The organism is Chryseobacterium sp. GW821-FHT04C04 (genome assembly GCF_059420365.1).
In genome coordinates, this window is sequence record NZ_JBWKTO010000004.1 from 623287 (window position 1) to 738629 (window position 115343).

General features: G+C 35.9%; 109 protein-coding genes (1 of these 109 running past the window's edge). 38 read left to right on the forward strand and 71 right to left on the reverse strand.

Annotation, left to right across the window (positions count from 1 at the left end; all coding sequences use genetic code 11):
* Positions 1-23 precede the first annotated feature (23 nt).
* The gene (locus tag AC07UM_RS16285; protein ID WP_494684133.1) at positions 24-551 is read left to right on the forward strand and encodes a DUF1697 domain-containing protein; all 528 of its coding nucleotides are present in this window, start codon (positions 24-26) and stop codon (positions 549-551) included.
* Between the two features lie 54 nt (positions 552-605).
* On the opposite strand, the gene budA is transcribed toward AC07UM_RS16285, so the two are convergent.
* The 3 genes from budA to AC07UM_RS16300 form a co-directional block, all read right to left on the reverse strand.
* The gene (gene budA / locus AC07UM_RS16290) at positions 606-1418 is read right to left on the reverse strand and encodes an acetolactate decarboxylase (protein ID WP_494684134.1); all 813 of its coding nucleotides are present in this window, start codon (positions 1416-1418) and stop codon (positions 606-608) included.
* 11 nt (positions 1419-1429) lie between these two features.
* Positions 1430-2212 carry an SDR family NAD(P)-dependent oxidoreductase gene (locus tag AC07UM_RS16295; RefSeq protein ID WP_494684135.1) on the reverse strand — a complete coding sequence of 261 codons (783 nt, stop codon included), beginning with the start codon at positions 2210-2212 and terminating at the stop codon, positions 1430-1432.
* A gap of 71 nt (positions 2213-2283) precedes the next feature.
* Positions 2284-3189, reverse strand: a complete 906-nt coding sequence (locus tag AC07UM_RS16300) for an AraC family transcriptional regulator (RefSeq protein WP_494684136.1) — start codon at positions 3187-3189, stop codon at positions 2284-2286.
* 142 nt (positions 3190-3331) lie between these two features.
* Here AC07UM_RS16300 and kdsA point away from each other — a divergent pair, with 142 nt between their 5' ends.
* The 7 genes from kdsA to AC07UM_RS16335 all read left to right on the forward strand — a co-directional run bounded on the left by kdsA (position 3332) and on the right by AC07UM_RS16335 (position 11539).
* Positions 3332-4141, forward strand: coding sequence for a 3-deoxy-8-phosphooctulonate synthase (kdsA, locus tag AC07UM_RS16305; RefSeq protein WP_494684137.1), 810 nt, complete (start codon positions 3332-3334; stop codon positions 4139-4141).
* A 43-nt stretch (positions 4142-4184) separates the two neighbouring features.
* Complete coding sequence (locus AC07UM_RS16310; RefSeq protein ID WP_494684138.1) at positions 4185-6422, forward strand: TonB-dependent receptor plug domain-containing protein; 2238 nt, start codon at positions 4185-4187, stop codon at positions 6420-6422.
* Positions 6423-6554: 132 nt separating this feature from the next.
* On the forward strand, positions 6555-6935 hold the full coding sequence (locus AC07UM_RS16315) for an HYC_CC_PP family protein (RefSeq protein ID WP_494684139.1): 381 nt from the start codon (positions 6555-6557) through the stop codon (positions 6933-6935).
* 132 nt (positions 6936-7067) lie between these two features.
* A complete protein-coding gene (locus AC07UM_RS16320) occupies positions 7068-7541 on the forward strand; it encodes a DUF3347 domain-containing protein (RefSeq protein WP_494684140.1) in 474 nt (157 codons plus the stop codon).
* A gap of 89 nt (positions 7542-7630) precedes the next feature.
* Positions 7631-10414, forward strand: coding sequence for a multicopper oxidase domain-containing protein (locus AC07UM_RS16325; protein WP_494684141.1), 2784 nt, complete (start codon positions 7631-7633; stop codon positions 10412-10414).
* Positions 10415-10454: 40 nt separating this feature from the next.
* Positions 10455-11060: a DUF3347 domain-containing protein gene (locus AC07UM_RS16330; protein WP_494684142.1), complete on the forward strand. Its 606-nt coding sequence runs from the start codon at positions 10455-10457 to the stop codon at positions 11058-11060.
* A 26-nt stretch (positions 11061-11086) separates the two neighbouring features.
* Positions 11087-11539 (forward strand): heme-binding domain-containing protein, encoded by a 453-nt coding sequence (locus AC07UM_RS16335; RefSeq protein ID WP_494684143.1) that lies wholly within the window; start codon positions 11087-11089, stop codon positions 11537-11539.
* A gap of 62 nt (positions 11540-11601) precedes the next feature.
* Here the strand turns inward: AC07UM_RS16335 and AC07UM_RS16340 are convergent, their stop codons facing one another.
* From AC07UM_RS16340 to AC07UM_RS16370, 7 genes are all read right to left on the reverse strand, one after another.
* Positions 11602-13635, reverse strand: coding sequence for a S9 family peptidase (locus tag AC07UM_RS16340; RefSeq protein ID WP_494684144.1), 2034 nt, complete (start codon positions 13633-13635; stop codon positions 11602-11604).
* A 75-nt stretch (positions 13636-13710) separates the two neighbouring features.
* Positions 13711-14829 carry an FAD-dependent monooxygenase gene (locus AC07UM_RS16345; protein WP_494684145.1) on the reverse strand — a complete coding sequence of 373 codons (1119 nt, stop codon included), beginning with the start codon at positions 14827-14829 and terminating at the stop codon, positions 13711-13713.
* 77 nt (positions 14830-14906) lie between these two features.
* Positions 14907-15407, reverse strand: coding sequence for a GNAT family N-acetyltransferase (locus tag AC07UM_RS16350; RefSeq protein WP_494684146.1), 501 nt, complete (start codon positions 15405-15407; stop codon positions 14907-14909).
* A gap of 15 nt (positions 15408-15422) precedes the next feature.
* A complete protein-coding gene (locus AC07UM_RS16355) occupies positions 15423-16022 on the reverse strand; it encodes a hypothetical protein (protein ID WP_494684147.1) in 600 nt (199 codons plus the stop codon).
* Between the two features lie 318 nt (positions 16023-16340).
* Complete coding sequence (locus AC07UM_RS16360) at positions 16341-16796, reverse strand: Imm26 family immunity protein (protein WP_494684148.1); 456 nt, start codon at positions 16794-16796, stop codon at positions 16341-16343.
* An 87-nt stretch (positions 16797-16883) separates the two neighbouring features.
* Positions 16884-17750, reverse strand: coding sequence for a sigma-70 family RNA polymerase sigma factor (locus tag AC07UM_RS16365; RefSeq protein WP_099767369.1), 867 nt, complete (start codon positions 17748-17750; stop codon positions 16884-16886).
* Between the two features lie 331 nt (positions 17751-18081).
* Positions 18082-18873 carry a S1/P1 nuclease gene (locus AC07UM_RS16370; protein WP_494684149.1) on the reverse strand — a complete coding sequence of 264 codons (792 nt, stop codon included), beginning with the start codon at positions 18871-18873 and terminating at the stop codon, positions 18082-18084.
* Positions 18874-19322: 449 nt separating this feature from the next.
* On the opposite strand from AC07UM_RS16370, the gene AC07UM_RS16375 reads away from it, so the two are divergent.
* The 4 genes from AC07UM_RS16375 (at position 19323) to AC07UM_RS16390 (ending at position 23663) form a co-directional block, all read left to right on the forward strand.
* Positions 19323-20264 carry a type VI secretion system baseplate subunit TssG gene (locus AC07UM_RS16375; protein ID WP_494684150.1) on the forward strand — a complete coding sequence of 314 codons (942 nt, stop codon included), beginning with the start codon at positions 19323-19325 and terminating at the stop codon, positions 20262-20264.
* A 54-nt stretch (positions 20265-20318) separates the two neighbouring features.
* Complete coding sequence (locus tag AC07UM_RS16380) at positions 20319-21221, forward strand: TssN family type VI secretion system protein (RefSeq protein WP_494684151.1); 903 nt, start codon at positions 20319-20321, stop codon at positions 21219-21221.
* Between the two features lie 24 nt (positions 21222-21245).
* Entirely contained in the window at positions 21246-22385 is a 1140-nt protein-coding gene (locus tag AC07UM_RS16385) for a hypothetical protein (RefSeq protein ID WP_124531663.1), read from the forward strand.
* Between the two features lie 102 nt (positions 22386-22487).
* Positions 22488-23663: an aminotransferase class V-fold PLP-dependent enzyme gene (locus AC07UM_RS16390; RefSeq protein ID WP_494684152.1), complete on the forward strand. Its 1176-nt coding sequence runs from the start codon at positions 22488-22490 to the stop codon at positions 23661-23663.
* Between the two features lie 58 nt (positions 23664-23721).
* Here the strand turns inward: AC07UM_RS16390 and blaIND are convergent, their stop codons facing one another.
* The gene (blaIND, locus tag AC07UM_RS16395; protein ID WP_494684153.1) at positions 23722-24441 is read right to left on the reverse strand and encodes an IND family subclass B1 metallo-beta-lactamase; all 720 of its coding nucleotides are present in this window, start codon (positions 24439-24441) and stop codon (positions 23722-23724) included.
* Between the two features lie 264 nt (positions 24442-24705).
* Here blaIND and AC07UM_RS16400 point away from each other — a divergent pair, with 264 nt between their 5' ends.
* The gene (locus tag AC07UM_RS16400; RefSeq protein ID WP_494684154.1) at positions 24706-27135 is read left to right on the forward strand and encodes a TonB-dependent receptor; all 2430 of its coding nucleotides are present in this window, start codon (positions 24706-24708) and stop codon (positions 27133-27135) included.
* Positions 27136-27203: 68 nt separating this feature from the next.
* On the opposite strand, the gene AC07UM_RS16405 is transcribed toward AC07UM_RS16400, so the two are convergent.
* Entirely contained in the window at positions 27204-27857 is a 654-nt protein-coding gene (locus AC07UM_RS16405; RefSeq protein WP_494684155.1) for a metal-dependent transcriptional regulator, read from the reverse strand.
* Between the two features lie 331 nt (positions 27858-28188).
* Here AC07UM_RS16405 and AC07UM_RS16410 point away from each other — a divergent pair, with 331 nt between their 5' ends.
* The 3 genes from AC07UM_RS16410 (at position 28189) to AC07UM_RS16420 (ending at position 32829) form a co-directional block, all read left to right on the forward strand.
* The gene (locus AC07UM_RS16410; protein ID WP_494684156.1) at positions 28189-31200 is read left to right on the forward strand and encodes a zinc-dependent metalloprotease; all 3012 of its coding nucleotides are present in this window, start codon (positions 28189-28191) and stop codon (positions 31198-31200) included.
* Between the two features lie 87 nt (positions 31201-31287).
* A complete protein-coding gene (locus AC07UM_RS16415; RefSeq protein ID WP_494684157.1) occupies positions 31288-31716 on the forward strand; it encodes a hypothetical protein in 429 nt (142 codons plus the stop codon).
* Between the two features lie 84 nt (positions 31717-31800).
* Positions 31801-32829: a threonine aldolase family protein gene (locus AC07UM_RS16420; RefSeq protein WP_494684158.1), complete on the forward strand. Its 1029-nt coding sequence runs from the start codon at positions 31801-31803 to the stop codon at positions 32827-32829.
* A gap of 47 nt (positions 32830-32876) precedes the next feature.
* Here AC07UM_RS16420 and AC07UM_RS16425 read toward each other — a convergent pair whose 3' ends face one another.
* Positions 32877-33377 (reverse strand): hypothetical protein, encoded by a 501-nt coding sequence (locus tag AC07UM_RS16425; RefSeq protein WP_494684159.1) that lies wholly within the window; start codon positions 33375-33377, stop codon positions 32877-32879.
* Between the two features lie 160 nt (positions 33378-33537).
* Between AC07UM_RS16425 and AC07UM_RS16430 the strand changes: the two genes are divergently transcribed.
* Complete coding sequence (locus tag AC07UM_RS16430) at positions 33538-34497, forward strand: hypothetical protein (protein ID WP_494684160.1); 960 nt, start codon at positions 33538-33540, stop codon at positions 34495-34497.
* Between the two features lie 196 nt (positions 34498-34693).
* Here AC07UM_RS16430 and AC07UM_RS16435 read toward each other — a convergent pair whose 3' ends face one another.
* The 8 genes from AC07UM_RS16435 to AC07UM_RS16470 all read right to left on the reverse strand — a co-directional run bounded on the left by AC07UM_RS16435 (position 34694) and on the right by AC07UM_RS16470 (position 41614).
* Positions 34694-35248 (reverse strand): DUF4256 domain-containing protein, encoded by a 555-nt coding sequence (locus AC07UM_RS16435; protein WP_494684161.1) that lies wholly within the window; start codon positions 35246-35248, stop codon positions 34694-34696.
* Positions 35249-35418: 170 nt separating this feature from the next.
* Positions 35419-35817: a DoxX family protein gene (locus AC07UM_RS16440; protein WP_494684162.1), complete on the reverse strand. Its 399-nt coding sequence runs from the start codon at positions 35815-35817 to the stop codon at positions 35419-35421.
* 17 nt (positions 35818-35834) lie between these two features.
* Positions 35835-36413, reverse strand: coding sequence for a YdeI/OmpD-associated family protein (locus tag AC07UM_RS16445; protein ID WP_494684163.1), 579 nt, complete (start codon positions 36411-36413; stop codon positions 35835-35837).
* A 101-nt stretch (positions 36414-36514) separates the two neighbouring features.
* Complete coding sequence (locus AC07UM_RS16450; protein ID WP_494684164.1) at positions 36515-36979, reverse strand: SRPBCC family protein; 465 nt, start codon at positions 36977-36979, stop codon at positions 36515-36517.
* Between the two features lie 101 nt (positions 36980-37080).
* The gene (locus tag AC07UM_RS16455; RefSeq protein WP_494684165.1) at positions 37081-37413 is read right to left on the reverse strand and encodes an ArsR/SmtB family transcription factor; all 333 of its coding nucleotides are present in this window, start codon (positions 37411-37413) and stop codon (positions 37081-37083) included.
* Positions 37414-37564: 151 nt separating this feature from the next.
* Positions 37565-39676 (reverse strand): carboxy terminal-processing peptidase, encoded by a 2112-nt coding sequence (locus tag AC07UM_RS16460; RefSeq protein WP_494684166.1) that lies wholly within the window; start codon positions 39674-39676, stop codon positions 37565-37567.
* Positions 39677-39877: 201 nt separating this feature from the next.
* On the reverse strand, positions 39878-41173 hold the full coding sequence (locus AC07UM_RS16465) for an AbiH family protein (RefSeq protein WP_494684167.1): 1296 nt from the start codon (positions 41171-41173) through the stop codon (positions 39878-39880).
* 30 nt (positions 41174-41203) lie between these two features.
* Positions 41204-41614: a helix-turn-helix transcriptional regulator gene (locus AC07UM_RS16470; RefSeq protein WP_494684168.1), complete on the reverse strand. Its 411-nt coding sequence runs from the start codon at positions 41612-41614 to the stop codon at positions 41204-41206.
* A gap of 150 nt (positions 41615-41764) precedes the next feature.
* Between AC07UM_RS16470 and AC07UM_RS16475 the strand changes: the two genes are divergently transcribed.
* Together AC07UM_RS16475 and AC07UM_RS16480 are read left to right on the forward strand one after the other, a co-directional pair.
* Positions 41765-41998, forward strand: coding sequence for a SymE family type I addiction module toxin (locus AC07UM_RS16475; RefSeq protein WP_494684169.1), 234 nt, complete (start codon positions 41765-41767; stop codon positions 41996-41998).
* A gap of 162 nt (positions 41999-42160) precedes the next feature.
* Positions 42161-42637 (forward strand): hypothetical protein, encoded by a 477-nt coding sequence (locus AC07UM_RS16480; RefSeq protein ID WP_494684170.1) that lies wholly within the window; start codon positions 42161-42163, stop codon positions 42635-42637.
* A 555-nt stretch (positions 42638-43192) separates the two neighbouring features.
* On the opposite strand, the gene AC07UM_RS16485 is transcribed toward AC07UM_RS16480, so the two are convergent.
* The 3 genes from AC07UM_RS16485 to AC07UM_RS16495 form a co-directional block, all read right to left on the reverse strand.
* A complete protein-coding gene (locus AC07UM_RS16485; protein WP_494684171.1) occupies positions 43193-43957 on the reverse strand; it encodes an O-methyltransferase in 765 nt (254 codons plus the stop codon).
* Positions 43958-44764: 807 nt separating this feature from the next.
* A complete protein-coding gene (locus AC07UM_RS16490; RefSeq protein ID WP_494684172.1) occupies positions 44765-45238 on the reverse strand; it encodes a DUF6265 family protein in 474 nt (157 codons plus the stop codon).
* Positions 45239-45304: 66 nt separating this feature from the next.
* Positions 45305-46117, reverse strand: coding sequence for a DUF6597 domain-containing transcriptional factor (locus AC07UM_RS16495; protein ID WP_494684173.1), 813 nt, complete (start codon positions 46115-46117; stop codon positions 45305-45307).
* Between the two features lie 152 nt (positions 46118-46269).
* Here AC07UM_RS16495 and AC07UM_RS16500 point away from each other — a divergent pair, with 152 nt between their 5' ends.
* Positions 46270-47052 (forward strand): YdcF family protein, encoded by a 783-nt coding sequence (locus AC07UM_RS16500; RefSeq protein ID WP_494684174.1) that lies wholly within the window; start codon positions 46270-46272, stop codon positions 47050-47052.
* Positions 47053-47459: 407 nt separating this feature from the next.
* On the opposite strand, the gene AC07UM_RS16505 is transcribed toward AC07UM_RS16500, so the two are convergent.
* On the reverse strand, positions 47460-48329 hold the full coding sequence (locus tag AC07UM_RS16505) for a DMT family transporter (protein WP_494684175.1): 870 nt from the start codon (positions 48327-48329) through the stop codon (positions 47460-47462).
* A gap of 197 nt (positions 48330-48526) precedes the next feature.
* Complete coding sequence (locus tag AC07UM_RS16510; RefSeq protein WP_494684176.1) at positions 48527-48982, reverse strand: VOC family protein; 456 nt, start codon at positions 48980-48982, stop codon at positions 48527-48529.
* A gap of 137 nt (positions 48983-49119) precedes the next feature.
* On the opposite strand from AC07UM_RS16510, the gene AC07UM_RS16515 reads away from it, so the two are divergent.
* Positions 49120-49713 carry a hypothetical protein gene (locus AC07UM_RS16515; protein WP_494684177.1) on the forward strand — a complete coding sequence of 198 codons (594 nt, stop codon included), beginning with the start codon at positions 49120-49122 and terminating at the stop codon, positions 49711-49713.
* A 139-nt stretch (positions 49714-49852) separates the two neighbouring features.
* On the opposite strand, the gene AC07UM_RS16520 is transcribed toward AC07UM_RS16515, so the two are convergent.
* The 6 genes from AC07UM_RS16520 to pdxR all read right to left on the reverse strand — a co-directional run bounded on the left by AC07UM_RS16520 (position 49853) and on the right by pdxR (position 58913).
* Positions 49853-50530: a LytR/AlgR family response regulator transcription factor gene (locus AC07UM_RS16520; RefSeq protein WP_494684178.1), complete on the reverse strand. Its 678-nt coding sequence runs from the start codon at positions 50528-50530 to the stop codon at positions 49853-49855.
* Positions 50527-51519 (reverse strand): sensor histidine kinase, encoded by a 993-nt coding sequence (locus tag AC07UM_RS16525; RefSeq protein WP_494684179.1) that lies wholly within the window; start codon positions 51517-51519, stop codon positions 50527-50529. The genes AC07UM_RS16520 and AC07UM_RS16525 overlap by 4 nt, the downstream gene beginning before the upstream one ends.
* A gap of 27 nt (positions 51520-51546) precedes the next feature.
* Positions 51547-53853: a TonB-dependent receptor gene (locus tag AC07UM_RS16530; protein WP_494684180.1), complete on the reverse strand. Its 2307-nt coding sequence runs from the start codon at positions 53851-53853 to the stop codon at positions 51547-51549.
* A 346-nt stretch (positions 53854-54199) separates the two neighbouring features.
* Positions 54200-55372, reverse strand: coding sequence for a hypothetical protein (locus AC07UM_RS16535; protein ID WP_494684181.1), 1173 nt, complete (start codon positions 55370-55372; stop codon positions 54200-54202).
* A gap of 155 nt (positions 55373-55527) precedes the next feature.
* Positions 55528-57021, reverse strand: a complete 1494-nt coding sequence (locus tag AC07UM_RS16540; RefSeq protein ID WP_494684182.1) for a BspA family leucine-rich repeat surface protein — start codon at positions 57019-57021, stop codon at positions 55528-55530.
* Positions 57022-57464: 443 nt separating this feature from the next.
* The gene (pdxR, locus tag AC07UM_RS16545) at positions 57465-58913 is read right to left on the reverse strand and encodes a MocR-like pyridoxine biosynthesis transcription factor PdxR (protein ID WP_494684183.1); all 1449 of its coding nucleotides are present in this window, start codon (positions 58911-58913) and stop codon (positions 57465-57467) included.
* A gap of 116 nt (positions 58914-59029) precedes the next feature.
* On the opposite strand from pdxR, the gene AC07UM_RS16550 reads away from it, so the two are divergent.
* Both AC07UM_RS16550 and AC07UM_RS16555 read left to right on the forward strand, forming a co-directional pair.
* Positions 59030-59365, forward strand: a complete 336-nt coding sequence (locus tag AC07UM_RS16550; RefSeq protein WP_494684184.1) for an antibiotic biosynthesis monooxygenase family protein — start codon at positions 59030-59032, stop codon at positions 59363-59365.
* 24 nt (positions 59366-59389) lie between these two features.
* Positions 59390-59797: a GNAT family N-acetyltransferase gene (locus AC07UM_RS16555; protein ID WP_494684185.1), complete on the forward strand. Its 408-nt coding sequence runs from the start codon at positions 59390-59392 to the stop codon at positions 59795-59797.
* A gap of 68 nt (positions 59798-59865) precedes the next feature.
* On the opposite strand, the gene AC07UM_RS16560 is transcribed toward AC07UM_RS16555, so the two are convergent.
* Positions 59866-62250: a TonB-dependent receptor gene (locus AC07UM_RS16560; protein WP_494684186.1), complete on the reverse strand. Its 2385-nt coding sequence runs from the start codon at positions 62248-62250 to the stop codon at positions 59866-59868.
* A gap of 457 nt (positions 62251-62707) precedes the next feature.
* Here AC07UM_RS16560 and AC07UM_RS16565 point away from each other — a divergent pair, with 457 nt between their 5' ends.
* A complete protein-coding gene (locus tag AC07UM_RS16565) occupies positions 62708-63448 on the forward strand; it encodes a hypothetical protein (RefSeq protein ID WP_494684187.1) in 741 nt (246 codons plus the stop codon).
* 103 nt (positions 63449-63551) lie between these two features.
* On the opposite strand, the gene AC07UM_RS16570 is transcribed toward AC07UM_RS16565, so the two are convergent.
* From AC07UM_RS16570 to AC07UM_RS16580, 3 genes are all read right to left on the reverse strand, one after another.
* A complete protein-coding gene (locus AC07UM_RS16570; RefSeq protein WP_494684188.1) occupies positions 63552-64142 on the reverse strand; it encodes a methyltransferase domain-containing protein in 591 nt (196 codons plus the stop codon).
* 216 nt (positions 64143-64358) lie between these two features.
* Positions 64359-64784 (reverse strand): RidA family protein, encoded by a 426-nt coding sequence (locus AC07UM_RS16575; RefSeq protein ID WP_494684189.1) that lies wholly within the window; start codon positions 64782-64784, stop codon positions 64359-64361.
* A 274-nt stretch (positions 64785-65058) separates the two neighbouring features.
* Positions 65059-65343 (reverse strand): bacteriocin-like protein, encoded by a 285-nt coding sequence (locus AC07UM_RS16580; protein WP_494684190.1) that lies wholly within the window; start codon positions 65341-65343, stop codon positions 65059-65061.
* A gap of 447 nt (positions 65344-65790) precedes the next feature.
* On the opposite strand from AC07UM_RS16580, the gene AC07UM_RS16585 reads away from it, so the two are divergent.
* Complete coding sequence (locus AC07UM_RS16585) at positions 65791-66579, forward strand: XRE family transcriptional regulator (RefSeq protein WP_494684191.1); 789 nt, start codon at positions 65791-65793, stop codon at positions 66577-66579.
* A gap of 71 nt (positions 66580-66650) precedes the next feature.
* On the opposite strand, the gene AC07UM_RS16590 is transcribed toward AC07UM_RS16585, so the two are convergent.
* From AC07UM_RS16590 to AC07UM_RS16605, 4 genes are read right to left on the reverse strand one after another with little or no spacing between them, the layout of a single operon-like run.
* Positions 66651-67394, reverse strand: coding sequence for a DUF6882 domain-containing protein (locus AC07UM_RS16590; protein ID WP_494684192.1), 744 nt, complete (start codon positions 67392-67394; stop codon positions 66651-66653).
* A 25-nt stretch (positions 67395-67419) separates the two neighbouring features.
* Positions 67420-67722 carry an immunity protein Imm33 domain-containing protein gene (locus tag AC07UM_RS16595; protein ID WP_494684266.1) on the reverse strand — a complete coding sequence of 101 codons (303 nt, stop codon included), beginning with the start codon at positions 67720-67722 and terminating at the stop codon, positions 67420-67422.
* A gap of 3 nt (positions 67723-67725) precedes the next feature.
* Positions 67726-68073: a hypothetical protein gene (locus AC07UM_RS16600; RefSeq protein WP_494684193.1), complete on the reverse strand. Its 348-nt coding sequence runs from the start codon at positions 68071-68073 to the stop codon at positions 67726-67728.
* A complete protein-coding gene (locus AC07UM_RS16605) occupies positions 68063-68353 on the reverse strand; it encodes an NTF2 fold immunity protein (RefSeq protein ID WP_494684194.1) in 291 nt (96 codons plus the stop codon). Before AC07UM_RS16605 ends, AC07UM_RS16600 begins: the two co-directional genes overlap by 11 nt.
* Positions 68354-68745: 392 nt before the next feature.
* Between AC07UM_RS16605 and AC07UM_RS16610 the strand changes: the two genes are divergently transcribed.
* Positions 68746-69339: a suppressor of fused domain protein gene (locus AC07UM_RS16610; RefSeq protein ID WP_494684195.1), complete on the forward strand. Its 594-nt coding sequence runs from the start codon at positions 68746-68748 to the stop codon at positions 69337-69339.
* 251 nt (positions 69340-69590) lie between these two features.
* Here AC07UM_RS16610 and AC07UM_RS16615 read toward each other — a convergent pair whose 3' ends face one another.
* The 4 genes from AC07UM_RS16615 to msrB all read right to left on the reverse strand — a co-directional run bounded on the left by AC07UM_RS16615 (position 69591) and on the right by msrB (position 72425).
* Positions 69591-70403, reverse strand: coding sequence for a ferritin-like domain-containing protein (locus AC07UM_RS16615; RefSeq protein ID WP_124531583.1), 813 nt, complete (start codon positions 70401-70403; stop codon positions 69591-69593).
* A 24-nt stretch (positions 70404-70427) separates the two neighbouring features.
* Positions 70428-71138, reverse strand: coding sequence for a ferritin-like domain-containing protein (locus AC07UM_RS16620; RefSeq protein WP_103233457.1), 711 nt, complete (start codon positions 71136-71138; stop codon positions 70428-70430).
* Positions 71139-71220: 82 nt separating this feature from the next.
* Positions 71221-71790 carry a fasciclin domain-containing protein gene (locus tag AC07UM_RS16625; protein WP_103233456.1) on the reverse strand — a complete coding sequence of 190 codons (570 nt, stop codon included), beginning with the start codon at positions 71788-71790 and terminating at the stop codon, positions 71221-71223.
* Between the two features lie 119 nt (positions 71791-71909).
* Positions 71910-72425: a peptide-methionine (R)-S-oxide reductase MsrB gene (msrB, locus tag AC07UM_RS16630; RefSeq protein ID WP_494684196.1), complete on the reverse strand. Its 516-nt coding sequence runs from the start codon at positions 72423-72425 to the stop codon at positions 71910-71912.
* A 90-nt stretch (positions 72426-72515) separates the two neighbouring features.
* On the opposite strand from msrB, the gene AC07UM_RS16635 reads away from it, so the two are divergent.
* Positions 72516-73085 carry an RNA polymerase sigma factor gene (locus AC07UM_RS16635; protein ID WP_494684197.1) on the forward strand — a complete coding sequence of 190 codons (570 nt, stop codon included), beginning with the start codon at positions 72516-72518 and terminating at the stop codon, positions 73083-73085.
* A 1-nt stretch (position 73086) separates the two neighbouring features.
* Positions 73087-73911, forward strand: a complete 825-nt coding sequence (locus AC07UM_RS16640) for an anti-sigma factor (RefSeq protein ID WP_494684198.1) — start codon at positions 73087-73089, stop codon at positions 73909-73911.
* 11 nt (positions 73912-73922) lie between these two features.
* Here the strand turns inward: AC07UM_RS16640 and AC07UM_RS16645 are convergent, their stop codons facing one another.
* From AC07UM_RS16645 to AC07UM_RS16665, 5 genes are all read right to left on the reverse strand, one after another.
* Entirely contained in the window at positions 73923-74084 is a 162-nt protein-coding gene (locus AC07UM_RS16645) for a hypothetical protein (protein WP_494684199.1), read from the reverse strand.
* Positions 74085-74215: 131 nt separating this feature from the next.
* Complete coding sequence (locus tag AC07UM_RS16650; RefSeq protein ID WP_494684200.1) at positions 74216-75541, reverse strand: phosphatidylserine decarboxylase family protein; 1326 nt, start codon at positions 75539-75541, stop codon at positions 74216-74218.
* A gap of 239 nt (positions 75542-75780) precedes the next feature.
* Complete coding sequence (locus tag AC07UM_RS16655) at positions 75781-77178, reverse strand: alkaline phosphatase (RefSeq protein WP_494684267.1); 1398 nt, start codon at positions 77176-77178, stop codon at positions 75781-75783.
* 78 nt (positions 77179-77256) lie between these two features.
* Positions 77257-78459 (reverse strand): GTP-binding protein, encoded by a 1203-nt coding sequence (locus AC07UM_RS16660; protein WP_494684201.1) that lies wholly within the window; start codon positions 78457-78459, stop codon positions 77257-77259.
* Positions 78460-78464: 5 nt separating this feature from the next.
* On the reverse strand, positions 78465-78803 hold the full coding sequence (locus tag AC07UM_RS16665; protein WP_494684202.1) for a MerC domain-containing protein: 339 nt from the start codon (positions 78801-78803) through the stop codon (positions 78465-78467).
* Positions 78804-78891: 88 nt separating this feature from the next.
* On the opposite strand from AC07UM_RS16665, the gene AC07UM_RS16670 reads away from it, so the two are divergent.
* Positions 78892-79281: a Fur family transcriptional regulator gene (locus tag AC07UM_RS16670; protein WP_494684203.1), complete on the forward strand. Its 390-nt coding sequence runs from the start codon at positions 78892-78894 to the stop codon at positions 79279-79281.
* A gap of 67 nt (positions 79282-79348) precedes the next feature.
* On the opposite strand, the gene AC07UM_RS16675 is transcribed toward AC07UM_RS16670, so the two are convergent.
* Entirely contained in the window at positions 79349-79834 is a 486-nt protein-coding gene (locus AC07UM_RS16675; protein WP_109738887.1) for a hypothetical protein, read from the reverse strand.
* Between the two features lie 353 nt (positions 79835-80187).
* Positions 80188-81402 (reverse strand): hypothetical protein, encoded by a 1215-nt coding sequence (locus AC07UM_RS16680; protein WP_494684204.1) that lies wholly within the window; start codon positions 81400-81402, stop codon positions 80188-80190.
* Positions 81403-81616: 214 nt separating this feature from the next.
* Between AC07UM_RS16680 and AC07UM_RS16685 the strand changes: the two genes are divergently transcribed.
* A complete protein-coding gene (locus AC07UM_RS16685; RefSeq protein ID WP_494684205.1) occupies positions 81617-82108 on the forward strand; it encodes a hypothetical protein in 492 nt (163 codons plus the stop codon).
* A gap of 34 nt (positions 82109-82142) precedes the next feature.
* Here the strand turns inward: AC07UM_RS16685 and AC07UM_RS16690 are convergent, their stop codons facing one another.
* Entirely contained in the window at positions 82143-82997 is an 855-nt protein-coding gene (locus tag AC07UM_RS16690; RefSeq protein ID WP_494684206.1) for an AraC family transcriptional regulator, read from the reverse strand.
* 90 nt (positions 82998-83087) lie between these two features.
* Here AC07UM_RS16690 and AC07UM_RS16695 point away from each other — a divergent pair, with 90 nt between their 5' ends.
* The 5 genes from AC07UM_RS16695 to AC07UM_RS16715 all read left to right on the forward strand — a co-directional run bounded on the left by AC07UM_RS16695 (position 83088) and on the right by AC07UM_RS16715 (position 87479).
* Positions 83088-84071, forward strand: a complete 984-nt coding sequence (locus AC07UM_RS16695; RefSeq protein WP_494684207.1) for a polysaccharide deacetylase family protein — start codon at positions 83088-83090, stop codon at positions 84069-84071.
* Between the two features lie 106 nt (positions 84072-84177).
* On the forward strand, positions 84178-84564 hold the full coding sequence (locus AC07UM_RS16700) for a DoxX family protein (protein WP_494684208.1): 387 nt from the start codon (positions 84178-84180) through the stop codon (positions 84562-84564).
* A 249-nt stretch (positions 84565-84813) separates the two neighbouring features.
* Complete coding sequence (locus AC07UM_RS16705; protein WP_494684209.1) at positions 84814-85749, forward strand: NAD-dependent epimerase/dehydratase family protein; 936 nt, start codon at positions 84814-84816, stop codon at positions 85747-85749.
* A 124-nt stretch (positions 85750-85873) separates the two neighbouring features.
* Positions 85874-86782, forward strand: a complete 909-nt coding sequence (locus AC07UM_RS16710) for a helix-turn-helix domain-containing protein (RefSeq protein ID WP_494684210.1) — start codon at positions 85874-85876, stop codon at positions 86780-86782.
* A 10-nt stretch (positions 86783-86792) separates the two neighbouring features.
* Complete coding sequence (locus tag AC07UM_RS16715; protein WP_494684211.1) at positions 86793-87479, forward strand: type 1 glutamine amidotransferase domain-containing protein; 687 nt, start codon at positions 86793-86795, stop codon at positions 87477-87479.
* Positions 87480-87615: 136 nt separating this feature from the next.
* On the opposite strand, the gene AC07UM_RS16720 is transcribed toward AC07UM_RS16715, so the two are convergent.
* Positions 87616-87792: a hypothetical protein gene (locus AC07UM_RS16720; RefSeq protein WP_494684212.1), complete on the reverse strand. Its 177-nt coding sequence runs from the start codon at positions 87790-87792 to the stop codon at positions 87616-87618.
* Positions 87793-88039: 247 nt separating this feature from the next.
* On the opposite strand from AC07UM_RS16720, the gene AC07UM_RS16725 reads away from it, so the two are divergent.
* Positions 88040-88528, forward strand: a complete 489-nt coding sequence (locus AC07UM_RS16725) for a DoxX family protein (RefSeq protein WP_494684213.1) — start codon at positions 88040-88042, stop codon at positions 88526-88528.
* Positions 88529-89018: 490 nt separating this feature from the next.
* Here the strand turns inward: AC07UM_RS16725 and AC07UM_RS16730 are convergent, their stop codons facing one another.
* From AC07UM_RS16730 to AC07UM_RS16815, 18 genes are all read right to left on the reverse strand, one after another.
* Positions 89019-90536, reverse strand: a complete 1518-nt coding sequence (locus tag AC07UM_RS16730) for a TSUP family transporter (RefSeq protein WP_494684214.1) — start codon at positions 90534-90536, stop codon at positions 89019-89021.
* A gap of 5 nt (positions 90537-90541) precedes the next feature.
* On the reverse strand, positions 90542-93418 hold the full coding sequence (locus tag AC07UM_RS16735) for a TonB-dependent receptor (RefSeq protein WP_494684215.1): 2877 nt from the start codon (positions 93416-93418) through the stop codon (positions 90542-90544).
* Between the two features lie 350 nt (positions 93419-93768).
* Entirely contained in the window at positions 93769-95445 is a 1677-nt protein-coding gene (locus tag AC07UM_RS16740; RefSeq protein WP_494684216.1) for an NADPH-dependent assimilatory sulfite reductase hemoprotein subunit, read from the reverse strand.
* Positions 95446-95487: 42 nt separating this feature from the next.
* Positions 95488-97200 carry a diflavin oxidoreductase gene (locus AC07UM_RS16745; protein WP_494684217.1) on the reverse strand — a complete coding sequence of 571 codons (1713 nt, stop codon included), beginning with the start codon at positions 97198-97200 and terminating at the stop codon, positions 95488-95490.
* Positions 97190-98035: a uroporphyrinogen-III C-methyltransferase gene (gene cobA / locus AC07UM_RS16750; protein ID WP_494684218.1), complete on the reverse strand. Its 846-nt coding sequence runs from the start codon at positions 98033-98035 to the stop codon at positions 97190-97192. Before cobA ends, AC07UM_RS16745 begins: the two co-directional genes overlap by 11 nt.
* 23 nt (positions 98036-98058) lie before the next feature.
* A complete protein-coding gene (gene cysK / locus AC07UM_RS16755) occupies positions 98059-98970 on the reverse strand; it encodes a cysteine synthase A (RefSeq protein ID WP_494684219.1) in 912 nt (303 codons plus the stop codon).
* A gap of 28 nt (positions 98971-98998) precedes the next feature.
* On the reverse strand, positions 98999-99829 hold the full coding sequence (epsC, locus tag AC07UM_RS16760; protein ID WP_494684220.1) for a serine O-acetyltransferase EpsC: 831 nt from the start codon (positions 99827-99829) through the stop codon (positions 98999-99001).
* A gap of 4 nt (positions 99830-99833) precedes the next feature.
* Positions 99834-101072: a sulfate adenylyltransferase subunit 1 gene (locus AC07UM_RS16765; RefSeq protein WP_494684221.1), complete on the reverse strand. Its 1239-nt coding sequence runs from the start codon at positions 101070-101072 to the stop codon at positions 99834-99836.
* A 93-nt stretch (positions 101073-101165) separates the two neighbouring features.
* Entirely contained in the window at positions 101166-102074 is a 909-nt protein-coding gene (cysD, locus tag AC07UM_RS16770; RefSeq protein WP_494684222.1) for a sulfate adenylyltransferase subunit CysD, read from the reverse strand.
* A gap of 12 nt (positions 102075-102086) precedes the next feature.
* Positions 102087-102800: a phosphoadenylyl-sulfate reductase gene (locus tag AC07UM_RS16775; protein ID WP_494684223.1), complete on the reverse strand. Its 714-nt coding sequence runs from the start codon at positions 102798-102800 to the stop codon at positions 102087-102089.
* 82 nt (positions 102801-102882) lie between these two features.
* Positions 102883-103299 carry an RrF2 family transcriptional regulator gene (locus AC07UM_RS16780; protein WP_494684224.1) on the reverse strand — a complete coding sequence of 139 codons (417 nt, stop codon included), beginning with the start codon at positions 103297-103299 and terminating at the stop codon, positions 102883-102885.
* Positions 103300-103525: 226 nt separating this feature from the next.
* Entirely contained in the window at positions 103526-104020 is a 495-nt protein-coding gene (locus AC07UM_RS16785; RefSeq protein ID WP_494684225.1) for a GNAT family N-acetyltransferase, read from the reverse strand.
* Between the two features lie 286 nt (positions 104021-104306).
* On the reverse strand, positions 104307-106454 hold the full coding sequence (locus AC07UM_RS16790; protein ID WP_494684226.1) for a zinc-dependent metalloprotease: 2148 nt from the start codon (positions 106452-106454) through the stop codon (positions 104307-104309).
* An 87-nt stretch (positions 106455-106541) separates the two neighbouring features.
* A complete protein-coding gene (locus AC07UM_RS16795) occupies positions 106542-107807 on the reverse strand; it encodes an NAD(P)/FAD-dependent oxidoreductase (RefSeq protein ID WP_494684227.1) in 1266 nt (421 codons plus the stop codon).
* 7 nt (positions 107808-107814) lie between these two features.
* On the reverse strand, positions 107815-108813 hold the full coding sequence (locus AC07UM_RS16800) for a 4-hydroxyproline epimerase (RefSeq protein WP_494684228.1): 999 nt from the start codon (positions 108811-108813) through the stop codon (positions 107815-107817).
* Entirely contained in the window at positions 108810-110300 is a 1491-nt protein-coding gene (locus tag AC07UM_RS16805; RefSeq protein WP_494684229.1) for an aldehyde dehydrogenase (NADP(+)), read from the reverse strand. Before AC07UM_RS16805 ends, AC07UM_RS16800 begins: the two co-directional genes overlap by 4 nt.
* Positions 110297-111220, reverse strand: coding sequence for a dihydrodipicolinate synthase family protein (locus tag AC07UM_RS16810; protein ID WP_494684230.1), 924 nt, complete (start codon positions 111218-111220; stop codon positions 110297-110299). Before AC07UM_RS16810 ends, AC07UM_RS16805 begins: the two co-directional genes overlap by 4 nt.
* A gap of 92 nt (positions 111221-111312) precedes the next feature.
* The gene (locus AC07UM_RS16815; RefSeq protein ID WP_494684231.1) at positions 111313-112197 is read right to left on the reverse strand and encodes an AraC family transcriptional regulator; all 885 of its coding nucleotides are present in this window, start codon (positions 112195-112197) and stop codon (positions 111313-111315) included.
* 187 nt (positions 112198-112384) lie between these two features.
* Here AC07UM_RS16815 and AC07UM_RS16820 point away from each other — a divergent pair, with 187 nt between their 5' ends.
* Positions 112385-113779, forward strand: coding sequence for an aminopeptidase P family protein (locus AC07UM_RS16820; RefSeq protein WP_494684232.1), 1395 nt, complete (start codon positions 112385-112387; stop codon positions 113777-113779).
* A gap of 14 nt (positions 113780-113793) precedes the next feature.
* Positions 113794-115343, forward strand: the 5' portion of a protein-coding gene (locus tag AC07UM_RS16825) for a S9 family peptidase (protein WP_494684233.1). 622 nt of this gene lie beyond the right edge of the window; the window shows 1550 of its 2172 coding nt (coding positions 1-1550); it begins with the start codon at positions 113794-113796; its stop codon lies off the right edge, out of view.

Below are 115343 nucleotides of genomic sequence, written 5' to 3' on the forward strand. Positions count from 1 at the left end.
CTAAAAACTAAAACCTAAAAAAAATGAAATACTGTGCTTTTCTCCGCGGTGTCAACGTAAAAGGAACCAATATGAAAATGGCTGATGTCTGCCAGGTTTTTAAAGATGCCGGAATGAAAGATGTGAGTTCAATATTAGCTTCAGGAAATATTGTTTTTTCTTCAGATAAAAATGCTTTGGATCTAAAGAAAATTCTTGAAAAAGCAATGTCTGATCATTTTTCTTATGAAGCTTTTTTATTTATAAAGTCCCAGGAAGAAACACAAATTTTCTGGAACAGTATTCCTTTTGAAAAAAGTGACGATCTGCATATTTATGCTTTTGTTGGAAATCCAGGAGTAGAAAACGTTTTAATGGGAGAGTTTGAAGCTGCCTCCAGAGCTGAGAATGAAAGAGCTGAAATCGTTAATGAAATTTTTTATTGGCAGGTACCCAAAGGTAATACCTTAGATTCTGTATTTGGAAAGGTTTTAGGAAAAAAAAGCCTTAAAGATCAGATGACAAGCAGAAACATCAATACTTTTGAGAAGGTTCTGAAAAAAATGGACTAAAAGGCTTTTTTAACGCAGTAGATAATGACAATATGATATTTTTTGAAGAAATATTTATTCTCCTTTTTCTACACGTTTTAAGTCTTCGTTGTCTTTCGTGTTGAATTTGAAATTCTGGAAATCTTTATCTTTTGATGTTTCCAATTCAAAGCTTTTTAATTCTGCTATTTCAATTTTCAGATTTTCTCCGGTAAAGTTAAGCACATGTCCGCCATACTTTTTATCTGTGGAAAGAAAATGAAAATGAAAACCTTTTACATTTATCCCGCTGAGATATTCAGGAAGATAATAACCTATCAATACTCCTTCTTTTTCCGAAAAATCAAATGTTTTTTGAGTATCAAATATAGAAGTTAAAACAGGAAATGGTTCATTTTTCACAGGAGGGAATGCTCTTGTTTTGATATGATTAAATTTTCCGGATACTTTAATGGCATACATTGCATTTTTATGGGAAAGAGTTTTGCTTATTTGCTCTAATAATGATTTACCATCTGTCTTCTTTTCAATCACAAAACCGGCATTCGGTTTGAAAAAAGTGACAAAAGATAAAGAGGTTTTAAACTCATTTCCGGGTTCTATCGTTTGTCCTGTTGCTTTAGTCTGGTAAACCTTTCCATCCATTATTGTCAGTTCACCATCCAGTAAATCTGGGGCACCCAGGCCGAAATCGCCTTTCAGTTTTAAATCTTTTAAAGGAAGGGTCCCTTTATAGATTCCACCTACAAATGCATCTGCAATTCCATATTGGTAAAGTCTGTTGTTGTGTGACATGATATTTTGGGATGTAGAAATAGTATTAATAGCCTGTTGTGCATTACATTGAATGAATGGCATATAGAAAAATAGAAAACAAAGTTTATTCATAAGGTTATCCTTTATCTTTGTCCGCCAATCGCAAGACCTCCGTCCACGAGAATGCTTTCTCCTGTTATAAAAGATGCTGCTGGGCTGCTTAACCATACAACCAGTTCGGCAACCTCTTCAGGAGAAGCAAATCTGCCTATAGGAGCATGTTTTTTATAAGGCTCTATGGCTGTTTCACTATTTTCTCCCGGAAAAAAACGGTCAAACATTGGAGTGCGGATATAACCTGGCTGAATGGCATTGATGCGAATATTTTCTGCTGCTGTTTCCACGGCAAGCGCTCTTGTTAATCCATCCAATGCTGCTTTGCTTGCAGAATACACTCCGGATCCGGAACTGGCACCTCTTGCCAGCCATGAAGAGGTATTAACGATAGTTCCACCTGTTCCTTGTTTTTTAAACTGCTCAATCTCATACTTGCACGCAAGCCAGACCCCTTTTGTGTTGATACCAATTACCTTATCAAATTCCTCTTCCGGAGTTTCATCAATAGGAGAAAAACTACCTTCAATTCCGGCATTGTTAAAAGCAATATCTAAAGTTCCAAAATGCTTTAAAGTTTCACTGATGAGATGCTGCATTTCATTGCTATTTGAAACATCGGTCTGTACGAATCGAATATCAAGGCTTATCTGTTGTAATATTTCCAGTGCTTTATTTCCTTCTTCCTGTCTTCGGCCTGCAATAACTACTTTTGCACCGTTTTTTAGGAACAGTTTTGCTGCTGCTAAACCAATACCTGTCGTGCCACCAGTAATAAGAGCTGTTTTTCCATTTAAAATTTTGTCTGTCATTGTCTTATGATTTTAATAAGACGAAGGTAGGAGTATGGGAAAAGAACAAGTTGTGAAGAACAAACAGAAAGTTATGAAATTGAAATAATTTTCTTTCTGAATTGATTCGGAGAGTCTCCTGTCTGTTTTTTAAAGAAAAAAATAAAATTTGAAGGGTGCTCAAAGCCAAGACAGTAGGCAATTTCATTGATATTCCAGTCACGGAATTGTAATAGTGACTTTGCTTCTTTAATCATACGTTCACTGATTAATGCAGTCGTTGTCTTACCGGTAGTTTCTTTTAAAGCTCTGTTCAAATGATTGGTATGTATATTAAGCTGCCCGGCAAATTCATTGGCATTTTTTAATGATATTGTCTGTTCCGGAGAATCAATAAAAAACTGTCTTTCCAGCAAATCTGAAAATAAGGTACTGATACGCTCAGAAGCATTTGTATGGCGGTAAAAAGAATCAGAAGGCTGCATTTTCATTGCTTCATGCATGATGATCTGTACATAACTTCTGATGAGATCATATTTATGAAGATAATCCGACTGGGTTTCCTGCATCATATTTTCATATACCGTTTTGAGCAGGGTGAGACTCTCATCATTTGGGAAAAATGTATGATTTCCTCCGGCTTTGAACAAGACTGATTGGGAAAGGCTTTCATTTTTAAGGGTTTGACTTACAAACTCTTCTGTAAACAAACAGAAATAGCCCGACTGATTTTCTGAGGTAGGTTCCCAGGAATAAGGAATCAAAGGATTAAGGAAAATGACAGCGGGCCTGTCTATTTGTATAGATTTATCAGCATAATTTACAATTCCCGTTCCACTTAAAATTATAGATATCTTATAAAAGTCTCTGCGGTAAACAGGCTCTAGCTGCTGGCTGCATGCAAAATCTTCTCTTCGGTACACATTAAACTGTCCCGGCTTTGCATATTCTTGGCCATGCAAAGCATAAAATTCAGATAATGTTTCTTTTGATTTCATAAGATAAAGTTATATAAATTCAAATACATTTGGATACTTATTTAGAGTATATCTATCATCAGCCATATGAATCCCGATGGAAATTAATTTTCGATTCTGAAACTTTATAAGTATTTTTACTGAACTTTTTAATTACAACAAAATGATTCAGTATTTAGATAATATTTCGCACAAAGATTCAAAAAACTTTTTCCTTATTGCCGGACCTTGTATTATTGAAGGTGAAGACATGGCATTGAGAATTGCAGAGAAAGTAATCAGCATAACAGATAAATATAACATTCCTTATATTTTCAAAGGGAGCTTCAAAAAAGCTAACAGAAGTCGTGTAGACTCTTTCACAACCATTGGTGAAGAGAAATCTCTTGAAATCCTTAGAAAAGTAGGAGAGACTTTTAATATTCCTACCACAACGGATATCCACGAAAATGAACACGCCGCTTTAGCAGCACAATATGTGGATGTACTTCAGATCCCTGCATTTTTAGTACGCCAGACTGATCTTTTGATTGCTGCTGCAGCAACCGGGAAATGTGTAACCCTGAAAAAAGGACAGTTCCTTTCTCCTGAATCAATGAAATTTGCGGTTCAGAAAGTGACGGATTCCAATAACCAGAAAGTAGCCATTATTGAAAGAGGAAATTCTTTCGGGTATACAGATCTGATCGTAGACTACAGAGGAATTCCTACGATGAGAGAATATGCTCCTGTTATTCTGGATGTTACACACTCTCTACAGCAGCCCAACCAAAACTCAGGAGTTACAGGGGGAAGACCAGACCTTATTGAAACCGTTGCCAAAGCAGGAATTGCAGTAGGTGCGGATGGAATTTTCATCGAAACACACCCTACACCGGAAACTGCTTTATCTGATGGTGCCAACATGTTAAGATTAGATTTATTAGAAGATTTGTTACAAAAATTGACAAGAATTAGAGAATCAATTTTGTAATTGTTAAAAAAACATTAATTTTAGAAATTCTAAAACATTTCTTTTGAAAAAACTAGTTTTACCGCTAAGCCTTATGGTCCCTATGCTGATTTTCTCCCAACAAAGAAAAAAGGATACGGCGACCACTAAAGTAACCGATATAGAGGAAGTTGTCTTCCAGAAAAAAGTAACAGGAAGAACCAATGACCTTACCAATGTGAGAATTTCAGCAAAAGAAGCAAAATCTGTGGCTTCTATTAATGGTGGGATTGAAGGATTGCTTAAGACGCTTCCTTCCGTAAACTCCAATACCGAGCTGTCTTCCCAATATATGGTTCGTGGTGGAAACTATGATGAAAACCTTATCTACATCAATGATATTGAGATCTACAGACCTTTCCTGATCAGAAACTCACAACAGGAGGGGATGAGTATCATCAATCCGGATATGGTGTCTGCAGTGAATTTCTCAGCAGGAGGATTTGAAGCCAAGTATGGTGATAAAATGTCTTCTGCTTTAAATATCTATTACCGTGAACCTGAAAAATTTGAAGTTTCAGGAGAGGCAAGTTTAATTGGGGGCAGACTGACAACTGGTTTGGCTTCAAAAAATAAAAAATTTACAGCCTTATTTTCCGGAAGATACAGAAATACCAATCTTGTTCTTAACACCTTAAAAGAAGATACAGATTTTAACCCAACATATTGGGATTTCCAGTCTTATCTGAATTACCATGTTAACGATAAACTCTCCATGTCATTTATTGGGTACTATTCCAAGAATGACTATGAGATGATTCCTAAGGCAAAAAGTGTTACTTTCGGAAGCCTTCAGCAGCCTATTACAGTGAATATAGGATATGCAGGTAAAGAAAATGACCAGTATAAAAATATGATGGGGACATTCTCCATGAACTATAAGCCGACAGACAAATGGAAGCTTACATTGGATGCCTTTGCTTATCAGAACAGAGAAAGAGAATATTATACAATACAATCTGCTTACGAATTGCAGACCTTTGATCCTGTGACACAGCAGCCCGTGACATCTTTCGATGTTGGTGGGCAGATAGAGCATGCAAGAAACGATTTGTTTGTAAGAACATACGGAACACAGTTCAGAGCGAAATTTTCCCCCAATGTAAATACTGATATTGAGGTTGGATTCAAATATGAGAAAGAAAACCTTAAGGATTTTACCAATGAGTGGAAACTTGTAGATTCTGCCGGATACAGCATTCCAAGACCGGAAGTGATTGATCCAAGAACAGGGACTACAGGAGATCTGAAGCTTGCTTATTATATTGCCGGGCAAAATAATATTGAACCTACAAGGCTTTCTGCATATGCGCAGTATTCTCAGAAATTCTATTGGGGAGCCAGTAAAGTATTTGTGAATGCTGGAGTACGTGTTGCCAACTGGAGTTTCAATAAAGAAACCATATTCTCTCCAAGAGTTCAGTTTGCGATAAAGCCTGACTGGGATAGTGATATGTTGTTCAAGATTTCCGGAGGAATCTATTATCAGTCTCCTTTCTATAAAGAGATCAAAGATTTAGATGGTAATTTTAATTCTAATATAAAGTCACAGCGCTCTATTCAGGTGATTCTTGCCAACGATTATGAATTCCAGATGTATGACAGACCTTTTAAGCTGACTACAGAACTGTATTATAAAAAAATGGATAACCTGATTCCATATTATATGGATAATGTAAGAATCCGTTATTCCGGGCAGAATAATTCTAAAGGATATGCGTATGGTATTGATACCAGATTATTTGGAGAATTTGTTCCTGGTGTAGATTCATGGTTGTCTGCGAGTTATGCTAGAGTATACGAAAATATTGACGGAAGGGGTGATATTCCGAGACCTACAGATCAAAGGTTGAGGTTTGCGATGTTCTATCAGGATTATATGCCGAGCTTCCCATCTATGCGTGTCAATCTTACTTTAGTATATGCAATGGGATTACCAACAGGAGCTCCTGTACTATTCAACAGCAATGGTCAGCCTGATTTTAATGCAGCTTATAATTATCAACAGACTCTTCCTTCTTATAAAAGGGTAGATTTAGGATTGACAAAAGTATTTATCGATCCAAAAGAGAAAAATAAAAGATCCGGTTTCTGGGGTAATTTTGAGGAACTGACATTAGGGGTTCAGGTTTTCAATGCATTTAATATCAACAATACGGTAGCCAACCAATGGATTACAGATTACAACAGCAATTATATGTATCCGGTTCCAGTACGTCTTACAGGACGTTTCTTTAACGTAAAACTGGAATTCAGGCTATAGAATTGATATCAAAATAAAATAAATAAAAACTTTCGATTTTTTCGGAAGTTTTTTTATTTACCCGAATTTTATAACAACATTACCAAATTTTATAACAATGCTATCATAGATATTTTTAAATTTGTCCTACCAATGAAAAAGATTCTTGCCATATTGTTTTCTATTTTCTACTTCGGTTTTTCTTCCGGAGCAGCTTTTAGCATTCATTATTGCATGAAAGAACTTGTTTCCGTGAGCCAGAAAACAAGTGATATCTGTGCTAAATGCGGTGTTAAAGACAAAAAAGGATGCTGCAAAACAGAGATCAAAATTGTAAAAGTAGATGATTCCCAAAAGTCTGATTTCCTTAAAATTGATTTTTTAAATCAGATTTCAGAAATTCCGGTAAAACATCAGTTTGCTGTTGTTGATAAGTCTTTTTCGGCCATCAAGTTTACTCAAATCCAGATCAATGCACCGCCTGAACATCAGCCGGTACCAATCTATATCAATCATTGTAATTTTAGAATTTAGAATCCGTCGGTCGTTTCTGGTATTATCAATTGTATACTGTTACGGACGGCATGTCCTAATGCATTTTCTGATGCATTACCTATTCTTTATTAAAAAACTTAATTCTAAAACTTAATTCTAAAATTTAAAACAATGAAAAAATATATCATTACAGCAGCTTTCTCTTTATTTTCCATTATTTCACTATCAGCACAATCTAAAAAGGATGCTCAGGTTTCTAAATTGTATCAGAACTATATCGCTATCAAATCAGCCTTAGCTTCAGATGATGCAGACAAAACATCAAAAGCAGCAACAGAATTCATTAAAACAGCTTCTGTTATCGACTATAAAGTAGTTTCTGAGGGGAATCTTAACGTTCTTAGAAAAGATGCTTCTGCCATTTCTGAAGCAAGAACCGTTGCGGCACAAAGAGAAACTTTTTTCAACCTTTCGGACAATATGATTGCGCTGACCAAGCAGTTTAAACTTTCTGAGAAGCCAGTGTATGTACAGTACTGCCCAATGGCGGACGGCAGCTGGTTGAGCAATGAAAAACAAATCAATAACCCATACTATGGGAAGTCTATGCTTTCATGTGGAAGTGTAAAGTCAGAAATTAAATAATTATTGTATTATTCTTTAAAACAAATAGTTGCATAGCTTGATGTGTGATTAACTTTAAGCTATGCGACTTCTAAAAAGTTCGAAATATTATGAAAAAACTAATAATGTTTCTGATGCTTTTGTTCTCTGTTTTTACCTTCACACAAACTACAAAAACATATTATACCTGTCCGATGCATGCTGAAGTGGCATCCCCAAAACCTGGAGACTGCCCGAAATGTGGAATGACTCTGGTCAAAAAGACAGTGGTTGTAAAGCCTAAAGTAGCAGTGAAACCGGAAGTGAAGACTGTTCCTAAAACGGAGACCAAGACAAAATCTGCAGAAACAAAAATAAATAAGAGTAAAGTTGATAAAAAAATAGAGGTAAAAAAGGTCAATAAAGCAAGGGAAGCTGAGAAAGTGAAAACTGTAATGCCAGCGAAAACCCAGGTTTTATCTCAATCTAAACCTCAGACTTACGCTAAAACTACCTATACATGCCCAATGCATCCTGAAGTTATTTCAGACAAGCCGGGAAAATGTCCTAAATGCGGGATGGATCTGGTAGAAAAAGATGATCATTCTCATGCAGAAACTGACAATCCGAAAGAGGAAAGTTCTGTTTTAAGACGTAATTCCGAAAATGGTAAAATAACTTTCGGTGGAAAAACCGTTCGTTATGATCTGTATGTGAAAGATACCATTGTTAATTTTACCGGGAAAAATAGGAGAGCGATAGCGATCAACGGTAAACTTCAGGCTCCGACTTTATATTTTACGGAAGGAGATACAGCTGAAATTTACCTGCACAATATGCTGAAGGAAAAAACAGGATTACACTGGCACGGAGTGATTCTTCCCAATGAACAGGATGGCGTTCCGTTCCTTACCACCAAACCTGTAATGCCGGGAGAAACCCACTTATACAAATTCAGAGTTTCCCAAAACGGAACGTATTGGTACCATTCCCATGAAGCGCTTCAGGAACAGATTGGAATGAATGGGATTCTGGTTTTCAAAAAAAGAGAAGGCGAGCCTAAAACAGAATATAACGCCGAGATTCCTGTATTGCTGGGAGATTGGAGTGATGATGACCCGATGCAGATTGCCAGAAGGCTTCATATGGCTAATACAGACTGGTATGCTGTAAAGAAAAATGCAGTACAAAGTTATTGGGAAGCCATTAAGTCTGGAAACTTCGGGACAAAAGTTCTGAATGAATGGAAGAGGATGGAAGCCATGGATGTAAGTGATGTCTATTATGACAAATTTTTGATCAACGGTGTTCCCAGTTCAGATTATTCCAGTTTAAAACCTGGGGATAAAGTAAGATTAAGAGTAGCAAACGGAGGTTCCTCCACTTATTTCTGGCTGAATTATGGAGGTGGAAAAATAAAAGTAGTAGGAAATGATGGGAATGATGTGGTTCCGGTAGAAGTGGACCGTTTGATTGTTGGGGTTTCCGAAACCTATGATATTGAAGTTACTATTCCTGAAAATAAAAGTTTTGAATTCAGAGCGACTTCAGAAGACAGGATAGGACATGCTTCTCTTTGGCTGGGTTCCGGTGAAAAGGTAGAAGCACCCAATCTTCCGAGATTAATGCTTTTTGAAGGAATGAAAATGATGAACGGAATGATGGAAATGAGCGGGAATATGAAGCCAATGAATATGACGATGGGAAATCAGATGATGGATATGAATGAAGTAATGTACCCGGAGTTGTCTGAAAACCAAAGAAAAACTACGGCAAAGCACATCAATGAGATGATGGGAGTAAAAACGAAAGATGATAAGAATGAAGATCATTCTCAACATTCCGGAATGGATATGAAAGAGGAAAAAACGATCAAGAGATTGTCTTACAATATTTTAAAATCTCCTGAGAAAACAATTCTTCCAACAGACAGTATTCGTGAAATGAAATTTACGCTGGAAGGAAATATGAACCATTATCTGTGGACACTGGATAATAAAACTGTAACGGAAACAGATAAAATTCTGATCAAAAAAGGAGAAGTTCTTAGAATTAAAATGTATAATAATTCAATGATGCGCCACCCAATGCACCTCCACGGTCATGATTTCAGATTAATTAATTCAAAAGGAGAGTATTCGCCATTGAAAAACGTAGTGGATATCATGCCTATGGAGACGGTAACAATAGAATTTGCTGCCAACCAGGATGGGGACTGGTTTTTCCACTGTCATATTTTATACCATATGATGGCGGGAATGGGAAGAATCTTCAGTTATGAAAACTCTAAACCTAATCCACAGCTTCCGAACAGAAAACTGGCCTGGAAAAACTTTATACAGGATAATAAAATGACCAGTTCTATGGCAATGCTGGATGTAGCAAGCAATAAGATTCATGCAGAAACCATGACGATGTTCGGACCGAGATGGGCCAACCTGAATGAGTTTCATTCCAACTGGAATTTTGATCATTTCGAAGGAAGTGCAAAAGTAGGACGTTTCTTAGGGAAATTCCAATGGGCGCTTCCTTATGCAGGAATCAGAGTTCAAAAAAATCATGAGATCATGGAGAGAAAGATGGCTGAAGATATGGGAACGGATTTTCATGGTAAAAAGACCTGGTTTGGACAGCAGAAAGCTTCAAAAAACAAATTAGCTTTTATGGTGGGTATGCAGTATGTACTTCCCATGTTGATTACCGCTGATGCAAGTGTTGACCAAAACGGAAAAGTACTATTAGAACTGAGCCGTGAGGATATCCCGCTTTCCAGAAGATTGAGAGGAAATTTCAGTGTAAACTCCGATGGCGAATTTTCTACGGGAATACGATATATCGTTCAGAAATGGTTTTCGCTTTCCGGAAATTATGATAATGAAATGGGCTGGGGTGCAGGTGTTACTTTAACCTATTAAATAAAACAATAGAATTTTTATAAAATTAATTAGCAAAACAATGAAAAACATAGTAACCGTTCTTTTAGTAGGAGGTCTTTTATACTCATGTACTAAAAACAATTCCTCAAAAAAGGAAACAAAAGCTGATCTTAAAATCGAGAAAGAATCATCCGTAGCATCCGCACCGCTAAAGGCAGATAATGATTCGGAGAAAGATAAAAAACAATCAACAGTTTCTTCAGTATTTTCAATAAAACAGATTATTGAGAACTATCTTCCTTTAAAAAATGCTTTAACGAAGGATGATTCTAAAACAGCCTCAGCAGAAGCTAAAAAACTATATTCTGTCTTAAAAAAGCAGGATGTAAGTAAACTAAGTCCCGAAGTAAAAGATATTTTGGAAAGTGCCGCAGAAAATGCAGAACATATAGGTGAAAAATCTGACGATATAGCCCATCAGAGAGAACATCTGCTGTCCCTGAGTAATGATATTACTGATTTAATAAAAGAAAAGGGAACTGACGGATTAAAATTGTATCAGGATTTCTGTCCTATGTATAATAATGGAAAGGGCGGAATCTGGATCAGTGAGTCGGAAGAGATTGTCAATCCATATGAAGGGCAAAAAATGATCAACTGCGGATCTATAAAAAAAGTATTTTAAACTTGTAAAAAGAAATGAACCGATACGTGAAAAACATATTGTTAGGGTTTGTTCTAATTTTTTTACTCATTCAGATCATTCAGCCTGTCCGTAATATTGATTATGGGCAGGTTTCTTCAACAGATATTTCAAAGGTTTACAAGCTTCCTAAGAATGTGCAATCTATTCTTACAAATTCCTGCTATGACTGTCATAGCAATTCTACTCATTATCCATTATATTCCTATATACAGCCTTTAAGTTATTATCTTGAAAAGCATATTAAAAAGGGAAAAGAAGAATTGAATTTTAATGAATGGAGTAGTTACAGCCGTCGTAAACAGGTCAATAAATTAAATTCTATTGCCAATCAGATACAACAGAAGAAAATGCCGCTTACCTCTTATACTTATCTTCATCCGGAAGCTAAACTTTCCGAAAAACAGATAGAAGAAATGGTTCGTTGGATAGGGCTGATGCAGGCTGAAAATAAAAAATAAAACTTAAAAAACAAAGCCATCTCATTTCCATGAGATGGCTTTGTTTTTATTATACAGAAACTTTATTTAGAAGCTCCTGCAGTTTTTTCGCTTTTCGCCGGAGTATAAGTAACTTTTGAAATATCAACAGTCATTTCCTTCAAACGTTTTGCCACATTTTCAGGCATTTCTTTTTGGTATCTTCCTCCAATTACTTCTGAAAGGAATTTCTCTGTTTCAGCATACATTGCCATGCTGTTCACTGGTTTACGGAATCCGTGGCCTTCATCATCGGCAAGGATGTAATTTACCTTTTTACCTTTATCACGAAGGGCAATCACAATCTGGTCCGCTTCAGCTTGTTTTACTCTCGGGTCATTTGCTCCCTGAACGATTAGTAATGGCTTATTGATTTTATCTACACTGAATAACGGACTGGCATCATGCATACGTTTTTTTCCTTCTTCAGTTTTAGGATCACCTACCATTCCGTAAAGGAAGGCACGTGCAGCTTCCCAGTAAGCAGGAACAGAATCCAATAAAGTAAACAGGTTGCTTGGTCCTACAATATCTACTCCGGCAGCATATACATCAGGCGTGAACGCTAACCCTGCCAGCGTTGCATATCCACCATAGCTTCCTCCCATGATAACGACTTTGTTTTTGTCTGCAATTCCTTGATTAATAAGGTATTTTACGCCCCATGTAATATCATCCTGCATCAGTTTTCCCCACTGGAGATCTCCGCCATTCTGGAACTTTTTACCATATCCGCCACTTGCTCTGAAGTTAGGCTGTAATACTGCATATCCTCTGTTGGCTAAAAACTGTACTGTAGAGTTGTATCCCCAGTAATCTCTTGGACCTTTTGGACCTCCGTGAACTAAAACTACTACAGGAATATTTTTTCCGGTTGATCCCACAGGTAATGTCAGGTATGCCGGAATTTCAAGTCCGTCACTGCTTTTATAAGTAATAGACGTCATAGCAGCCAGATACTTTTCAACTTTTTTCAATTCTGTTCTTGGAGTATACTGAAAAATAAGCTGTTTGGTTTTTGCATCAAAGAAATACGCTTCGGAAGCATATTTGTCACCTCCAACAGCAACTAAAAATTTAGAATAATCATTGGTTGAGCTTGAAAAATTAACTTCTCTTCCCGGGAATTTACTTTGCAGAAATTTATAATTAGCTTCCCATGTTTTATCTTTCCAGTAGTACTCTGTTTTATCTCCGGTATAAGAGGTATAGATCATCTTTCTGGTATTTCTGTCCAGGGACAACCCTCCAAAATCTACTTTATCTTTGGGATCGCTTTCTATTTTTGTAATCTGCTTGGTTTTCGGATCCATCAGAAATAAGGTAGATTTGTCAAGATTCCCTTTGTTGGTTACCAGGTAGAATTTAGAATTATCTTCATTCCAGTTTGAGATATAAGCACTTTCCGTTACCAAAGTCTCATAAATAGGAGTGAGTTTATCTCCTTCTTTATAAAAAAACTGGGTAGTTCCTTTATCATCCGTTTTGGACAACACTCTTAATTTCTCATCCCAGTCAAACTCATAACTTGTGATACGGTCTGTATTTTCAAAAATCTTTTTCAGCTCGCCTGTAGAAATTTTCAATGAATACAAATCATGCCACGCTTTATCACGGTTGTTCAGTCCAATCATCAATAAGTCAGGATTTTTTCTGCTTACCATGTAGATTTGGGCAGTTACATCTTTAAGAGGGGTTATATTCCTAGACTCAGGAACTCCGCTCGTGACTTTTGCCATGGGATCTACGGCAAAAATATTCATGTTTTCATCCCCATTACCATCTTTTACATAAAGAATATACTTCCCGTCTTCTGACCAGAAATATCCGCTCATCGGTCGTTTACTATCCGTTAATGGGCGGGCTTTTTCAAAAGGTTCATCAATTTTTTTTACCCATATATTCATGATGCCTCCGTATTCTTTTGTAAAAGAGATCCATTTTCCATCCGGGCTCAGCTGTCCTCCGGCAATTTCCGGGTTTCCAAAGAATAAACCTCTGTCCAGTACCGGCACCTCCTGTGCTCGTGCTGTATGAACTCCTATGAATAAGAGCAATACATAAAAGATTTTTTTCATGTTGTAATTTTTGGTTGTTATTAATAAATCGAATATAATTTTTTTACATTTTATCTTTTCTTAAAAACGTAATCTCTACATTTCCAGTTCTATAATCTTTTTAGCCATTTTCTGATTCATACTTTCCGGAATTAAGCCCATGAGGAAATTACGAAGAGAATTTCCTCTTTCCCATTGAGAAACCTTTCCGATAGTCCGGCTTGTATTGACAATATAATCTACTTTTTTTCGTCTGATGCTTTGAAACGCTTCAAAAATGGTATTGAAATCCTGGCTCTTTTCCAGCAGCTTTCCAATAATATAAGCGTCTTCAATAGCCTGGCAGGCACCTTGCCCCATATTAGGAGTCGTTGCATGGGCGGCATCTCCGATCAGGCATAGATTTTCAGAATACCATTGAGGAATAGGAGCGAGGTCGGAAATGGTGTTACAAATAATATTTTCGCTTGCTGTAGCTTCAATAAGTTGTAAAACTAAAGGATCAAAATCATTAAAAATCTCCGCGATTTCAATAGATCTCCCGAAACTTTTCTCGTTGACACAAGCATACCAATACACTTTTTTGTCAGAAATTTTCACAAATCCAAAACGTTTTCCCTTTCCCCATATTTCAAAAGCTTCCTGGTGATGTCTTTCAGGCAGATCGAAATCCAGCAGACCACGCCAGCATTTCTGACCTGAATTCCTGATCGTTCCGGTTTTTAAAATCTGATTTCGGATAGGGGATTTTATACCATCGGCTCCAAAAATGATCTGACTTTCAATTTGATTTCCGTTTTCAAAATCCAGGATATAGTTTTCTCTCTTTTCTATTTTTTGTAATGAATGATTGAGTTGAATGGTATCAGGAGATAAGTTTTCAGCCAGAATTCTTTGAAGCTCTGCCCGGTGAATGGCAACATTACAGGAATTGTACTGAGCTTCCAGTTTCAGAATTTCCGTTTTGGAGATAGGCTGTAAGGATTCATTGGTGATAACAATCCTGTGAACTTTATTTCCCGCATTTTCAATCTTCACTTTTAAACCCAATGTATCAAAAACCTGCATCGCATTTACCGCCATCATGATTCCGGCTCCTACAGGTTTTATTTCAGGAGCAGCTTCATAGATCGTGAAATCATACTGATGCTGTTTCAGTATATTTCCGAGGGTAAGTCCTCCGATTCCTGCTCCGATGATTGAAATGGTGTTCATAAAGATTGGGTTTTTTGTTGTCTGTTGTAAGACGCTGGAATTTTATATTTAATAAACTTTCACTCTGCTATTTTAATTTATAACGTTAAAATATAGCTTTCCGATACCTTTTTAAAGCCGTATTTACTAAAAAAGTTGTGAGCTCCATGATTGTTGACCCCGCTTTCCAGCAAGATAAAACTGATATTCCAGCTTTTGGATTCCAGAATGGCTTTCTCCAAAAGTTTGCTTCCAAGAGATTGACCTCTTACAGACTGGTCCAGAAGCATATCCTCTAAAATAGCATACTTTTTAAAAGGGCTGTTGATTACATTGAAAACCATCATTCCGACAATTTCTCCGTTTTCATTTTCTGCAATCAGAATATTCAGCTTGGAACTGCCGTCAGAATTAAAATCTGTAATCAGCTGTTCGGTCAGAATCACTTCAAGATCCGGATTCCAGTGGTGTGTATCTATAGCTCTGCCAGACATCATTTCGCCATGGGAGATATAAGAATCTGTTTTATGGGTAATAAAAAAGTCTACCAGCTCTTTGATGCGGGCTTTATCGGTAAGCCATTTTGTAGTATATTTCATGAGGTGTAATGGTATTTATTGTAATTTTTTCAGTTCTTCCAGCAGTGTATTTTGTTTATTGATGAATTGAGTGAGGCTATCCGTTTTCAAAGGATGAGCACTCTGATATTTTTCAATTTCTGGAAGAGTTTTTCTGATTTTGAATACGATGTAATGATCACGAATAGCCGCATTATTTTTTCTGATTTTATCAATTAAATCTTTAATGGTTTGTGTTTTTAAGTTATACCGATTAGAACTAGCCTTAATCTCTTGCTCAATCTGCTTTTTAGTGATAGAATCAGTTACTGAATTTGACAGGGCCACAGCATCACTATAATACGTTTCTGATTTGCCTATTACATTATCATATTCGGCAATCGTCTCTTCGGTTTCTTTATTAATAGCTTCTATTTTTTGGTCGAGTTCCTGTAAAGGTTTATTATTTTTTAAAAGTTCATCATAAATTTCGTGAACAAGATTTCCATAAGATCGGGTATTTTTCTTAATAGAAGTGGAAATTGAAGATTCTGCGTTGTCAACAGCATTTTCTACGGCCGCATGTTTTTTGGTAGAATTTTCTTTGCAGGAAAGCAGCGATAAAGCTATTGCCGAAGCGAAAAGTATTTTTTTCATAGTATGTTTTATTGGGGTTTATAATATATATCATATCCCGGCAACTAAAGATAATCATTTAGGATTTGTCATCAATAATGACTGGATATGATTTTAATTAGTTGAACAAACGTTGAAAATTGTTACAATAGCTTATAAGATTGAAAGTAAATCAATCTTTTTTATTTAAAATCTGTAAAATTATAATTATATGGGCTTTATCCCCAGCTTTTAAACTTGTCATGCATTATTTCTGCAATCTCGTTTACTCTTTTCTGAGCTATTTCATTATCCTCTCTGTATTCCATAGGTATTTTGTCATAGTCCATAACTTCATCGTTAGACAGAAATCCTTTTTAAATGATTTAATACTCTAAAGATCATATGGTCCATACGCCAGCAAATAGAAGGCTCCATGTTTTGCATTTCATCAGTTTTTATTCCTTTCGTTTCACCGCCGACCCATAAACTTCTATCAAATACGAAAGTAATGTCCTTATAATTTGACTCAGATTTGTCATATTCAGGATTACTGAACAGTATTTCCCATCTTGGAATACCTGCTGCGAAGCGCATACTGCAAAATATGGGCTGGAATAATCTCTTGCTTGTATCTACATCAGAAATATTTTTTGGAGGCTCGGTGTAAAAATGGTCAAAAATTTCAATAAGATGACCTAAATTGGGTTTAATAAATTCAATATAACGGGCAATAACAAATCCATTTTCATTCGATTGGCTGATGGAAGGAATATAAAACAGATCACCTGGTTTTGGCTTCATTAATGACTTCATTATACAATATTTTAATATGAATATGTGGATATTTATAAAAAAACGGAGCCTGAAAACAGACTCCGTATAAAATTTTTTACGCTAAAATTATTTACCTAGATAAGATTTAAGGATCTTGCTTCTGGTATTGTGTTTTAGTCTCTTAATTGCTTTTTCTTTGATCTGACGAACTCTCTCTCTTGTAAGATCGAAAGTCTCACCAATTTCTTCTAAAGTCATTGGGTGTTTTCCGTTCAGTCCGAAGTATAATCTTACTAAATCAGCCTCTCTCGGCGTCAAAGTATTCAATGCTCTTTCGATCTCGATTTGTAGAGATTCAAGCATCAGATCTTTATCTGGACTTGGAGATTCTCCTGAACGCAATACATCATAAAGATTAGAATCTTCACCTTCTACTAAAGGCGCATCCATAGACAGGTGTCTTCCGGAGTTTTTCATAGATTCTTTAATATCTTCCTCGCTCATATCAAGAACTTCAGCCAATTCTTCCGGAGAAGGTGGTCTTTCATTTTCCTGTTCAAGGTGAGCGTATGCTTTATTGATTTTGTTGATAGAACCAATTTTGTTCAATGGTAGTCTTACAATTCTTGACTGCTCGGCCAATGCCTGTAAAATTGATTGACGGATCCACCATACTGCATAAGAGATAAATTTGAAACCTCTAGTTTCATCGTACCTTTTTGCCGCTTTCATTAGTCCTAAGTTACCTTCATTGATCAAATCGGGTAAAGAAAGACCTTGATTTTGGTATTGCTTAGATACAGAAACTACGAAACGAAGGTTGGCTTTGATTAATTTCTCCAGTGCGGCTCTATCGCCAGCACGTATTTTTTGTGCCAATTCTACTTCTTCGTCCGCAGTGATCAGTTCCACTTTACCAATTTCCTGCAAATACTTGTCTAATGAAGCAGTTTCCCTGTTGGTAACCTGCTTAGTGATTTTTAATTGTCTCATTTATTTTATCCTCAAAAAAAGAGTTACTATAATATATACGTATGAAAAGGTAAAAAGGTTACACGAGGTAGAATCTTTTTTGTACAATGTACACCATAAAATGTGTTAATGTTTTTATGAATTTTTTTAATTGGTTGATAACAAGTGTATTGGTGTTGTTTTTTATTGAAAATTAAAATGTTTTTTAATGGTAAAAGAATTAATATTCCGGATACTTTGTTATAGATGACATAGAGTTTTTATAATGACTAGACCTTAAACCCCATATCTTAAACAAAAAAAACGGAACCGAAGCCCCGTTTTTTTTTATATTATTTTAAATAATTTTCAACTAAAAAAGTTCGTTTAAAACTTTTGCCAGTCTCAATCCTCCATATAGAAGCTGTCTTTCCATCGTATCGTTGAACTTATACTGGTAGTCATAAGATAATTTAGAATCGTTAGGAGTCTGTGCATAGATTTTGTTGGCGATTTTATGAGAATCATATAACCAATCTTCTAATGTCCCGGACTGGATCTGTGCTACTTCTTCTTTAGATTTGATGTCTAAAAGTTTAGAATATTCTGTATAGCTGTATTTTTGAGAGTCTACCAATTTTCCGTCCCAAACTGAGTGTAAATTGGTTTTTTCCCCGAAATAGGTAACATTGATCTTGTTTCCACCCAAATCTTCCGCTCTTCCTACGTGTAGGGGCTGTGCGAGGTCTCCCATAATGTGGATAAGGAAGATTAAAGCAATTTTTCTGTCTTTTTCAGACGTGTTTTTGTCTTTGATCTGGCTGGACAGTGTGTTTACCTGTGTATAAAGGCTTGGTCCTGCCTGTGCTTTTAAGTTTTGTTCAAAAGCTTTAAAGTCAGTTTGTGGATCAATGTTTACATAATGCCACGATGAAGCCTGCTTCCATGCACCTGTTGTATCAGATTTGATAAAATCCGGCCAGTTTGCCCAGTAAGCCAGGCGCTCTTTTCCCATCATCTTTTTAATTTCTCTTCTTGCCTTGCGGGAAAGATGGTTTTCTGCAATGTCTGCAATAACCCTGTGTCCCGTTAATCCCCACGCATAAGAATAAAGTGAAGAGGCCATGAATGCTAAAATCAGAATTTTAGAATAAATACTTTTCATTTTGAATAACAATTTTCAGTCTGCAAAGATACGGCCCGCTTTCGGAATGAGCACGCATTATCCTGAATTTATTCTATAAGATGATGTTAATAAAAATTAATCTAAATAAAAGAGGTAATTACCCTAGGTTTGAAACGTTGTTTTTTTGAAAAATGCAGAAAGAAAAACAGATGTATAGTATAAGGATAGGAAAGAATAGGGGAGAAAAAGTAAAGTAAGATAGTAAGCATCTGAAATACCCATGTGGTTTAAACATCTGATCCTGAACAAGGAATTTTATTTTTAAAAAACAAGCAAATCTTGTATTTACCGTATTTTTACGGAATTTGTTAGAATTTATTCTATGTAATGTTAATAAATTACTATTTTTAGGATAAAATTATTGTAAAAATATTTTTTCAAACTTATGAGATATATTATCTTTACAAGTCATAATCAGAGGAAACACTATGTATGAGAATAATATTGTAGATATGCATTACAATAAGCTGCAGACAGATTTTAAAGCTGAAGCTGTGGCGGTTAACCTATTGAAGTACCACCGTGCGGTAAGCAATATATTCATCGAGCGTGTCGGAGTGAATGACCGTGCCTACCTGAAGGATATAAAAAGTATCTCAAGCAGTTATTTAGGATTTGATGAGGAAGTATTTACCATAGAGAGTTACAGGGAAGGCATTTATGACTACCTTCCGGAAGGATTATTCCATCCGCCATCTCTTGGAGCTTCCAGAAAGAATGTGGATACTGTGGTAAGGGAAATCCGGAAACAGAAAAGGGTAGAAGATGATGCCCGTAAGTTTTTCCGTCCTTTTGAACTGGAAGTCTTTTTTACGGAGATCAGCGCTTTGCTTAAGGAGTCTGAATTTGATATGGCAAGCCATACAGATTCTTTACTGGAAACGGTGAGTGAGCTTTGGCCTCTGGTAAAAATGCTGGATAAGCAGAGTGCTTATGTCTTCATGCATATTTTACCTTTTTTCCATCAGATCAGAGGAGATAAAAGATGGTTTGAAAGATGTATGACTGCTTTTCTGCAGGTGCCGGTAAAAGTAAGTTTTTCACCCAATATTATTGATCAGATTGAGAAAAATAATGATTCGATGTTATTGGGAAATTCAAGATTAGGGGTAACCTATATTCCAAGTGGTCCGCATATGGACGGACAGCGAAACTGGGTGGTAAACATTGGTCCGATTCCTTATGGAGATATGAAGAAGTATATTCCGGGAAGTCCGTTCAGAAATGTGCTTCAGGCATTGTATGATTATTTTCTTCCGGTAACCGTGGATGTGGAAGAGAATTTTGTCACAGAAAAAGAGGAATACTCATTCAGCCTTGAGGATGATGAAAGAAACGCCAGCCGCCTTGGATACTCTACCTTCCTCTAATTTATTTTATTATATTTACAGCTACCAACAAAGTATAAATTCGAAAAGAAAAACATGGAAATTTCTTCAGTAAAAGGTATTTTTCTAAGGTATATCTTAATGCCTTTAATCGCAATTATTATGATGGTTATACTCGGTGTAATCAGGAGAAATAAGCCTGCGATCAAAATTAAAGTAATTATTGTATACGTACTTCTGTGCAGTTTATGTCTGGCGATCCCGGGCGTATTTGGATTTGCCAGAAATCTTTTTAATCCTTACTGGTATCTTATAGCACAGGTTATTTATCTTATTTTTGGGATTATTCATGTAAATTTATTACACAAATATTTCAAAAAACACATCGAATCTCTGTCTATGAGTATTCTGTTTGAATCTATACTTTCTTTGACGTGTATTGCATTAGGAGGGTATCTTTTCACTCTTATCTTTAACTGGATGAGTAAAGGAATAGGATATTCAGTAATGGCAGCAACAAGTATGGTGATCTTTGTGGTTCCGATGGTATTTTATTACTGCTATATTCAGTTTATCAGTATTCCATTTGATATTTATAAAACATGGAGGTATTCTCCGGATCAGAAACTGCCTGATTTTGAAGGAGCAGATTTTGACAGATTAATGGTATTGAATGTTGAATTAAGCAAAAAATTAGAAGATACGAACCGATTCAGAATTAAAGCTAAAACACTTCCGACTGGAGTTACTTTCGGAGATTGGTTTTACAGAGTAGTGGATGATTACAACCACAAAAATCCAGGATCTATTATTCATCTTTCTGACGAAGGAAATGAGCCTTATTACTGGATCTTTTACACTAAAAAATCATTTTTCAGTTTCAGAAAATATATAGATTTCGACCAGGACATTACTTCAAACAGCATTTCTGAAAATGAAGTGGTGATTTGTAAGAGAGTTATTCAGCATGAAGAGGAAGGAGTCGCAAAAAAATCATAAACACAAAATTTAAAAAGTATTAACATGATACAGCCTATTAAACATTTTGCAATCAATTGGGTGGATGGGATGAAAGTTTCCCAGAGACACCTTAATGATCAGGATAATTTCTTAATTGATACCATCAGAGATTCCAATTCCCTTGGAATTACTACATATAATTATGGGCTTCTGCCTATTTCCACTGAATTTACAGACCGTACCATTTTTGATGTTCACAATACGGCAACCAACGATGTGCAGCTGGTTATTAAGCGTTGTAGCGCTGTTACCATGGCAGGATATCGTATTGAGCTGACAGACAGAAGAATCAGTGTGAAATCATTGGCAAAATCCATGAACGAAGAGCAGGCAGACGGTGAATATTATATTTTAATCTCTGTAAATCCTTTTGATAAAGTACCTTTTGGGGATATTGATCCTGAAGAAATTCCGCCGCGTCATCCAAGTGCACAGCCGAATCATCATATTGAGCTTCTACCTGTCACTTCTTTGAACAGCAGCTACTCAGGAGGAAATTATCTTATTATCGGTAAAGTAGATTTAAAAGGGAATATTGCCCAGGTAGATTCCAACTTTATTCCGCCTTGTGCTTCCGTTCAGAGCCACCCGGCTTTAGTAGAGTATTACAGCAACTTTGCAAAGTCTATCGGAAATCTTCAGCAGTATGCTTTTAAAATTATTCAGAAAGCCTCTCATAAAAACCAGAATACAGCACTGGCACAAAACGTTAAGTTCTTGTGTACTACCATGGTAAATACCTTTGGTGATATGTATTTTCAGTTCAGAAATGTTACTCCTTGGCAGCCGCCTGTATTCTTGATTGAGTCTTTTGCGAGGCTGGCGCTTCATTTATACAATTCAACACAGCTTCTTATTCCGGCTGAGCTGGAAGAAATGCTGAACTATAGCCTGGAGTGGAGTGAAATTGCTCCTCATACTTTATTGAACCAGCTTTCTATTGTTGCGGAGACCAACTATGATCATCATAACTGTGGTGAACCATTGCTTTACATTCAACAGATGTTGAGAAGCCTTGAAACGATTTTCTCCAAATTGAGCGAACTTGATTATATCGGTCAGAGAAAAGAAAACATTATTGTTAACGAGCAGGAAGTTTCAACGAACACGAATCCAAAAAGAGGTTGGAGTGTTTTAGATTAATACCATTGAAATAAATACAAGTCCCGGATGAGAATTCGGGATTTTTTATTAGCAGTAACAAACAAGATTTGAAGTACATTTGCTTTTATAGATTTATAGAAAATGAATTTAGATTTAATAAGACAAGACACCCCGGGGTGTTCGGATAAGATATTCTTAAACAGTGCAGGGGCTTCATTAATGCCTAAATCTGTTGTGGAGACTACCATTAAGTTTTTATATGAAGAACAGGAATTGGGAGGTTATGCAGCAGCGGTGCAAAACCCAGGTCTCATCAATCAGTTTTATGAAGAGGCGGCTAAATTGATTAATACAAAGTCTTTCCATATTGCATTTGTAAGCAGTTCTACAGATGGATATGCAAAAGCTTTATCCAGTATTGATTTTAAAGAAGGAGATTGTATCATCACAACCAATGATGATTATATATCCAATCAGATTGCTTTTATTTCTTTGCAGAAAAGATATCGTATTGAAATCATCAGAGTGGCCAATCTTCCTGACCATGAATTGGATCTTGAAGATTTTGAAAATCTGATTAAAAAGCATAATCCCAAATTAATTGCTGTTACTCATATTCCTACCAATTCCGGTTTAATTCAAGATGTAGAAGGAGTGGGGAAGTTATGTAAACAGTATGATGTTCTGTATCTTGTGGATGCTTGTCAGTCTGTAGGGCAGGTCGTGGTGGATGTAGAAAAAGTCCATTGTGATTTTCTGACGGCAACCGGAAGGAAATTTATGCGAGGACCAAGAGGAACTGGATTTTTATATGTTTCGGATAAAGTATTAAACCAGAAAATGTATCCTCTGTTTTTAGATAGTTTTGGTGCTCAATGGACAGCATTTGATGATTTTCAGCTCCATGATACTGCTAAAAGATTTGAACTTTTTGAAAGACCTTATGCTGCTTTAGCTGGATTTGCAGAGGCTTTACGCTATGCCAATGCGATTGGAATGGATCAAATTGAGAATTACAACCGGAAGTTGACCGATACTTTAAGAATTAATCTGCAGAATAATGGTTTCAGAGTTCTGGATAAAGGAAGCAGGTTGAGCAGTATTGTGACTTTTTGCCAGGCAGATGGAAAGGTTGAAAAGATTCATAAGGCTTTGAGTGATTATAATGTTTTTTTTAAGGAAAACCGCAGACAGGATGCATTAATTGATTTTACATCAAAAAATGTAGATCAGGCCATCCGCTTATCACCTCACTATTTCAATACCATGGAAGAAATTGAACAAGTATCCCGGATTTTGGAAAATATTCATCATTAAAAATAACGGCTTAAATGTTTATAAAAAAGCCCCGGCATCTGCCGGGGCTTTTTCAATTTTATTTTTTATTTAGAAGGTCAAGAGTATGTTCTACATGCCCTCCGCCTTTCCATTCATCATGTCCCGGAATAATCAGGGCAGCCTGGGAATACTTAGACTTCAGTTTCTCCATCGTTTTTGGCCATTGTGCAACATTAGCTTCTCTGGTATAGCCCAGATCTACTGCTGCTTTGCTTTTTACAAGGCATCCGCCATCTAATATTTTATATTTTGGAAACCATACCACTACATTATCAGCAGTATGCCCTTCACCAAGAAAATCTACGGTAAATTCTTCTCCACCAATACGGTAAGGTTTTCCGGTTTTTATAAGTTCTGTAGACGTAGCTTTTCCATCTTTCTTTAGCAGTTCATTGGTTTTTGCTGTAGCATAGGTTTTAATTCCTTTTTTATTATAAAAGCTTAAATCTCCGGCTCTGTCTTCGTGAGAATGGGTGGCAAATACTGCAATGACAGGAAGATTATGGCGCTTTTGGATCGTGTCCAGCAGGCTCTGATATTGGGTTTTCTGCCATGGAACATCAAATAAAACGACTCCTTTTTTAGTAACAAGATATACTGCGTTGGTAGAATATTCCTTCCCTCCGAATACACCAAAAGTTTTGTAAATATAGAAGTTGGGTTTAATCTGGGGCTCAATGACAAAATCTCTTACCTGAGCATTTGCAAAAGGGCTTAACAACATCGAAATAATAAAAAACGGAATGCTTTTTTTCATAATTTTTTTAAGTACGAATTAAATGTTTGTATTTGTCAGAAAAGACAATGGCTATAGAAAGTTTTGCAAACCTAATAAAATTAAATTGTCAATTATTTTATGAAGGAGAGTTTAACCGTTTTTTAACAATTTGCAAAAATGCAGAGATCAATTTAAAATTAATAATGCAACTATGTTGCAATAATTGTTTTTTTCATTACATTTGATTTTTATTAATAACCATTTTTAAAAGTTTAAAAGACCTTAATAAAAATCTTAATGTATATGAAATTAAAATTAATGCTGTCGGTATTTCTTATTTTTCTTATTTCGATGATAAATGCTCAGGATAAAGAAGTGGTGGGTAAGATACTTTTTGAAAATGGAGGCAGTCCGGAAGCTGAAGTAATACTTAAAGAGACTTCGGTAAAAACAACGGTCAATAAAAATGGTGATTATAAAATCAAAAATCTCACTCCTGGAAATTATAGACTTTTGGTGAAAGCTAAAGGATATGAAGACGTTGAACAAGGAATCTCTGTTGAGAAAAAAATAACGGTGATCCCTGATATCTTTCTTGCTCGAAGCAGTAGCAGAATTGATGAAATAACAATAACAGGAGTTTCAAAAGAAACTTTAATTAAAGAAAACCCTGTTGCCATCCTCAGTATTTCTTCTAAACAGATCGAAAGGGCTGTCGCTACAAATATCATCAGTGCATTGGTGAAATCTGCTCCGGGATTAAGCGTTGTAGAAACAGGTCCGAATATTTCAAAGCCCTTTATCAGAGGGTTAGGTTATAATAGGGTGTTGACTCTTTATGATGGCATACGTCAGGAAGGCCAGCAGTGGGGAGATGAACATGGTATAGAAGTCGCTCCGTATATCATTGATCATGCAGAGGTAATAAAAGGACCAGCCAGTTTAATGTTTGGCTCTGATGCATTGGCTGGAGTCGTAAGTCTTTTTCCCTATATGCCTATTCAGGATGATGGTCTTGTGCATGGGAAAATAATCGGTGAATATCAGGGAAATAACAACCTTATTGGAAACGGGATGCTATTGGGCTACAAAAAGAACTCTTTTATAGCTTCGGTAAATGCTTCTTACAGAATGGCAAAAAATTACAGAAATGCTATAGATGGCAGAGTATATAACACCAATTTTGAAGAGAAAAACTTTTCTTTCCTTTTAGGCCATAAAACAAGCAATAGTTTTTCAAAAATTAATTTCACATTATACGACAATTTACAGGGAATTCCAGATGGGAGTCGTGATCCGGACACCGGGAAATTTACCTATCAGACCGGAGAAGGCGATGATGACGATGCAGAAAAGAGACCTGTTGTTTCAGAAAAAGATCTTAATTCATACACTCTTTCTCCTTTGCATCAGAGAATTCAGCATTATAGACTCTATGCACAGCACAGTCAGCAGATTGGAAAAGGAGATCTGGATGTTCATTTTGCCTTACAACAAAATATTCGTAGAGAATACAATCATCCAACTGTACCTTCACAGCCAGGAATGTATGTAAGGCTTAATACCCTAAACTATGGGGTCCGTTATAATTTTCCCAAGTTTTCATCCATTGAAATCTCTGCGGGCGCTAATGGAATGATTCAAAATAATAAAAATAAATCAGCCACAGATTTTCCCATTCCCGATTACGATTTGAATGAAGGAGGTCTTTACACGTATATCAAATGGAAATATAAAAGACTCAACATCAGTGGGGGAGCACGTTATGATATCCGAAACATCAGCTGGGGGAACTTCTATATCCAGACTAATCCGATAACACAGTTTGAAGAACAAGCTGCTCAGGCATCTTCCACTACCAGACTTGGATTTGCATCCTATAACAAAACATTCGGAGGTCTATCAGCCAGTATAGGATCTGCTTTTCAATTGACAAAACAGATCAGTTTAAAAGCTAATGTAGGAAGAAGCTACAGAGCACCCAATATTACGGAGATTGGTTCGAACGGACTGGATCCCGGAGCTCATATTATTTATAAAGGCAACAGAGATTTCAATCCTGAGTTTTCATTGCAGGAAGATCTGGGAATCAGTACACGTTTCAAAGATTTCTCAGCAGATGTAAGCTGGTTCAACAATAATATTCAGAATTATATTTATTTGTCATTACTTGTAGATGCACAGGGAAATCCTCTGGTGGATACACAGGGAAATAAAACTTATCAATACCAGCAGGCTTCTGCTCAGCTTTATGGAATGGAAGCATGGCTTTCATTACACCCCGAAAAATGGAAAGGATTTAATTTTGAAACCAGTTTATCCCTTATTTACGGGTTCAACCGCGATAAAAAATTTAAAAATAAAGAAACCCAGGGAGAATATCTTCCCTTGATTTCTCCGTTAAAGTTATCCGGGAATCTATCGCAGAAAATACCTGTGAGTTCAAAATTAGTTTCATCAATTACTCCCACAGCAGAAGTGGAGTTCTCAGGAATGCAGAACAGATACTTGGGATTGGATAATACGGAAACTGCAACGAATGATTATACCTTATTTAATATTGGGACATCCGTTGAACTTCATTATTCTAAAAATCATTCTGCAGTTTTACAGTTTCAGGTAAATAATGTATTTGATCGTGCTTATCAGTCGCATCTTAGCCGGTTAAAATATTTGGGAAATATTTATAATATGGGAAGAAATATATCTTTAAAACTTGTCGTTCCTTTCTAAATATAGAATATAAAAAAGGTGACCGAAGTTTTTGCGGTCACCTTTTTATATAATGTCATTGCAATCGATTACTTTTTAACCAGTATTTTCTCAGTGGCTTTTTTGCTTAAAATTTCTGTTTTACCATCAATTTCTATAGCCATCGATTTATCAAAACTTTCAATTTTAATGATTTTTACTTTGGTGTTGAGCAGCAGTTTCCTGTCATTAAGGTAAGTCAGGAAAGCATCATCAGAAAGAGTAACAGAAGCAAAAGTTACATTTTCACCAGCTTCGCAGCTGCTTAATCTTTGAAGATCCTGTGAAATTATATTTCCGTCTTTATCAGGAATAGGCTCTCCATGAGGATCAAATTTAGGATAATCCAATATTTCATCCATTTTATCAAAGAAGATTTGAGAATGTACATGCTCCAGCTGTTCTGCAATCTCATGAACATTTTCCCAGCCAAAATTCATTTTTTTAACCAGGAACATTTCGGTAAGTCTGTGCTTACGTACGACAAGAGCTGCCTCCCGTTTTCCGCTTTCCGTAACGATTAAAGGTTTGTAGGTTTCATAAATGACCCACTTTTTTTCTGCAAACTTCTTCATCATGTTATTGACACTCGGCATTTTTACATTTAAAAATTTGCTGAGCTCATTAATCGTAACCTTTCCTTCATTGTCAACTAAGTGAAACAAAGCTTTCAGGTAATTCTCTTCTGTTAGGGTTGTTCTCAAAATGTTAGATGATTTTCAGTACAAAACTAACAAAATAATATTAAATCTATTGTGCTTATGAACCAAAATGACTGGGAAAAATTTTTAATAAAAAAATAGGATTATGAGTAAATTAACATGAATAAAATTAAAATTGGTTATAAATAAGGTTGTTATATCTAAGTGTATAGGTTTTTGATATTTTTATTTATTCTGTTTTTAATGAATATTATTTTAAATAGTTGAAAATATTTATAATTTTTTAATAGTATTTTTAATTAAAGTGTATGTTTTTTATTTTTATAAGATTTATTGCTTAATTACTTATCTTAACTCTCAAAAAATTATAGCAATGAAATTAAAAATTACTTTTCTTTCCCTCTGTGCATCTTTTTTTATGAATGCGCAGATATTGAACCCCATTGTGTCAAATAGTGATGATCTTCCCGGAACAACCTTTAAACTTAATATTGATGATTTTAAAAGAAATGTCAATATAAATAGGAAAAAATCTGAAAAGATCAGCAGTCAATCTATTGTTTTAACACTTATTGATGGTACTAAAAAAGAGTTTATTCTATCTGAAAATAATCTTCTAAACAGGAAGCTTGATCATATTGTTACTTTTGACGGATATTCAAAGGACAGAAAAGATAAGATAAAACTTACCCTGGTTGGAAATGAGATCTCTGCAATGGTAAAATCCGGTACAGGATATTATATTATAGAACCTTATAAAACTAAAAAAGGGGAATATCGTATTTATAACTCTTTTGAAATGTTTGGTGAGAAATTTATATGCGGAACGGACGAAAATGATTTCAAGGAAAGTCTGGAGGCTGTAGCCAAAGGGCTGCACGTTCAGAAGTCGGCAACAGGATTCCCTTATGGAAGTTCATTGAAAACTTTCAGAATGGCAGTGGCAACGACTGGCGAATTTACAACTGCTTTAGGAAATCAGGATGCTGCTCTTGGAGAATTGGTCGCTATGATGAACCTGATCAATCAAATATATGAATCAGAATTATCCATTTCTTTTACATTAATTGATAAAACAGTTAATAAAACCCTGATTTTTACCGATGGAACTACAGATCCTTTTACAATAGATCCATCTTTTGCTTCCGCGGCTAATTCACAATCCGGGTTTGATATTATGAATACGAACGGAACACTGCCATACGCAGATTACGATATTGGTCATACCTTTAATATTATGCCGGGAGCAGGAGGAAGTGCTCAGGGGCAGGCAGGTCCTCGTCCGTGTACGGCATCCCTTAAAGCAAGGGCCTGGAGCCAGTGGACGCTTTCTATGCCAAAATCGTTATCTGCTAACCTGATCGTTCATGAAATGGGGCATCAGTTTGGAGCAGGACATACCTATAATGCGATAGGAGGAACTCCTTCGAGCCCTACATTCTGTACTTCCGGATGGAACTCTGCAGCAGCTACAGAGCCAGGTTCAGGATCTACTATTATGGCTTATAAAAATAACTGTACCACTCCTAATGATCAAACGAACACAGGAAATAACGGGTTGAATTATTTCCATGCTAAAAGTATTGATCAGATTTTAAATACCCTTGCAGTATCTTCTACCTGCTATACTTCTGTAGCAGTAAATAATACACCGCCTTCTGCCAATCCAGGGAATACAGCGATAAGCATTCCAAAAAATACTCCTTTTAAACTGAAAGGAATAGCGAGTGATGCTGAAGATACAAACCTTTCCTATACTTGGGATCAGGTAGACGTTGCTACAGCTAATGATAAAGGGGCTTTTGGAAGTACTATTAACGGAAGTGGCGGATACTCCGCAGTAAACAGTACTACAGCTCCATTGTTCAGATCTGAGCAGAGCACAACGACTACAGAACGATACTTTCCAAAAATGAAATTTGTTCTGAATAACCAGAATAACCCTCCTGTTAATGAAGCAGAAGCACTTCCTTTGGTAGCAAGAACAATGAAAATGAGATTTACTGTAAGAGATAACAGTGTGATTTCTGGTGGGGCAGATTCTGATCAGGTTGTTGTGACCGTAACCAACCAAGGACCTTTAGCGGTAACATATCCTAATTCAAACGTAACCGTGAATGCTGAAACAAACATCAATGTAACATGGGATGTAAATCAGACCAACGTTCTAAAGAACACTGTAAATGTCCTTCTTTCTACGGATGGAGGAGATACTTTCCCTTATGTACTTGCTTCCAATGTTCCTAATAATGGAACCGCTGCTGTAACTTTGCCGTTTGTTCCTTATACAAGTAAAGCAAGAATCAAGGTGACCGCAGTGATCAATGATTATGCAGAATTTTTCGATGTTTCTGATACTAATTTTATTATCAGCTCAAACTGTAATGCTTTCCAAACCATTATGGTAGAAAACCCGAAGGTGATAACAGCAGTACAGGGAAGCTCACAATCTAATCTTAATCTGTTGCCACAAACGCCATCTAATGATACCTACAATTCTAAAACATTGACTTTCGATGCTGCGAATATGACAGCCAATAGCTGGTATATATTTAATCAGACACAAACAGCTCCTTATCTGCTTAATGCAAGCTCAAGTATGCTGACTTTAAAATTCAAAGCAACAGAAACAGGAAGCTATACATTAAGCTATCCTTCTCCAAGTGGTGTGGCTATTACTTTATATAAAGGAACTCAGACAGGAACAGCTAATTTCCTGACTTCTAATGCGGTGTATTCAGGAACAGGAACCAGCTTTACTTATTACAGAACATTCACTGTCAATCTGGAAAAAGGTGCAGAGTATTTCATGACTTCAAGAAATCTGAGCAATACTCCTGCAGGATCAAGTGTTGTGGTTAGCATTAATGGGCCTGGACAATTCTATGATACTGTAAGTCTACCTGCAGGCGTTAGTTTCACATATGCAGCTATTAATACGACAACCAATACAATTATTGCAACAAGTTCTACAGCTAACTTTACAACTTTGCCAGTAGGAACATATACGGTACAGGGTATTTCGTTTACAGGAACGGAAAGTGCCTTGGTTAATAAAACGATTGCTGAACTTAATCAGGCCAAAGTTTGTTACCAATTAAGCAGAAACAATATTACTTTACATATTACTTCTGTATTAAGCACCAAAGAGCTTTCTAAAAAGACGATTGGTCTGGTTCCGAATCCGGTAAAAGATTTTCTTCAGGTATACAGTGATGAGAAGATCACTCATTATGAAATTTATGATATCTCAGGAAGATTAATGGAGAGTAATGCGTTGAATAATTCAGTAATCAACTTTACTAAATTTGAAACCGGTGTTTATATGTTAAAATTATTGAATAATAAAACACTGATTCATCAATCAAAAGTTATCAAAAAATAATCGATACTATATATTTAAAGGGAGCTATATCATTATAGCTCCTTTTTTGTATAGAATTTGTATACGTATCAATACAATACCATCCAGATGAAAAACATTATATTATTTCTGCTTTTTACATTGTTCTGTAATGTATCGGGTCAATCCCGAAGCTTTACATTTAATTTTAATCCTAAAAAATTTATAAAGGAAAATAAACTGAATAAGGGAGGAGGAAAAGAGATTGTTTTTAATTTATATGATATCAATGGTAAGGAAACAAAATATATAACGGCAGATAGAACATCCGAAGCATTGAGAAAAGAGGAAATATACAGTTTTAAAGGGAAATCCGAAGATGGCACCAAGCTTATTACTTTGACCATCGCCTCCGGGAATTTAACAGGAGCTTATATGGAGAATGGAATATCTTATTTTATTGAGCCACTGGAAAAAAAATGTAAAAAGAAATATAAAGTATATATAAGTACCGGAAAAGATTTACAGGTTGGGCAGCCTAATGATGTTGTCAAATAAACTCAATATTTACAGGTATTTAATTTTTAAAAATATTTAGCTTTTTCATAGGACCAATTTTCTTTTATTTTTTAATTTTACTCTATGAAATTTTCATTCAAAAACGATTATTCTGAAGGATGCCACCCGAATATCTTACAGGCCCTTTTACAGTGTAATCTTGAACAGCAGGCTGGCTATGGAGAAGATGAGTATTCATTAAGAGCTAAAACATTAATTAAAGAAAAAATCAACAACCCGGATTCGGAAGTCTTTTTAGTTTCAGGCGGAACGCAGGCCAACTTAATTGTTATTTCTGCGATCTTAAAACCTTATCAGTGTGTGATTTCTGCCGCTCCCGGACATATTCTGAATAATGAGACCGGAGCTATTGAAGCTACAGGTCATAAAGTACTGAGCATTGAAACAGCAGATGGGAAAATAAGACCATCAGATATTATCCCGGTTTTAGAGGGACATAGTAATGTACCGCATCAGGTAATGCCTAAGCTGGTGTATATTTCAAATTCTACAGAATTGGGAACCATCTATCAGGCAAAAGAACTGGAAGAGCTTTCAGCGTTTTGTAAGCAGAACAAATTGTATCTGTTTATGGATGGAGCAAGGCTGGGGCATGGTCTGACTGCGGAAATCAGTGATCTTACCCTGGAAAAAGTAGCTGCTCTTACCGATATTTTTTATCTGGGAGGAACCAAAAACGGAGCTTTAATAGGAGAGGCAATCGTGATTAATAATCCTGTTCTTCAGGAAGATTTTGCTTTTAATATCAAACAGAAAGGAGCATTACTGGCAAAAGGAAGACTGTTGGGAATTCAGTTTTTGGAACTGATGAAAGATGATCTGTATTTTGATCTGGCAAGACATGCCAATCAGCAGGCCATGAAAATTAAGAAGGCTTTGCAGAAAAAAGGAGCTGCATTTCTTTCTGATACGTATACCAACCAGATTTTTCCTATCCTGAATAACCATCTTATTGAGGTATTATCTGAAAATTTTGAATTCTATGTCTGGAAAAAAGTAGATGAAAACTTTTCGGCCATTCGTCTTATTACTTCATGGAGTACGGGAGATGAAGCTGTGAATCGTTTTATTGAAATTATTGAACAGAATTAGCATAAAAAAACAGCCTTGAAATAAGGCTGTTTTTTGTTTATAATGGATTATTTTAAAGCTTTGTTGACTGTTTTACAATCTGCAGTACTCAGCTTTTGTCCGTCTTTATAGCTTACCTTTTTGTCGTCAGCATATTTAGACTGTCCGTCTTCCTCTTTATGATCACCAATTCCTTCCGTTAACGTATTGTCTTTCTGAAGGAAGTAAATATCTGTTTTGCTTTTTTTGCCTTCAGAAGTGAATTCATAAGTCAGCTTCAGGGTATCTCCGGATTTGAAACCGGTTACATCTCCTTTTGAACTATCTTTTTCACTGTTTTTATAAGATAATTTTCCAGTGATTGTTCCTAAGTTGTCATCAATAGAAACAAAAACGCTGTCTTTTCCTGTAGCTCCGATGTAACAGAACGATTTTGGTCCAAGAGTATCTATTACAGGTTCGGCAACAGCAATGGTGTCTGCTTCTACTTTAGGAGCTGGAGTTTCAGTTTTTTTATTACAGTTGATTAAAAAAGCTGATACAGCGCCCAATAAGATTAATTTTTTCATATCCTTAATTGTTAAACTCAAATTTTTACCTTTCAAAAATAACAATACTATTTATATATTAAAGAATATTATTGATAAATAAGAATAATTTTCAATAGTCATTAAAAATGATAAATGCTTTTAGGCATGATAAATGATTTACCTTTTAAAATTGATTTTAATGAAAAAGATTACTAAAGTGCTGGGGTTGGGATTATTTATTTTAGGGTTGCAATTTGTGACGGCACAGGCTCCTCAAAATTACATTTATACTTCGTCGGGAGACCTTCATGCTATTGAAAAGATGATTACGAGGAAAGATATTGGTGGAGTACAGATTGTTTATAACTGGAGGGCTTTGGAAACATCAAAAGATGTATATGATTTTTCTGTTATTGAGAAAGATCTGGATTATTTAACTTCCGTAAATAGAAAATTATTTATCCAGCTTCAGGACCGGTTTTTTGAGCCACAGGCAAGATATATTCCTGATTATGTTTTGAATGATAAAGAGTATACCGGAGGATTGGTTCCTCAATATGATAATCCGGGTGAGAATAAACCTGTTGGAAGTGGTTGGGTAACTCAACAGTGGAATCCCGCTGTCCGTGAAAGATTTCAGAAGCTGATCGGAGCGCTGGCAAAGAAATTTGACGGAAAGATTCAGGGGATTAATCTTCCCGAAACATCAATAGATATAGAAATGAAAGCAGATAAAACCGGTTTTAGCTGTGATCGTTATTTTCAGGCAGAATTGGAAAATCTAAAATTTGCGAGAAGTGTTTTCCAGGATTCTTACGTCTTGCAATATGTGAATTTTTTTCCTTGTGAGTGGGATAATGATCACCAGTATATGTCCAGGCTGTTTGATTTTGCATATAAAAATAATATAGGGCTGGGAGGACCTGATATTGTTCCGAATAAAAAAGCACAGATGAAAAACTCTTATCCTTTTTTTAATCAATACAAAGGAAAGCTGCCCTTAGTTGCTATGGCGGTTCAGGAGCCGACTCTTACGTATAAAAATCCAACAACTAAAAAACCTTTTACCAAAGAAGAATTTGTAGAGTATGCAGAAAATTATCTTGGTGTGAAAATTATATTCTGGAGTGTGGAATCTCCCTGGCTGAAAGGTTTCTAATTTTACTGGAAATGAGAGGTTTTTTTTAACCACAAATCGAAGATTCAACGAAGTTAAAAGTCACAAAAGATTTTTAACACTTTAGTTGTTTTAAGTTTCAAGCTTTGCGGGGATCAAGTACACCTAAGTTTTTGAGAATCTCTGGTTTTTTTGCACACTTTCACACCCTAATACCCTCAGACTTTCAAACCCTAATCTACACTCTCAAACTTCCCCGAAATCCTCTCGCTGCATAATAAGAATCTGCACCATTGTGATACGTAAATACGGTGTTATATCTTCTGTCACAGAAAAGGGCGCCTCCAAGTTCCCGAATTTGCTGAGGTGTCTTGATCCAGCTTGAGGTTTTAAGATCAAATTTTCCCAGTTCCTGAAGGTGGCGGTATTGTTCTTCCGTCAAAAGCTCGATGCCCATTTCAGAAGCGGTATCAATGACATTGCTTTCAGGTTTGTTGGCTTTTCTGGAATCCCACGCTTGATAATCATAGCAGAGACTTCGACGTTTTGGGCTTTCTGGTGAACAGTCAACGAAGGAGTATTCGTCTGTTTTTTTATCGTAATCTACAACGTCGGGTTCACCTTCTGTGGTTTCCATTTCGTTTAAAGACCATAGTTTTTCAGGGCTGGCTTCCAGTTTTTGCTGGATGTTTTCCCATTTCAGGTCTTTATGACGGTTCATATTTTTTTCAAAACGGGTTTTTAGTGTTTTTAAAAGTTCGTTGATTTGTTCCTGGGTTAGTTTCTTTTTCATATCAAATTTTGTTTTACAGTTTGTTGTGTTGTGTTGTGTTGTGTTGTGTTGTGTTGTGTTGTGTTGTGTTGTTGGAGATCGCAAAGGCGCAAGTTTTGCTGATGAGGTTTTGTTTAAGGCGCAAGGATTTTATCTTCGATAAAATTGCTGACTTTTACTTTTGAAATATATTAATCAATAATAGTAATTTTTCTGTCTGCAGGTCTGAAATACCAGGAAATAAGAACCAGTACCAATAATAATACTGCGGGAAAAGTTCTTCCTGCTGTGTCACTCACAATCAGATGGGAAATTACAGCTCCTGACATGACGAAGAAAAAGCCGGCATAGGCCCATTCTTTCAATAGGGGTCGCTTAGGAATAAGTATGGCAATAACGCCCAGGATTTTCCATACTCCAATGATGGTCATCAGATAAGAAGGGTAGCCGAGGTTGGTAAAATTGAGCAATTCATCTTTACTTTTCATCAGTTGGACAATGGCGGTGGAAACCATTCCCAGAGCCATCCAAAGGGTAAATATCCAGTAAATAATCTTCGTTCTTTTTTGTGATTGTTGTGGGGTGTTCATGATCTGTTTTTTTATAGTTAGTCGTTTAATCCTATTCCGTCCATTATTTGTGGAATGCATTTTTCAATGCGGGCTTCACGGGTTTTGGACTGTTTTGCGGAGGAAAAGTGGAGCAGATAGGCTCTTTGTCTTCCCGGAGTTAATGCTTTGAAAGCTTCCTGCAGTGCCGGATCCTGATCCAGTTTACTTTGAAACTCTTCGGCCATTTCAAATTCTTTTGTTTTTTTCAATTCAACTTTAGCGCCTGATTCTTCAATTTCAACGGCTTGAAACATATAAGATCGAAGAACTTCCTCCAGATCATTGATTTGCTCTACATCGGTAAAACGAACCTGTCTTGCAGCCTGTACATTTTCAGATTGCTGAATCAAAATCTGATCAGGATCTTTCATCAAAGCTCCTTTAAAGAAGAGAATTGCACAATATTCTTTAAAACCGTGGATCAGGAAAATATTTTTCCCTTCATAGGTATAACAGGGGCATCCCCATTTTAAATCTTCTGCAAGCTCAGTGCTTAAGGCAATTGTTCTTAATTTTTCAAACTCTTTTTGCCATTGCTTGGCGTCATTAAAGAAAAAATTAACTTTTGGATTCATGTGTTTTATGTTTGAGGGTTTCTTGAGTATTAGGGTATTAGAGTGGGAGAGTATTGTGTTTTTGGATGAGATTATCTCTATAATTAACAACCTGAAACCTACTATCTGCTACCTACTATTTCCTGTAAACGGTTATGCGCCATATTAATACCCTGTGCAAAAGGCATTTTCAGATGCTGGTCTCTGAAATCTACCGATTTATATACAGTTTGAATGGTAATTTTACTCGTTGTATCTGTTAGTTTTTCAAATTCTAAAAATTCTATCTGAACCGGAAAAGGCGTGTTTTCCATTTGAAAAGTTCTTATGATTTTCTCATTCTGAACAATATCATGAATGGTTCCGTTGGCACTGAAAACTACATCACCCTGAGGATTTAAGGTTTCGAAACGGTAACTTCCGTGTTGTTTGTTTTCGAATTTGGTGACTTTGGTTCCCATCCATTGTTCGAAAAGTTCAGCTTCTGTATAGGCTTTGAAAAGGAGTTCTACAGGAAGATCAAATTCCCTGATAATGAAAATTTCCTGTTTGCCGTCTTCTGCTTGGATTTTTGTTTTGAGTTCCATGATTTTTGGTGTTTGAGGGTTTCTTGGGTGAGAGTATTAGAGTGGGAGAAAATTGATACTATTTGAAGTCTATTATCTATTCGTCTCTCATCTTTTATCTCTTATTCTTTGTTACTCATATTTTGAAAGGCTTTCATCACACTTTCCAGCTTGTTGAACTTTTCGTCCCACATTTTGCGGAATGGCTCTATAAAATCGGCTATTTCTTTCATTTTATTGGGATTTAGGTGATAGATAACTTCTCTGCCGTTTTGTTCAGATCTTAGCAGTTCACATTCTGTAAGGATCTGGAGATGCTTTGAAACGGTAGGTCTTGCCGTATCAAAATTGGAGGCTATAGCTCCCGCTGTCATCGACTGTGCCGCCACCAACATCAATATAGATCGTCTTGTAGGATCTGCTATCGCCTGAAATACATCTCTTCTTAAATTCATCGTGTAGTTATTTGACTACAAATATATGTGTAGTTATTTAGCTACGCAAATATTTTATGTAAAATTTTTGATTTTAATAAAAAAAAGCTCAAAAATGTAGGGAAATACATTGTTGAGCTCTGTAATTTTGAATTTTGAATAAGAAGTACGCTTACGATCTTACTTCCAGATCTTCAACTATATGGATGGCTTCCTGCAGATAGAGATCTTTTTTCAGATTTTTAACCCATAATTCCGATTTATTTTTGAATGCTGCATCATTTTTTTCTCTTTCAATATCCTTGGGATATAGGGTGAATTGAAGGCCACTTTCTAATGTTTGCAAAACTTTGAATTTATCATCCTGAGCTTTTCTCTTCTTCATCAGGTCGCTGTATTTTTGTATGCTCAGAGGCACTGTTTTTTCTTTACCCAGATTTTCTCTCCATTGGGCGTATTCAAGTAATAATTTATAATTATCGTTTTTAGCAATTCTCTCTGTGCCTACTTTCTGCAAAGCCTGAATATTGAGAAAGTTTCGTTTGGTGAAGCTTGTTCCCGGTATTTTATCCCAAGCTAATGCATAGTCATCATATTTTTCACCTATGTCTGCGTAAGAAAAGATATCTTTCATCTGGATATCTGAGCTTACTCCTTTTCTCTGTGTAGATTCTCCGGTGATTCTATAATATTTCTGAATAGTTAGTTTTATGGAACCAAAGTCTTCCTGAGTATTGAGAAACCTGTTCAAATCTACAAATACCTGCACGGTTCCTTTTCCATATGATACAGGAGATCCCATGATAACTGCTCTTCCGTAATCCTGCATTACGCCGGATAAAATTTCTGCCGCAGAAGCAGATAATTCATTTTGTAGAATCACAAGTGGACCGTCCCAGATGGGAGTTTCATTTTTATTTTTTAAGGTGGTAATCTTTCCATTTCCATCTTTCACCTGCACATAAGGACCTGCATCCATAAAAAGACCCATAATATCTCCAACTTCCGTTAAAGACCCTCCGGAGTTACCTCTAAGATCAAGAACAATTCCCTGGATATTTTGCTCCTTAAGTTTGATGATTTCTTTTTTAATATCGTCAGATGCATTTCTGCCATCTTTATCTTCAAAATCAGCATTGAATTTTGGTAAATTGATCAGTCCGTATTTTTTATCGGATGCATTTACGATTATACTTTTGGCAAAAGTATCTTCAAGAGTTATTTCTTCGCGAAGCATGGTTACATCCTGAATGGTACCGTCTTTTTTCTCTACAGTTAAAGTAATTGGCGATCCTTTTTCGCCTCTGATTAATCGTATGGCTTCGCTGGAAAGCATATCAGCAACATTTACAGGATCAGTATTGGGGTTAGATTTTATTTTTAAAATTTTATCACCCTCAGTCAGCTGCTTGGTCTTCCATGCAGGAGCTCCAATGGATAATGTACCGATAAATAGGTTTCCTTTCTTTTCCTGGATTACTGCACCTATCCCGATTATTTTTCCTTTGAAGTCCGTATCAAAATCTTCCTTGCCCTGTGGTGAATAATAGTTGGTATGCGGATCAAAAATATGAGTATAGGCATTCATATATACCGTAAACCAATCCATTTTTTTTCTTTTCTTGAATCGGATAAATTTTTCTTCCAGAAGATCTTTAACATTTTCTGTCGCTTTTTTTACCTTTTCATCCTGGGTCAGTACTTCAGGCTTACTGCTGTTTTCTTTATTATTATCTTCCTTCTTTTTTTCCTCGCTTTTCCTGTTCATGGATTCTATTTCCTGCAGAATATTGTATTTCACATATTTCCTCCATTCATTATACTGCTGCTGTTTGTTGGCCGCTGCATTTTTCAGTTTGGGTTCCAAAGTCAGTATTTCATCTTCTTCCAGATTGATGGGTTTACTGAAAATATCCTTGGTCATTTTATCAATTTCATCAATCCTTTGATACAATTTATCGACTGTCAGTTTATAAAAAGTCAAATCTCCGGTGTTCAGATAATCATCCAGTTTGGTTTCATATTTACGAAACTCATCCATATCAGATTGGAGGAAATATATTTTTGTAGGATCTATGGATTCAAAATACTGTTTATACACTTCTTTTGAATACGCATCATTAATAGGTTTGGGGCTGTAATGCAGGTAAGACAAAATATTCTTTGTATTGACCATGATGATCTGCATCTTTTCTTCTTCATGGCTGGGAGGACGAAAACCGAACACACAAAATGTAAGCGGAAGAAGAAGTAAAAAACGAACGGTTTTAAAATTTTTCAACATATATATGATTGTGCTTTTAATTGAAAACTATGCTTGTTTTGTTGCTATTAATTGATCTATTTTCAATGTATTGATTAAAAATAGTAGTAAACAAGAGTTTTCAATGTGCTTTTATAAAATCACGTGAATGTATGAAAAATATTGATAATAAGTAGTTGTGGAGTAGGATTTTAAGATAAGTTTATGGTTTGGAGAGTTAGATTATTTAAATAGTGCTTCAGTATATTTTTTATTTACTACTTTATCTCTCATTGAAGCCTTATCTGTGAAATTTCTAGATATGTTTCTTATCATTTCACTGTAATTATCACTTCCATCATTTTTTTTGCGATAATAAGGTTTTACGGAGCTGCAGTTTTTGTGTTCAAAAAGAGTATTAAGTAAAGTCCTGTCTGAAATTCCACAAGAATGTCCAAATATGAAAACTTGATAATTATTTGAATTTATAAAATCCAGTAGTCTTTTATATGAATCACTTTCAAGATATTTCATTGACTTAATATTTTGTAAATATTCGTTATCATCAAGATCTTCAATTTCTAAGTAATCTTTATCTATTTCATCTCCAAAACCAAAAACAATCTTATTATCTGTTTTATTATTTAAAATTCCATGAATGTGTGTTACATCTGTGGATATATCATTTCCAAATTCACGATCAGTCGGAGGATTGTCATAATGAGTCTCAGTTGATGTATAATTAAAATTTACCAATAATATATCTTCTGGTCTATGACGAAAATAATTTGGTGCGACATCGGATGTTAATATTTTTTTAATTTTTTGTCTTTTATCTTTAATACCTATTAAAGCTTGATAAAATCGGATGTCTCTCTCTGATAACTCTAAATCTGAAATTGATATCTTTTCTTCTTCAATATCTTTAACATAATTATTAACCCTTTGGAATTCAATTTCAGTTAGTTGGTTAATTGATGACTCTGAGAAGTCCTTGAAATTAAAATCTGAATATATCACATTATAAACAGATTTTTTAAAACTCATTTCTTCAGCAGTACTTGCAAAACTTTTTGTAAATTTTGTTTGAATTTTTGTAAGGTATTCTTCTAACAGCGATTCAATAGACTGAAAATCTTTATTCAGAGCAGTTATTTTGTATCTAGGTAATGAAAAATCTTTGTAACTTTTTTTTAATAACAAATAATATTCTTTTTCAATATCAACCCAATTAAGAGAATGATTCTTTTCTGTTAAAATTTCAAGAAATTTATTTTTGTATTTTACTTTACTGCTATTATATCTTAAAGCTCTTAATAAGTTGCTGTATTCAGATTCGCCTTTAGCAGCTTCTGAATATACAATTGGTGGTACTCGATCAATAGAGATATTGTCATCCTCAAATCTTTTACCATTGTATATACCACTTAAAATCTCTTTTCTTTTATTTCCCCAATAATCATTAATAAAGGCTCCATAACTTGTTGACATCCCGTGAGCAAGGTCAAAACCATTTCCAATTAAAATTATACGATTCATTATTATTAGTTTGTAAAAGTGTTTTTCTAATTATTTCTTCTCAATCAACCTCTCCAATTTATCAATCATCTCCTTCTGCTGCTGAAGCATACGCTCATAAAGCTCTACCATTTTATCAATAGGATTGAAAGTAGGTTGATTATTAAAGAAAGCAGGTTGTTGACAGTTATCAAAAGAAGCCGTATTAGAAATAATATTTATAGCATTTTCCTCATCAAAATTCTCAATCGCTTCTGCAGGAACTTTCAAAATCTTCGCTACCTGTGCCAGAATATCAGATTCTACGGTTTCTTTTTGCTCTAAAAGGGAGATTTTCTTTTGGTTCCAGTCATCGCCCATTTCAAAAGCTAATGCTTCCTGTTTGATCCCCAGCATTTCGCGGAAACGCTTTATATTTCTACCCTGATGTATTTTTTTATTTTGCATATCTGTGTCAATCATAATAACAAATATAAAGCTTTAGAACAAAAAAATGAAGCTCCTTTTTAAAATAAATACTATTCTAAAATATCTCTCTTTCTGAATAAATTATCCTTTCCTCAACTGGTATATCCTCCTTATTATGATTTGATTTGTTGAAAAATAACAAATATGAAAAGAAAAATAAGGATGAACAGCAGCAAATATAATGAACTACACAATCGTAACCTTACGGTTTTCCTCAAATCGTTTTCAAGAGCGTATGGCAAAATAGTGTACTTCCCGGAAATAAGAATTGCAGGGAAGTGGGTGGAGCAATGTGGTTTTCAGGCAGGAGATAAGATACTGGTTACGGTGAGCAGAAACCAGATTATCCTGGAAAGGGAAGTGGATTATGAGGGATAAATGCTATTTTTGAACCATTGCTATTGAGTCCTGAGGATTAGAACAAGCAGTGAATCAAACTCAACCTAATCAATAATGAGAAATAACGTCAGTACCAAATCCATATTTTTTGTATTACTATTCTTTTTATTTTCCTGTAAGGGACAAGATAATCAGGAATGTTTGATAAAACTTAAAGAAAAACTGTCTCCAAAAGTAAATGCTGAAAATAAAATTGGAGAAGTGATTAACTTAAAGGAAGATACTCATTGTTTTGATTGGGATTCTTTACTTATTATGATGCCAATTTCTTTGAATGAGGAAGCGGAAAAAGAGTTAGGAATGAAATTACCTATACGTGATGATTTTACCTGGGAGTCTGATAATACCTCAATGTTTTTATTTGTAAAGAATAAAAAAGTTGTTTATTCTATGCTTCAAAAGGCCACTGTAGACAGAGAAACTTATGATGCGGCTCAATCAGTAAAGGCTTACTATTTTCTTAACTTACTTAACTCCTATGGAAAAGGAAAGTATTATGTTATCATTCCAAAAGAAAAAGCTGTATTTGAAACTTATCCTATGGTATATCATAATAAGAATGGTAAAGAAATGACAAATCCTAAGTTTGGCCTTGGTGTAAAAATTAAAGGAAACTAGAATATAAATGAAATTAGGCTTCAATTTCCAAAAAGAATAATAAAAAAAACCTGGATTAATGATCCTGGATTTTTTTCTATTTCCTTAATATTCTTAACAACTCATCTATTCTTAATGGTTCAAATATTTTATTAGAATTTTAAACGCAAAGTTTTAAGTTAAAGGATTTTATATTTTTGAGTAGGCTAAGGATGGGCAAGTGGACTTGCCTGATGAAGCGGATGATAGTCGCACGCAGATTTAGGAGATTGCGCAGATAGAGTAAACATAAGAATCTTCGATATCTGCTTGATCAGCGAGATTTTTTGAACCATTAAGGGTACTTAAGGTTTTAAGTGAAGTTAAAACTCAAATAAATTTGAGTTAAGCGTTATGCTTCTTGAATATCTTTAGATCTTCTCTTAATTATTCTTAACAACTCATCTATTCTTAATGGTTCAAATATTTTATTAGAATTTTAAACGCAAAGTTTTAAGTTAAAGGATTTTATATTTTTGAGTAGGCTGAGGATGGGCAAGTGGACTTGCCTGATGAAGCGATGTGGATCGTTTTTCTTTATTGTTTTACAAAAACCCCGATGTATTTTCCACAGTATTGTACCACAGAAGTTTTAATCTTTTTTTTATGACAAAAATCCTGATACGCAGAATTGTCGCCAATATCATCACTGATAAATACGGCACCGGGTTTCAATCTTTTATAAATTTGATGATAAGCCCACATTCTTCCATAGTAACTTTTGTCAGAATCATAGTGGAAAACATCAAAAAAGGAAACTTTTTTAAATATTTTAGGCAAAGATTCTCTATCTGCAAAACGGAATAACTTCCAAAACTTTTTGAGGTTCTCAGGAACAATATATCCTACATAGCGATCACCATCCTGAGCAAGATAAGGCATATCTGAGCTATAGAGCGTGCCATTTCTTTTTTTAATTGAAAGCAGTATGGCTAAAGAAGACCATCCATAAGCCACTCCTGTTTCAAGAACGTTTTGAGCTTTGGTAAATTCACATGCATAATAGATAAGCTCCAGTGCACCAGGGCCGCCCATTGTAATAGGGCATTCTTTTTCTTTTACGTTTGCTTTTTCCAGCGTATCAGCATATATCTCTCTGAAATGATCAGTATCCATAGAGAAAAGTCTGGAGACTGCCTCTTTTTGAGATACTGCTATGGAGGCAGCCCAGGTATTTGTTTTTGCTTTTCCTTTGAACGGGCTTCTTCTGTTGATTGTATTTTTAATAATTTTTCTGCCCAGTTCAGGATAAAGAGCAGGTCTTTTAAGATAAGCTACAAATGTTTTAAGAACTGTTGACATATCATTGATTGTATTGAAGTTACAAGACAAATGTATTTTTTTTAAAACCATATTGCATTGATACAATATTAATTTTGAAATCAAATTTGTTTATAATCTTTTAATAATATGTAAGATAATTAATCAATAATAATTGTTATTTTTTAATTTAAACGTAAATTTTAAAAAATATAATTTTCTTTCTTTCAGTGAGCTAAAGAGGGGGACGTGAACTTGCCGATGGAGCAGAGATTGATCTCTTGTAGATTTTGGATTATACCGTTTTTTGGAATATAATCATCTGCGATATCAGTCTGATTCGCGAGAGATTATTTTTTAACCATTAAGGGCTATTAAGTTTTTTAGAAATGGTAAGATTCAAATAAATTTGAGTTAAGCACTATGCTTGAAGAATATCTTTAGATATTCTCTTACTATTCTTAATTGCTTATTTATTCTTAATGGTTTAAATTTTGATTTTAGTACTCAAATATCTGTTTTTCACCTGTTTAATGTTGTAATCGTTTCTTTATACTTAAGGCGGAGTTTTTGTTTTTTTGTTTACAAAAATGTCTGTCCAAAAATATATGGATTACAGCCATAAAAACGGTGATACTTTTCTGCTTTTTCACGAGGGTAGGTATTGGTTTTTCATTAACACACTAAAAAGTGTGTTGTTTAATGACTGCAAATGTATAAATAATTTTGTATAAACAAAAAGATAAATGAGGCGAAATTATTTTTAATTGTTTGTTGCTGTCAATATGTTGTAGGGCTTTATAAAAATACAAAGCCCTGGTTATGATAAGCAGGATAAAAGTATACTATTTATTGTATCTTTTTCATAGGGAATGCCTGTCTGGCCATTTTTCCGTTCATCATTCCTGAGATTTCAGCAAATAAAGAATCTTTGAGGATCTTTTTGTAAGTAATTCTTTGGGGGAAGTCATTCTCCTGATTCTCAAATATAAGTGAATGGGGCTTAGACATAGAAGTTGATACAAAATCAACAGGCTGTTCATCATGCTGACCTTTGACAGATACCATATAATGGAGTTTTTTGTCTTTTTCTACCAAGCGTACAGACTCAAATAGTATGGTGTCTTTTTGTTTCAGATAATAGCTTTTTGCCTGAAGTTCGGTATCACTTTTTCTGGTCCAGGTTTCGTAGAGGCTTCCTTTGGAGGTTTTGGTTTCCCAAGTGCCGAGAAGCCATTCAACTTTTTTAATTTCACTTTGTTGTTGTGTCCAGCTGGCTGCAATGGATAGACCGATTATTGCAAGGATTAATTTTGTTTTCATTGTCAGATGATTTTATTTCAGCAAAGTTGAAAATAAGAACGGTCTTAAAATTGTAAAAATGCGACATCAGGAATCTTTTCTGTAGAATAGGAGAGACATTTGCAGCGTATCTCCGTAAAATTCTTTGGGGGTAAATCCTGTAAACTCCTTAAAATCTTTGATGAAATGGGCCTGATCATAATATTCGGATTCGTAGGCGAGTGCTGTAAGACTGGCATATTCTTTATTGAGAAGATGTTTGATTGTCGTTTGAAGCCGAATGGTTTTTGAAAGCTGTTTCGGACTCAATCCAATGGCTGAAGAAAACTTACGTTCCAGTTGTCTTCTGTTGATATTCGTTTGTTTTGAAAGTTCATTGACTGATATTTTTCCATCAACATTCAACAGCAAATCCACAGTAGATTGTACAATTCTATCAATGGTTTCTGTATTAAGTCTGTCCAGGAGAAACGTTTCTACAATGCTTATTTTTTCCTGTACTGTTGAAGCTTTTAATACATTTTCTTCCAATTCAACGCCCTGTATTCCGAAGAGTTTTTCCAGCGGAATAGCCTGATCATCCATTTCTTTAATAGGAATTGTAGCAAATGGAATGAACCCATCATGATGAAAGCGGACAGAGAAAATACCGGTAATACCTGTGGGCTCTATTTTCAAGGGTTCGGTCAACTGTCCAAAAACACAGCTTCTAGGCTGTAAAACTGGTTTCCCATCAATATATTGATGATAAAGGTCACCATAATGAATGATCATTTCCATGCAGCCATCCGGAACAATGGTTTGTACCTGCGGAACAGCTTCTCTGGGGCTGTCCAGAGTCCAGTAGCATTTTATGATAGAAGCCAGATCCGGTTGTGGTTGAAAGGTTTGATAATCCATTGTACTCAATATTCTAATCTTATAAAATTATTAAATAAAAAATGAAATGACTTTAAAACAGGCTATTGAAATATTGACAATGGTAGCACTCACGAAATTACCCTTATCTTTGTACATCCGATGTTTCTAAACATTAATCAATATTATCATAGATGAAATTTTTACTAGACCTTTTATTCCGTGTTTTTCAGCTTTTTACAGAACCTTATTTCTTAGTATTTCTTGCGGTAGTTATTATAGCCCTTTTAAAAAGAAAAAATAAGCGTAAAAATCTGAGGATAGGAATCTGTATATGGGCTGTTTTAATGATTATCTTTATAGGAAATGGTTTCTTGGGCAAACTAACCTCCGGATATCTGCAGAAAAGTTATGTTAATACTTCTAATACTAAAAATACAGCTTCTCAGAGCGCTGTTATTGTAGTATTGGGTGGCGGAGTTGTAGATTTTGACAATACAGAAAAGCTGCATACCATGTCTTATTCCAGAATTGTAACCGCTTATCAATTGTATCATGAATACAAGAAAAACAATCAACCGTGTACAATATTAATTTCCGGAAAAGGAAGAGGGCATACCAGTGAAGCTGAATTATTCAGTGAAAATTTTAAAAGTATGGGAGTGCCAGACTCTGATCTTATTAAGGAAGATAAAAGCATGAATACTTATGAAAACGCAAAATATTCCAGCAAAATAGTAAAGCAAATGGCTCCTTCCAGTGTGTATCTGGTAACTTCAGGTTTTCATATGAAGAGATCTGTTTCTCTGTTTCAGACATTTGGATTAAAACCTATTCCACAGGCATCAGATTTTATAGATACCGAAATAACGATATTTCCAAACAGCTATAATGCCGCATTTACCTTTGTGATGCTAAAAGAAGTACTGGGAATATGGCAGGTTCAATTATATAACAGTTTGGGAATGAATAAATAGTATTCTAGAGTTTATTTTAAAACACTTTAACTCACTCAGGAAAGTAAAGCTTAAGTGTTCAAAAACTTTTGTCATGAAAGTGAAAATTTGTAAACCATGTCAAGGTTTTGAACCTTGACATGGTTTGATTGTCATTCCGAAAGAATTCTAACATCGTATAATTTTAAAGCATTTTAGTACACTTTAGAAAGTTTTAATATTCTTCTGTATAAGTAAGTTCACTTCAGAGGAAAATCAAAGATTTTCAAAGCTTAAGTATACTTCATATACACAAAGTAGGAAACTTAAAATAACTAAAGTGTTACAATTTTTTGTGACTTTTAACTTCGTTGAATCTTCGATTTGTGGTTTAAAAGATGTCATCTTTTGGTATGATTTCAATAAAACTGTTTAAACAGCTTTAGGTATTATTTTACTTTCTTCAGTGAAATGAGTGTCTGCAAAATAACAGAAGCAATAATGAATGTCAATCCTATATAAAATGGAAATCCTACTTCTTTGCTTTCTCCAAAAAACAGAAAAGCTATAATGATTGCGTAAACAGGTTCCAGATTAAAGGTTAGGTTCACCGTGAATGCTGGAATTTTCTTCAAAACTTCTGCAAAAGCCACATATAGCCCAACTGTACAAAAAAGAGCCAAAATGCCCAAATAAGCCGTGTTTTTCCAGTCAGGTACTATGCTATCTGCCGGGAAAATAACGAGGTATATGGGCAAAAGTGCTCCGAGGCCTAAAGTGCCGCCAATCATCTGATAAAAGTTGATTACTTTGGTGTCAAAGTGTCTCACCAAACGATTATTATAAATGGTGTAGAGTGCTCCTAAAGCAGAAGAAATAACACCTAGAATAATTCCCAGCTGGTAAGAGGCATCGAAATGGAAGATCAGGCTGATCCCCAACAAAGTCAATGTACTGAGAAGCAGCTCTGAGATTTTAAATTTCTCTCTGTCGATCAAAGGTTTAAATACAGCCGTAAAAAAACTGGTAAGACAGTAGCAGACTACACCGATTGAGATATTGGAGTATTTGATGCTGGCGTAGAAAAAAAGCCAGTGCATGGTGATAAGCAGCCCAGCTTTCATTATACGGATTTTTTCCTGTGCAGAAAGTCTATAGGGAATTCTCAGCAATTTTAAAATAAAAAATAAAATAATAGAGGAGAAGAGAAGTCTGTACCAAACCAGTAAGCCTTCATTAAGGGTGATTAATTTTCCGAACACACCTGTGAATCCGGCCAATATCACGGCCAGATGTAATACTACATATGATTTTTTCATTGAGAATGAACTGTAAAGATTTGAATTAATATTTTTTTGTCAGAATCTGAAGCATAATAATTCTGGCCATTATATTTTTAATGGCATAAGAACGCTTCAAATTAATTTGAAAATATTAAGGTGCCGGAGGAGGCAGACAGTTCGCGCGGTTCATATTTATTTGTTGAAGTTCAAATATAGGGAAAATATTTTCCAGGTTACATATAAAAAACATTAAACTTATGACCATCAGGATCGGCAAAAACAAAACCATAATAGTTGTCTCCGAAACTTTCCGGCTCTGAAATAATTTTTCCACCAGCTTTTTCAACTTCTTGGGCCCATGCATCTACCTGATCTTTGGTATCTGCAGATAAGGTAAAAACTATTTCGTTTACTTTCTCTGTCTCACAGAATTGTATAGGCTTCAGGTTTGATTCTATGATATGTTGTAAGAAGAAATGAATAATAAAATCCTTTTCCCCGAAAAAGAAGCTTACCAGTTGGTCCGAAGTATGCGGGCCGTTCGGTTTAAATCCTAATTCAGTATAAAATTTGTACGTACGTTCCAGATTGGCTACGGCCAGATTGGACCAGATCATTGTAGGTTTCATATTATTTTCTTTTTGGATTAGGGTAAAGGTATTATGTTTCATCATCATAAAAGCTGTCATGTGGCAAGATTTTGTAATTTTATAGATCATTGAAAGGGTACCTAATAGGATTTACAATAGTGTAATTTAACATAATATCAGGATATGATGTTTTATTGGGTTGATTTTAAGTGATTTAAACTATTTAATTTAACATAATGTATAGTAAAATAATAGAAAAACTGAACATATTAGGAGGAAATACAGAAAATGTAAGCGCAGGAAAAAGCTTTGCAGAGAACTGGAAGAGTCTGAAATTCAGTAATTATTTATACGATAAGGAATGGGATGTTTACGGAATTGATCAATTCTACGAGAATAATAAGAATTTATATACCAGCAATAAGGATGTTTTTTATCAAGATTTGCTGGAGCATTATTTTTCAAATCATGAACAGTTTTATGGGCAGGATTTTTATAAAGACTGGTTGTTTTTGCCGTTTAATGAAGACTCAACAGATTTTGGCGAGCTAGATGGATTTGTAGAGGAAAATAAAATCAGAGAAACCGTACAAGGAACAGAGATGGAATTTATCTGTATATTTTATTCATACGGATATCCGGATCATTATTTTGTATGCCTTACAGATCCTGACCAAAATAATCCGACAGTATACAGTACAGACCATGAAAATTATTTTGAGGAAATTGGAAATGAAGGAAGCCTGGAAACTTTTCTGGATAAATATATGACCAAAGAAGAGTTCTTAGAAGTCGTTAAAAAATACCTGGAAGAAAAATCTGGAAAATAATGGATTCTGAGTAGGCTTAATACTCTATTCTAATAATATAATAAAAGTCCTATAATTTATATTATGTTAAATTGTATATATTGTAGCATCATACAGTTGATAATCAACCAACTGTATGTCTTTTTTATTAATGAGAAAATTATTTTTCTTTAATAGCATTAAAAAAAGAAGCCTGATAGGTTTTTCCAATAGGAATAATACTGTCTTTAATATGTATCACATTCCCTTCCACCTTGATGATCTTATTGAAATTGATTAGGTATGATCTGTGTACTCGGATAAAACCGTCATTTTTTAATTTATGTTCCCAATTGTTCATACTGTCCTGTACAAGCAATTGGTTGTTCTTGTAAAAAATATTCACATAATCTACTTCAGCTTTGATATAATAAATATCGTTTTTATTGATTTTAAAGAAAGTTTTGTCCGTATAAACAAAGAGCTCGTTCTTATTCTCTTCCTTATCAGTTTTGTTCACATTCTGCAGCCTGTAGATGGATTTCAAAAAACGCTCGTATGAAAACGGTTTCAGCAGATAATCGTCTACAGCAAGTTCAAAGGCGTCTACCGCATAATCTCTGTGAGCAGTTGTAATGATAACCTTTGGTCTTTTTTCAAGGCTTTTTAAAAAATCCAGTCCGTTAATTCCCGGCAGCTGAACATCTAAAAAAATAAAATCTGCTTTATTTAATATCCCGGAAGGTAATGCAGAAACAGACTGAAATACACCCAGACACTCTAAAAACAATGTTTTATCTACATACGTTTGCAAGAGCTTTATGGCGGGCTGCTCATCTTCTATAATTATACATTTCATCGCGTTTTGATCATTAAATTAACTAAAAATTGCTCTCCATTTTCTATAATTGAAATGTCATGCTTTGAATGAAAAAGGAGTTCCAGCCGCTGTTTTACATTTTCTATTCCAATACCGCTGTCTTTCCACTCTTCTTTTTGATTCTGCCTGTATTTCGCACTGAATTTATTGCTGACTTTCAGAGTAATTATTCCTTTGGAAGAATGTATGTCAATTAAAACGGGAGATCCTTTTTCTTCAAGCATACTTGAATATTTGAAGGCATTTTCTATAAACGGAATAAACAATAAGGGCGGAATAAGCTGCGAATGATCATCATTATAAACCTGAAACTGAACATCTACCCGATCTCCCATTCTGGATTTCTGCAGAACCAGATAGTTTTCAATAAACTTAATTTCAGTATCCAGTAATATTTCTTTTTTCTGGCCTTCATGGATTAAATAATGGAGATTATCTGAAAGTTTGAGAATTTTATCCGCAATATCTTCATTTATACCAATCGCGTCCGAATACAACATATTTAAAGTATTGAATAGAAAATGAGGGTTTATCTGAGCTTTCAAAGCCTTCAGTTCAGCATCTGCCCTTGCCTGATCGCTTTTAGCCAGCGATTTTATGTGGAGAATATTCCTTTTTGTAAGGAAAACTGCTATAAATATACTGCTGACAAATATTAATTCGAAGATTTTATTCATTAAACAATGCTTCAGATTGCATACACAGTCATATCTACAAGCAAAATATATGATTGCACCTGCCAATATCAGCAATGCTGTCCAGTAAAAGTTTTTTTTTATGTTTTTCAGTAAAAAGAAATACATGAGGTACGATGGAACTCCTATAACAGCAATAGCAATAAGTGATTTTTTAATATCAAATGTAAAACAGTCAGTTTTCCCAAATATCAAGGCAGGATACACCACATAAAATGTCCAGAACAGCAAATGACCAATGAGTTCTATGAGTAAAAGCTTATACTTTTTCATCATTATTTATTTTACTTTATTTAGTAATTATTTTATTGCTTCCTTGATATAATCCTGAGCTTTCCTGTTGCGCTCATTTATTTTATTTCCTTTTTTAATGTTGTATGTGAAAGACACATATACAGCTCTTGATAAGGGTTTAAAGCGGTATTTACTCACGAAATTCACCCCATAATCCTTTCCTTCATAAACTCTTGTGTTAAAGATATCAGCAAATCGTAAGGTAATGTTTCCGTTGTTTTTCATCATTTTATACCTGAATGCTATATCTAATCCCTGATTTTCATTGGCATCTGAAAGATATAATTTTTGAGCACTGTCATATTTCCATATTACCCCAAGTTCTGCTTTACTGGACAGTTTAAAATCATTCTGCAGCGTGAAGCTGTAGCCAGTGTTAAAGTTACGAAAGAAAAAAACATCGCGCTGCCTGGAATTTTCATAGTTCCAATTTACTGAAAGTTTAGAATCCCACCACTTTACAGGAGTAAGTCCCACCGAAAAATCTATTCCAAAAGCATTACTGCGGCCTCCATTAATAGGCTTGTAAACAGTAGTTCCAGTATCATTTACAGAAAAATTATTTAAGATAACATCTTCTCTGAGCCTATAAGAAATCCCTGTATTGATATTAAATTTAGATTTTTTAAATTGAAAACCGAGATCAAAATTATTCGAAAATTCAGGACGTAAATCCGGCGAACCAACAAAGATTTCGAATCTGCTGTATTGGGCCGTGTTTGGATTGATCTGTTCCAGCGATGGTCTTGTGGTTCTTCTGTTAAAACCAAACGATATCATCTTTCCTTTGCTTATGGTATAGCCCATATGTAAAGAAGGGAACAGGTTGATATACTCACTGTTGATTTTGTTTCCTGCTGTAATTAAATCGGCATCCCTCCGGAAAATTTCACCTCTCAAGCCAGCCTGGATATTAAATTTGTTGATGTCAAATTTTAACATTCCATATGATGCATAGGTACTCTGGATATTTTTAAACGTTCTGTCAGCCACGGCATTGGTTTCTGTAACTGAAAAATTATTATCTAAACTCTGTCTTTCCCACAATGCACCTGCCTCCAGCTTAATGACTTCATTTAGTTTTGTCGTATAATCGGCACTTGCTCTGGAAATGGCAACCACATCGTTTGTAGTATTATTGGCTACACCTATGTTTTTTTGAAATTCGTTCTTTACGAGATTAGTATTATTTGACAGGTATAAATCAAATTCCAGAAAGTTTTCAGGCTTTTTGAAAACGTGTCTGTAATTAGTGGTGAAATCAAACGTTTTGTGATGATGAGAGGCCAGGTTATATTGAGGAAGCTGGCTGTCTTTTTGAAAAATCATTCCATCAGAAAGCATTGTATGGCTGTTGTCTGCATAATTGAGGCCCACGCTTAGTTCATTGGTTTTGTTGATAAACCAGTCTATCCTTCCTTTTACCCTGTAAATGTCGCCTGTAAATTTAAAATCATTTTCTATCCGGACAGGATCTGTATTCTGCCTGTCAATCAATGACCTATTTTTTGCAATATCTTTTACATATCCAATTCCAAATGAATAATTAACTTTCTCACGACCTATGTTCACATCTGCGTCTCCTGTATATCCACCGATAGAATTCACGGATCCTGAAGTATTTACTGAGACACCCGGTGCTACTTTTTTATTGGTGATGATGTTGATGATACCGGTTAGCCCGCTTGCTGTATATTTTGCGGACGGAGAAGTAATGATTTCAATTTTATTGATATTATTTGCCGGAATCTGACGGAGTAATTCAGAACTACTAAGCGGCGAGGGTTTTCCGTTAACCAAAACATTTACATTTTTATCTCCTCTTAAACTGATATTCCCATTGGAATCGGATTGAATTTCCGGAACACGCGAAAGCACGGTTAAAGCATCTCCTCCTGCTGATAATAAATCCTTTCCTACATTGATTACCTTTTTATCCAGCAACATTTCTGTTTGTGTCTTTTCTTTTACAATCAGAACTCCTTCCAGTTCATGTAAGTTGGAGGCAAGAGAAATATTCAGAATTGTATCTTTTGGAATAGAAACAGAAATACTTCTTTTTTTATATCCTGCTGAGCTTATTTCAAGATAATAATTGCCTTTCTCAAAGGGTTTGGGAAATTGATAAATTCCTTTGTCATTGGTGGATGCCTGGCTTGTAAAATTGCCATCACCTTTTTTTAAAATAATTAATGCCCCCTGCAATGGTTTCGATGTTTTTTCATCCAGTACCTGTCCTTCCAGTATTTGCCCGGAAAGGAAATAGAAGGGTGATAAACCTATAACTGTACATAAGAAATGCTTTGCTTTCATACTTCAATGTTTTAATTGAGAGCAAAAGTAATTTCATTAATAAATAGGTGATAATTATATCTGTTAACGATACTGTTTTATCTGTTAATGTCTTTGGTCTCAACCCAAAAGTGGGTCAAAACATCTACTGTAAAGCGTATTTTACTAATTTACATTTCTACAAATTAAGAGAGGGCTTTCTTAGCCATAGAAGATACCGGAAATAAAAAGAGGAGACTTTTTGGGTCTCCCTTTCCGTCTATCTAAAAGCCTATTGCTGGTAGGTTGCTCTCCAGCAGAGTCTACTTAATCTTGGGCTTTGTTTTCCCAAAACGTTTTTCTATTCAAAGAAGAGTGTGGTCTTTTCTTATTGTAGAACTCCTGCCTTAACTATTTCACGCAATTCAATTTCTAGATCCTTCTTTTCCTTTTCTTTATAAAATTCAGAAGCTGCTAATGAATTGGTGAATTCTTTGATCGTTTCAGAGTAATCCTGTTTTAATAGGATTTTAGCCTTTATAATATGTAAATAAGCCTCTGAAAAGTTGGGATAAGAATCTGTTAAGATTTTCCAAGCTTGAATGGCTTTATCATATTGTTTTTCATTATAAAAGTACCAACCTTTTCCATTTAAAATACCCAGTGAAAAATTGAGTTTTACGCCGTAATTGGACTGTATTTCTTTATCTAATGATGATTTAATACTTAAGTCTGTTTGTTTATTTGAAATATACTTCGACTGAATAGCAGACCAATCTTCAAATATTTCATAAAGGGCCACATTAATAAGTAAGCCTGGTGTTGCATTATGATCTGCATTTTTAAACCGATACCCTTTGATATCTAAAAAGGGATTGTGAATATTCTTAGTGATTGAATCCATCTTAACGAAATCTTCAGGATAATCGTTTCCGATTCCATAGCGATAATACTTTTTTACAGGAATAGAACGCATATTTAATTGGCTTATTGAATCTGTTAGGGCAACATTTTTCTGAGTAAAAAATGGGCTCATAGAAATAACTCCATTCAAATCAGCTATTCTTGAATTAAACAAAGATGTTGTAAAATATCCATATCTTGAATGACCAATTAACAACCTAAAAGCAGAAGCTTTGTAATTTCTTTCAGCTAATGGGATCAGTTGTTCAAAAATAAATTTTTCATTCTCAAGGGCAAGTCCGTTTGGATCAGAAATCTTGTACTGTGTTTCAAGATAGCGATATCTTTGTTCCGATTCAACGCTTATAATAACCGATGAAGGAATTTGTTCATTACTCGTTAAATAGTCAATTGTATTGAGGATATAGTTATTACTCCTTTTATTTTGCCTATCAAATACAATAATTAATGGAAATTTGTTCTTGGACTTCTTTTGCCATTCTATGGGAACCATTATAGAAATCTTTTTATTAAATCCCAGACTTGTTGAACTTAATATGGTGTCTTTTAGCATTTTATATCTTTCGTAGTTCTGGGCAAGCAGTGAAGACGTTGCTGAAGTGAAAATTAAAAGAAATAGTACATACTTTTTTATCATGGCAATTAGATCTACCTATCAGTTAAGACTCAAAAATACGGATTGTGTTATTGAAATCTGTAATGATGCTACTATTTTTTCGATTTTACCCATAAAATGCTCCAAAATCCGTAGACTTTGGAGCTGATTTTATAAGTAGCTTTTCAGCTGATCTGTTATTTCTTGATTATTTTAGTGAAAATATGATTTCCTTTTAATAGATAATTCCCTGATGGATAACCAGTAAGATCAATACTGTTTTTCCCTTTATTTAAAGTCATATTTTTAATGATTTTACCTGTCATATCGTATACATAAACATTTTCGTTTTCAGTAGACTCCACAGTTATCATTCCTGTTGTTGGATTTGGATACGCTGGGGTTGTTATTTTTTTTGAAGTTTCTACTGTTGATAAAAAACAACCGGAACTATAAGAATCTCCAATAATCGTAAAACCTTTATTAACCAATTGAGCTCTTGCCATAATGGCTTGTGGTGTAGAATAAACGAGTCCCGTTGCATCAATGTTTCCAGAGGTTATGGTAGAGTTTGCCCATGCAGGATTATTATTCAGAGCAATTAGAAAATTACTGTAATTCGTACATGATAACCCTGAGTTTTTAAATCCAAAAGACATTGAGTTCCCTGAAAAGTTTTGAAGCTTGATATTCCAGGTAGAAATATCCTGGTCAAAAAGTAAAGCACCATTAAACATATTCAATCCGGCAAAATAATTGACCTTACTTACATCCCAATTTCCAATGGGTTGATTGAAAGATACAGCATTTTCAAATATACGCTCAAAATCCGTTACTTTACTTGTATTCCAATTATTAAGTGGTTGGTTAAAGGCTGAAGCATTAGAAAATAAATACCTAAAATTAGTAGCATTTTTTGTATTCCATGAATTTAATGGCTGATTAAAAGCTACAGCATCCTTGAACATTGCAGAGAAGTTGGTTCCAGCTGCTGTATTCCAGGCAGAAATATCTTGATTAAAAGCAGCTGCAAAAGAAAACATTCCGCTAAAATCTGTTACATTCGCTGTATTCCAGGTTCCGATATTTTGATTAAAAAGCTTTGCCCTGCTAAATAAGCCATTCATATTGGTAATTGTGCTTGTGTTCCAATTAGAAAATGAATTATTTCCAACCAAAGACGAACAATTAAAGAACATTTGTGATAGATTGTTTATTTGTGTCAGATTGGGTGTATCTGCAGCCGTTACATTAAGATTTGGACAACCTGCAAATCCTGCATTAAACTGCTGAAGCCAAATAATATCTCCCCATTGACTAATTTCAGTAAGCTCAAGATTTGCATTAGGATTTATAAAGTCTGGGCTGGCTCTAAATCCATAAAATAATCCACCGCCATTTGATACTTTCAATTTATAGGTTGCCTGGAGAGGATTTGTATTTAAAGATGTCCCAAAAGAAATTGTAATCGGATTGCTGCTGTTAGAGGTTACAGAATTCATAAGTCCACTATGTTGAGGATAGCCTACTTCTTCCCAGCTGATGGTGTAACTTGTTCCGGTGCCACCAAAAGTTATTGAATTATCAATGGTCCCATTTACATTAGGTTTCCACAAAGTAATAAATTCAGTTTGCGCATAAGAAATGAAAAATAAAAAGAGAAAAGTGATGATGAGTTGTTTTTTGTACATACTTTAAAAAGAGTTTTAAGGTTAAAATTTGATTCACTAAGACAATAAATTTCCCGGGATTCTTTATCTTATTTCTACTATAAAGATAGAGACGCACAGCGACAGAACTTGTCGTATTAAAACAAATCATCTCTTTTTTTTAAGTTTTTTTTGATTAATTTTTTATATAAATAAGCTTTGTAAAAACCACCCGAAATGGGGATTGTACTCTTTAGATTCTAAGAATATTTTTGAGAGAAAATTATCATCGTGGAAACCTCTACAACAATCAATAACTTTCTGAAAAAAGAAAATATATAAACTGTTGTGAATTGATTGATTATTAGTTTAGTGTTTGCTGTGCCAACCAAGATCGGCTCGTTTTATGGAAGTTTCTTCTGTGAAAGTATTAGAAACTTTGGATAAAATCGATCAAATGCTATTTTTCTTTTAGAGGATCTTCCCTATTCTGTGGTGAGAATTTTCTTTAATAATAAAATAGCTTCTTCCAACTCTTTCTCATTCATTGAAGCAAAGCCAAATCGAAAAGCATTTTCTTTTTCACTGATTCGTTTGATTTGTAATTGTGAGCTCATTTTCAATGTATTAATACTATATGGATGTTTTAATTGGATCCAGACTGAAAGACCACCATCTGGTAAAGAAAAAGATGCGTAAGGTCTTAGATGATGATGTAAAAGTGTATTCAGATAATCTCTCCGTTGATGGTAACATTTTTTTGTTTTCTTCAGGTGCCTCCCTAAATCTCCATTTTTAATCAGTTCAGCCAACGCATTTTGCATATATCCGTCACCACCAATATCAATCACTTTTCGTAAAGTGAGAGCCTCCTGTATAAAATTTTTAGGAGCCACCATAAAGCCAATACGAATGGAAGAACCTATTATTTTTGAAAAGGAACCAATATAGATGATGTTTCCTTTATGGGCCCCACTTGCCAAAGGTAAATAAGGCGAGGAGGAATAATGATAATCATAATCGTAATCATCCTCAATGACTGCAAACGAATACCGGTTTGAAAGCTCCAATACCTTCATTCTTCTTTCCACGCTCAATGTTACCGTTGTAGGATAATGATGATGAGGAATGATATACAAGGCTGCTACCTTTTTCCTTTTACAAATATTTTCGAGAGCATTGATGTCTAATCCGTTTTCATCTACAGGAATTTCCACAACAGAGGCTTTTGTCTTTTCAAATGCACTGTTGGCAATGGGATATCCTGGTTTTCCTAAAATAATAGTGTCTCCTTCCTGTAAAAGCAATTGAGCTGATAAATAAATACTCATTTGTGCACCATGCGTAATCAATACATTATCAGCAGAAATATTCAATCCTCTTGTCACAGATAAGTATCTGGACAGCTCTTCTCTTAATTTTAATGTCCCTTGACTTGTCCCGACCACTGCATTTTTAATTGTAAAACTTTTCGAGGTATAGCTGCGGTAAATTTTCAACAACTCATCTATAGGAGAAAGTCGAATATCAGGATGCCCATCATCAATAAAAATTTCAGGAGCCGCAATGAGTTCCTGCTGAGACGGATCTTTCTTGGATGTATGAAGTGGAAGGTTGAAATTATTTTCATACGATACAGATGAATCCTGGGCGTTCCATTTTTGTGGTTTTAGATTGGGAATATGTTCGGATACCTTGACTTGTTTCCGGGGAATAATTAATATCCAATCCTGAGCATTGAGCTCCTCATAGGCCGCTGTTATAGTTTTGCGGTGTACACCCAGAATTTTTGCGAGTTCTCTGGTACTGGGAAGAGGCATTTCAGTGGGTAAATTTCCATTTTGTATAGCATTAATAATAGATATCGCGATCTGTCTGTAGACAGGAAGCTTTTTTTCTTTGTCGATACTGATTATGTGTTCAAACGGAAACATTCTGGACTACTTTATATATTCAATCTGGAGTACAAATGTAGTCCAAATTGAATATAATTTTGTCCTGTAAATCAAAATAGTTTTTAAGAAATAAATTTTTAATTGAAAGTAAAAGTATGATAACCGTAATATTTGAAGTGGTTCCTAGAGAAGGGAAAAAGGATGAATATTTAGATATAGCAAAGACCCTAAGATCAGAGCTGGAAGAGATTTCCGGGTTTATTTCTATCGAACGGTTTCAAAGTCTTGTGGATCCAAAAAAAATACTCTCCCTCTCTTTTTGGGAAAATGAAGAAAGTATAAAAGAATGGCGCAACAGAACCACGCACAGGAATGCACAGCAGGCAGGGCGAAACTTTGTGTTTGAAGATTACAGATTACGGGTAGCTTCAGTAATACGAAATTATGGGATGTCTGAAAGACAGGAAGCTCCTTCAGACCGTATTTTTTAAAATAACAATAAAAAAGGATAAAAAATGATTACTTATCAAATTGAAGAAAAAATTGGAATAGAAGAATTTACACAGGTCCTGATAAATTCTACATTAGGAGAAAGACGTCCGATAAACGAACCGGAAAGAATAATGGGAATGCTGCAGCATGCAAACCTTATCACAACAGCACGGGACAATGGTAAATTGATTGGAGTATCAAGATCATTAACTGATTTTGCATTTTGTACTTATCTTTCAGATTTGGCAGTTGATGAGCATTATCAAAAGAAAGGAATTGGAAAAGAATTGATCCGATTGACAAAAGAGCATACTCCAAAAGCTACACTGATTCTTTTAGCCGCCCCAAAAGCTGTGGGTTACTATCCTAAAATCGGGATGAAACAATGGGAACAATGTTATCTATTGAATAATATAGTAGATTTGAAATAATGAAATACCATTGATAATAAGAAGACATGTATTAAAGTACATGTCTTCTTTCGAGTATAATAATTGGGTTATATGGTAATTTTTACCCCTGCTGAAATATTGATTCCCGGAAGCGGACTTAGAAATTTTAACTGAGAGTTTTGAAGTCTCGCCTCAGAATTCAGTAGATTATTTCCTATAATATAATATTCCAGATCACCTATGCCTAAGCTGCTGTCCTTATAAGCTAAACGGACATTCAGTAGTGAAAATGCCGGCATAGGAAGCTCAGGATTAATATTTTTCCCTAAATATTTTTGTTTTAAATAGTGATCTAAACTTAGATTCAGGCTGAAGTTCTGTATATTGCCTTCCAGATTGAATCCAAAACGGCTTGTAGGCATATTGGGCATATAATCGCCATCACTCCATTTTCTTATCGAGCTGTCGGCTACACTTATATTTCTCACCAAATCATAATATCCACCTATCTCCCACTTCCCTATTTTCCCCAGATCTGCTTTATAAGCTGCTTCTGCTTCGATTCCGTTGATTTCTGTATCATCAGAATGCCATTCTTTGACAAGAAAAACCTCTCTGGAAAGCCCTGTGTGGGCAAGATAAATATAATTTTTATAAGACGTATGGTACCAGTTGGCAGATACCCTAAGGTTCTTTAAGTTTAAGCCCCCTCCTATTTCAACCGTATTTGCGGTTTCCTTATCCAGCCTGTCATCACCATTTTCCTCCGTGAGAATAGCAAAATGATTGTTTCCTGAGTACAGTTCGTTCACTTCCGGAGCTCTTTCGGAATGATTGTATTGTACTTTCAGATAGCCTTTTTTGAAAATATTCCATTGAGCAGCGCTATGGAATTGATGAAGGGTAAAGTCTCTGTCACTGAGTTTTCCACCGGAAAGTCCACGGCTTCTGACATATTTATTATCCGCTTCTGCCCTGCGTTGTACATGATCGTTTCTATAGCCAAGATCCAGTTGAATGATATTAAAATCAAGGTGCTGCATCGTAAAGACTCCGATTTCACGGCTTATAGTATTGGGTAAGTATCTCTGCCCCCCACTTCCTTCCATATCTCTGTACTGCACTTCAAGACCTGTCGTTCCGGTCAGGAATTTTAATTTCTGCTGTGCAATTTCCAAACGCCCATTGTGTTGGTTCACAGTAAACTGATTGGCTCTGAAGCGGTCAAGAAGTTCTGCATTTTTGGAGAATACTCCCATATAATTTAGCTTGATGCTGGAAATTGGGGAATGGGTAAATCTGTAACCTGCTTCAAACATAGCTTTATGGGATAAACTTCTTATATTGATGGGAAGATACTCTATTTTTTGCTGTGGTTTTCCATGGGTATGGGTGGGTATTTTAGGTATCGCATACCCTGGGACTCCAAAATAGGAATAAGAGTTTTGATAAGCTCCTCCTGCATAAAATGATTTCCCTATATAACTTGTTCCGATATAAAATGAATTGCTTTCCGAATGACTGTTGGGGATTACTCCGTCTTTTGTTTCCACATAATCCCTGATTCCGTTTACTTCACTTTTATAACGGTCTTTCGAAGGATCCTGGCCGGGAACGTACAAGTCATTCTTTGGATTAGGATAATTTTTACCGTCAGCAGGATTATAATAGGTAGAACTGAAGGTATAAAGGTCATCTTCTGACAGTTCATAGTCTATCATATGATCTTTAGCAAACTGACTGATGAATGGGAAAAGACTTTTGTTCAATACCCGTCTGGAATCCACATCTACCTGGCATAGTGACTGTAAAATACTATTGAAACCTACCAATTCCGGATCATAGCACCTGCTGTCTTTAGATTTTCCAGGAATTGTGACCCTATCTTGCTTGTGATTGCTTCCTCCTACAGACCAAACCCAGTTTTTAGCAATGATTCCCCGGGCTGAAAATGCCTGTTTCTGTCCACTGTTGCTTCCCCCTTCAATAAGTCCTTTTACATTTAGCTTTTTATCCGGTAATTGTCTGGCAATATAATCGGTTTCAATATCAATAGCACCTCCAATAGCCTTTCCCCCATATAAAACTGATGCAGAATTCTTGTAAACAGTAATGCTTTGAACACTGTTCATCTCTATATCAGTATTAAAATCAGGGCTTATCCCTGAAAGATCATTTACTGAGGTTCCATTTTCCAGTATTTTGACCCGGTTTCCACTCAGACTTCGGATAACAGGAGCTCCGGAATTCGGACCATATCCTGAATTTTGAATCCCGGGAATTTTACTCAATGTTTCTCCTAATGTATTGGATTGAATAAAATCCAGCTTTTTTCTTGAGATATTTACAGAACTGTAATTAGTTTTCCCCTGTATCTGGATAGATTCTATGTCTTTTACGGTTTTTTTTTCAGGAGTGAGTTTCTGCGCCTTCAGAATGGATGAGGAATACATCAGAGTGCTTCCCATCAAAAAATAAACGGTCTTTTTCATGTGCATATACTTTAATGATCCGGCAAAGCTAGATAATTAATTTTATTAATGCAACATTGTTGCTTTATTGATTTTATGTGAAAGCCTTGTGTTTTAAGGTAAAATATTGAATTACAGGTGTCCGTACCACAATTATTTACCATGCTGTTCCTCCAATAAGCGGAACCGCCGCTGCTCCCTTGCAGGTCAGATAATGAGGAGGTGATATGCTGCATAACTTCCCGATCTTCCAAACCGGAGGGGAAATAATACATTTTATCAGAAGGTTTTCAGGTTTTTACTATTTCTGCCACTGCTATAATCTGCTCGAAATATCATACCCGGTGATAAACAAGCAGATTTATGGAGGTCGATCAATGATATAGTAGAAATACTGACCCTTTTTTTAGTTAGATCTACGGTATTTTTTCATTCCTGATTCTTCTAAATTTATCAAAATATTAAAAATAATTTTATTATGGCAGGAACAAATAGCAGAATACACGGATATAATGTCGTTTATCGAAATGAGAAAGGACTTAATTTTTATTCTTTTGATATAGAGAAGAATGGACCTTCAAAGTTTATCAACAAAAAGGTAAATATTGTGAAGAGTCAGGATAATATTTATGATCATCAGGGGCATATTGTACCTCAGGGTATGCTTAATCGTATATTAGATCCTCTTATGAACGAGATGGCAAAATGTAAAGATGATCAGGCGATAAAGGATTTCATAGAAAAAAAGAAAGGTGCGTATCCTTGGTTAAAACTTGTTTATGATTACGGGGTTTATATTAAAGCTCCAATGTTTGATTATACTCAGAGTGATTCTGAAGATAAGGTGGGAAACTTTTTTGCGATTGTAACATGGAATCCGGTTAACATCTGCCGGGCGCCTGAAGATGTTAAGAGAAATAAGTTTCCGGATGCTAATAAGAGAATCAACTATCCAGGTGAAAGCATTGATGAACAGGTTGCAGATTATCTTGGCAATCCTGCTCATAAAAGTGCACAGGGAGTAAATGCGACATGGCTTACGAGTCTGCAAGCACTTATAAATGAAACTAACAAGAACAATAAGAACATCAATGATTTTATTAATGCTTACATCAATGAATGCTGTAAGACACTTTCAGGACAGCAGAAATCAGGTATTGGCTATTATTCATTTCCCTGGAAAAAAGACAGTAAAGGAGTCCTGTTTCCAGATAATTAATTCAATGACAAAAAGTATTAGCTATAACTTCACAAAAAATACCCTAAAAGATTCAGGGTATTTTTTATGAAAATATTTTCATGCTTTTTTATAAAGTTTAACTTTATTTTTCCCAAAAGTTTAATAATCCATTACAGTCTGTTGCAATTAAATTAAAACTGCTTGGAATTTCGTCCCATTTGCTCCAATACGTTACCAAACGTGTGCCTGCAGGAGTTTTGTCGAGCTGTTCTTTTACATACTCTGAATAAGCAAAATATAAATCTTTGTCCGTAGTTACTGTATTATCAATTACAGATAATGTATCTATATTTTCGTAAAAAGAATTAAAAAAATAGAATGCATCGTAGTCGGAAAAAGAAATTTCATTGATATTGGAATGTATAAATTCTACATTAGTAATTTTATGTTTGTCTGCAATTTTTTTTGATATTTTGGTAAGAGATGCCCGTTGCTCTACTCCAACAAATATTCCCTTCGTAAAAGCCGCACCAATCAGACAAAATTTTCCGACACCGGCACCAATATCCAATATCTTACTATTGGGCTTCTCCGCAAGATACTCAGCTGCCAGTTTTGCTACGGCAATCGGGGTCCAATGCTGGCCTGCCAGTTCTTTGATGTGTACGGGATATAGGTCATTAAAGGTACTGTCTTTAACATCAATATTTAATTTGATATCATTAAAAATCATGTGATAAGGTGTATATATTCTTCATTAGTAGAAAATTCATTGAGGCGAATCTAACAGCCATACAATCCTATGAAACCTACTGTATGGAATTCAAAAAGAATTATAATGGGCAAAGTTACTCTGAAAATATTACAAAGCATTGATATCTAATAATTTTTCAGAATAACTTATGGTATATACACTACAGATCCCTCATTCGGGATTTTATATAAGGGCTTATTCTGCCTTATCTTTTTTCATAAAAGCTACAGCATCTACTTCTATCAACATATTATCCAATGCTAATTTTGGAACCGGAATTAAGGTACTTGCCGGAAACTGATGACCCTTCCATACTTTATGAATTTCTTCTGACCATATTGTAAGCTTTTCCTGGTTATGATCTACAATCAGAATGGTAATTTTCAGTACGTCTTTCACTTCTAACCCATATTCAGCCAGTACAATTTTTAAGTTCTGCAGTGAGATTTTAACCTGGGTTCTGAAATCTTTAGACAGATGATGATTTAAGCCCTCTCCTCCGCTTTGTCCGGAAATGAATACATATTTTCCTTCAGACTCAGCAGGTGCTGCAGAATGAGAAAAAGCATAAGGTGTCGGATCAAAAAGAGCTTTTGGATTTTTGTATTGGATTGTATTCATATTTGTTTGTTGAGTGTTGCTGACTGTATTTTGTGAAAATGCCAGAAAACTCATACAGAGCGCCGGCAAACTTAATACTATAGATTTCATCGTATTTCTCTTAAAATTATTATAGCAAATGTAGACTGCTAAATGGTAAGAAACCTTTACATATGTTGATCGTATTTATATTTAAGGAAAGTAAATTTGCAGATTTTTATAGTACGTACTAGCTGTACATAAAAATACCGCTCTTTTCAGAGCGGTAGAATTTTTTAATGTCGAAACTTACTGATTAGCAAGTAGAACCGCACTCAAGTAATTTGATGTGGATTACACCATTCACAACACATTGTGTTTGGCATAAAGCGTTAGTTACAATAGTACCTACACCACCTACTACGCCACCTACTGTAGAACCTACACCGCTAACAACACCGCCAACGACAGTTCCTACACCACCTACTACACCACCGATAACACCACCTAGTCCACCTAGTAGTCCACCAATTGGATCTAGTAATCCGTTACCTGAAATAGTTTTTAATTCGTTTCTGTCTAATTTTTTTAAGTTTTTCATAACTATAATTTTATATGATTATTACATCACGAATATATGAATAATAAATATATGATTGCAAGTTTTTTTGAATAAATTAATTAAATATTTATATAATTTAATATTTCATTAATATAAAGTATTTTTAATGAAAATATCATTTTTATTTATATCTGATTGATTTTCTAAATGTTAAAAATAATAACTCAATTTGCGAAATTTAGAGTTATTATTTTTGCATCATATTCTGTTTATTTGTGATTATTATTTAAAGATTGTAATACCCTCTTTATTTACCAAAAAACAAGATTTCTGTACCCTGAAAATTGATTGTATGAATCCCTTAAATTCCCTTTTTTTGAAAAACGGGAACAATGAAGTTAAATTTCTTTACTTATGATGGTAAAACCTGTCATAGTTATTGATAACGAATTCAAATTTTGTATTTTTGCTGACATACTTTTATCAATGTCAATTTTTTCAAATAATATACGCTTTTTAAGAGCCAAAAGAAAGCTCTCTCAACAGAATGTAGCTGACGAACTGTTGATCTCAAGAGTCCGTTATTCCAAATACGAGAACGGGATATCTGAACCGCCTATCGAACTGCTGGTAAAAATTTCCAAATATTTTCATGTAAGCATTGATCTTATGCTGTCGGTAGATATTCAGAAATACCCAATGGATGATATGCTGAAACTTCCTGATAATAGAATTGTTCTTCCTGTGGCTGTAGATACTCATGGGAATGATACCATAGAAATTATTCCTCAAAAAGCTTCCATGGGATATCTTGAAGGGTACAGTGATGTGGATTATATTGAGAGCCTGCAGCGTATTGCCCTTCCCTTTCTTAACAATGGAAAATATAGAGCTTTCCCTGCAGATGGAGATTCTATGCCGCCATTCAGAAACGGTTCCTATATTGTAGGAAAATATGTAGAAGGAATCAACGAACTGAAACCTGGTAAAACCTATGTTTTTGTAACCCTGAATGATGGTATTACCTATAAACGTTTTAAGGAAACAAAAGAAAATACAATCTCTGTAAGCGCTGATAACTCTTTCTATGAGCCTTATGATATCCCTTTTGAAGAAGTGGTGGAAATCTGGCAATATGCTTCAGGAATTTTCCCGGAAGACTTTGAGCCTGGCGATTATGAAAGCTATAATTTTAAAGAAATGTTCCGTGAACTGAGACAGGATATCAAAGATCTTGACAAAAAAGTTTCAGGCCGCCGCCGTAAGCAGTCTTAATATTGATCTTACTTATATAATAAAAAGTACCGTATCTGATGATACGGTACTTTAAGTATATAATGTATTTTTTAATTAAATTCTTTCAATTCAAAATAACAATTCTCACAAATCAGTGTTATCTCTGCGAACTTTTCAGACTCTTCATTCCAGCCATCATATTCAATTCTAATCTCTTCACATTCATTACACCACGCCTGTAAATCATCATCTTCCTCCAAATCCATTCCCTTATAGGTATCAAATACTTCATTAAAACCTTTAGGAGTTTTAAGATCTAAGTGTTGGCAGACAAACGCAGAGCGTGAATATCCATGACTACAGCAATCCATATTCTTTTGTTTCATCATTCTTACATCTGATGACTGTTCATCAACAAAATTGATGATTAACATGTATTTCTCTAATTCATCCGTATTGACTTTATATACTCCAATACCTTTGAAAAACTCTAAACAAATTGAAGATAATTCCCATCCATCATATTCATCACTTGAAAAAGTTCCTTTGTGAAGTTTTTCATATTTATTATTAACACCCAATCCCTTTATTATTAAAAGGTCTTTTTTATTCTTTTCCAGAGAATATTTATTATACCAACTCCACATCCATGTCTTTGATTTTAAGGAATAGGTTCCTACTGGAATATATTTAAAATAGACTTCATCATTATCATCGTTATATAACCTTAAAAGTTCTAATTCACTGTCATAAAACCAATTTGCATATGAATCAATTTTATAAATTTCTTTGAACTTATCCTGGATTTGAACCAAGTCATCTAATCTTTGCTTACTATATTCTTCGTAATCCATGTTCTAATATTATTCTAATTGAGAATTATTCTTCCTCATTCTTACATATTTCAATATTTCCTTCTTTCATGATAAATCTGAAGCCGAAAGGTATAGCTAAATATTTCAAAATATCAGGACGAGCAAAAGCAACATGATAAAAGTGTACCATTTTTAATGACTTAATATCGTCATTATAGTCATCCGTGATAAGATACCATCCACTCTCATCCGAAGGTGAGTCATATCTAATTCCTTCAATATCTCTTCCTTCGTAAACACCATCTGATATAACAACCGACTGATTAAAGTTTGGAAAAAGAGGAATAAGATTTTGTTGCCAACATATTTCTCATTGCTGTCTAACAACTGAAATTGCCGTATCACAACCTTTATTAAAACCACTACCATCAGCGTTTGCTTCATATAGATCATAGCGGTTATCTTCATCTAGTCTAAATTGTAAAAGCCATGAATAATATCCTATATTTTGGGTACCTGTAATTACTGGATTAGTATCTACACAGTAGTTAATGAGATATTTGATTACTTCTAAGTAGTCTTCATTTTTATAACTGCCTATATGTAGCTTCAATTCTTTCCCAATAATAAAAAATAGTCCTTCGGTAAATAAACTCTTATCATCTGATCTTATTGAGATATTCTTAAAATTCCAAAGATTACTATTTCTATTCTCCATGGGTATATTTAATCACTTTTTTTGTTTTTATATTTACTTCTGCATACGCAACACCTCCTATTGTTGGAGGTGATGCAAAATTTCCATGTACAATCCAAATACTATCGTTTTTCTTTTCTGCAACAAACGGTTTTTGTTTATCTATTGCTGATTTACCATAAGCTTCCTTCCATTTTTTCTCAGCTACAGAAATTGCTATTTCCTTATTGGATATAATCTTAGATATTCTCTTCTCACAACTAGAAAGATAAACTAATAATATAAAAGCATAATATTTCATTTTAAATAAACTATTGGTGACGTGGTCATTGTTTTTGATTTATCAATGGTATTTGTTCTTGTCTTCTGTTCATCAATTCAATTTAAAGACTTCCCACAACCTATAACCCGAAAGGATAATAATGAGCTGTTCTGTCTATTTTTACGTTTCCGGAAGCATCTTTGTAATACAACAGCCTAACGCTTCCTACTTGATCCATATAGTTGTAAATATACTTATTCTGAACGAAATCATAATAGTCTTCTTGACAGAGAAAAAACTCAATATATCAATGGTGTAGTGGAATCCAACAAGCTAACTATGATCTCAATCTTAATTGCTCCGTATTCGAATTGGGCTCTTTGTGCAGTGTGGATTAACCAAAATATATTATATTCAATAAATTTAATTTTATGTCTAAACAAGCTTTTGAAGAAAACAAAATACTTTCTAATTACATAACAACTATCGTTGGTATTAATAAAATGATTGACCGTCATTATGATGAAAACAAAAAGAATTTTATCGATATTTTCACATGTGATGATCCTCTTTATAGAAGAATAAAAACTTGTGGTACTATAGGTTTGTCTGACTATCCCAACAAAATTAAAATGAATGATAATAGTTTTAAAAATATCCCAATAGAGCTTTTAATTGCTGGATATAAAGATTGCGATATGTTGGCCCATATTCTTTCTAAATCAGGATTTTATATTATTAATAAGAGTTGGGAATGTCAACCAGGCTCAGTGTTTATTAGGATTATTGAGATGTACAATGAAACTTCCGAAATGAAGCATATTATGTTTGTATCACCCTTTTTGTGGGCGAATAAATTAGAACCATTGAAACTTGAAACGAAAACTGTACATTGGCTTTTGTGCATTCCAATTTCTGATAAAGAACTCGAATACAGAATAGAAAACGGAGCATCAATATTGGAAGACCTATTTCAAGAAAAAGATATTGACTTATTTGATATTAATAGAAAATCAATTATTTAATACTACTGTCTTTGTTATATCCCTTTCTGATTACAAGTAAAGAATAAAACCCTTATTTATTATTCAGGTATCCAGTATAAAAATAAAAAGTACCGTATCATCAGATACGGTACTTTAAGTATGAGTTCGGGTGAATTGAAGCAGTTAATGATGTGTTTTTTTAAGGCCTGACGAATGATTTTTTTTGAAAAGTCCATTTCCGGGGGCATCTCCGGAAATGGACACACCACTTTACATCATCCAAATCACAACTAAACTATAAACAGGGAAGCGATAGTTTGTGCATCGCTACCACTTAAAACTTCGTCGTACGCTGCAGAACCGGCTGCTGCACCAAATAAAGTTGATGTATTGTAACCCGCCTGGTTTACATTGTCTTCTCCGGCGTAAACCGGATTGGTGGCTGAAGGCATACTTCCTCCATCGGCAAGCTCAATCCATCCTTTATTAGCTCTCATTCTTCTTACCTGTGAAGCGTGTCTTGCTTCAACGGAATGAATCTGTAATGCAGCCTGAAGCACTACTTTATTGGACATGACGTTTCCGGCTTGTCCTTTATAAGCTCTTACTCCCGTATCTTCAAAAGCCTGAGCAAGAATAAGAAATTGATTATAACTTGTAAAAGGGGTAAAATTTCCACCTGCTGTAAAATCAAAAGTAGGTTTATTCCCCGGAGTTGTTCCTAAAGAAGTGAGGGTGCTTTTCAGGAAGCTGACATGAGCCGATTCATGTTTTGAGATCTGCATAAAGACAGTTCTGTCACCATTGGGAATCAATCCCGGTGTAGATAATCCTATGCTGTAATATTCATTTTCAAGATATTCCAGTACCAATGCCAGTTGTAAAGCATCCGTCAGCGTACTTTTTAGCGCAGCACCTGTTAATGTTTTTGTAGTTTCTGCTTTGGCAGGAGTAGCCATCAGCGCTCCCAATCCAAGCGGTACCGCTGCTGTAGCTGCTTTTTTTCCGAATAATGACATATTCGTAATGGTTTCCAGTCTTGAAGCTTCTGTTGTGAAAAACTTATCATAAGAAAGTTTATCCAATAATCTAAGAATATTCATAATGTGAGTTTTTAAGGTGAATGATTAGTTGATCCCTCTTTCTTTCCAGGTAAAAGGTGTTTTGATAAATGCTCCGGCAGCCATTACAATGTCTTTAGGCTCTTTCGCCAGATCAAGTCCGTTGGCATCAATAACATCATCTCCTGAGAAGTCAGCAGATCCGGGATTGATTAGATTTCTGATCGCAGAAGCATGTCTTGCTTCCACTGAAACTATTTTACCGGCAATGACAAGGTAAGCAGGATTGGTAATGTATTTTCCAGCACCATTATAGGCTGCTACACCAGTATCTTCTAATGCTTTTGCAGTAGCCAGCACCGAGTTTCGGTCATTAAAATTCACATTAGGATACTGGAACTCCAGCTTAGGCAGCACATGATCAGTAGCTCCGCTTATCGCTGCTTTGAAAAAATCCCTGTGTATCACTTCATGATGATAGAGATCTGTAAAAACTTCTTTTTCAATACTGGAAATTCCGGTGTAAAAATTATTCACCACTTTCGTATAGAAATCCGCTTCCAGCTGCTCAAGGGCGTAGGCATAATTTAAAACTCCTACATCTCCTGTTCCAAGATCATACTTGGATTCTTCTATAATCTGAAAATCATCATTGTCATCACAGCCTATTAAAGTCAGACCTGCGACAGCCAATCCTACTCCACTTAGTTTTAAAAAGTTTCTTCTGCTGGTATCAAGAGTTACTCCCTGATTAGAAACCTGAATTGGTTTTTTCATAATATTAATTTTTTAGTGTTAGGATAAATAAAAGAAAGAAAAACAGCATATTGAAATATGCTGTTTGAAATCTTACAAATTGTTATGGCATTAAAACTGTATCTATTACATGAATAACCCCATTAGATTGGTTCACATCAGCAATGGTTACTTTGGCGCTGTTTCCTTTGGCATCTTTTATATAAAGATCTTTTCCTTTTGTCCAGAAAGTAAGCTCCTCACCTTGTACTGTTTTCATCATGCTTTTCCCATTTCCTGCTTTTACAGCAGCCCATATGTCTTTAGCACTGTATTTTCCAGAGAGAACATGATACGTTAATATGGAAGTAAGCATTGCTTTATTTTCCGGTTTTACAAGGTTTTCAACTGTTCCTTTCGGAAGTTTTGCAAAAGCAGCATCTGTAGGTGCCAATACCGTAAAAGGTCCTGCTCCCTGTAATGTTTCGACCAGACCGGCAGCTTTTACTGCAGCGACAAGAGTTTTATGATCTTTGGAGTTGACAGCATTTTCAATGATATTTTTAGAAGGATACATAGGAGCTCCTCCTACCATTACTGTTTTTTCTTTCATCGTTTGTGCAGTTACCTTTCCGCTGAAAGCAAATGATAAAGCTACCATTGCTAAAACTGTGATTTTTGATTGTGTGTTCATTGTGTGATTATTTTTTAGTTAATTATATTTAGTTGTGCTTTTAATGTCATTTACGAGGTTGGTTTTGTTTTAGATTGAAAAAAAGTGAAAATTATTTTAAATAATTGTAAATCAGTGTATTAATTTTTATCAGGGACAAATTCAAGACAGACAGAATTCATACAGAAACGTTTTCCTGTGGGTTTTGGGCCATCATCAAAAACGTGTCCGAGATGAGAATCACATCTGCCACACAGAACCTCTGTACGTTCCATATGATAAGAGGTATCTTTTCTGTACTTGACACTATTTTTACGAATAGATTGATAAAAAGAAGGCCATCCGCAGGTAGTTGCAAATTTGGAAGTCGAAATAAATAGAGCATTTCCACATACAGCACAATAATAAGTGCCTTTTTCATCAAATTCATTATATTTCCCGGTAAAAGCCGTTTCTGTAGCTCCTTCTCTGGCAACCTGATAGAGTTCTGGTTTTAAAATCTTTTTCCATTCACTATTGCTTACTTTTAGAGTGTTTTCTGCGGTGCGTGAGTAATAGGGATTTTTAATTTTAAAAAGGTTGCTTTGTGCTTTGTAGGTCCCTAAGGATAAGGTAAGACAAAAAGCAAGTATGGTTTTTGAAACTAATGTTTTCATATTGACTATTTTTTAATTATTTTCTTAAAATCATGTACGAAATAAAAGTTGATGTGGATTTTTTTGGGAATATGTTTTATTTTATTACATTTGGACAGAAAAATAAACGCTATTAAAACAACCTATTCTGAAGAAGAACTTATCGTTTTACTAAAAGAAAAAAACGAAAATGGTTTTCATTATCTGTATGACCACTATTCTGGTGCGCTCTACGGGATTATTCTTCGAATCGTTCAGTCTAAAGAATATACAGAAGAAATTATTCAGGATGTTTTTGTTAAAATATGGAATTCTATTCATCAGTACGATGCTTCTAAAGGGAGATTTTATACCTGGATGATCAATATTGCAAGGAATACAGCCATCGATTATTTAAAATCGAAAGCATTCCAGAATGAACTTAAAAACCAATCACTTCCCGATTTCGTATATAATACTGCAGAGCTTTCAACAACTAATAATTCTTCCGATTATATCGGATTTAATAATGTACTTGAAGGCCTTGAAGTAGACAAGCAGGAGCTTATAAATCTTGCTTATTATCAGGGATATACCCAACATGAAATATCCGAAAAACTGAAAATACCGCTGGGAACGGTAAAAACGAAAATGCGTAATGCATTGATAAAATTAAAAGATTTGTTAAAAGATTATCAATAAATTGAACACTAAAGAATACATATCATCCGGAATTATAGAATCTTATATTCTAGGCCATGCTTCTCCTGAGGAAGCAGGGATTTTGGAGTGTGTGATGAAGAATAATGCTGAAGTAAAAACGGCTTTTGAAGAAGCACAGAAAACTTTGGAAAGTCTTGCTACAGCACAGGCTATAACACCTCCAAGCGATTTGAAATCTAAGATTTGGAATAAAATTCAACAGGAACAAACTGTTGAAGAAATACCTCCTATTCTTTCGGCGGATATTACTGAAGCAAAAGATCAGACAGAAATTAGCACAGGCAGGCAGAATATTCAGGGAAATACCCATTGGAAAACCTATGCAATAGCGGCTTCCGTATTGTTCCTTGTGAGTGTTGCCGGAAATTTATTCTGGATGAATACTCAATCTGACAATCAAAAGGAAATGTCTCTGCTGATTGCAGATCAACAGGCTAAGGATCGGGAAATGCAGAAAATGAATCAGAAGCTTGACATGTTCTCCAATCCTGATATGCAGATGGTGATGCTGAAAGGAGTAGAAAAGCATACGGATGCAAAAGCAATGGTTTTCTGGGATAAAAAAACAAAAGAAGTCTATCTGAATGCAGAAAAGCTTCCTAAAGCTCCTACTGGAATGCAGTATCAGCTTTGGGCTATTGAAGATGGAAAACCGGTAAGTGCAGGAATGTACACTGAGGATAAAGACAGCAGGATTGCTTTGGCCAATATATCAAAAGCTCAGGCTTTTGCAATTACTCTTGAAAAAGAAGGCGGAAGTACAGTACCTACTATGGAAAATATGTTTGTAATGGGCGGAATTTAATTCCACCCATTTTAATTTGTCTTTCTGTAATTATAGACCGCAAGACTGTTCAGAACAACAGCAAAGCCTATCAGATAGAAGAATTCAGTTTTTATTTCAGAGAAATGACTTCCTTTCAGTACAATGAGCCTTACTACTTTGATAAAATGGGTTACAGGGGTAAGATTTGACATCTTCCGGGCCTAGTCAGGCATACTTTCCGTATTGGTGAAAAAGAAATTCAGTGGTCTGATTTGTATTAAAAAAACAAAGAAGCAGATACTGTTCTACTTCTTTGTATAAAATATGATTATAGACGTATAATTTAGTTTGTGACTACCCCAATTCTTGCTTTCACAGGAATGTTGTAGGTATTCAGGCATGGAGTCTGTCCATGGAAATCAAAATCAATATTGACTTCCGGTCTGAAAATCAGACAATGGGTAGATCCTCCAAAATGGAATGTCCCGATAGGATCTCCTTTTTTAACATGGTCGCCTTCTCTCACTGTAATTTCACAGCTGGAAACTTCTGCCATACCAATCGCTACGAAACACATCAGGCCTATTTTCTCATTGTCTGACTGGATGAAGATCAGGGCGCGGGCGGCAAGTTCTGTAATATACCCCTGAGAATCATTGGGACCTGAAGGGTCATATCCTTCAATAGGAGCTTCAGCGTAATAGGTTCCCGGAACATTCTGAATGGCTACAATGATGCCATCTACAGGGCTGTTCCATCTATGATAGGTTTTAGCACAAAGAAATGCCTGGTAAACAGTACTATTATCCCCAAATTTCTGTGCTAGTTCATGATGGTTCATTATATCCAGTAAAGAATAAGGCTGTCCTTTCATCCAGAATTTATCTTTCATCTGGGCATTGGTGACACAATTGTAAGGAGCTGATTCGCATGCATTAACAATGACCGAAGGGTCTTTATCTTCCTCACTTACTTCTCTTACCCCAGGATTGAATTGTCTGGTAAAAAAATCATCCCAGCTCTTGAATCCAAAATAAGGCTGATGAGGCTGGCATTGATAATTATAAATGAAATTTTGCAAAGGATCTTCAGGGCTATTTCCCTTTCCTCTCAAAGGATCCATGGCAGCAATAGCTTCTAAAGCTTGTGGAGAAAACCAGCCTAGAGGATTGGTATAATCCGGTTGCGGCTGATTCACAGGACCATTTACAAGTACATATTGTGATGCCGGAGATTCCAGGAACTTCTTCCATTCTCCCAAAATAACACTTAGTTTTTGATTAACTTCCGGATGAAGAAATGTTAAATATCCTGCCTGAGTTCCCATAGCCCAGTCTACGATTGCATTTATGGGAAATCCTACCAGTCCTATATTATCTTCTATCACGCTGTAGCAGGGTGCTTCCTGTAAAACCTGATTGATAATAAGAAGCATGGTCTGGAAATCTTTTACAGGCTCATTATAGCCTTGTGGGATCTCATCATACATGCTGGTGAAACTCATATACAAAATAGGATCATTATATATAGCGTTCTTAAGATCATCTACAGCCGGATTCATAGGAAGTCTGCTGTTTTTGGCCTGATGTACTTTTTTCTCCAGCCAGCTATTCAGAAACTTTCTGTCTGAGGGAAGCCACTTCCCCACTCTGTATTTTACATGGTTCATAATAGGAGTGTTTTGAGGTTGTTTTTTACGTTCAATGATACTATAAAGTTACCTCTATTTATAAAAAGTGACAATAGTATTTCTACCTAATGTGATATACGTAGAAATACTTAAAATCTCATTTAAAAACTGGAAGGAACTTGTGTTTAATATAAAATAAAGCAGAGTGAATTTTATTCACTCTGCTTCCTCAACCTGTTAAAAATGTAAAATATGAATATGAAAAAATACGGTGTAGTTTATATTGGAGATGCCTTCAGCATCAAATCATGCAAATCTGTATTTTTAATAAAGGGCTGTAAAAGTTCATTTCCAGGACCATACGCTACTACTTCCACATAATCTCCGGAGTGATCCATACTGATCCATCCTACAGAATTTCTGCTTTTCTGGATTTCTGAATAGAGCTTGAAAGGCAGCTTTTTATAATTATACAACCCTGCATCCTCTTTTTCAAGCCCGTTGTAAAAGCTCATCAGATGCTTGGCTTCATCATCATTCAGAATAATTTTATTGCCCTCATAAATCCAGTCTTTAATATCTTTCATCGAATACTCTTTTTGAATCTTATTCAGAATATATTCATTGGTATATTGATAATCTGAAATGCTGTTAAAATTCTTTGTAGCATCGTTTCCGTAGATCGTTCCCGGATTGGCATTTCCATGGTCTGTCGTAATGATGACCAGGGTATTTCCATCTTTTTCTGCAAAATCCATTACCGCTTTTACGGCTTCATCAAATGCCAGCTGATCATGGATGAGTGCGGCTACATCATTAGCATGTGCAGACCAGTCTACTTTTCCGCCTTCTACCTGAAGAACAAAACCATTGGGGTGTTCTTTCATCTGATCAATGGCCGTTTTTGCCATTTCGGCAAGAGTGGGTGTGTTTTTGTATTCCGGAAGGTGAGCTCTGTCAATACTGTAAGGTAAAGCACCTGTATTAAAAATTCCTAAGAGTTTCTCCCCTTTTTTGATTTCTTTCAAGTCCTTTTGTGTTTTCAGAACTCTGTATCCTTTTTTACTGTAGACAGAATAAAGGTCTTTTTTGTCTTCTCTTTTTGCAGGATTAAAGAATTCATCTCCACCTCCTAACAAGACATCCAGTTCCAGTTCGGCATACATTTCTGCTATTTGAGGTTCTGCATTTCTTTTGGAAGAATTTATACAGAAACCTGCAGGAGTGGCATGGGTAATGGTTACTGTGGTCACACAGCCTGCTTTTTTCCCTGCTTTTTTATATTTCTGCCATATAGGAAGATGCTTTTCACCATTAGCTCCCATGTTCAGAACTCCGTTTTTAACTCTTATTCCACCTCCGAAGGCTGAGCTCGCCGCCGCAGAATCTGTGACAATAGAGCTGGCTGAGGCGGTGTCCATCAGAGCGCGGGTCACTTTTTTCTCCTGATATAAATTCATCCAGTGACTTCCTTTTCCCAAAATATTGCGGGAATATAAATCTGCCATAGAGAGGGTCCCAAGACTCATCCCGTCACTTACCATAAAGATGATATTCTTTGCTTTTCCGGCATGCGGTTTTTCAATATTCCTCCCAAAACTCCAGAGATCTGATGGTGATAAAGTCAATAACCCTGAAAGTAATGCTGAACCTTTTAGAAATTTTCTTCTGTCCATATTGCTGTAAAAATAATGCTGCAAGATATTGTATTTAATTTTTTATCGTAACATTGTTGCATTAATTAAAGGTTAATTTTAAATATTTTCTGGAAAAGGATCTTCAAAATCCTGTTTCTTATCAAATTGCTCTTTTTCGTAATCATTAATAAGGCAGCTTTGAAGGTCGGATAACATTTGATCTTTATCCAGGTTCTGACCAATAAATACAAGTTCATTGATTCTGTCACCCCAGTTTTTATCCCATCTGCTTTCAATGAATTTCTGATTTTCTTCAAAAGAAGAATACTGTACTCTCTGATGCATCGGCATACTACTCCACCAGACACCTGCCTTTTCCAGACGGAAAGAACCTCCTGCCTGAGAAAAATTCAAAGCATCATCGGGTCTCGATGCCAGCCAAAACAAACCTTTCGCTCTGATGGCTCCTTCCGGATAATGATGAGTAAGATATTGCCATAGTCTAGCAGGATGAAAAGGTTTTTTGTCTCTGAATACAAAAGAACTTATACCATACTCTTCCGTTTCAGGAGTATGATGTTCAGCCTGTAATTCCTTTTGCCAGCCGGCAGAAGATTGCGCTTTATCAAAATCAAAGAGCTGGGTATTTAAAATCTGATGTGGATTGATCTTGCCAAATTCCGAATGAAGAATAGCAGCATCAGGATTTAATTTCTTGATAGCAGCTGTTAAAAAACCAAGGGTCTCAACATTGATAAGATCTGTTTTATTTAAAATAATAACATTAGCAAACTCTATCTGATCCGTAAGAAGATTGACAATGGTTCTGCAGTCACCCTCCATATCAGTAAGGTTACGATCTGTCAGAAGTTCATTAGAGCCAAAATCTTTCATAAAGTTGAAACAATCAACTACCGTAACCATTGTATCTACATAGCTGAAACGGGAAAGATCAATACCACTTTCTTCGTCAATATAAGTAAAGGTTTGGGCAACCGGAATAGGTTCGCTTATTCCGGTACTTTCAATCAGAAGATAGTCAAAACGATTTTCGTGAGCGAGACGTTCTACTTCTACCATCAGGTCTTCGCGAAGTGTACAGCAGATGCATCCGTTGCTCATTTCTACCAGCTTTTCTTCTGTTCTTGAAAGCGTGTTTTGATTTTCAATAAGACGTGCATCAATATTGACCTCACTCATGTCATTCACAATCACAGCTACTTTTAAGCCTTGCTTATTATGCAGGATGTGGTTCAATAATGTGGTTTTGCCAGCTCCCAAAAAGCCGCTGAGCACCGTTACAGGAAGTTTCTTAGTCATGTATCTTAATGTTTATGATGTTTAAAATTGATGATATGACCTGCAATTAAACCAGCAGTTCCAACATAAATCAGAGGAATATGAATCTCAAATATCAGATCTGTGAGTACAGAGATGAAGATAAGGCTCACAGATATCCAAAATAAAAATTTCAACCAGCGGCTTTCCATCTTTTTAGTTACCCGGAATACAACCACAGCACCTATACAAAGAAAAATCAGATCGATATAAGGGTTATGCGATATTCCTAAAGGAACAATCAGTAATAATGGAAAGACAATACAATGAATCAGGCATAAAACGGCAGCGGAGATTCCTACAGCATCAAGAATTTTTGATTTCATAATAGTATGGGATTAATTTTCTTATCGTAACTTTGTTGCAAAAGTATAGATAAAAAACTTAAATAACGCAACTTTGTTGCATTAAAATATGAAACAGGTCAGAAATACCCATGCTAAAACTGAGATTTTAAACCTTATTAATAGTTCAGATATAGCGCTTACCCACTCTGATATTCAGAAAAAATTGGGAGATCTCTGCAATAGAGTAACCATTTACAGAGTATTGGAAAGGCTTGAAAATGAAGGGGCTGTACACAAGATCGTCAATATTGACGGAGTGGTGAATTTTGCAAAATGCAGTGGAAAATGTACACATGAAAAGCATTTTCACAATCATGTTCATTTCAATTGTAAGGAATGTCATTCTGTAACATGCATAGAAAATGCGATTCCAGAAATCAGCTTGCCTGAACATTTTATTGCGCAGGAGTATAACTTCATTATCAGCGGAATTTGCCCGAAGTGTGCTGATGCTTAGAAATATAAAAAGTAAAAAGGTAAAAAAGCGAATTTGCTGATCTGCCTTTTTACTTTTTAGACTATTGTTATAAAGAAGAGATATATACTTCTATTTTGGTACCGTCATAATTGAAAGTGCCATCAGAATTCTTTTTACCCAATACCCATTTCATATCTACAGGGACAGACCATGCCGATCCTAATGAAAATCCATTAACAGATCTTATTTCATTTCCGTTTCCTGTGGTAATTGCTGAATGAAAAAAAGTTTTATCGATAAGTCTGTAGAAACCAATCGCTTTTCCTGCAGGAATAGGTGAATATCCGTCCCATTTTTCTCCTGCCGGATAATTAAATAAGGTTAACCATTTTTGTCCAGCTGATTCTGCCAGTTGAGAAGGACTTATCCTGGCTCCGCGCATATACAAAGCGTAGGCAACCACGTCATGACATACTCCACTGTTATATTTCGAGATATTCTCTGCTCCTGAGAGAACGGCATGAGCAACGGGTGCTCTTTCGGCAAGGGATAGCTGAGCCTTCCTGGCTCCTTCCGGTGTTATAAATGACATATTGTAATATTTTGTTTGGTAGTGTAAAGATACAGCTTTAAAATTTAATCACAATTGTAGGAAAATTATATCTGTTTATTAAATTTTGGCTAAAGCCTTTGTTGTGAACAATAATAAAATAAACGGGCTGAAGCCCGCCTCTAGTGATATATAAATCATCTGAAAATTTCACTCTTAATAATTGTAAATATTCAATAGGAACGAAATTTAGTCTGTTTTAATAATAAGAATAAAATCCTATGGCTTCAGCCAAAATTTAGAAGGTATTAAGTTTTGGCTGAAGCCTTTATCGAAAACAAAAAAATAAGCGGGCCTTAGCCCGCTTCTATTGATATGAATGATTAACAATTTATTTAACAATAAAACATGCATTCGTAGCTGAAAAGCTTTCCATCTTTAAAGGTAAAAATAAAGAGTCCCGCATCCCCATTCTGAATGTGATATTCGTGGGGGGAAGAAATCCATCGCGCAGAAAGCATATCACCAAAACGGGTTACAAAATTCTTTTCATCATAATTGGAATCCATACGCTCATTTCCTAAAACCAAAGCTTCACCATTGCTGAAGGACATTTTGTAAATACTTCCGGAAACTTTCCCTTTATATTCTTCAAAAGCAATAATGATATTAGGGTTTTTATAAAAATATTGAGGCTCCCAGCCGCATTCCGGCATATTGGGAATATCTTTAGCTTTCGACATCTGCAGTTGTTTCACCTGTGCATCCGTGATTTTCCCATCAAATAGTTGGGTCTCCTTCCATATGAAATGCATATTCAAGGCTTTTAGCTTTTTTTCATAAGCTTCTGTTCCAGGTTTTTTTGCAAATTGATCTGCCAGAAGAAGTTCAAAGTCAATATCTATTTTGGGATTTTCTACCCCTGCATTTGCATAAGATTCTTTCCAATATTGTAAGGCCTGTTTAAGATTTTTCTCTTCCAGCCATGCAATTTCACGCAATCTTCCAACCTGAGTGAGTTCCTTTTCTTTGTTTTTGCCTTTCGCTGCCAGATATTCTTTCAAAACTTTATCGTAAGTAAGTTCATTACCCAGATATTTCATTTGGATATATTCAGGATTTTCGTGGAAATGATCGCCAATATAGACCCAGCCATCCTGATATAAAGGAACATAATCTATACAGGCCATTTCATTTAAAGCAGCCCTTCGTGTTGCTGGGCTTTCGGTTGTAGGGGCTTTCCGTACACGAAGTTCAGACACCTGTATATAAAAATGCGGACATTGCTGTCCTTGTGATCCCCGATAGAAATACTGAACCGGTTCGCCGGAAGATTTTTTGCCACGCATGGTCTTTTGTAAAGGCTGACGGTCTATAAAACCAATATCACCATTACTTACCTGCACTTTATATTGTGTTTGGGTGGAATCTAATAGGTAAACAGGAGCCTCGGTAGAAAATATTCCTAAAAGATCCTTATTATTTCCATTTTCGCGATAGAGATGTCCCCATTCTGAGGTATATACCGGATGTGCTCCGGCACTCTGAGCCTTGATATTGTAAAAGCAGCACTGAATAATACCGGCTGCCAATAGTATCTTATTCAACATATTGTAATTTGTATTCGCAAAAAATTTCATGTCTTTTGCAGGTGGATTTGTTATTGTTTGTATGGTTATTCCTTCAAAAATACTGAAAAAAGAGTGCTTGTCCTAAAGTTATCGTTATTCAGAATGGGTATAAATTCCATCCTATTCACCGGCTTCCGTTGGGTAACGTAAATAAAAATACTATTTTTATCGGCCAAAAAAGGAAATACTAATTATGCCGACTGATGCTTCTCATAAGCTGATTCCGATGACCACTTTCGTGCTTGAATATTATTCACACGAAGGATATGCCGATCTTCAGATTTTAAATCTGATGAATAACTATGCCAATTTTTTAAAGAAGAATTTGACTCTTGGGATGTTTGTTCCTGTAGACCGTGAAGGAAATGTTCTGAAAGAACCTAAAAATTATGCTGAATGGAAATCTCTTGATCATAATGATGGAAAAAGAGATAATATTGCGGGGTTTGAAGAATATGGTGAATACCAGAAGGCTGAACAGAACTGTATGTTTGAAGGCTTTAAAGTAGATTATAACGGCTATTCAAAAGTGCGTATCATTGCTTCTTATGATCCTTCTATAGAACTGTCTTTTAATAAAAGTGACCTGATCCCTTCAGGATTCATTGATGTAGAATCACTTACTGTTTTTGATGATATCTTTTTAACTTCCAGTGCGTTAGGCGCGATTGGCATCAAAAGATAAATTGAATTTCCGACCCCATATACTTATTAACCAATTACTTTGTTGTTGATTTCTTCTTAAACTCAGAAGGAGACATTTCTTTATACCCTTTGAAAATCTTATTGAAGTGGCTGGCATCATTAAACCCCAGTTTATCTGCAATTTCAGTGATGTTATAATGACTTTGGAGTAAAAGTTTTTCTGCTGTTTTTATTTTATGCTGCATCATATGCTGCTGTATGGAAAAACCCGTCTGTTTTTTAATGTAAATACTGATATAATTCGGGGAAAGCATAAATTCTTGGGCTAGGCTTTCAATTTTCATTTTATCCGCATCCAAAGCATTCACATTGATATAATACAAGATCCTTTCAATTCTGCTTACATTTTGTGTGATCAAGTTTTTGGTGGTGTCATTGTCCATCGTATTTCGGATCAGAATGGTAATGATGCCTGAAAAAAGATCGGAAGTAATCTCTTTATTATACGTGTTTTTATGGCTGAACTCATACAAAAGAATCCGGGCTAGCTGCAGCAGGTGTTGTCTATCCGTTTTGCACTTGATCACCGATTCATAAACAAAAGATTGGTCTTCCATCAAAAGTTGAATAACCTTTCTAAGTTCATTTTTTTTATGAGATAAAAGGTTCTCCCAGATATACTGTTCTGTAAATTTTATGTAGATGAAGCATGTTTTACTTGTAATGGAAAATTCATGACCATCACTGGGCCTGAGAAGAAAAACATCTCCTTTTTTGTAAGGGAAAGTAACACTGTTGAGATGATGAAATCCTTTTCCATTTTCTATAATAATCAGTTCATAAAAGTTATGGTTGTGATATTCTACATCCCAGGTTTCCTTTTCAATACTGAAAACATTAAAAGTGTTGAAATTGACGATTCGCTTCATAGAAGAATGGATTTTTACAAATTTACCATTAATTTTTACAATAAATGATGATGGGTTATTCATCAATTTTGTCCTATCAATACATTCAAAATGAAATATATAAAACAATCCGTATTGTTGCTTGCATCAACAATTGTTCTGATGTCCTTTTCTGACCATCATGATAAGGATAAAAGACAAAAAAAAGCTGATCATGAAACACAGACTTCTAACAAAAAATACTGGCCTAATGGGGCTCAATTGGTTATTTCTGTCTCTATACAGTTTGAAACAGGAGGACAACCAGAGGGTGCTGAAAGTCCTTTCAGTGGAACTCCCCTTCCTAAAGGGCAGCCAGATCTTCCGGCTGAAAGCTGGTACCGTTATGGAGGAAATGAAGGAATTTACCGGATGCTGGATTTATGGAAAAAATATGACATTAAAGTAACATCTCATATCGTAGGAACAGCTGCAGAAAGATATCCAGAAGTGGCCAGAGCTATTGCAAACGGAGGCCATGAGATTGCGGCTCATGGTATTGCCTGGGACAATCAATGGAATAAAAATTACAAAGACGAACTGAATTTTGTGAAGCAAGGTGTAGATGTTGTTGAAAAGATTACAGGACAGAAAGCGGTAGGTTATAACTGCAATTGGCTGAGAAGAGGTCCCAATACCCTTAAAGTATTACAGGAACTCGGCTTTTTGTATCATATAGATGATGTAAGCCACGATGAACCTTTCGTGACCAAAGTAAAAGGGAAAAACTTTGTGGTGATTCCCTATACATTACGCAATAATGATATTGTCAATATTGAAGGGAAACACTGGAGTCCCGATCAGTTTTTGGCACAATTGAAATTTGAGTTTGACCGCCTTTATGAAGAAGGAGCCTCAAAGAGAAGAATGATGAGTATCAGCTTTCACGACAGAATCGGGGGAACACCCGCAATGATGCATGCAATGGAGGCATTCATCAAATATACCAAAGAAAAACAAGGTGTAGTCTTTATGAGAAAAGATGATATTGCCAAAATGGTGATGAATGATCCCGATACTCCTGTTGATAACAGTGAAGAAAAATATAATAAGTAAGTAAACTGGAGGCTGAAAGAAGGATGTTATAGAAGTCTTGAAAATATTTTTAAGACCAATATAATTTCCTGCCTCCAGCTTCCTACACCCAACCTAAAAAAACGCTATGAATACAAAAACAGCCTATTTTTTCCTCCGCGTGTCTATGGGAATCAACCTTTTAGGACACGGATTGGTTCGTCTCGTAAAACTACAGGACTTTGCATCAGGAATGATGAAAGGTTTTGAAACAAGCTGGCTTCCACAGCCATTGGTGCATCTGTTTGGAGTTACACTCCCCTTTTTGGAATTTATAATCGGATTACTGTTAATGATTGGTTTTAAAACCCGTATCGCCACTATGGCCGGAGCTTCTCTGATTATCTTGTTGCTTTTTGGAAGCAGTACTGTCGAAAACTGGGAAGCAATGGGAATTCAGATGATCTATGCAGGGTTGTTTTACATTCTGATCAGCAGAATAGATGACAATTATCTGGCTTTAGACAGGAAATGATAAAAGCAAAGAAAGCGATTAAGGCTGGGAAAAGAAAGATTACAGAGAGAATAAAAGAAGTATATTATTCGAAAATTGTTAGCTTTTCTTTCCCGGCTTTTTTACATCATCAGAGATTATGTTACAACTTCCATAGATTCTGCTACTCTATTTTTATAATTATGCCCGAATTTTGCATCATAAATAATAACGACTGAAGATATTGTATTTATTTTCAACGCAATACATAACCCTTAAAAATAGAAAACAATGCAAACTATATTAGGAGCCAATGGGCAGATTGGCGAAGAACTGGCAAGAGAACTGAAAAGAAATTATACCTCAGACATTCGTATTGTCAGCAGAAACGCTAAAAAAGTAAATGATACTGACACCGTCTTCTCTGCCGATTTATCAGACAGAGAAAAGGCGATTGAAGCCGTGAAAGGAAGTGAAATTGCTTACTTTACCCTTGGACTTCCTATGGATATTGATCTGTGGGAAAAGCAGTTCCTGACAATCTTGAGAAACGTCATTGAAGCTTGTAAAATCAATGGTACCAAACTGGTATTTTTTGACAATACCTATATGTATCCTCAAGATCAAAAGGTGTTAACGGAACAAACAGGATTTGATCCCGTAGGAAGAAAAGGAATTGTAAGAAAAAAAATGACGGACATGCTTTTGGCAGAGATGCAAGCCGGAACAATAGAAGCTGTCATCTGCAGAGCTCCTGAATTTTATGGTCCTGGAAAGACACAAAGTATTACCAATAGTCTTATTTTCAATGCCATTAAAGAGGAAAAAAAACTGAAAGTTCCGTTAAGAGATGATAAACTTCGAAGCCTGATCTGGACTCCGGACGCAAGCCGCGCAACCGCTTTAATCGGAAATACTCCGGAGGCTTATGGACAGACATGGCATTTACCGGTAGATGATCATAAACTGACCTACAAAGAATTCATTGCATTGGCCTCTCAGATTTATGGAAAAGAATTCAAATATTCTGTAATTCCGAAGCTGGCTTTTACCATAGGATCTTTATTCAATAAAAACGCAAAAGAGCTGCAGGAGCTTCTTCCGAGATATCAATATGACAATCTCTTTGATGATTCAAAATTCCGGAAAAAATTCCCGGAATTTCGGATAACCACTTACAGACAGGGAATCGAACAGATTAAAAAAGAACAGCAAACGACAAAATAATCATCTTAAAAATAAGTAACTTAGAAATTCCATTACCACATCCGAAGGGCAAAACATTCCTCTCCTCTGGAGGATGGCAAAAATTTAAAGAATTTTTGGCAGGGTGGTTAAAAAAAGAAATAAAATGAAAACTCCCGAAAAAGTAACCTCCATCACAGCGCTACACAAGTATCTGAAGTTGAAAAGACCTTCCAATCCTTTGATCAGTGTATTTGATTTTAATGAAGTGAATGTAGATCCGGAAACTATTCTGAGTGCGGTAACTACAGATTTTTATGTGATTTCCATTAAAAAAGACTGTGCAGGAAGATGCAAATATGGGCAGCATTATTATGATTTTGAGGATGGAATCATGTATTTTATTGCTCCTCATCAGGTTCTGCAGTTTGAAGATATCCTGCTTTCTGAGGTTAGGGGAAATGTACTTGTTATTCACCCCGATTTCCTGCAGGGATATCCGTTGTCTTCTGTTATAAAAGAGTATGGCTATTTCTCCTATACGGCCAATGAAGCGTTGTATCTCTCCGAAAAAGAAGAAAAATCTGTAACGGATATCATGGATAATATCAATAGGGAGATTGAAGCCAATATGGACGGCTTTACTCAGGATTTATTGGTATCCAACATTGATTTGCTGTTAAAATACTGTGACAGATTCTACAACCGTCAGTTTTTAACCCGAAAAAAAGTAAATCATGACCTTTTGACTCAGCTGGAAACGTTACTTGATGATTATTTTAAAAATGAAAAGCTGTTGATCAATGGGATTCCCACTGTACAGTTCGTAGCAGCACAAATGAATATAAGCCCTAATTATCTGAGTGATATGCTGCGGGTTCACACGGGACAGACCACACAGCAGCATATTCAGAACAGAGTGATTGAAAAGGCAAAAGAACTGCTTTCTACCACCGCAATGTCCGTTTCTGAAATTGCCTATAATTTAGGATTTGAACATCCTCAGTCTTTTCACCGCTTATTTAAAAACCAGACCGCTGTTTCTCCTTTAGAATTCAGAAAATCTTTTAATTGATATGACCATCATGAAAAATATACTGTTAATTGTAACAAATGTAAACCAATATGCCAATAGTAACCTTAAAACAGGATTATGGCTGAGCGAGCTTACCCATATTTATCACAAGGCAAAAGAAAAAGAATGGCAAATTACCATAGCTTCTCCTAAAGGAGGAAACACTCCTGTTGATCCGGAAAGTCTGAAACCAATGGTGCTTGACAGTATCTCAAAGGGGTATTATGATAATCCGGAATTTATGAATGAGCTGGCTCATACAAAAAGTCTTGATATGGTAAAAAATGAATCCTTCGATTGTATTTATCTTACGGGAGGACACGCAACCATGTATGATTTTCCTGATAATACTACTTTGCAGGAGATTCTCAGAGATCAATATGAAAGCAATAAGATGGTTGCTGCGATCTGCCATGGAGTCGGAGGATTACTGAATGTAAGACGTTCCGATGGAGAGTATATGATTAAAGGTAAAAATATCACCGGATTCGACTGGTTTGAAGAAACATTGGCAAGAAGAAAAAATGAAGTTCCTTTTAATCTTGAAGAAGCTCTTAAACAGCGAAATGTACATTACAGAAAAGCATTTATTCCTATGACTTCCAATGTTGTGGTTGATGGTAATTTGATTACCGGACAAAATCCGTTTAGCTCTAAAGAAATGGCTAAAGTAGTAGTTTCTGAACTTGAGAAATAGATATTCATGTAGAAAGCAGCTATGAATATTTTACTATATTTGTTTTAATTCTATGGGATTTATGGGGAAAAGAAACGGATTATGGCAGTATATACAAGTATTTAATGTATTTTTAATGCTCATCCATTTGTTGATCCTAAAAACAGAAAGCACCAGCTTTTCTACGGTGGAAATAAAGAGTCAATACAGCCTGAGAGAGACTTCCCATAAAAAATGCAACAAGATTTTTCTTGAAGAAAATAACAAGACTCCCATAAAATGCAATAGTAATTATTGTTCTGGTTTTTCTCTGTTTTTTACCGCTTCTTTTCATTCTTTTGCATTTGAAAAATTTATGGATCTTGAAATCAATAATCGCCATTTTCTGTATGATGATCCACCCTATTCTTCATTTTTTAATTCTATCTGGATTCCTCCGAAAATATAATTTCAGATCGTATTATTTTACCGATCTCTGAAATTTATATAAGCAACCTTATTATCTAAACCAGAATTACATGACCAGCTGCTGTTCATGGCTTTGCCGTGGTGATGTAATTAAAAAATGAATTAAAAAAATAATGAAAACAATACTATCAAACCTCGAAAAAAACACTAATAACATCTTTATAATATGCAGAATATTAATTGGACTATTCTTCTTTATAGCAGGTTTCAACAAACTTTTCCATCCTATTTTCCAAGGATATATGTTCAATACCATCAGTACGATAGGATTTCCTTTTCCTCAGTTTACCGCCAATTTCACCGCTTTTTGTGAATGTATATTTGGCTTATTTTTAATGCTCGGCTTTTGGACAAGAATAAGTTCTGTATTTTTAATCATCATTATCCTTGTTGCTTTATTCACACATGATCTAAGCTCAATTCCTAAGGAACTTATTCCCATCAAACCTGAAACCGGAGTGTATGAAATGGATCCTTTTACATGGCTGAGCTATTTTCTTTATCTGCCTCAGACATTGTATCTCCTATTTTTGCTTCTGTTCTTATTTCAGGGATGTACAGGGTTTGGACTTGATACTTTCCGAAAAACCAGAAATAGTTAATGATTATAAACAGCTCTCTTTTGGGGAGCTGTTTTTTTTTTTGAAAATCGCAAGGGTGCAAGGATTTTCTAAATTTTATTTATGATTTTTAAGGCGCAAGAAAATCGAAAATTTTCAGCAAGTGAAGATTGTGTTTTTATAATAGATTAAAGTGATTCGCATGTTTTTACATCAACATCTGCTTGATTTAAATAATCTACGAGAGTTTTAAAGTATACAGTGTTAATTTTATCGCAGATATAATCCTTGCGCCTTATTGCAGGCTTTTTTGATGTCATTTTGCGCCTTTGCGTATCCAAAACATTCTCATTTAAAAAAAATAAAAAACGCAAAGTTTTAATGGTTTCAGATTTTTACTAAAAATGAGTAATGATATAATGTCAACAGACTGTATCATTGATTTTCCCCTATGCTGCCTCAAAATAAAGTAAAACATTAAAATCTTTACGTTAAAATACGCTTTTTACAAAGCTTGATTATTATCGGTTTCTTATGATAAAATTGATTTCGTTATCGTAACAAGACTCATTAAGATTACTACTATTCCTACCACAACAAACATTTTCTTCGTTGGAAGTTTTGAGGTAAGCATTGCCGAAAAAGGAGCCGTAAAAACGCCACCCAGCAAAAGACCCAACACAATATTCCAGTGATGAATTCCAATGGTAAAAATGAAGGTAATAGCACTTGTAATGGTCAATAAAAACTTGGCAACAGTAGAACTTCCCACTACATAACGGGGAATCCTTCCCTCTTTGATCAAGGTTCCGGTCACCAATGGCCCCCAACCGCCTCCTGCAAAGGAATCAATAAAACCACCTACCAATCCCAAGACTCTGAGATTAGTTCTGCGTTTCACCTTACCTTGCCCTGATTTTTTATCTTTGAATGCATTTCTTAAGATATTGATTCCAAGGTACAATGTGTAGCAGGCAATAATAGGTTTTACAATATGAGCATAATGTTCGCCATAATGAGACAGCGTTAAAGCACCGATAACAGACCCTACAATAGCCAGCGGGAACAAGACCCATACCATTTTTTTATTAACATTTCCCAGTTTATAATGACTGAAACTTCCGGCAGCAGTAGTAAAAGATTCCGCAGAATGAATGCTTGCACTTACAACAGGTGGCGGAACATTCAGCAGTAAAAGAATTGTGGTACATATTACGCCATATCCCATTCCCATAGATCCGGCAACAATTTCTGCCATAAAACCTGCAAACAGCATCCAGTAAAAAATATGCCCATCTTTATTCAGAAAATACTGAATATCACCGGAAAGATTGAACTGGTACACCACAAGTCCAAATAATCCAAAAAGGAGCAAAACTCCAATAATGGCAAGGTAAATATTAGCTTTTCTCTGAGCAGTTTTGGTAATATTGATCAGCTTTTCAATTTCCATGTCTGGTTTTGCAGCAACTTTTCCGTCTGACAGATATTCTGTAGTAATTTTGTTGAGTTCTTTCACCTTATAATTGAAATCTCCGGTGAGCTGATTGCGAATATTCTGCATATTATCCAATACATGATCCATTTCATCAGGAATAACTTCCGTAAAGGTTTCCCTTAATCTTTTAGCAATGGTTGGAGATTTTCCGTTGGTGGAAATGGCAATTTTGAGACTTCCCTTTTTAACAATAGAACCTAAATAAAAATCACACAAATCCGGCTTGTCTGCAATATTGACCAGTACATTTTTTTCCTGGGCTTTTTCTCTGATCTCTCCTGCCAAAACAATATCGTTCACTGCAATAATGGCGAGATCGGCATCATTAAAATCATGGTCATCATATGCTCTTTCATGCATTGTTATATTGGAAAACAGATTTTGTAAGGTTCTTACCTCAGGAATAATCTCTTTTGCCACCAGTTTGATAGACGTCTCCGGAGAATTCCCCAATACGGATTCCAGTTTTTCAAGAGCGACCTTGCCACCGCCGATGATCAGCAGTGACAGGTTTTCAAGTTTTAAAAATATGGGATATAATGAATTACTCATCCTGATTACAGTTTTAAATCATAAGTAAAAGCGAGATAATATAGTCCTCCGATTTCAGGACCTGCTGCATACTGGAAATAACGACGGTTCAGTAAATTGGTGGCTCCAATTTTAATATTCGCACGAATTTCAGGAAGCTTCCATGTGGCCTGAGCATCAATCGTGTAATAAGCCGGAATTGCTCCTGATGCTAAAGGACTTTCCCACATAAAGCCACTCTGCCATCTTGCCACAAGGGTAAACCCTATATTTTTAACAATTTCTCTATTTCCTACACTTACATTTACCATCCATTTCGGGGTATTGAAAGCGGTAATAAACAGGTCTGAAGAATTGTTGGAAGCAAGATCATTATAAGAAACATTGGTATTCACATTATAATTTCCTGTGATATTATAACGAATTCCTAAAGAGGTTCCATAGCTTTTGTACGTATTGTTGCTGTTGGTATAAACTCTATATCGGTCCTGTTTGCTTCGGTCCAACATAGCAAGAACAGCAGTGTTACTTCCTACCTGGCTGTTTTTAGGAACTGCTACTTCTACCTGTCCAAGGAACCCTTCGTAAATGTTATAATAAAAATCCCAATCCAGCACAAGTTTATTATTGAAAAAAGTAGACTTATACCCTACTTCAAATGAATTGATTTTTTCCGGCTGTAACTTCTGCAGATTGGCTACTGTTAAAAGCTGTTTGTTGTCCTGAGCTGCCTGAGCCTGGGTTTTTCCGGCATCTACATCTGCATTTACTGCTGAAGTGAATCTATCAATGGAAGCTAATGTGTAGGAATTCTCCAGATAGCCTAATCCATCATTTACTTTTGAAAGACCTCCCACTCTTCTTACATTTCCGTTGTTTACAAAAGAAAGTGCTTCAAATAGGGATGGAAAACGATATCCGTTCTGAAAAGAAGCTCTGAAATTATGCTCTTTCACCGGAGAATAAACAATACTGATTCTCGGATTTAATTTGGCTTCAAATTCAGGATTTCTGTCGATCCGTAAAGCAGCGTTGATTTTTAATTTATCATTAAAGAAAAGCTTCGTAATCTGAGCAAAAGCTCCATATTTCTGATAAATAACATCTTTCCCAAAGGTGCCGTTGGCTAAAGGAATGTTTCTTTCATTCACAGGACGGTCGAAATCAACAAAATTGTTTCCATCCGGAGTAATACTGTACAAACGGTAGTCTACACCCGCAAGAAGGTTGAAGATCTTCACAAACCTGCTGAAATCGTAGGTAAGTTCGCCCTGATAGAAACGGGATTTCTGTTCAAGTTTTGCTCCTCCCGTTGCCGGAGCTCCTGCTACGCCTCCATTGGCGGAATCCCAGTTGTTGATTCCGATAATGGTATTTTTCAACTGTTCAAAGGCTGCAGTTCCCGGTACGGCTCTGTTTTTATCTGCCTGTTGGCGAGCAAGAATAAAAGCTTCATTAAGATTGGCTCCTGCATTCAGATTATTCTGAAGAGCTGTTTGGAATATATTTCTCCAGTTGGTATTGGAAAGATTGGTGAGATCAAGATTATCTGCCAAAGGTTTCAGATTATAAGAATCTCCTGTATTTTCTATCGAGACATAAGCCCTGAAAGTAAGTTCCTTTCCTGTCAGTTCTATTTTGTGGTTCTGAACAGTAGCATTTTGCAAACGGATTTTATTTCCTCTCTGGAAAGTTCCGTCCAGTAAACCATAACGATACACGTAAGATGTTCTCCACTGATCTCCGAAACGATAATACAATCCCGCATCAAACTTGATATTTTTCACATCCGGACTTACAAGATCTTTCTCCAGATATCCTGTTCTTGAAACATTAAATGTAGTTGGTTTCCCATTATAGTCTACTTTTACAGCTACACGGTTGTTTCTTTCGTCACCGTATTTATTCCAAAGGTCTTCCGCCGGATTATTAACCAAAGCAAAATTAGGATTTGCTGTAACCAAAGATCCTGGATTCTGATCAGTCAAATTGTTGGAGATCCAGTCTGTTCCGCTGAAATAGGATGCATTAACTTTTACCGCAAAGTTTTTATTGATGACTTTTGCAAAACGAATGGCACTTTCTCCCAGAGAACTTATTTTATGGTTAGCATTGTCTACATGATTCACCCCGCCACGGAAATAAAGGCTTATTCCTTCAGAAGTAAACGGATCTTTGGTCTGTAAACTTGCCAATCCGTTGATGGCATTCATCCCGTACAATGCTGAAGCGGCTCCGGGAGTGACTTCCATAGACTGGATGTCGAGTTCTGTAGGACCTATTGCATTTCCCAATGGCACTCCCAACGTTGCCGACTGTACATCTACCCCGTCTACCAACTGCATGAATCGAAAATTATTAGGTGAATTGAAACCTCTCGAATTAGGAATTTTCAACGTAAGACTTGAGGTTAAAAGCTGAAGTCCTTTTACATTTTCCAGTGTTTCATAGAAAGAGGCAGCCGGACTTTCTCTGATGGTTTTAATATCAATTTTTTCAATGGCAATCGGTGATCTTAATATTTTTTCCGGAACTCTGGAGGCAGAAATTACCACATCATCAATGATGGTGTTCTGTGGATTAAGACCTATCGTTATTTTATTGGAAGGAGAAAGGATTTCAACGGTTTGACTGCTAAAACCATCTTTCTGAACAACCACTCTGAAGGGAATGGTAACTCTTGTTCTGATTTTGAAGTTACCTAAATGATCTGTAAATGCGTTATTCTGTGTATTTTCGATCTGTACTTTTACGGAGTCAAGACCTTTTCGTGTATCTGTATTTTTGATGCTTCCGCTAAGCTCTATAAGCTGCTGCTGTGCTTCTGCGAAGTTAAAGAATAGAAATGTGAATGCAATAATACCTGCTTTTGGTAGAAAATTTCCCTGCTTTTTGTTTTTCATTTTTTCTTCATTTTTTTAGGTTGAGAATGAAGCTGTCTGAATTTTTTAAATAAAACATAAAAGTTTTTAAACCATTAAGAATTGATAAGATTTTAAGGTATTTAAGAGTGCTTCGTATTAAAGAACAGGTCTTAAAAAATCATTTGATTTTACCTTAACTTTCCTTAATAACTTTAATTCCTTAATGGTTTGATTTATTTAAGTGGTGAACTAAGATGCTTTACTATTTCAAACAGCTTTGTTTGTATTGTTATTTTGAGAATCAACAACACATACACATTCGTCCGCCTAAATGAAGAGGTTTAGTTTTTTTGTTTTTTTTCAGATCATAATGAAAATTAGCCATATAATTAATTTAAGGTATGTAAGTAACGGTATGAAAAATCACCAAATGTTTCCTCTGCAAGTCTTTTCTGTACATAAATCCCGAAAAGTTCATCCAGCGTGGTCAAGATTTCTTCTTCACCAATATTTTCTTTAAATTTTGTGTTCAGCCGCATTCCTAAACGGTCTCCTCCGATGTGAAGATTATATTTGCCATAAGCTGTTCCCACAAATCCTATTTCAGCATTGGGAGATCTTCCGCAGCCGTTAGGACAACCTGTCATACGAATGGTAATATCATCTTCCAGCAGACCATATTTTTCAAGGATAGGTTCTATTTTTGTGACCAAAGAAGGCAAATAACGCTGTGCTTCCGCCAAAGCCAATGAACAGGTATTCAGGGCCACGCAGGCAACAGAATTTTTACGCAGGGCGCTTGCTCCATCCGTCTCATCTGAAATTCCATGTTCTTTTAAAATATGTTCAATTTCAGGTTTATCTTTTTCGTCAATATCAGCCAGAATAAGGTTCTGGTTACAGGTAAAACGGAAATTGGCTTTGCCTGTCTGTGCGATTTTTAATAATCCTGATTTTAAAGGATATTCTGCTGTATTAAGTATTCTTCCGTGCTCTACAAATACCGTATAAAACCATTTTTCTTCGTGATTCTGAATCCAGCCATAGCGGTCTTTTCGCTGTTCAAACTTAAATTCTCTGGCAGGTTCAAAACTGAATCCTGTTCTCTTTTCTACTTCAGCTCTGTACTGATCGATACCCAGTTTATCAATCGTGTATTTTAATCTTGATAATTTTCGGTCGCTTCTGTTTCCGAAGTCTCTTTGAACCGTGATGATTTCATAGACAGCCTTCAATACTTTTTCTTCGGTATCTACAAACCCAAGAATGGATGCAAGACGTGCGTAAGTGGCTTCATTACCGTGGGTTGCTCCTAATCCTCCTCCTGCAGCAATGTTATAACCAATAATTTGATTGTTTTCAATAATAGCGATTAAGGCAATATCATTGATGAATACATCTACATCATTATTGGGCGGAACGGCAATTCCTATTTTCAGTTTTCTGGGAAGATATCTGTCCTGATACAGTGGATCTTCTTCTGCTTTACGGTCTACCAGAAGTTCATCATCAATCCAGATGTCATAATAAGATTTAGTTTTTGGAAGACACATTTCACTGATTTTTCCAGCGAGTTCGTAGGCTTCCTTGTGCAAAGGTGATTCCGAAGGATTCGCTGTACAGGTTACATTCCTGTTGACGTCACCACACGCTGCAATAGAATCCAGATGCTGCAGATTGAAACTCTGAATGGTAGGTCTTAACTGAGATTTTAAAATACCATGCAGCTGAATCGTTTGTCTTGTCGTTACTTTTATAGTTCCTGTAGAATGATCTTCAGCGGTTTCATTCAATCCCACCCATTGTTCCGGAGTTAAAAAGCCACCGGGAAGCCTTAGTCTAATCATGTAAGAATACAGCCATTCCAGTTTTTTGGAGACACGCTCTTCCCTTCGGTCTCTGTCGTCCTGTTGGTACATTCCGTGAAATTTAATCAGAGTCTGGTCATCTTCTCTTATGGCTCCGGTGAAGTTGTCTGCAAGGCTCTCTTTTAAAGACCCTCTGAGTCCGTTACTGCCGGTTTTAATCCTTTCTACAGGTGAAAGGTTTTCTTTATCATTGTTCATAATTGTTTCCTTTAATTTTTTACGAGTACTTCTTTATCCCATTTAATAAACATCTTTGGAATATCTGCCGCTAAGCTCCATTTCTTCCAGATAAAGGACTGCATCTTCTTTGCTTCTTTTTCCTTCATTCTGAATGATTGTGAGAAGTGTCTGTTCTACATCACGAGCCATTGGTTCCTTGGCTCCACATACATATACCGATGCTCCTCCTTCCAACCAATAAAACACTTCCTGAGCCTTTTGTTCCAGTCTGTGCTGCACATATACTTTTTCAGCTGTATCTCTCGAAAATGCAAGGTCTAAATGCGTCAGACTGCCCGTTTTAAGAAAATCCTGAAGTTCAGCCTGATAGAGAAAATCTGATACAAATTTTCTGTCCCCAAAAAATAGCCAGTTTCTTCCTTCTGCCCCTGTGGCATCACGCTCCCAAAGGAAAGATCTGAATGGAGCGATCCCTGTTCCGGGACCAATCATAATAATGTCTTTATCAGCTTCCGGCAGTTTGAAATGTCCTGCATCCTGAATATAAAATTCAACGTCTTCACCTTCTTTGAATTCGCTCAGGAAACCACTGCATAATCCGTTGTGTTTCTGATGGTCAATAAAGAACTCCGATTTAGCGACAGTAATATGAATTTCAGTATCGCCATGCGCTTCCACAGAGGAAGAGATTGAATACAAACGAGGTGACTGAGCGGTTAATATCTGAATGATTTCCTCAAATTCATCTGCATTTTTTACAGGATAAATCCTAAGCAGATCGAGAAGGCTTAATCTTACTTCCGGAATGGAATGGCCCGTTATTTTTGCATACTGAGCAACCACAGATTTAAGCAGATAACTGATGTTAAGGTGTTTTTGTAAAAGTTCTTCAGCGGTATCTGTAATTTTTGCTGTTTCTATCTTTTTTTGAGGATCAATTCCTGTAAGGGTAATAATTTCATCTACTATAGATTTTGAATTGAAAGGAATTAATCCTAACGCTGCACCCGGCTGATAAGCCAGCGATTCTTCTGTTTCAATTTCGATGTGATACGTTTCTTTTTCAGAAGTAATATCGTTCAGATTAATGATTGCCGAAACTTTTCCCTGGTATTTCTTTCTTCCGGCAGAAACCTTTGGAGCTGAAATACTTTTTGTAGTCTGACCAGCATTTTTATTGACTGTCTCGAATACATGTTCTATCCAGTGTGAAGCTTCCTGTTCATAATCAATATCACATTTCTTTAACGGAATGATACGCTGAGCTCCCAATATTTCAAAGCGCGAATCTACATCTTCTCCGGTTTGGCAGAACAAAGGATAACTGCTGTCTCCCAACGCCAGTACTCCATATTTTAGTCCGCTAAGATTAATTTCATTTTCATAAATATAATCATAGAACTTTTTGGCCAGCGCTGGCGGTTCGCCTTCTCCCTGAGTGCTGATGACTACAAAAAAGAATTCTTCTTTCGCCAAATCTTTAGGCTTGTATTGGGAAAGGTCAGCCAGTTTTACCTGAAGTCCTTTTTTCTTAACAATACTTGCCAGAGCAGTAGCTAGTTTTTTACTGTTTCCGGTTTCTGTACCGTAAGCCAGCGTTATTTTCTTTACCACATTCTGTATAATAGTATTCGTTTCCTGTGGTGGCAGAACGGCTGTGGATGATGACCCTCCAGCAATTCCGGCCAAATATCCGCTAGCCCAGATGGCTTCTTCTCTGGAGAGATCTCCAGATATTTGTTTTAATACGTTTAATTTAGTTTCAGACAGCATATTCAAAGAAATTTTGAGTGGTAGGGATTAGACTTCCGTTTTCTACTGATTTGAAATAAAGACCTTCCTGCTCTGCATTTTCAAGCCATGAAAATTCTTCGTGGAGATTCACAATTTTACCCACAACAACCAAAGAAGGTGAAGCAAAGTTCTTATCTCCGAATTTTTCATTAAAATCATCAAATGATGACGTGTAAACCTTTTGGAAAGGAGTCGTAGCCTGTTCAATGACTGCAATTTTTTTATCACCTGAAATCTGAAGGGCTTTCAGCTTTTCTACAAGAGGGGTAAGATTTCCTTTAGACATGTAGAAAACAAGAGTATCATTGGTTAAAGCAAGCTCTTTCCAGTATTCTTCACTCACAATTTCCGATTTATAATACGTCAGAAAACGAACAGATGTAGAATATCCTCTTGCGGTTAAAGGCATCCCTGCAAATGCTGCTGCTCCTAAAGCCGCTGTAATTCCCGGAATAATTTCGTAGGGAATATGATTCTGTTTTAAAGCCTGTAATTCATCCAGAATATTGGAGAATATGGAAACATCGCCTCCTTTCAGTCTTACAATAGTTTTATTCTGAAAGGCATATTCCACCATCAAAGCATTGATATGAGACTGAGGGGTGGACGCATTTTTGCTGCATTCTTTGCCTACATAGATGATTTCTGTGTTTTCATTAACGTAGGTTTCCAGAATTTCCGGACTTACAAGGCGGTCACATAAAATGACGTCTGCTTCTGCAATAGCTTTTATTGCTTTTACAGTGATCAGTTCAGGATTGCCGGGCCCTGCACCGATAAGGTAAACCTTTGGTGATTTTATATTTGTTTTCATTGAAGTAGATGTTAGTTAAGGATTTAGAAGAGTCCTTCTATGGATAGGTATCTCTCTCCGGTATCGTAATTGATGGTAAGGATTTTAGCGTTAGATTGTATTTCCGGTAAATGTTTGGCGATGGCTGCTAAAGCGGCTCCTGTGGAAACTCCTACAAAAAGACCTTCTTTTTTAGCGGCATTAAGGGCATATTCATACGCTTCCTCCTTGCCTACTGTGATCACTCCGTCCAAAAGGGTAATATCCAGAATGGAGGGAACAAATCCTGCTCCTAATCCCTGCAATGGGTGTGGCGCCGGGCTTCCTCCACTTAATACAGGAGATAATTCCGGTTCTACGGCAATTACTTTTACGTTAGGATATTTTTCTTTTACCGTTTTTGCAATTCCGGTGATGTGTCCTCCGGTTCCTACTCCTGTAATGATATAATCCAGACCATCCGGGAAATCTTTTAAAATTTCCTGTGCAGTGGTTTCTACGTGTACTTTTACATTGGCAGGATTATCAAACTGTCTTGGAATCCATGAATTAAGTGTTTCTTCAGCCAATTCATTAGCTTTTTCAATAGCGCCTTTCATTCCTTTTTCTCTTGGAGTCAATACGAATTCCGCTCCGTAAGCTTCCATGATTTTACGACGTTCTATACTCATGCTTTCCGGCATAACAAGGATCAGTTTGTATCCTTTAACGGCAGCAACCAAAGCAAGTCCTATTCCCGTATTTCCGCTGGTAGGTTCTATAATGGTGCTGTCTTTATTTAATAATCCTTTTACTTCTGCATCTTCAATCATGGCCAGTGCAATTCTGTCTTTAATGCTTCCGCCAGGGTTGCTTTTTTCAAGTTTGATCCAGATTTCATGATCTGAACTGAAGAGTTTATTAATTTTTACGACGGGTGTATTTCCAATCGTTTCTAATGCATTCTGAAACTTCATATCAATGTACTTTTTATTTTTGTTTTTTTTAGATCACAAAGGTTAATGATTCCGGTAATGAAGTATTATCCTTTATTTTTATTTCACTTTTATGGTAGACCAGAGAGTTGGCGGGGACATCCTGTGTTATCCAGACGTTTCCTCCTATGAGACTTTCTCTGCCAATGGTGGTTTCACCTCCCAGAATAGTGGCTCCCGAATAGATAATCACATCATCTTCAATATTGGGATGTCTTTTCTGATGGGCTTTTTCTTTGGAAACATTCAAAGCTCCGAGGGTGACTCCCTGATAAATTTTGACATTGTTCCCGATAATGGTTGTTTCTCCAATCACGATTCCTGTTCCATGGTCAATAAAGAAAGACTTTCCTATCGTTGCTCCCGGATGAATATCAATCCCGGTTTTGCTGTGGGCATATTCTGAAATGACACGCGGTAAAATTTTCACCTCCTGATTCCAAAGCTGGTGCGAAATACGGTAGACATAGGTGGCAAAAAAGCCGGGATATGCCAGATATACTTCTTCCAGAGAATCGGCGGCTGGATCAAATTCCAAAATGGATTTTGCATCCAGAACCAGCTGATTATATAATTCCGGTAAAGCCTCAAAAAATTGCTTGACCTGTTTTTCAGTAAGGTCTTTATTTCCTGTTACCGTATTGATCTGATCAGAAAGTGTTTCCTGCAGTGCTTCAAAATTTCTTTTCAGCTGATCTTCCGTATTGTCATTCTGAGGAAGGAAGAGTGTTTCATACAAATCCTTCACCCATCTTTTGGTCTTTATTTTATCAAAGAATCCATGAATATTATTTTGTTTGGTCTTATGAATTCTTTGTATTAATTGATCGGAAATTGGCATCTTTCTATTGAATTATACAGGCTGCTACCGTTGAATTGGACGTTTCATCTACCAAGATAGCCGAACCCGTTGTTTTATTATGGGTAAAGCTGTCATACACCAGAGGCTGTGCTGTACGGAGTGTAACTTTTACAATTTCGTTCAGTTTAATTTCGCCATCAGTCTGTTCCCTGATCAGGGTGTTGACATTGATTTTGTAATCTACCTCTTTTACAACTGCTTTTACAAGTCTGCTGTTTTGCTGCAGAAGGTATTTATTCCCTGGCTGCAGCGGTTTCTGATCCAGCCAGCATAAAAGAATTTCAAGGTCTTTTTCAACTGTGGGAACATGCTCTTCCGTGGCAAAAATATCTCCCCGGCTGATATCTACATCATGAGCAAGGTGGATCACGGCTGGCTGACCTTCAAAGGCTTCTTCTTTTTCAACACCATTGATTTCAATTTTAGTGATTTCAGTGGTCAGATCTGCCGGAAGGATATGGATTTTCTCTCCTTTTGTGAATTTCCCGCTTAATATTTGTCCGGCATATCCTCTGTAATCATGCAATTCCTCAGTTTGAGGACGGATTACATATTGAACCTGAAAACGGCTTCCATTGTTTTTTTCTTCATGTAAAGTTATTTCTTCAAGATATTCGAGAAGTGAATTTCCTTCGTACCAGTCTGTTCTGAACGATTTTGAAACAATATTATCTCCTTTTAATGCTGAGATCGGGAAATAACTTACATCATTCAGACCCAGATTTTCTGCAATTTTCGAATATTCTGATTTTATGTTTTCGAAAACGTCTTCTGAATAATCAACCATATCCATTTTGTTAATAGCTACGGCAACTTTTTTCAACTGTAATAAAGAGGCGATGATGGAATGTCTTCTGGTCTGTTCAATCACCCCTTTTCGTGCATCGATTAGAATAACCATCAGGTCAGAGTTTGACGCTCCGGTGATCATATTGCGGGTATACTGCACATGTCCTGGTGCATCAGCAATGATAAATTTCCTTTTTGCGGTTGAAAAATAGCGGTAGGCAACATCAATCGTTATTCCCTGTTCTCTTTCTGCACGCAGACCATCCGTTAAAAGGGCAAGGTCTACCCCATCTTCGTTTTTATTTTTTGAATGTTTTTCAAGGACTTCCAATTGATCCTGTAAAATACTTTTGCTATCGTAAAGCAGTCTGCCGATAAGGGTACTTTTACCGTCATCAACGCTTCCTGCTGTTATAAATCTTAATATATCCATCCGATTGTAATTATAAATGATAAGTGATAAATTATGAATGATAATTGATGAAATGCTTTGTGTAATCATTAATCAATTATCTTTTATCATTGATTAAAAATAGCCTCCTTTTTTTCGGTCTTCCATGGCGGCTTCTGTTACCCTGTCGTCAATTCTGGTTTCGCCACGTTCTGAAATTCTGGTGGCAACAATTTCTTCGATGACAGCATCAATTGTTACCGCATTAGATTCTACCGCAGCAGTGCAGGTCATATCTCCTACGGTACGGTAACGGATTTTCTTGGTGGTGATGAGATCTTCAGGTTCTAAGAAAATGTGTGAAGAATTGGCAAGCCATTGGCCATTAAAATCTACCACTTCCCTTTCATGCGAGAAATAGATGGAAGGTAATGCAATCTTTTCCCTTCGGATATAGTTCCAGATATCAAGCTCTGTCCAATTGCTGATCGGGAATACTCTTACATTTTCTCCTTTATGGATTTTTCCGTTGAAAATATTCCAAAGCTCCGGACGCTGAAGTTTTGGATCCCACTGCCCGAATTCATCACGAACTGAGAAGATTCTTTCTTTGGCACGTGCTTTTTCTTCATCTCTTCTCGCTCCTCCAATACAGGCATCAAATTCAAATTCTTCAATGGTATCAAGAAGTGTATAGGTTTGCAGCCAGTTTCTGCTTGGGAATTTACCTTTGGCCTCAGTCAGCTTTTTACTTTTTATAGTGTCTTCCACCTTTCTTACAGCCAGGTTAACATCCAGCTGTTTTACCAGCTGATCACGGAAATCCAATACCTCCTGAAAGTTATGCCCGGTATCTACATGAACGAATGTAAATGGGATTTTCCCGTGGAAGAATGCTTTTTTGGCCAGATGTGCCAGTACAATACTGTCTTTTCCTCCACTGAATAATAAGGCAGGACGTTCAAACTGACCCGCTACTTCTCTTAATATATAAATAGATTCGGCTTCTAACTGATCTAAATAGTTTAACTGATGTATTGACATTTTTTTCCTTTTTTATTGATGAATATGCAGACCGCATTCTTTTTTATTGGCATCTTCCCACCACCAACGGCCGGCTCTGAAATCTTCCCCTTCTTTGATGGCTCTGGTACAGGGTTCACATCCTATGCTTACAAATCCTTTTTTATGAAGATGATTGTAAGGCAGGTGATGATCTTTTACATACGCTGTCACCTGTTCAGAAGTCCAGTGAAGGATGGGATGGTACTTAATAATCTTATTATCGGGATCCCATTCCAGCTGAGGCATATTCTGTCTGTTCGCAGAATGTTCAGATCTCAGCCCTGTAATCCATACTTCATAGCCTTCCAGTGCTTTTCTTAAAGGATGAACCTTTCGGATGGTACAGCATGCTTTCCTCTTTTCTACAGATTGATAAAAAGAATCAGGACCATTTTCTGTTACAAATTCTCTGAGCTCTTCCATATCCGGATAATAGGCTTTGATGTTCTTTTTAAAAAAAGCTTTTGTGGAGGTCCAGGTTTCGTAGGTCTGTTCAAAAAGCCTCCCCGTATCGAGGGTAAATATTTCAATATTTAAATCTTTTATCAGATGAGTGATGACCTGATCTTCGTAACTGAAGCTGGTTGAAAAGATCACTTTACCCGGGAATTTTTCAGTCAGTATTTGCAGTCCATCAGTTTTAAAAGAAGCTTCATTAGCCTCTTTTACAAGATTTTCGTATTCATTTTTCAGACTGTTATTCATTTTGAATTGAGATTTAAGTCTTGCAAATATATACAAAATTCTATAACTCCTATCAAAATAGTCGAATTTAAATAAAAAATTTTTATTTGTTATTAATAAACTTAGTCAGAGTGGCTTCCATCATGCTTGTTCTGGTCTTTTCACGAACGATCATTAATTCTTTTCTCAGATAGCAGACTGCTTCATCTACACAATCGTCACATGCTTCATAAAAGTTTAAAGAAACACATGGAGTAAGAGCAATAGGACCATCGAAAATACGGTAAATATCTGCTAATGAAACATCATCGGGAGATTTCAGAAGGTAATACCCACCTACTTTGCCCTGTTTGCTGTTGACAAGCTTGGCTCTTTTAAGCTCGAGAAGAATTTGTTCCAGAAATTTCTTGGGGATGTTCTCGTCCTGTGCAATAATAGAAGTTGGCAGAAAGCCCTGGTTATAATTCCTTGCTAATCTGACCATTGCTTTAAGCGCATATTTGCAACGTTTCGACATCATAATTCCTGCAAGTTATGATAAATTATCTGATAAATGAAATGTTTTTATAGCTGAAAACTTTGTATTTTAAATACAAAAGTGACAAAAGATAAAAACACCTAAGTTGATTTTAAGTTACAAATAAACTGCTGAGAAGTTCATTTAAGGTTAAAAAATCAAAGATTTTTTATTGCCTGAGATTACAGAAGCATCTGTGCAATCTGTGGGAAAAATAAACTTAATAAGTTTACCTTTTTTGCAATATAAAGTAAGCCAATTCCCTATCGTCCCGTTTTAAATTTTCAACTCTTTTAAAACCACTCTTTAGAAGTACTTTTTGAGACCCGATATTATCAAGATCGGTTACCGCTACGATATCCTTTTTAGGATGTAATGAATAGCAATAGTCAACAAGTGCTTTACATACTACTGTTCCGAGCCCTTTCCCCCAGTAATGTTCTCCTAAGGTATACCCAATTTCTATCTGTTCCGGATTATCAAGAAAGACTCTGGCAAGGCACATTCCTACAAAATCATCAGTTTGGGTATTGAATATTCCCCATCTGCTGAATGGACTTTCCTTGTAATCGGCCAATGCTTTGTCAAACATCTCTTGATATTCTTCAGGAGTTTTGTAAGGCAGATAGCGGGTAACATTTTCATTTTCAAAAAGAGTAGAAAATAAAGGGAATTCTTCGGGAGTAAATTCGCGAATGGTGATAGTGTCGTTTTTATAATGCACTGAATATTGTTATCAAAGAATAAAATTACATAAATAAATGAAGAACTACTCATAAATAGGATAAAAAATTGGGTTTACAATGAAGCCAATCCACTGTATATGAATACTAAACTATTATTCATTTCTGAGAAAAGTGTTTTGTTATTTAATTTGAAAGATGATTGTGTCTAGAAAAAAGAAAGATGAGCTCAATGAGCCCATCTTAATCCTGCATATCTCAAACATACATGCCGTTAAAATAACACCTATTACTAACGATCATATTGTATCGATATAGCGTTTGATCCTATTTTTTAATGAATTTTTGGGAAGACTTCCCTAAAGAGGTTTCAATATCAATTAAATAAGTTCCGCTTAGGAAGTGTTTAACATCAACCTTATCACCAATAACTTTAGCATTCATTTTTCTTCCAAACATGTCGTAAACAGAAATTGATTTAATTTTCCCTTTTGTTTTAATAGTTAATACATCAGAAACTGGATTTGGATAGATGGATGTTTCTGAGTTTGTTGTATCAACGTCTGCAGTGGATAATGATAATGCGCATGGTGTTGTAATGCTGCCATATGGTTGTGTATTATATCCAAACTCTGCTACAGAATAATTTGAACCATTGGCCCCCACAATCAGTTTGAAATAGCCGTTAATATTATAGCCTTCGAATTGGTTTCTAAAACCAACATAAGCGGTTTGGCCAGACCAGTTAGTGTAGGTAGGCGTGTACACGTCAAGCTGTCCGGGAGTACCAATTGGGTAACCTATATTATTTGCATTAGTTATAGTGGTGCAGGCCGGAATTAAACTGATATTTCGTGTTCCTGTTTGGCAAACTAATCCTTTCCAATAGGTTTCCAGTTTTAATTGATTGGCGCCATAGTACCAAGCGCCATACCCGGCATCATCACTAAGCTCCGGGTTAATGATAAAATATTTCCAAGGTGCTCCGGAGTTGGTTGTTACTGTTGTTGGTGTTGGATTGGCATAACTTTCCAGAGGAGTTCCAGTAACTATTTTATAAGGATCTTTATAACAAAAAGTTAATGCCAAAGCGGTCGTTGATCCTAATGACGTTGCACCTCCTGTTATAGCTGGATTAAGGAATGTAATTGATGAATTCAGAACCTGGCTTTTAGGATGACTGGTTGCCGCACCATTTATAGTAAGTGTAGCAGTAGTAGGGCTTGTAACTGCTATAGCTGCTGTTAGTCCTGCTGGTAATGAAGAAGTGAAATGTGTTCCTGCAGTAAGAGTTGTTCCATTTGGTACGGCAAATGTTGCTCCGTTTAGCGTAATCGTTGATGTAGGAGCAGATGCTACTGTTCCATCTAATGATACTTTACCATTATTGTCTATATTTTCAGTAAATGTACTGTTGTTAAGAGTTAATCTAGGCGGAGTATTAGCAACACCGGTTGCGGCTAAGTTGGCAGGCTGCCATAAATTTATTCTTGAAGGGTGATTTAATGCGGCTAACATTCTGTTAACTTGTCCATTGGTAAACATTTTATAACAACCGGAAGAACCATTGTATCCCATATAGTTTTCAACGTTTACTTTTTGTCCAAGACAATTGTTTCCAGCTGTACATCCTAATCCGGAAGAATTATTTTCAACAGGGGTGTCAGCAACTCCGTCACCATCATTACCAGGGTTACCCGTTGAACAAAGAACATTGAACGTGTGTTGAAGATTTAACCAATGTCCGAATTCGTGAGTGAATGTATCAGAAAACTCGTTTGAAGCTACTGTTCCTGCAGCATTGAATATATAACGGCCATTATAAACAACTCTGGCTGTATTTACTGAAGTCATGTATGAATCCGGATACCAGGCAACTCCTGATTGATATAAATCTTTATCAGCATATAGATCATTTTGTATATACACATTCATATACTTTGTATTATCCCAGGCATCTGTGCCAATTTGTGCATCATATCCGCCTCCATTGCCATATCCCCCTTTGAAAGGATGAAATACCACTCCGCTTGTTGCTTTTCCGGTTGGATCAATTTTAGCTAATCGAAATTCAATACTTAACGCTCCTCTGATAGATTGGAAATCTGGATCTACGGTATTTGAATCAGTGTTGATTCCATTGAAATTTAAGTTGATTTGTTGCAGTAAGTCAACTACTTTTTGGTAATTTACTTTTACATTACTTTGAGATTCTCCATACACATGAAAAACCACAGGGATGATGTAGGTGGAAGTGTTGACCTTTTTATTCAATGGAGTTTTGTTTGATTCCATTTTTTTTACAAAATCTTTGGTGAATTTTTCGAAATTTTCATATTCAGCCTTAGATTCAGGGTGCAGTTCAAAATGTTTTTTCATCATTTCATCTGCTTTACACTCATGAGGTCTGTTTTCTTGAGCAAAACCTATTATTGGAAATAGGGAAACAAGTAGTAGTAATTTAATTTTTTTCATGATTTTTTTGGATTTGGTTGTTAATAAATTATTTGAATAATCAAATGGTTTTAGGCATAATTTTTTGTGTGTGTTATGTGATATTTTTTAATTAAATCTTTCTGGGTTGAATATCTTTATTTCAACCGTTGGCTTTTGGTCATTGGCAAGTTCTGAAACTGTTTTTCCGAAAATGGGTCCTAAGCTTAGTCCCATCATTCCACCGCCTCCGGCAATAATTAGATTTTTTAATTTCGAAGATTGACCTAAATACGGAAGGCCATCCGGAGCGCAGGGTCTGTAACCAAACCAGATTTCGGATTCTTTAGGCATTTCCACTTGAAAATCGGGTAAATATTTTGGAATAGACTGGATGATTCCTTCTACCCTTTTCATATTAATTTTATCATGATGTGAAGCCAGTTCCATAGTTCCGCCAAAACGGATCTGCCCATTCATAGGAGTGACAGCCACTCTTGCTTCCAGTAATAAAGCAGCATGGTTCAGGATATTATGCGGATTTTCCGGTTGGTGTATCAATGAATACCCTTTCCCAGGCATTAATTGAATTTTAATACCTGCTTTTTGAGCAAGCTCAGGTAAGAAGGAACCTCCTGTCATGATAAATTGGTCTGCGGTAAATTCCTTACCATTGGCAATGACTGTTTTAATAGTATTTCCAAAAGTTTTAAAGCCTGTTACCTGATGATGAGTATGGAAAATGACACCCTTATTTTTTAGATAAGAGATCATTTGCTTCATCAGTTTCATAGGATTCATATGGCCGTCACATTTGTAATTGATCCCTCCAATAACATCCAGTTGGATATTGGGTTCGAGTTCCTGAATTTCTTTTTTATCCAGAATATCAACGGATAACCCCATATTGATTGCTTTGTAAGCCAGTTCTGTTTCCTCTTCTGCTACTTTCTCTGTTTTATAGAGCATTAAAATGCCATTCTGATTAAGTTCAAAATCAAATTCATCTTTTGCTGCAATGTCATTATAAAGTTGGCTGCTCGCAAGATTAAGATCCCGGATTGCAGATGCAGAGTAATCAACATGTTTCTGGTTGGAATGTTTCAAAAACTTCATTCCCCAGGAAACCAGCCTGGAATTGAGTGATGGTTTTACATAAAACGGACTTTTACTGTCAAACATCCAGCGGATTCCCTGTGCAACGATTCCCGGTGCGGCCAATGGGGTAAAATGACTGGGCACAATCATTCCTGCATTGCCATATGAACAATTGTTGGTAAGATCGTTCTGCTCCAGAATTTCTACACTCCAGCCTTTCTCTAAAAGGTAATAGGCGGAGCTCAATCCTGCTATTCCTGCACCGATGATCAGTGCTTTTCCTTTATTCTGTGTCATATGCTTGTTACATTACCTGAAAACCCTGCCAATAAGGATCTTCATCATCTATAATAATATGATTATATCCGGTAATTCTTGCCCAGCCTTCTACTGATGGGATAATGGCGGCTCTTCCATCAATAGTAGTGGTCTCTTCAATTCTCCCGATAAACTGGGATCCGATATAACTTTCATGAATGAATTCTTCACCTTCCTTCAGTTTTCCCTTAGCATACCATTGAGCTATCCTTGCAGACGTTCCTGTGCCGCATGGAGAGCGGTCTAAGGCATTTTCGCCTACTAAAACAGCATTTCTTCCACTGGCTTTAGGGTCAGTAGGTTTACCTGTCCATTGAATATGACTTAATCCGCTAATGTGTTCAATTTCAGGATGGATGAACTGATACTTTTCATTGAGCAGTTTTCTGATAAGTTTTCCATAATGGATGAGCTGGCTGGCTGTAAAATCAGAGATATCTCTGAAATTTTCCTGAGGATCTATAATCGCATAAAAATTTCCGCCATAAGCTACGTCAGCACTTATTAATCCAAGATCCGGACATTCAACTTCCAGGTTTTCAGCATAGAGAAAAGACTTTACATTGGTGAGTTTTACTGATTTTACTTTCTTTCCTTCCTGTATATAATCGATGAGAATAAGTCCCGCAGGTGTTTCAAGTCGTAATTTTCCCGGAATTTTAGGAACAACAAGACCTTCCTCAATGGCAATAGTCACTGTTCCAATAGTGCCGTGTCCGCACATGGGAAGACATCCGCTGGTTTCAATATATAAAACTCCGATATCATTATTCTCATCGATAGGAGGATACAGAATACTTCCGCTCATCATATCATGACCACGGGGTTCAAACATGAGTCCTTTTCGTATCCAGTCGTATTCTTTCATGAAATGAAGGCGGCGTTCCATCATGGAATTTCCTTTTAAAATAGGGGCGCCTCCTGCTACAAGACGTACAGGGCAGCCGCAGGTATGTGAATCTATACAAAAAAATGTTCTGTTCATGTGGTTTGTAATTTTAATGATTCTGAATTCATTGTTCCATCCACCATTCTGCTGATTTGTAATGGATTTTCATTCTTTAGCTCATCAGGTAAAAATTCATCCGGCCAGTTCTGGAAAGAAACAGGACGAAGAAACCGCTTGACAGCATCTGGTCCTACAGAGGTAAAACGGGAATCGGTAGTGGAAGGAAACGGCCCTCCATGCTGCATAGCATACACCACTTCCACACCTGTGGGCATTCCATTGAAGAGTAATCTTCCGCATTTATCCTTCAAAACATTAATCAATGTACTGTTATCACGTACATCTTCATTGGTCGCTGCGATGGTAATGGTTAACTGTCCTTTTAGGTGCTGAGCAATTTTCATGAGTTCTTCATCTGTTTCACACGCTACAACAATACCAAACGGGCCAAAGACTTCTTCACTCAATACAGGATTATTCAGGAATGTTTTGGCATTTGTTTTTATAACTGAAGCACTTACCTTACCATCTTCTGCCTTTGTATTTCCCGATGTAATTATTTCAACATCAAGCTGTTCTATTGCATTACTTCTGTTTTTTTCAAAACTTTCGAATATCCCTTGGTGAAGCATATTGGCAGAAGCAACCTTCTGAATTTCCTCTTTTAATGCATTGATAAAACAGTCAAGCGACTTCCCTTCCAATGCAATAAACACTCCCGGATTGGTGCAAAACTGTCCTACCCCTAATGTTAAAGAAGCAATATATTCTTTGGCTAATGTTTCAGCTTTGGTTTCAAGTAAGTTTTGAAAGGCAAAAACAGGATTGATACTTCCCATTTCTGCAAATACAGGAATAGGATTCTCACGACTGTTGGCAATATCAAACAGAGCTTTTCCACCATGGAAAGAACCGGTAAACGCAACTGCCCTGATGTCTTTATGCTGAGTTAAATAAGCTCCAATCTCGTAAGATGTTCCGGTAATATGGCTAAAAATCCCTTCGGGCCATCCAAATTCTGTAACAACAGCAGTTATAGCATCAGCCATTATTTGTGAAGTCTGAGGATGTGCCGGATGTGCTTTTATAATAACAGGACAACCGGCACCGATAGTACTGGCGGTATCTCCACCTGCAGTAGAAAATGCAAAAGGAAAATTACTGGCTCCGAAAATGACAACAGGTCCGATGCCTACATTGTATTTTCTGAGATCACCTTTTTGTTTTTCAGGCTGGGCAAGATCAATTCTGGCTTCTGTATATATCCCGGAAGCAACAGCTTTTGCATAGCTTCTCCATTGTCCTATTGTTCTGGCTTTTTCACCGGTAAGTCTGGCTAAAGGCAATGAAGTTTCGGTATGAGTAACAGCCAAAAGGTCTTCTCCCAAAGCTTCAATCTTATCAGCGACAGCATTCATAAATTCTGCCCGTTCAATGATTGTCGTGTTTTTAAGAAATTGGAAGGCTTCAGCAGCCATCTGAATTCTTTTATCTATATTTTGTGTTGATGTTTCTTCCATCATATTTGTTGTTCTGGAATTAATAGTGCGGGACGATTTGCTCTGCCTTCTTCAATGATTTTTTGAATTTTTTCAGCTTCTTTTCCATGAAGTTCAAGACGTGGAGCTCTTACATACGGATTGCTTATTCCTTCAGCTGTTGCAGCCAGTTTAATATATTGGATAAGCTTAGGGTGAATATCCAGCTCCAGCAATGGCATAAACCATCTGTATAGGGCTACAGCTTTGTCGTATTCATTGGATTTCACATAGTTGTACATGGCCATGGTTTCATTAGGAAAAGCATCTACAAGACCCGCTACAAGACCGTCTGCTCCAAGCATCAGGGTTTCCAGACAAATAGTATCTACCCCTCCGAGAATTTTGATTCTTTTTCCAAAACGGTTGATCATTCTGGTTACATTGGCCAGATCTCTTGTCGATTCTTTTACAGCCTGAATGGTTGGATATTCAATAAGCTCCTCAAACATTTCAAGGGAAACATATATTCCATAATCTACAGGATTGTTATAAATAAGGATAGGAAGATCTGTAGCGGAAGCCACGGCTTTAAAATACTCAACAACTTCATGGTTATCTGCTTTGTAGCGCATTGGCGGAAGAAGCATAAGCCCGTCTGCCCCAAATTCTTTTGCTTTCTGAGCAAAGTTGACTGCATTTTTGGTAGTATTTTCAGAAAGATTAAGAATAACAGGAATTCTTCCCTGCGTTATCTTTTTTGCGTATTTCAGCAGTTCAAATTTTTCTTCTGTTTCCAAAGCGCTGGCTTCACCTAATGTTCCTGCAAGGATAATTCCGTGAACGCCTGCTTTAATCTGGGCTTCTGTATTGATGGCAAACATGTCAAAGTCTATTTCACCTTCTTTTGTAAAAGGAGTTAATACAGCGGGATAAATACCCTCCCAGTTTAGTTTTGTACTCATATCAAATAATATTTATCCAAAACTAGCAGAATTTCAAAACGGTAAATGTTAATATTTTAATAGGTTCTCACCGTATTTTAACATGTAGCTGTTTATTGCTGTATGGTAGCTTCTTTGTAGTGTTTAAGATATTCTTTAGGAGAATATTTCATGATGGATTTGAAAACCCGGTTAAAATTGGTAAGGCTGTTGAATCCACTGTTAAAAGCAACAGAAGAAATACTGTACATATTACTGGCAGTTAATAGTCTGCAGGCCCGTTGTACACGAAGTTCATTGAGGTATTCAATATAAGTGATGCGGGTACGTTTTTTAAAAGACCGGCAAAAAGCCTGAGGCGTCATACAGGCTTCTTTGGCAATAAGGTCAAGGGTTAGCTTATGTTGGGCAAAATTTTTCTTGATAAAAGTCTGTGCATCAATAATTCTTTGATCCGTATCAGAAACAGGATTAGGCAGATTCTTTTCTGAAGATAACGGAATATGCAAATGCCTGTTTTGCATAAGATGATTTAAAATCCTGATAAAATCAATAATCTGATCTACTCCTTTTGTTTTTTGCAGTGCAGCAATATCTTCTGCGATACTTTTTTTCAGTTTGGAAGCCACCTGGAAGCCTACTTCTGAATGATTGATGAAATTTTTAAGTTCCTCAAATTCCGGTAAGTCGAAAAATGCAGCAATCTTTTTGTGAGGATCAAAGAAAATAGAGATGGCATGAACCTTCTGCTTTTCATTTTTCTCAAAATTGCCCCTGAAAACATGGGATTGATTCGCTCCCAGATAGAAAATATCACCTGCTTCAAAATTAAAGAGATTCTGTTCTATGGCCAGAGTTCCATGACCTTTAAGAATCCACATGATCTGTGTTTCTGTATGACGGTGGAAATAAGGATAGAAATTAGGCATTATATCTTCCTGAATGCGGATACTTTTGTTGGTATCGGCAGGAACATAAAACTGGAGACTCTTCATCATAATATGAATGCTTTACTGGGTTATTAGATTAGCAAGGTTAAAATATTGCTGAAGTTAAGCAAAATATGAACATTAAATATCATATTAAAATCCAAATTTTACATATTCTTATTTTTAATGAATAAAGTACTATAAATAGTACAAAATCGTAACTTTAAACTTTTAAAATAAAAAGTATTCATAATATATGTTTTCAGCACAAACTTATCAAGACAGAAGGTCAGTATTACAAAGAAGTGTGTCTAACGGAATCTTATTATTTCTGGGAAATATAGAGAATCCTGTGAACTTTGAACATAATCCTTATTATTTCCGTCAGGACAGTACCTATTTATACTATTTCGGAATTCAGGAACCCCACATTGCAGCTATTATTGATATTGATGAAAATAAAACCATTGTTTTCGGAGATGAACTAAGTATCGATGATATTGTATGGATGGGCAGGCAGGAAACCTTGAAAGAAAAAAGTCTGAAATCCGGAGTACAGGAAACACTACCCTATGCAGAACTTGCACAATATATTGTAAAAGCGCAGACTTCCGGCAGAAAGGTTCATTACCTTCCTCCCTATCAGTCTTCCAATAAAATTGTACTGATCGATCTTCTTGGGATTAAAATTACAGAACTACAACCTTCTGTAGAAATGATTAAAGCTGTTGTAAAACAGCGTTCCATCAAAGAAACTCAGGAAATTACACAAATAGAACAGGCCGTGGATGTTTCCAATGAAATGCATTTACTGGCAATGCTTGCCACGAAACCGGGGATGAAAGAATATGAAATTGCCAATGCTATCCAGCATCTTGCTGCCAACAAAGAATGTCAGATGTCTTATCCTCCTATTGTGACCATCAACGGAGGAATTCTGCATAATCATTATCGTCTCAATACCATGAAAGAAGGTGATCTTTTCCTGAATGATTCCGGAGCAGAAACCGCCATGGGATATGCAGGTGATCTTACCAGAACCTTTCCTGTAGGGAAGACTTTTACAACGAAGCAGAAGGAAATGTATGAAGTGGTTCTGAATGCTTTTAATCAAGCTCAAAACCTTTTGAAACCGGGAATACGATTCAAAGATATTCACCTCAAAGCAGCACAGCATCTGGTAGAAGGACTCACCGATCTTGGGTTGATGAAAGGAAACCCTGAAGACGCTGTAAAGAATCATGCTCATACGCTATTCTTTCAGTGTGGACTTGGACATATGATGGGACTTGATGTACACGACATGGAAGATCTTGGAGAACAATATATCGGTTATACTGAAGAAGAGCCAAAAGATACCAAAACATTTGGATTGAAATCTTTACGTTTAGGAAAAGCTCTTGAATCCGGATTTGTAGTAACGGTTGAGCCTGGTATTTATATGATTCCGGAATTGATCGATATGTGGCAGGCTGAAAATAAAAATGCGGACTTTATTAATTATGATACAGTCAATGAATACCGAGATTTCGGAGGAATCCGTGTAGAAGATGATTTCCTGATCACAGATAACGGTTACAGACTCCTCGGAAACGGATTGATCAAAACAGTTGAAGAAATTGAAAATTACAGAGCTGAGCATTTAGCTTAATCCAAATAATATCTATGAAGAACATCAAAAAACTAACGGTCATTGCATTGTACTTCCTGTGTCTTTCACCTTTTGCGGCACAAAAAATACAGTGGACACCAGATGGCAATGCGTATTATTCATTTACTAAAAAAGGAGTTGAAATTGTGGATGTACTGCATCCCGGAAAAGATCAGACGCTTTTAAGCAGCAGCGAGCTGGTTCCTGCAGGAAGTTCTGAAGCACTTCAGGTACAGAGTTTTCAGGTATCTCCCGATGACAAAAGTTTATTACTCTTTGCCAATACTAAAAAAGTCTGGAGAGACAATACCCGTGGGGATTATTGGATTTTCGATAAAAATACTAAAAAGCTTACCCAGCTTGGAAAAGGATTACCAGCTTCATCACTGATGTTTGCAAAGTACTCACCGGACGGTAAAAAAGTTGCTTATGTGTCTAAGCATAATATTTATGTGGAAGATCTTTCCAATAATCAGCTTACCAAAATCACTACAGACGGAACGGATGGCATGATTAACGGTACCTTCGACTGGGTGTACGAAGAAGAATTCGGAACTCAGGATGGCTTCCGATGGTCACCCGATGGAAACAAAATTGCTTACTGGAAGCTTGATGCACGAGGAACGAAAAATTTCCTGATGATCAATAATACCGACAGTCTGTATTCATTTACTATTCCGGTAGAATATCCAAAGGTGGGCGAAAATCCTTCCGGATGCAGTATCTGGTTTTATGATCTGGCTTCCAAATCTTCAAAGAAAGCTGATATTGCAGGTGATGAAATGCAAAATTACATTCCAAGAATGGAATGGGTACTGGATTCTAAATCCGTTATTCTGCAGCAGCTGAACAGAAAACAGAATCAAAGTAAAATTATCGTAGCAGATGCCAATTCCGGAAGCAGTAAGACCATTCACACAGAAACAGATGCTGCATGGATTGATATCAAATCCCACTGGAACGACAATGACCCAAGCGGCTGGGATTGGATTGACAATGGAAAAGAGTTCCTATGGCTTTCTGAAAAAGACGGATGGAGACATATTTATAAAATAGATATGAGTGGTAAAGAAACATTGATTACGAAAGACGCTTTTGATGTGATTAAACCGGAATTTTTTGATGTTCAGAACAAGCAGATCTACTTTTTGGCTTCACCGAATAATGCTACTCAGAAATATCTGTACAAAGTAAGCATGAAAGGAGGAAATGCCCAAAAAGTAACGCCTGGAGCCTATACAGGTTCTAATCAATATACTATATCGCCCAATGGGAAAATTGCGATGTTTACGAATAACAGTACCAATACAATTTCAATAGGCTCTGTAGTTTCGCTTCCTGAGCATAAAGAACTTGTTGCTGCCAAGAGATCCGCAAAAGCAGATCCCGCAAGGTCTAAAGCTGAGTTTTTCCAGATTACGACACAAGATGGAGTTACTCTGGATGGATGGGTGGTAAAGCCTAAAAATTTTGATCCTAATAAAAAATATCCGATTGTTTTCAATGTATATGGAGAGCCGGCAACACAAACAGTAACCGACAGTTTCTATACAGGATGGAATGA

Bases quoted from the DNA above. Each gene is read 5' to 3' on its own strand.
- AC07UM_RS16285 (WP_494684133.1), top strand. From the start codon at position 24: ATGAAATACTGTGCTTTTCTCCGCGGTGTCAACGTAAAAGGAACCAAT.
- budA (WP_494684134.1), bottom strand. From the start codon at position 1,418: ATGAATAAACTTTGTTTTCTATTTTTCTATATGCCATTCATTCAATGT.
- AC07UM_RS16295 (WP_494684135.1), bottom strand. From the start codon at position 2,212: ATGACAGACAAAATTTTAAATGGAAAAACAGCTCTTATTACTGGTGGC.
- AC07UM_RS16300 (WP_494684136.1), bottom strand. From the start codon at position 3,189: ATGAAATCAAAAGAAACATTATCTGAATTTTATGCTTTGCATGGCCAA.
- kdsA (WP_494684137.1), top strand. From the start codon at position 3,332: ATGATTCAGTATTTAGATAATATTTCGCACAAAGATTCAAAAAACTTT.
- AC07UM_RS16315 (WP_494684139.1), top strand. From the start codon at position 6,555: ATGAAAAAGATTCTTGCCATATTGTTTTCTATTTTCTACTTCGGTTTT.
- AC07UM_RS16320 (WP_494684140.1), top strand. From the start codon at position 7,068: ATGAAAAAATATATCATTACAGCAGCTTTCTCTTTATTTTCCATTATT.
- AC07UM_RS16325 (WP_494684141.1), top strand. From the start codon at position 7,631: ATGAAAAAACTAATAATGTTTCTGATGCTTTTGTTCTCTGTTTTTACC.
- AC07UM_RS16330 (WP_494684142.1), top strand. From the start codon at position 10,455: ATGAAAAACATAGTAACCGTTCTTTTAGTAGGAGGTCTTTTATACTCA.
- AC07UM_RS16340 (WP_494684144.1), bottom strand. From the start codon at position 13,635: ATGAAAAAAATCTTTTATGTATTGCTCTTATTCATAGGAGTTCATACA.
- AC07UM_RS16345 (WP_494684145.1), bottom strand. From the start codon at position 14,829: ATGAACACCATTTCAATCATCGGAGCAGGAATCGGAGGACTTACCCTC.
- AC07UM_RS16350 (WP_494684146.1), bottom strand. From the start codon at position 15,407: ATGAAATATACTACAAAATGGCTTACCGATAAAGCCCGCATCAAAGAG.
- AC07UM_RS16355 (WP_494684147.1), bottom strand. From the start codon at position 16,022: ATGAAAAAAATACTTTTCGCTTCGGCAATAGCTTTATCGCTGCTTTCC.
- AC07UM_RS16360 (WP_494684148.1), bottom strand. From the start codon at position 16,796: ATGAAGTCATTAATGAAGCCAAAACCAGGTGATCTGTTTTATATTCCT.
- AC07UM_RS16365 (WP_099767369.1), bottom strand. From the start codon at position 17,750: ATGAGACAATTAAAAATCACTAAGCAGGTTACCAACAGGGAAACTGCT.
- AC07UM_RS16370 (WP_494684149.1), bottom strand. From the start codon at position 18,873: ATGAAAAGTATTTATTCTAAAATTCTGATTTTAGCATTCATGGCCTCT.
- AC07UM_RS16375 (WP_494684150.1), top strand. From the start codon at position 19,323: ATGTATGAGAATAATATTGTAGATATGCATTACAATAAGCTGCAGACA.
- AC07UM_RS16380 (WP_494684151.1), top strand. From the start codon at position 20,319: ATGGAAATTTCTTCAGTAAAAGGTATTTTTCTAAGGTATATCTTAATG.
- AC07UM_RS16385 (WP_124531663.1), top strand. From the start codon at position 21,246: ATGATACAGCCTATTAAACATTTTGCAATCAATTGGGTGGATGGGATG.
- AC07UM_RS16390 (WP_494684152.1), top strand. From the start codon at position 22,488: ATGAATTTAGATTTAATAAGACAAGACACCCCGGGGTGTTCGGATAAG.
- blaIND (WP_494684153.1), bottom strand. From the start codon at position 24,441: ATGAAAAAAAGCATTCCGTTTTTTATTATTTCGATGTTGTTAAGCCCT.
- AC07UM_RS16400 (WP_494684154.1), top strand. From the start codon at position 24,706: ATGAAATTAAAATTAATGCTGTCGGTATTTCTTATTTTTCTTATTTCG.
- AC07UM_RS16410 (WP_494684156.1), top strand. From the start codon at position 28,189: ATGAAATTAAAAATTACTTTTCTTTCCCTCTGTGCATCTTTTTTTATG.
- AC07UM_RS16415 (WP_494684157.1), top strand. From the start codon at position 31,288: ATGAAAAACATTATATTATTTCTGCTTTTTACATTGTTCTGTAATGTA.
- AC07UM_RS16420 (WP_494684158.1), top strand. From the start codon at position 31,801: ATGAAATTTTCATTCAAAAACGATTATTCTGAAGGATGCCACCCGAAT.
- AC07UM_RS16425 (WP_494684159.1), bottom strand. From the start codon at position 33,377: ATGAAAAAATTAATCTTATTGGGCGCTGTATCAGCTTTTTTAATCAAC.
- AC07UM_RS16430 (WP_494684160.1), top strand. From the start codon at position 33,538: ATGAAAAAGATTACTAAAGTGCTGGGGTTGGGATTATTTATTTTAGGG.
- AC07UM_RS16435 (WP_494684161.1), bottom strand. From the start codon at position 35,248: ATGAAAAAGAAACTAACCCAGGAACAAATCAACGAACTTTTAAAAACA.
- AC07UM_RS16440 (WP_494684162.1), bottom strand. From the start codon at position 35,817: ATGAACACCCCACAACAATCACAAAAAAGAACGAAGATTATTTACTGG.
- AC07UM_RS16445 (WP_494684163.1), bottom strand. From the start codon at position 36,413: ATGAATCCAAAAGTTAATTTTTTCTTTAATGACGCCAAGCAATGGCAA.
- AC07UM_RS16450 (WP_494684164.1), bottom strand. From the start codon at position 36,979: ATGGAACTCAAAACAAAAATCCAAGCAGAAGACGGCAAACAGGAAATT.
- AC07UM_RS16455 (WP_494684165.1), bottom strand. From the start codon at position 37,413: ATGAATTTAAGAAGAGATGTATTTCAGGCGATAGCAGATCCTACAAGA.
- AC07UM_RS16460 (WP_494684166.1), bottom strand. From the start codon at position 39,676: ATGTTGAAAAATTTTAAAACCGTTCGTTTTTTACTTCTTCTTCCGCTT.
- AC07UM_RS16465 (WP_494684167.1), bottom strand. From the start codon at position 41,173: ATGAATCGTATAATTTTAATTGGAAATGGTTTTGACCTTGCTCACGGG.
- AC07UM_RS16470 (WP_494684168.1), bottom strand. From the start codon at position 41,614: ATGATTGACACAGATATGCAAAATAAAAAAATACATCAGGGTAGAAAT.
- AC07UM_RS16475 (WP_494684169.1), top strand. From the start codon at position 41,765: ATGAAAAGAAAAATAAGGATGAACAGCAGCAAATATAATGAACTACAC.
- AC07UM_RS16485 (WP_494684171.1), bottom strand. From the start codon at position 43,957: ATGTCAACAGTTCTTAAAACATTTGTAGCTTATCTTAAAAGACCTGCT.
- AC07UM_RS16490 (WP_494684172.1), bottom strand. From the start codon at position 45,238: ATGAAAACAAAATTAATCCTTGCAATAATCGGTCTATCCATTGCAGCC.
- AC07UM_RS16495 (WP_494684173.1), bottom strand. From the start codon at position 46,117: ATGGATTATCAAACCTTTCAACCACAACCGGATCTGGCTTCTATCATA.
- AC07UM_RS16500 (WP_494684174.1), top strand. From the start codon at position 46,270: ATGAAATTTTTACTAGACCTTTTATTCCGTGTTTTTCAGCTTTTTACA.
- AC07UM_RS16505 (WP_494684175.1), bottom strand. From the start codon at position 48,329: ATGAAAAAATCATATGTAGTATTACATCTGGCCGTGATATTGGCCGGA.
- AC07UM_RS16510 (WP_494684176.1), bottom strand. From the start codon at position 48,982: ATGACAGCTTTTATGATGATGAAACATAATACCTTTACCCTAATCCAA.
- AC07UM_RS16515 (WP_494684177.1), top strand. From the start codon at position 49,120: ATGTATAGTAAAATAATAGAAAAACTGAACATATTAGGAGGAAATACA.
- AC07UM_RS16520 (WP_494684178.1), bottom strand. From the start codon at position 50,530: ATGAAATGTATAATTATAGAAGATGAGCAGCCCGCCATAAAGCTCTTG.
- AC07UM_RS16525 (WP_494684179.1), bottom strand. From the start codon at position 51,519: ATGAAAAAGTATAAGCTTTTACTCATAGAACTCATTGGTCATTTGCTG.
- AC07UM_RS16530 (WP_494684180.1), bottom strand. From the start codon at position 53,853: ATGAAAGCAAAGCATTTCTTATGTACAGTTATAGGTTTATCACCCTTC.
- AC07UM_RS16535 (WP_494684181.1), bottom strand. From the start codon at position 55,372: ATGATAAAAAAGTATGTACTATTTCTTTTAATTTTCACTTCAGCAACG.
- AC07UM_RS16540 (WP_494684182.1), bottom strand. From the start codon at position 57,021: ATGTACAAAAAACAACTCATCATCACTTTTCTCTTTTTATTTTTCATT.
- pdxR (WP_494684183.1), bottom strand. From the start codon at position 58,913: ATGTTTCCGTTTGAACACATAATCAGTATCGACAAAGAAAAAAAGCTT.
- AC07UM_RS16550 (WP_494684184.1), top strand. From the start codon at position 59,030: ATGATAACCGTAATATTTGAAGTGGTTCCTAGAGAAGGGAAAAAGGAT.
- AC07UM_RS16555 (WP_494684185.1), top strand. From the start codon at position 59,390: ATGATTACTTATCAAATTGAAGAAAAAATTGGAATAGAAGAATTTACA.
- AC07UM_RS16560 (WP_494684186.1), bottom strand. From the start codon at position 62,250: ATGAAAAAGACCGTTTATTTTTTGATGGGAAGCACTCTGATGTATTCC.
- AC07UM_RS16565 (WP_494684187.1), top strand. From the start codon at position 62,708: ATGGCAGGAACAAATAGCAGAATACACGGATATAATGTCGTTTATCGA.
- AC07UM_RS16570 (WP_494684188.1), bottom strand. From the start codon at position 64,142: ATGATTTTTAATGATATCAAATTAAATATTGATGTTAAAGACAGTACC.
- AC07UM_RS16575 (WP_494684189.1), bottom strand. From the start codon at position 64,784: ATGAATACAATCCAATACAAAAATCCAAAAGCTCTTTTTGATCCGACA.
- AC07UM_RS16580 (WP_494684190.1), bottom strand. From the start codon at position 65,343: ATGAAAAACTTAAAAAAATTAGACAGAAACGAATTAAAAACTATTTCA.
- AC07UM_RS16585 (WP_494684191.1), top strand. From the start codon at position 65,791: ATGTCAATTTTTTCAAATAATATACGCTTTTTAAGAGCCAAAAGAAAG.
- AC07UM_RS16590 (WP_494684192.1), bottom strand. From the start codon at position 67,394: ATGGATTACGAAGAATATAGTAAGCAAAGATTAGATGACTTGGTTCAA.
- AC07UM_RS16600 (WP_494684193.1), bottom strand. From the start codon at position 68,073: ATGGAGAATAGAAATAGTAATCTTTGGAATTTTAAGAATATCTCAATA.
- AC07UM_RS16605 (WP_494684194.1), bottom strand. From the start codon at position 68,353: ATGAAATATTATGCTTTTATATTATTAGTTTATCTTTCTAGTTGTGAG.
- AC07UM_RS16610 (WP_494684195.1), top strand. From the start codon at position 68,746: ATGTCTAAACAAGCTTTTGAAGAAAACAAAATACTTTCTAATTACATA.
- AC07UM_RS16615 (WP_124531583.1), bottom strand. From the start codon at position 70,403: ATGAATATTCTTAGATTATTGGATAAACTTTCTTATGATAAGTTTTTC.
- AC07UM_RS16620 (WP_103233457.1), bottom strand. From the start codon at position 71,138: ATGAAAAAACCAATTCAGGTTTCTAATCAGGGAGTAACTCTTGATACC.
- AC07UM_RS16625 (WP_103233456.1), bottom strand. From the start codon at position 71,790: ATGAACACACAATCAAAAATCACAGTTTTAGCAATGGTAGCTTTATCA.
- msrB (WP_494684196.1), bottom strand. From the start codon at position 72,425: ATGAAAACATTAGTTTCAAAAACCATACTTGCTTTTTGTCTTACCTTA.
- AC07UM_RS16645 (WP_494684199.1), bottom strand. From the start codon at position 74,084: ATGTCAAATCTTACCCCTGTAACCCATTTTATCAAAGTAGTAAGGCTC.
- AC07UM_RS16650 (WP_494684200.1), bottom strand. From the start codon at position 75,541: ATGAACCATGTAAAATACAGAGTGGGGAAGTGGCTTCCCTCAGACAGA.
- AC07UM_RS16655 (WP_494684267.1), bottom strand. From the start codon at position 77,178: ATGGACAGAAGAAAATTTCTAAAAGGTTCAGCATTACTTTCAGGGTTA.
- AC07UM_RS16660 (WP_494684201.1), bottom strand. From the start codon at position 78,459: ATGACTAAGAAACTTCCTGTAACGGTGCTCAGCGGCTTTTTGGGAGCT.
- AC07UM_RS16665 (WP_494684202.1), bottom strand. From the start codon at position 78,803: ATGAAATCAAAAATTCTTGATGCTGTAGGAATCTCCGCTGCCGTTTTA.
- AC07UM_RS16670 (WP_494684203.1), top strand. From the start codon at position 78,892: ATGAAACAGGTCAGAAATACCCATGCTAAAACTGAGATTTTAAACCTT.
- AC07UM_RS16675 (WP_109738887.1), bottom strand. From the start codon at position 79,834: ATGTCATTTATAACACCGGAAGGAGCCAGGAAGGCTCAGCTATCCCTT.
- AC07UM_RS16680 (WP_494684204.1), bottom strand. From the start codon at position 81,402: ATGTTGAATAAGATACTATTGGCAGCCGGTATTATTCAGTGCTGCTTT.
- AC07UM_RS16685 (WP_494684205.1), top strand. From the start codon at position 81,617: ATGCCGACTGATGCTTCTCATAAGCTGATTCCGATGACCACTTTCGTG.
- AC07UM_RS16690 (WP_494684206.1), bottom strand. From the start codon at position 82,997: ATGAAGCGAATCGTCAATTTCAACACTTTTAATGTTTTCAGTATTGAA.
- AC07UM_RS16695 (WP_494684207.1), top strand. From the start codon at position 83,088: ATGAAATATATAAAACAATCCGTATTGTTGCTTGCATCAACAATTGTT.
- AC07UM_RS16700 (WP_494684208.1), top strand. From the start codon at position 84,178: ATGAATACAAAAACAGCCTATTTTTTCCTCCGCGTGTCTATGGGAATC.
- AC07UM_RS16705 (WP_494684209.1), top strand. From the start codon at position 84,814: ATGCAAACTATATTAGGAGCCAATGGGCAGATTGGCGAAGAACTGGCA.
- AC07UM_RS16710 (WP_494684210.1), top strand. From the start codon at position 85,874: ATGAAAACTCCCGAAAAAGTAACCTCCATCACAGCGCTACACAAGTAT.
- AC07UM_RS16715 (WP_494684211.1), top strand. From the start codon at position 86,793: ATGAAAAATATACTGTTAATTGTAACAAATGTAAACCAATATGCCAAT.
- AC07UM_RS16720 (WP_494684212.1), bottom strand. From the start codon at position 87,792: ATGAAAAGAAGCGGTAAAAAACAGAGAAAAACCAGAACAATAATTACT.
- AC07UM_RS16725 (WP_494684213.1), top strand. From the start codon at position 88,040: ATGAAAACAATACTATCAAACCTCGAAAAAAACACTAATAACATCTTT.
- AC07UM_RS16730 (WP_494684214.1), bottom strand. From the start codon at position 90,536: ATGAGTAATTCATTATATCCCATATTTTTAAAACTTGAAAACCTGTCA.
- AC07UM_RS16735 (WP_494684215.1), bottom strand. From the start codon at position 93,418: ATGAAAAACAAAAAGCAGGGAAATTTTCTACCAAAAGCAGGTATTATT.
- AC07UM_RS16740 (WP_494684216.1), bottom strand. From the start codon at position 95,445: ATGAACAATGATAAAGAAAACCTTTCACCTGTAGAAAGGATTAAAACC.
- AC07UM_RS16745 (WP_494684217.1), bottom strand. From the start codon at position 97,200: ATGCTGTCTGAAACTAAATTAAACGTATTAAAACAAATATCTGGAGAT.
- cobA (WP_494684218.1), bottom strand. From the start codon at position 98,035: ATGAAAACAAATATAAAATCACCAAAGGTTTACCTTATCGGTGCAGGG.
- cysK (WP_494684219.1), bottom strand. From the start codon at position 98,970: ATGAAGTTTCAGAATGCATTAGAAACGATTGGAAATACACCCGTCGTA.
- epsC (WP_494684220.1), bottom strand. From the start codon at position 99,829: ATGCCAATTTCCGATCAATTAATACAAAGAATTCATAAGACCAAACAA.
- AC07UM_RS16765 (WP_494684221.1), bottom strand. From the start codon at position 101,072: ATGGATATATTAAGATTTATAACAGCAGGAAGCGTTGATGACGGTAAA.
- cysD (WP_494684222.1), bottom strand. From the start codon at position 102,074: ATGTCAATACATCAGTTAAACTATTTAGATCAGTTAGAAGCCGAATCT.
- AC07UM_RS16775 (WP_494684223.1), bottom strand. From the start codon at position 102,800: ATGAATAACAGTCTGAAAAATGAATACGAAAATCTTGTAAAAGAGGCT.
- AC07UM_RS16780 (WP_494684224.1), bottom strand. From the start codon at position 103,299: ATGATGTCGAAACGTTGCAAATATGCGCTTAAAGCAATGGTCAGATTA.
- AC07UM_RS16790 (WP_494684226.1), bottom strand. From the start codon at position 106,454: ATGAAAAAAATTAAATTACTACTACTTGTTTCCCTATTTCCAATAATA.
- AC07UM_RS16795 (WP_494684227.1), bottom strand. From the start codon at position 107,807: ATGACACAGAATAAAGGAAAAGCACTGATCATCGGTGCAGGAATAGCA.
- AC07UM_RS16800 (WP_494684228.1), bottom strand. From the start codon at position 108,813: ATGAACAGAACATTTTTTTGTATAGATTCACATACCTGCGGCTGCCCT.
- AC07UM_RS16805 (WP_494684229.1), bottom strand. From the start codon at position 110,300: ATGATGGAAGAAACATCAACACAAAATATAGATAAAAGAATTCAGATG.
- AC07UM_RS16810 (WP_494684230.1), bottom strand. From the start codon at position 111,220: ATGAGTACAAAACTAAACTGGGAGGGTATTTATCCCGCTGTATTAACT.
- AC07UM_RS16815 (WP_494684231.1), bottom strand. From the start codon at position 112,197: ATGATGAAGAGTCTCCAGTTTTATGTTCCTGCCGATACCAACAAAAGT.
- AC07UM_RS16820 (WP_494684232.1), top strand. From the start codon at position 112,385: ATGTTTTCAGCACAAACTTATCAAGACAGAAGGTCAGTATTACAAAGA.